The sequence below is a fragment of the Variovorax sp. 38R genome (genome assembly GCF_014843395.1).
GTDB lineage: Bacteria > Pseudomonadota > Gammaproteobacteria > Burkholderiales > Burkholderiaceae_C > Variovorax > Variovorax paradoxus_H.
In genome coordinates this window covers 3,676,966-3,792,308 of sequence record NZ_CP062121.1, presented here as the reverse complement: position 1 = coordinate 3,792,308, position 115,343 = coordinate 3,676,966, and the positions used below count along the sequence as shown (strand labels likewise).

Sequence of the window (115,343 nt, the reverse complement as noted above, 5' to 3'; positions counted from 1 at the left end):
GGACCGCCCCTCGCATCGCACTACGTGCTGCCCGACTACGGCCGCGTGCACCAGGAGCTGAGGCGCAAGGGCATGACCCTCATGCTGCTGAGGGAGGCGTCGCCGATTGTCTTCGTCGGACAAAACGTCATCTATGCTGTCCCAGACCGAACCCTCAAGGACGACTGACTTCCCGCCGCTCTTTCGCGTCAACAGCTATGCTTCCAAAAAACAAGCTGAGGAGGTGATTGAAGATGGAAGAGCTTGAGCTCGACGCAAGCGCGTTTTGGAGATATTTCGACGGCGAATGCCGTGCTGCCTACCGCGGCAACGGAACTTCGGCATACGAGCGGACGACGCTCCTGATGTTTTTTCTATGGGCGGACAAGTCCATCACCATCCCGGCGCCCCGGCCTAGTCTTGAACCTCTCAGCCGCAAGGATCAAGATTGGTGGGCGCGCGCAGTTGGCAGTCTCAACGACCGGTTGGGCCTCGCGCGAGGGCAGCGTCTCAACGAGGATGCAGTTGCACCTGAGTTCCTAGTCCGCACGCTCGACTTCCTGTCGAGATTGGACGAAGTCCCTCCTCGCACCGCTGCCTACTTTTTCGACTACCGGTTCATGCGTCTTGCAGAGCGAGAAACCGGAACCCATCGTCTGGTCTCGCACTTCTCCGCATCGCTCGCCAACACGCTCAACAACCCGAACAACCCCTTCGTTGATGTCTTTTGCGAAACGGGTGATCTGTTCGCGACAAGTGGGAACGAACGATGGCGGCGTCGGCATTCACATGTCCCGTACAGCTATCTCTTCCAGATTGGATCTTTCGACCTTGAGGTGAGGCTGAGGCTCGCCCTGCACGAAAGAGATCCTCGTGCCTTCGAGGAGCTGAGCGCCCGGGAAGACTCTAGGTCTGCTGCCTTGTTTCGAATCGACCCTCCCGCCCGCAGAGTGATACCGTCGCTCGTTGACGACGGCGTCTTCCCGGGCATGAAAAATCCGTCGGAAATGCTTGAACCTCTCCGGAGGCGGTTCGGTGCACAGCTGATCCTGATGGTCATCTCCGGAAGCGAGCGGACAACGACTCGCCATTCTCTGATCGAGGTTCGCAGGCGCCTGCTGGATGAGGGGCAGCTCGCAGCGGTCGTTGACTTCCCTCGAACGCCCGGGACACGCGTGGAGAAGACTGCATGGCTGATCCGCCCACGCCCGATGGAGTCTGGAAATGAGGTCCTGATGATCAACACCGCCGCGGTGGGGATCCCAGCCAGCCATCAGGAGTACGGATCGCTGGCCGAGTTGTCCGGTCGGATCGTCAGGCTCTTCCTTGGTGCCGGAATTTCCTCCCGATGGGCGACTTCAAGTCGCGAGGACTCTGCGGCCCACTATCGGTACCTGTTCGATCGAGAGTTCACCAATGGATATCGGAACGTTGAGGGCCTTTGCCGGGTCGTCTCGGCTGACGAGATCCGGCGGCACGACTACGCGCTCCAGGCCCTGCAATACGTCCTTCCCGCGGCACGCAGCGCGTGGCTTTCTGGTATCGATGGCTCCCCCCTGCTGAACCTGCTGAACCTGCTGCATCCTGGCACCGGTGGTGGTCGAACGATCTACCTCATCGGTAACAACGGCGAGGGAAAGAGCTTGCTCCTGAGGGAGATCGCGCAAGCTTCAAGTGAGCTTCAACGCAAGACGATCGGAATCTCGTGCAGCACTTCGGATCGATTCCCGCTGAAGTCAGAGGCGACACCTGGTTTCGAGAACTTTATTTATGATGGTGCCCGCACGGCAGAACAGGCGGCAAACCTCAAGCGACTTGCTACCGACGTTTGCCGAAAATTCCTTAAGATTCATTGCTCCACAGAGCGTCTGCGGGTCTTCGAGGAGGTTCTTCGACTTATCGAGTTCGATGCTCGCCGCTATTTGATGCCATTGAAGGCAGGCGGCGCCGGCATCCACGCTCAACGCGACTGGGTCATGGACCACACGATCGAGGTTGGCAGCGACGCGTTGCTCAATCAGAAGCAGACCGAAAACGTCAGCGCATCCGCCATGCAGATAGCCCTCATGCGGTCCGAATCCCAAGGTGGCATCACACCGTTTCGCGATCTCAGTTCAGGCGAGCAGCAGATCGTCAGCCTGGTGGTGAAGATCATTGCCCAAGCCGAACGACAATGCTTGCTCCTGGTCGACGAGCCCGAGATCAGTCTGCACGTTAGCTGGCAACGAGTCCTGCCGCGAGTCCTGTCGGTGATCTCCCGATACTTCTCATGCGACATCCTCGTCGCCACACATTCACCTCTACTAATTTCCAGCGTCTCGGACGATTCGAGTGTTTGCCTCTCCGCCAGCAAGCAGCGACTCACCCTGATCGAACCGCGCGACCGACGGTCTGTGGAAAGCGTCCTTTTCAAGGGTTTCCGCACTCATACTGCCAACAACAGGTTGATCCATGAGCGCTGTGCGGCAATCGTTGCCGACGCCATTGGAATCATGAACAAGGAGCTTCCGGACAAGACACAGCTGCAACCGCTGCTGAATGAACTTGGCGAGATGCGCCGCAGGGTCAGTGACGCCTCGGAGCAGTTGGACAGGTTTGGTATCGAGCGAAGCCTAGAGGTGATCAAGGCAGCCCGCGAGGCGATACAGCAACTCACAAGCGTCCGACCGGAGTCCAGCTTCGAGAAGGAAAATTGATGACGCTGCCTGGGGGCCGCGTCAAGCTGGACGAAGAAGAGGCATACCTGGCCGTATGCCACAAAACCAAAAGGGATCGACCTGATGTGAGGGCGATCCTTGAGGATGAGAAGTTTTTTGATGCTGCTGCGCGTCCTAGCACAGTCAATGAATGGGGCGCGCTGCGGGACACCATCTGGCTTGGCACGCACACGGAGATCACCGGCGCTTCGATCATGTCGGCCCTTCGGGCTCATTTGTCTAGCATCCAAAATGACGTTTGCTGCTATTGCGGTCAAGCCCTGCTGCTTGGAGGCTATTCCCGCCAGCTGGACCATGTCCTTCCGGCTTCGGTGTACGGCCGTTTCTCCTTCCACTTCTGGAACCTTGCGGTGGCGTGCGAGCGATGCAACCGCATCAAGAAGGCCAAAGGCTACCAACCGATTTCACTCACGGCGCAGGACTATCCCGAGCACGGCGAATTTGCGGACTTTTTTCATCCGCGCTTTCATCGGTACACCGATCACATCCGATTCGGGCTCACTGCAACGCAGAACTATAGCTACATCGTCTATGTCGGCTTATCAAAGCAAGGGAAGCAGTTGGTGAACGACGTGCTCAAGGCCGCGGCGCTGGAGATGACCCGAGAGTCAAACGACCCGGTGGTCAAGGCCGCGGCTGCAAAGATTCGGATGGCGGCGAGAACTCAAGGGCCCAAGGCTCAAGCTGCCATGCTTCGATTCGAGGACGCTATTCGCGAGGCGATCGAAGCAGGAGCCGCCTGACATTGAATGAATTTACTTGGCCCGGTCTGCTGCATCCGACGCATCTCAAGCCTCCGCCGGACTGCTGTTGAGGCCATCGATTACCTCGCCGGGCCACAGTAGAAAACTCACATGAATATAAGCAAGATCGACGGCCCAAACGACGTCAAGAACAATGTTCTTCGTGATCGAGCCGTGCGGAATCGCGGTGGCATGCAGGATTTTCTCGCCATGGTCGATGAAGCAGAGTGTGGCTTCCTCGCGTTTGGTGACTGGAGCCACTATTCGCTAGGATTCGTCCACGAAATATTCGTTTTGCCCGAATTTCGAGGTCTGGGCTTGGGGGGCTCGCTACTTTCGTTTGCAGAACAGCTTGCAGTTCGACTCGGTTGCACGTGCGTCCGGTTGGAGGTCCGCTCTCTTGATCGTGAAAAGGTGAGTGACGAGTTCCTCACTTCTTGGTATCTACGGAACGGCTACGTCCCGAGATCTGATAAAAAAGGGCAAATGGAGAAGTGCTTCGTACGGACGGAGACTTAGTCGGAAGAAGGAGACCGGCCTGAATAGGCGGCAGAAGCTAGCGACGACCCGAGGTCCTATATCACTTCACTAGCCCCATTCAATCCTCTTTCAGGCTCTGATTCAGTAGCGGTTTTCGTCTGGATATTCCTCATCATCGACAAACCAAGCGTTCTTCAAGCCACTGTCCAGAGGTGCGAGATTAAGTAAGAAGGCCGGGCACTCTTCATTCGACTTGTCGATCAGTTCCGCCAGGAGGTTGAGGTTTGAAAGTTGTTTTGCGCTGAAGCCTGCCTTCACTACTTCCAGTTGATCGATGGTGTTCTTTTCCAGGAAGCTAAAGTGCTTTCCGAGCAATCCGCATAAAACGTCCGATACTTCAATGCCTGGCTCGAGCTTCGAATTGGCAAAGCGAAACGTCAACTCGCGAGATCCATCCATGAGCTGAAACCGTCGAAGCTCCCGCTCAATATGAGGTTCCTCGTCGAACACGTGCTGTGCATTTTTGAACGTGGCGAGGCGGCTGAGAAACACGCCGTGGAAGCTACCGATCAGAGTGTCCGGTTCGTTATCTACTAGGAATACAAGCTTGGTTTCTTTTGCGGCATCTGCCAGCATGTCAAAGAAGGTCATGGCGAAGAGATTTCTAAATCCCTGCACCTTGCTGAAAAGGTAGCCACGAACTACCCTCACAAACTCCTCCGTTCGCTCATGCGCTACGTTCGGATAGTCGAACGTCCTCATAAGCTTGAAGTAGCTCAGGGGATCTTGCCTGACGATGGAATGAAGCTCGTTCTTGAGTTCAATGTGGTAGGGCGCCAGTTCTCCAAAGGACTTTTCGGCGAGGATCGAATCCACCAGATCCACGATCGACATGTTCAGGACACTGAAATTGCAAAAATGGATGTACAGCGGACTCTCAAGCAGCCATTCTAGAAATATGCTCAAACGGGGGGACGAGAGCACCTTCTCATAGGTTCCCCACGCCACATGCTTCAATTTCATCTCGGGAGCATTTGGCTGAATTCTGAGTTCGTGCTTGAGTTGTGCAATGTCTCTGAGCACCGTTCCAGGCTTCATTGCAACGCCGCCAAGGACAAAACAATCCAAGGCATCTTGATTGAGCCCGGTCTCCGTCAGCGCCAGCTTGCGGATGTTGTTCGTCTCGTCGTAGAACAGCGAATAGGAATTCTCCGCAGTCGGGTAGAACCGGAGTCGTGGGTCTCTAAATTTTGAGACATCTATGACGTTTCTCTTCTCCTCAGTACTCATACTGTCCTTTTCTTCGCCAAGTAGGGTTAGAGCCAGTTCTTGTGCCGAACGAATCTTGGCAGTTTGAAAGTCGTGCAGGCAGAGGGTCGAGGCGTCGCAGAAATACTATTCGGAGCCGTCAACTAGAGGTCCACGTCGGCGGCGTCGGCCACCATTCGCAGTGCTCAACGGCCTTCATGCAATCGGACAGCGCCTGGTTGAAGTAGCTCCGTGCAAACAGCCTTAGGCCAGGGGCCAAGGGAGGAGGGTGCCGAATTACGGTCTGACAGGTCGCTGCATAGTCTTCGCACGCTCGCAATGTCTCGAGGATCAGATGACCAATTGCCGGCCGCAGAGAGCAGAGCTCGTTAGGAAGCATATGCTCTTCCGTCCACACCCCGAAGCCTCCAAACGGGGCCATGCTGCGCGGTATCGCGAAGCCCTTCTCAGTTACGAAGATTAGGTCGAGTGTCACGCCACCGTGCATGAAGCGGTCGCGCGACGCGCGGAGCATCTGAAAGAACGGGGCGCGGCGTGCATAGAACGCGGCGAGTGGCTCGGGCACGCGGAACTTCGATTGAATTTCTTCGATACTTCGCGGCCGAAGCCCGTCCAGACACATCTTGGCGAAGCTCGGCGGCAGATGGCGTTTCGAGATCGACTCGTCGAAAAGCCTCACGTTGTCCCACTGCGCGGCGATGACCTCCTGCAGCAGATCGAAAATGCTCCGACATAGCGAGAAGAGGTACTCCAGTTCGGTGATCACTAATCGGCGTGCGGTTGTGCCCAGAGCGGGCGAGTGCTCTGCGAGCAGGTCGAACTTCCGGACTGTGGCGCCCAGATTAAAGAAGTCATCCATCAGACCCTGGCAGGGTTTCACTACACCGTGCCAGGCGCATCGTTGTGCGATGAAGTCGAGAAACTCCAGAAACGCATCACTCTCCTGCTCAGGGGCATCTCCGAAGTAGTAGCCTTCCGCCGGCCACCCCTTCATTTTGACGAGCCCTTCGCCCACCGGGACCCACATATGCCATTCGCCGCAAACGAAGAAGGTCAATGACGACAACGTGCGACCTTGCAGGTTCGCCGTATCGATGAATGGAATCTGCTGAAGCTCGGAGATCGGAACGGAGGCCATGGTATGAGGGTTCGTAGTGCGCCACACCGACTCAGCGGTCAGCCTTGAGTTGCATCAGCACTCGCTCCAGCCGGCGCAACAAGTCGTCGTAGGTAATCACATCAGTGAGTTTCTTATGCTGACGCCTGTACATCTCGAAATCCCCTTTCTGCTCTGTTGTGAGGTCGTCATCGCGGCCCATGATGATGAGTCCGCAGGGGTTAACAATGCGCAGCTTAAAGTCGGGCGGCAGCTGGGCCCAGTAGCGTTTCGTTAGTGCATCTTCGCCCGAAGTTCCCCAGCGCTCTAGGTGGAAAAGGTACTTCTCAACCTGCATGACGGTGCCGACGAGCTCACGGTGAGGAACATGGTTGTCCCGGTACTTAGCGGATGTGACGATACGCGCTTTGAACGGCTTCTTAATCTCGATGACATCGGCATTGCCGTTGACATCGACCAGCATGAAATCGAGTTGCCGGTGCCCACCGGTGAGACTGTCCTTGATCGTGACCGACGGAAAGACTGCGATGTACTTTGGGTTGAGTAGTCGGACGATATCCAGGATCTGAGCCTGCCACTGCCGCTCCGGTATCCCGACATTGTTTTTGAGCATCGCAAGCAAGTTGGCGTGCAAGAACTCGTATTTCGAGATCTCCAACTTGCGGAACGGCTGGGCCAGGTTCTTTGGCTTGACCGTTACCCGCTTGCCCACGTACTTTTCAAGCCTTGCTCCTGCGTCGACCACGGCATCTGTGATCTCGCGAAAGACGACAGCCAAGCGTGACTGCACGTATAGCCGCATCTCGTGAGGCGACGGAAACTGAGCGATCAGCTTCTCGTACTCGGTGACGGGAATAGCGTCACCCAGATCACCTCCGATCACGATGCGGGTGGGTCTGAGTTCGGCCAGCCGCCGCATCACGGAGGTCCGTTCCTCGGCGGTGAACCACTTCCACGTCGGCATGGAGTTGCGCGCAACCATGACCGGCACGTCGACGTTCAGGACCGCAGGGTCGAAGACGAAGTAGTTGCCCTTGGCCTTGGCGACCACGAAGCGCATCTCTCCATCGTCGTCCCTCCAGTCGTTCGGGTCACGCTTGACCCGGCCTTTGAGCAAGTGGGCCTTGCTCAGTTGATAGGTGCCCTTGAGGGTCACCGATTTGCCTTCGTCGAGGTCCCGGCGCAATTGCTCGATATTCCTGATTTCCGGTCGATACACCAGGTGGAGCTTGTTGCCTTGGGCGATGAATTCGACAGCGGGTTTAGCCATGGGATGGCGTTGTTGCATAACCCTGCCGGAGTGGCCTCCGATCGTGGTTAGGCTAGGCTAGACAGATGAGCAAGCCACCGCGGGCGAAGTACCGCACGACGAACTGGAGTGAGTACAACGCGGCGCTCAAGCGCAGGGGATCATTGATGGTTTGGCTCGATGCCGACCTTCAATGGCAGGCTCCTGCCAGTGGTCGCTCAGGCCGGCCCGCTGTGTTCAGCGATGCTGCGATCCAGTTCTGCCTGACCTTGAAGTGCATGTTTGGGCTGGGCCTGCGCCAGGCGACGGGCCTGGCCGAGAGCCTGATCAAGTTGGCCCACTTGGACTGGGCCGTGCCCGACTACAGCACCTTGTCGCGGCGTCAGAAGACATTGAGTGTGGCCATTGCCACGCGCCGCAGCAGCGCGGGCCTACACCTGCTGATCGACAGCACCGGCGTGAAGATGCTGGGCGAAGGCGAATGGAAGACGAAGAAGCACGGTGCCGACTACCGCCGGCAGTGGCGCAAGGTGCACCTGGGCATTGATGCACAGACGCTGGAGATCCGCGCCATCGAGATCACGGACAACGCCATTGGCGATGCGCCGATGCTGCCGGAGTTGCTGGCGCAGATTCCTGCGGACGAACAACTGCATTCGGTGAGCGCCGATGGTGCCTATGACACCAAAGCGTGCCACGAGGCAATCGCCAGTCGGCAGGCTGCGGCGATCATCCCCACACGCAAGAACGCCAAGCCTTGGGCGGATGGCAAAGCTGGGGCGCAGGCAAGAAACGAAATCCTGAGGGCGACACGCAAGCTTGGTCGTTCAATCTGGAAGAAGTGGAGCGGCTATCACCGCCGCAGCCTGGTGGAGACCAAGATGGGGTGCTTCAAGAGACTGGGCGAGCGCGTGATGGCACGGGACTTCCAGAGGCAGGTGACCGAGCTACAGGTACGGGCATCGATCCTCAACAGGTTCACCAGTCTGGGAACGCCTGAGACTGTGCGCGTGGCATAGCTGCGTCTTGGGTAAGGGGAGGCTCGCCCTGAATTCGGGTTATGCAACAGCGCCGCGCAGGTCTGTGACGCGTGTCACACAAACTGCGGGATTTCCTTATCAGCACTTGAGAAGCGCGAACATGTTCGATCATGGGTACGCACCTGTGCAAGAGCCGGCAACAAAGCTAGGCAACTCGGAGATTCGCTATCGCGTGAGATCGGCAATTTTCACGGGTTGGGGAAGCTGCGTCAGCTTGACTTTATTCCAGAGTTCTGGGCGGCCCACGACGGCATCTTCGCGCCCTCTATTGCCGGAACAAGTTGTTTTCGTCCGTTTGAATTTCTACCTCATTTTTGAGATGGAATGCGCAGCGTACGCGTCATGGCAGCCGCATCGCGACGACTAATGCAGAAGCGTATGAGGGTGCTTGTTTGTGAACTTCAGTTGATGATGAGGGGCGGCGTCAACATCTGGCCGCCCCCAAACCTCCGACGGGGGCGCTGAACCTGCAGCTCGAAATCGATCCAGAACTACTCGCGCCAGTCGTTCCAAGTCGCCTTGGGAATGAACCTTTCCGGTTTGCCGCGTAAGCAATGGAATGGAGGCCTTCCACCGTCACTGCCCAGTGACGAAGGGGCGTCCAAGCTGATCTGGCTGGCGCTGCGCAACATCACGGCCGATTGGGGGCGAGCAGCCAAGGACTGGAAGGAGGCGATGAACCAGTTCGCGATTCTCTACGAAGATCGCTTCGCGCAGCCGGCCCAAGGCGCCCACAGGGCAGGAGGTTGAATCAGGAACATGGCTCAACTGGCGCACCTCCGGTGGCCAGGCAGGTACCGCAGAAATCAGGTGAGCGTGCGGTGATCTCGTCTTGACTGCAGTCGCGGATCAGGCTGCTACGAGCGTCCAGTCCGACCATCTTGAAGGCCGGCTCGGAGCATAGGAGCCTCGAGTCCACTTCAAACTTGGTGGACACCATAGTCATGGACACAAGGCAGCAACTCAGGACGAGACCACCGCGCGCTTACGAAATCAGTCGAGAGCAAATCAATCAATCTCCTCGAACACAAAAATTCAGACACTCCCGTGGGCGGCTTTGACCGAAGTCTCATGCAGCGGCGGATGGCGTAGGCTCCGACCCTTTCGGGTCGCCGAACGCCAGATGAAGCCCATGCCTGTTCCCCTCGGTAAAGGGAAGACAAGCCGGCCTGAGGAACCCGGGCGTCTTGGGCAGCCCCGAGGCCTCGTAGGTGATCTGCAGGACGTCCAAGTGCGCATGATTGCGCACCTCGAAGACGAATTGCGGTTCGCTGTAGATAAAGTCGAATTTTTCGACGCCGAGGAGCACGTGGTTATTCGTCACGAGGCGCTCGTCACCACTCACGCGGTGGCGATCAAAGTCCGTCTGGGTGTCTTCCCCGTCTAGCCGATGGCGCACTCCTTTCTGGATGGTGGCTACGCTGGTGTCGAGTTCTGCGAGGAATTCCCTGGATGCGATCACGATGTTGTAGCCCTTCGGCAGGTCGTCCGTGTAACGCAGCGAGTAGCTCTTCTGGCACAGCCTCACGAAATCCCTGTCGAGCTGGGCCACGAGTGCCGGATACAGATGGCTCACGGAGTTCCAGTGCGCGGTCTGCAGGTGGCCGTGGATGCGTTGCCCCCTTGTGACGAGAATAGCCTTGAAGTACTTCTCAAGTGCCGTGCTTGCCATCATGGCGCCCTGATGTGGCATGCGCGCGTTAAGGAGGATGCGAGCAGCGAGGTAGTCAGTAAAGGCATCATTTAGGAACATGGCTGCCGATTTGGCTTCGACGGCCGATTGAAGGCGGATTTTCTTGGGCACAGTGCAAAAAACCTGATAGATCGAGTTGAATTTTCGTCCTGCGCCGAAGGGGCTCTAGAGGAGTGTGTTGTCCCGTGCAGTTACCCTTCGTCTCGGCGAAATTCCTATCAAAAGTTGTGTCGCCGGATCAGGTCCAGGGCCCGCTCTGACCCGACGACTGCCAGCAGTGACTTCGCCCGCGTGAGCCCAACGTACACCGTCTCCCAAAGGGCTTCATCCACTACCTCTTCGCCGAGACAGAGCACCACGGCCTGCGACTCAAGTCCTTTGAAGCGGCCCACGGTGTCCACGAGGACGGCGCGGCGCGCGGCGTGATCTTCAACAGCCCATTTCACGCCGGCCAATTCGCTGCGGGCGAGCAGTAGTTCGTAGCGCAGCGCTTTGGGGCGCGCGGCGATCAGCACGGTCACGTCATCTGAATCTATGCCCTCGATCTGCACCCATTGATGCACGCGTCGGGCGACCGCATCGGCCTGGGCCTCGGGCGTTCGCGCGCTGGTCCAGATCACGGCGGGTCCGTGCAACTCCGGCTCGTCGACGAGCGCGCCCTTGTAGAACCGGTAGCCCGCCACGTGGATCGTTGATGTGTTACGGCAGTTGACGGTCAACTGGAAGGGCTCGCCTTCTACTGGCAGCGCACCGCGGCGTGGGTAAAGCGCCTGGTTCTCATCAGTGAAGACATAGAAATGTCCCGCCTCCTGGTCGCGCAGCTGGAGCTCCACCCCGAGCCAGTACTCATCGCTGAAATCCTGAGCCTCGTCAATCACGATGGCGTCGAAGCGCTCAGCCACGACGTCCGCAGCGAGCGCAAGCGCAAAGGGCATCAGCACATCAAAGCGGTGCTTGTCTCCGGCACCCGGGTAGCCCTCCGCCGCTTCACTCATCAAATCGCGACCGAGTGCGACCGCTTGGCGAATGCGTAGGTCGCACAACTGGTGATAGCTCAGGGCGGTGATCGAGGGGTGATCGACCAGGCCCGCAGCCAGCCAGTGGGCCAGCGGACGGTTGTAGCAAAGCAGCAGGACGGTCATTCCGCCTTGCGCAAGCTGGCGCGCTTTTTCTGCGGCGAGGATGGTCTTGCCTGTGCCGGCGCCGCCGGAGATCACTGCACGCTGGCGCCCGCCCAATACGCGCAGCGTCTTTGCCTGATTGGCGGTCAGGCGAATGCGCTGCTTTTCTGCATCGTCCACGGCCGCCCGGAGTATCGGGCGGACCTCAATGGGTCGGCACAAGATGTCCTCGATGAGGCGCACTCCCTTGGCGCCCAGCGGGGTGTCGACGGGCTGGCGCCAGAAGCGCATGACCCCGTCAAACCAACGCGTCAGCTCGCGCAAATCCGAGTTGATGCCAACCAGCTCGCGCTGGCGATCTGGGCCCAGCAGGGGAGCTGCGTCGCCGATGTCAGGAAAGAAGACCGCATGGCCGATGGTGAAGCGCCCGCCGGCCCACTGGCGCCAGTCCGTGTGGCCGGAAATTTGGTCAAGCAACGCGTGGCGCTCGCCGGAAGCCTGCCGGAAGGGATCCTTGATCGGATGGGGCTGGTCGTGGCGGTCGACCGAGCGCCAGGCGCCTGTTGCGGGGTCGAAGCGCACGCCCCCGCCCTTGACCTCCACGATGATCACGCCGGCGCCAGGCGAGAGAAGCGTGAAGTCGGCCTCGCCTTCGGTGAGCTTGCCGCGGGCGTCGCGATAGATCCAGTTGGCGCTATACACGACGACGATGTCGCCGGGCAGTTGGTCACGGCACGCCTCGTAGACGCGTGCTTCGGCACGCGAAGGAAATGCCGCCAACTGTTGCGGGGTGAGCTGCGGAATCATTCTTGCCACAGCGGCTCTTTCGACAGTGTCATTTTGGCGGGATTGAACAAGCAGTTGACCTGACGTCCACCCCTCAGGATGACATGCAGGTTGAAGAACCTGCCGCGTTCGCGCACGCTGATGATGCGACCGGGGCCATCGCCAGCCAGGTCGATGTACAGGTCCTTTTCGGGACGTGCGGGCGCAGCCGTGAGATGCTCGCAAGCGTCCTTCCAGCCCACGTCGAACCTGAACTGGTCGGTCAGTCCGAATGGATCCTGCACAAGGTACATCTGCCGACGCTTTTCGTCATGCGCGTACTCGACGATGCATAACCAGTAGCGCTCCCTCTTTTCATGGGCCGTGATCAGCTCGCGCGGCGTGAGGGCGACGCCCTCCTGGGTCCATGCCCCGGACTGGCCCTTGACCTCAATGTATTCGTCTTGGCCGTCCAGTGCCTCGGCGAGGATGTCGAAGCCAGGATTGTTGTGAGGCATCTCGGTCAGCGAGGCCCAGCGTGAGGTCTGTGTTTCGAGGAAATGCGTCACGGCAGCGCGTCCGGTCGCACTGCGCGCTGCGGCGAGGGCGCTGCCCTCTGTCTGGTCGAGCGGCCCGGATGCCACGGGCCCCTGCACGTAGCTCAACAGGCGGCCGGACTTGGTGCGCGGCGCAGTCGATGCGAGCGTGGGCGTGCGTGGAGAACTTCCCTGCGTGCGTGCCATTGTCGCGTCGCCAGGAGTGTAGGTCGCAGGGCTGTTCCAGTGGCTCCCGTTCGCCCCAAGGGGGCTTGAGCGCGGTGTTGCCGCTGGTGTTGACCATGCCTGGCTGGGGGCCTCGACGCCGGCCAGCCCGGCGTTCTTCGTGCTCGGGGCAGGCGTCGCAACAGGGTCTTCGGATGGCGCAGGCGGGGCAACGACTCGGCTGTCGTGCCCCTGTGCCGAAGCTGTTGTCTCGGGATTGACCGTGCCCGCCGCCGTGGCAGGCGCTACGGCACTGGGTTGTGCCCCGGTGGCCGGGGCCGATCCGGGCACTGGGAGTGAGGGGCGCTCCCCGCGATCGTTGACGGGCGCTTGGTTGTCGGTGGCCCCGGGGCCTGCGGAAGCGGGGGGTGAGACCGGGTTATGTTTGATGCCGCTGTTCTGGAGGGCTTCTCCCAGCACCGCCGGATGCGATTGCGGTGTCAGCTCGTCAGAGCCCTCCGAAATGAACGGCGCATCGGCGTCGCTTTCGGAAACCTCGTCTGCCAAGGGCGCGCCATCATCGACTGCCGGATCGTTGTCTCCGTCGTTGTCGGCGTTGATGGCAGCGAGCAGGTCGACCGGGAGGGGGCCAATGCCGCGCACATTGAAAAAATCTTCGATGCTCTGAGGCTCGTCTTCCAGAAGCAAGCGGGCAAAAGCGTCGGCCGACTCGGGCGGCGCTTCCAGGGCTTTGCCTAGTTCGACAGCAAGCCGGTCTTTGACGCTGGAGGTGCCTGTGCGATAGATAAAGCGTCCGTGCGCGATCGCCGCCTCGGCGGTGGTTTCGCGCACACGCTCACCCAGGATCACCTGCAGCCGCACCTCCGGCGCCGCATGTATGCTCAAGGAGCGGATCGAGTGCATTGCTCCACTTTGCAAGGCCCGCTCAAAGACATCTGGATGGGTCGAGTACAAGATCCTGGCGATGTAAGGGTACGCCCGGCGCATGCGCGCCGTGAGATGTGTGTCGCAATCGCCTGATGCATCGTTGATGAGATGGACGGCGATTGACCCGCTCAGGCGTGCCACCTGGGCTGCGTCGAAGAGCCTGCTCAAACGTGGAATGTCCATCAGCGGGACAGCCACGTAGGAGAGATCTTCGTCATCCAGGAACAAATCGCCGAACTCTGGCGCGTCGTTGACCATGAGCAGGGCATTGTTGGCCACGAGCTCGCCGCGCTGGTTGATGAAGACCTCGTCGTCCTGGAAAGTGCTGATCCAGTCTGGCAATTCGACTTCGCGTCCGAAGCGCGGTTTGAGGTCGCCGTTGACCTTCCGATAGATTGCTTGGGCTTCTGCTTGTCGGGCTTGGATGTCTTCGATGCGATCTAGGTACTGGATGGCATCCACCCAACTGGTGGTAGGAAGTTCCCGCGGCACGTGGAGCCGGTCCAGGAAGAAGCGGCCGAAATCTCGGTACTGCGACTGGATGGGAGGGAACAGATTTTCGAGAAAGGGCCGACTTGCGCGCCAAGTGAGTGCCGAAGGACTGAACCAGCCTTTGTGCTCGCCCTTGACCAACACGAGCGCATCGGATTCGAGGGCATCGCTGATCATTCGACCGTCCGACTCCCAGAAGCGATCGTCCAGTGCACGATAGATGGCCTGGGTCTGTTTGAGGGTGGTGCCGTTGCCTTGCTTGAGATACTTAAGGCGTTTGATGAGCCCACGGGCGTCTACCCGGTGGGTGATCCCGCATGCATCGAGCATGGCTGAAGCGAGTCTCGCATCGACATAAGGTAGGCCATCGCCCAGAAGTGCCTTGAGCTCGGGCGTGAAGTAGTAGGTAGCCGACAGCGCCACAGTTGCGCGGCCTCTGAGCGGAGCGGCACTGGCGCGCAAGGTGCGGATGAAATGCGAGTCGAGGGTCACGAAGCGCTGGCGGCCCTGGGGCGATTGGTAGGTGACGCGGTCCGCGTAGTGCTCCCAGTGTGAACTGAGGCATTCCAGCGTTGCACGGCGAACCGAAGTCTGAGTTGAGTGCAACAGCGCGTGCAGCTCGTCGCTGCAGTGCCAGTCTGCTCCGATCTGCAGCAGAGCCGGTGACTGACGAATCCCCAATTGCGCAAAGAATTCGCGCCATGATTCCGCCTCGGCCTGCTGATCCGAGGCCTTGGAGTCCATGTAATCCGGCGATACGTAACTGCCAGCGTCGATGGGTTCGGCTAGCAGCGACTCTATGCAGAACGCCGCGCGGTACTCCTTGGCCAAGTACAACTGATCGGCGCGATTGAAACGCCAAGTGCCGTTGTCCACCGCCTTGGTGCCGATCCAGATAGCCTCGCGTAACTCTTTGAACGCGCTGGCCTTGGGTTTGCCGACCGCCGCTGCGCCCCCGAGGTAGTCTGCGAGCTTGTCCTTGATATAGCGCAGGTGGCCGACCAATGCAGTGAACTCAGAGGACCGCCACTTATCGCTGGCGTAGCGAGGCAGGAGGTGCGAGTGCACAAGATCGTAAGGCTGGTCCGATCGAACCCCCATCGCGGAGAACAGAGACACCACTTGCGCCGAGTGAGCACATGCGGCGTCGTAGAGTTGGTGATCGATGATCACCAGTTCGTGCTCGAAGGCGTACTTCTTTCCTCTACCCAGCGGGAAGAATGCTTGTGTTTTCGTTGGCACCACGAAGCTTCCATCCGACAGCGGCAGGCTCGGTACTTTCAGCAGGCCTGCCTTGGTCAGGCTTTCCTGCATGTCCGCCAAGTAGGCGTAGAGCCTGGCCTTCCATTCGAGGGGCTGTGCGCTCAGCCAGTCGCTTTGCGACTTGAAAATGGACACGATGTCATCGGTGGTCAACTCGCGCACGCCCAACTCCCTGAGCAGTGGCGAGCCGCCTTGCATGCGCGGGTCGACGTAGTCGAATCCCAGCAGTGTAGCGGCCACTGAAGAAGGAAAGAGGGCGCGAAATGGCATGGACGCGCTTCGAAGTTTGTCCGGTTTTTCCCAGCTGCCGGACGCGGAAGGCAGGCAGGCCATCGATCGAAGCTGCTGGAGGATGGCGGGGCGAAGAGGCTGGAAGAAGGGGTCGACCACCTCGCCTTCAGCGGGCACGAAGCGCAAATAGGAAAGGCCCAGCGTCTTGACCTCCTTGAACTGCTCGACAGCGGCTGCGAAGGTGTCGGCGATCGCTTCGCAAAGAAATTGATTCCAGGGCCGGTCCGTCAGGAGTTCTTCGCGGCTGGAACTGAGAATGAAGTCGGCCTGGATGGGGAACTGGAAGCCCATCGGGCGAATGGGAAGAAATGCGAAGACGTTGGAGTGGGGCTCGGGGCTGGCTGCGCCTGTCTCGTCGATCGAGAAAGCCAGTACCACCGTAGACTGCGAAATTCCGTTTCGCTTCTCGTCGCGCGCGTCCTCGCTGATAGAGAAGGTTTGCGAGACGCGGAGGTAGCGCAGCTCCTGCGCAGTGACTTTGCCATCGCTTGCGGTGGTCGTAGACGTCAGATACGAGACGCGGCCAACCTCCTTTCTTGCGAAGGTGACGGTGGCGCCTTCATACACTACTGTGAGTTGCCGCAGCTTGTTGAGAAACAACAAGAGCCGCGCGTCAAGCTCAGCCAACGTAGTCTTCTCGAAAACATGACCCGGCCTGGCCGGCAGGATGATGGTCGTGCAGTCCGACCGCATGTGGGAGGCAGGTGGGCACCAGTTCGGCACCACGTAGCCCAGTAGATTGGACTCGATGGTGCGGTCAAAGCGGAAGTGGTAGCCGTTGGAGTGGATCTCAGGCGCGTCGGAGACTGTGAACACCGACTTGAAGCCGATGCCCTTCTCGCCAATGTAGCCAGTCTTGTCCTTGGACTTGGAGGATGCGCCCACGCTACAGATCGCGGTGACGTTCTCTTGCGAAAACCCCAGCTCGTTGTTGACCACGACCATGCGGTGCGGGTGGACATCGAAGCCTAGTTCTGGCGTTACGCCGACCCCGTAGGCATTGTCGTCGGCGTTCTGGACGATCTCCAGAACAAAGTGCGACTTCTTGGAGTAAAGGTCCGAGGAGAGAAGCGTCAGCGCGTTGTTCAACTGCGTCTGCAGGTAGAGCGCGCCCGCACGCACGGATGCCGATTCCGTCTCGATATCCAGGAGAAAGTTGCTGCGAATGTTCTCGATGACCTGATGGGGCGATGATTCTTCTTGTTCGCTCACGGGCTTACTCGTTGAAAGAGGGACAGTCATTGGCGTCGTAGCGGTGCCACTAGGCCATGAGCTCAACCTCGTTTGCGCGGGGGGGGGGCTTGTCAAACCGGGCCTTTTGTCGCGGTCGGGGGTGATTGCGCAGTCGATTGTGAAACAACATGTTTCATTCTGTCCAGTGATGAAGCCGGCGCATGCATCGGACTTGTTGCCGACGATTCAGACTACACGAGGCGTACCCACGATGAACACTGCTAGCGCAAGATCTCGCGCTGCAAGGTCGTGGCCGTGAGGGCAGGGGACTCGCTGCTGTACGACGCGAATGCGCCGCATGGGATTGATGCGATTCATTCGGGGACGGTGTCGTCTCTCTCGGTGGTCTTCACGCTGCGCGAGTAGGCCGCTCGCGACGGCTCCGTCGTTGCGCGGCGGAGCCGATGGCCGGCCAATTGCTTGCGCATTCGCTATGCGCAGCGATCCCATTCTTTTTCTTTGCCCGATGTTCGGCATGCCGAACATCGGTGAAGCCTTCTGGGCGACGTCAAGCAGAATGGTCGGCCAGCAGGGCGAAGATGGAGTACGCGGCGATCGCCGCTGAAAGTTCGGCGTGCCGAACATTCGGATCTATCTGGGCGCGGGTGCTGTGTGGGTGGGGCGGAGTCGCCCTATTTACTGCACAGTAAATATTCATGTCCCCTGCACTGACAGCGCGCATGACGAACGGTCACGTGGAAACGATCTTCACTTTCGCCCGAAAGCACTTCTTTGAATCGCGTGCCCCCCTCGTTCGGCATGCCGAAAAGGAGAGGCTAGCGCGAAAGAAAATTCGACAGAGGAACCGTCAACGTAGCTGCGAACGCCTGCTGACGACGGGGAGTTTTGGCTCGTGAGAGGCCTGATTAACTCGACGCTTTCTGCTTTCCTCACCCATGGATGGCTTAACGACGTGCTTATTGCCTCGCAATAAATCCGGAACTGTCGTTTCCAGCGCGAATGCCAGTGTGCCAAGAGTCCACAACGATGGATTGGCTAACCCTCGCTCGATGAGCGATATGTAAGTGCGATCAAGTTCGCAATCGAAGGCGAGCTCGGCCTGTGATCTATCAGCCTTGATCCGAAGTTCTTTGAGGCGCTTGCCGAGTGCAATCGAAACCGGCTCTCTATGCGTCGGAGCCTGTGGTTTCGATTTCTTGGCAGGAGTGGGCATACCCGCCGACGATCTTTCTTTGCAGAGCTAGAATCGACGGCATATACACTGCATAGAAAACCAGTCATGGGGATCTATCAAGCGTCACCGCTGCCAACCGCGCGACCAGTACGAGTCCCTACCTCCGCTGTCCCCGCAAAAGCACGCAGACCTACGCCCGTTGCACGAAGCCCGTCGGCAGCGCGCATCGGCGCGCAGGTAAGGGCGCTGCGCATGGCGGCGGATGTGTCTGCCGGGGCTTTGGCGAAAGCCTCCGGGATTTCTTCCTCGATGGTCTCGCGCATCGAGCGTGGGCTTGTCTCGCCTTCGGTGGAGACGTTGGAGCGTCTCGCGAATGGTCTGGGTGTGCCGGCGTCGCGCTTCTTCGGTGACCAGGCGCGACGCACGGACTTCTGTCATGTGCGCGCGGGGCAGGGCGTGGTTGTCGATCGCGTCGGTGCGGTTTCAGACTACCGCTACGAGCTGTTGGGTCACCTGCTGTCGGGTAACCTCTTTGTTGAGCCTTATCTGGTCACATTGCTGCCCGGCGCCGATCCCTATGTGACCTTCCAGCATCCGGGGCTCAAGTTCCTGTACTTCCTGTCCGGGGAGCTCAGCTACCGCTATGGTGGCAAGGTGGTCTCGGTGAGGGCGGGAGACTCGTTGCTGTTCGAGGCGACGGCGCTGCATGGGATCGAGGCCATTCAGGGGGGGCCGGTGTCCTATCTGTCGGTGGTATTCACGATGCGCGAGTGAGGCGTGGAGACGGGGCTTGCTCGGACATAACGGGCGATCAAATTCGGGGATGCCAGCTTTTTCTTGCGCGCCTAAACCGTGATGAACGGCGTGCGATGAACGAAGGCCGATCGCCGCAGCGCAGCAAGTTGCCGTCACGGCACGCGATCAGAATGGGTTGTCTCGCCAGCTTCGTTCAGCCGCGACTGGATTCGACATCTCATTGCCGTTGGTTGTGCGGTTTTCTTCAGGGGGGCAGGTCGCCTATGTGTAGAGACGGGCGGCCGCCCGCAGCATCGATGTCGTGGCTGCGCGCGAGCGGACGGCCCACCAGAGCGATGCCATCGCCGAGGCGCTGGGCGCTGGGCGTTGGCATGGCGTACTGGTTGGCGCCGCCCGCCGCGAACTACCTGAGCTACGTCAGCAAGGCGAAGGCGCTCGAAGCGCTGGCCAAGGCGACCGGCTAGCTTGGCACGCCGGCCGTGGCAGCGATGACGAGGGCCGAGGCTGTGCCGCATTGCGCCCGTAGGCTGGAAGGGTATGCGGTGACGCCCTTCCCCGTTGCGTCTGCTCGCGGCGCTGCCGCCCCCCGGGGGAGACCGACGCGTAGTCGTCGTCGGGTCGTGCGCCCCCGACGTTCGGCACGCCGAACATCGGGGTGCATGTGCCTTCGTCGCTGGATCGAGCGCCACGTCGGTCGCAGGAGTGCGATGCGATCGCCTGCCGCTTCCAAGGTCACAGGGCAGCTCGTAGGCGAAGGCAGGGCGCCCCGGTACGGATTTCCCGATGGCGCACCGAAGGCACGAGGATTACCTGCCATTCCTCCGGGGTGGCCAGTTCGATGCAAGTCGGCAACGCGCTGACCACGCACCGCTGCGGCTTTGGTCGGAATGCGTTCGGCCTCTTCGTCTTCCATGTACAGATTCAGGCGGCAACCTTCGTCTGAGATGCCCAGCCTGCGCTCGATGTTCCGCCGCCTTGTGAAACCGCGTCCGCCCCAAAAATGCGCACGCCGCGGTCGATATGCGAGGGGTCGATGGGCTGTCATGGCACTCTTGTGCCCGCCGGGCGAGCGCATTGTTTTGTCTCCGAATGGGACCGCAACCGAGTCAGAATGTTCGGCATGCCGAACCGGAGATGAGTGGAAGGGGGAAGGGAGCAAAGCCCTTGTGCGGTGATGAGGGCAGGATAGACTGGCGTCAGACATTGTTTACTGCAACGGAGTTGCAATGACCAACGACCGTCGATCAAGCGCCGTGATCAGCGCCCGTGTGTCACCCGACACGAAGGCGAGCTTCGCCGCCCTGGCTGCGCGCCATCGGCTGCACGAGTCGCGCCTGCTCGCCAAGATGGTCCATGAAGTGATCCAGTCCAACGGCCCGATCTCGCTTGAACCGAATACGCAGCAAGCCGCCGATGATTTGGGTGGTGGCGTGAACGTGGTGGACCGCATCACGCTGCGACTTCACCCTGGGGATCGAATGTCTGTGGAAAAACGGGCCCATGCGCGGGACATGAAGACCGGCAGCTACCTGGCCCTGCTGATCCACAACCATGTCCACGCATCGGCGGTGCTGCCGCCGAACGAGCTGGCTCAGATCAAGGCGGTGGGCGCCCAGTTGGCGGCGCTCGGTCGCCAGCTTCGCGTGTTCGGCATGACGAACAATCCGGCAGGCTTCGCTGCATCAGAGCTGGGGGAGGCGATCGCGCTGGTGCGCCGGGAAGTCGAATCGGCACGCCAAGCCACCGCGGCCGTCGTGCATCGCAACCTCATCAGCTGGGAAACCGGCGGCGGGAATACTTATGCCTAAGCAGATGGTGCGCTTGGACCGAAGCAGCCGAGGCTCGGCCGATGCTTCGCGCGACATGACGCTGGACATCGTCAGCTATGGCCGGCGCGGCCCTGGCGGCAGGCTGCACCTTGGATCCGATGAGATTGCGCAAGTCCAGCGCACCGTGGGCCGTGTACCCGAAGTCATGGTGAAGGTGTCCGGCGGAGCACGGGACGTCGGCGGGGTGGAGGCTCACCTGCGTTACATCAGTCGGCACGGCAAGCTGCCGCTGGAAATCGACGAGGGGCTGGCGCAGCAGGGCCGAGGAGCGGCCAGGGAAATCGCGACGGACTGGCAGCTCGAGCTTTGCAGAAGCCAGTACAAGCCTAAACCTGCTCAGGGGCAGAAGGACACGCGTGCGAAGCTGGTCCACAACATCGTCCTGTCCATGCCTGCCGGCACGCCGCCGGAAAAGGTGCTGGCTGCCGCACGCGTCTTTGCGCGCGAGAACTTCGCGCTGCAGTATCGCTATGCCATGGCGTTGCACACGGACCAGCCGCACCCGCATGTGCATCTGGTGGTCAAGTGCGAGCACGAGTTCGAGCCTGGCAAGCGCCTCTACATCCGCAAGGACACGCTGCGGCAGTGGCGCGAGCAGTTCGCCGCATTGATGCGCGAGCAGGGCGTAGCAGCCAACGCGACGCCGCGGCAGGTGCGCGGCCAGGTGCGCAAGCCCTATCGGGATCCAATCCATCATCGGCTGCGGGCACAACGGGTCTTCGCGCAGTTGCCCGTCGCCGAGCGCGATGGACACCGGACACCGAAGCCGTCCTCGGTGATGCGTACGAAGTTGGAAAAGCTGCTGCGGCAACTCAAGGAGGGATGGGCGGCTTCTGATGGGGGGCAGGCAAAGATGCGTGACACCCGGAAAGAGGTGTTAGCGAACTGGCATGCAACGGCGGAGATTCTGAGGAGGCAGGGCGAAGCGCGGTTGGCCGCACGGGTGGATCGCTTCACTGAGGGCATGCCGGCGGTGCAGACCGACGATCAGCGATTGGCGGAACGCTGGAGAGAAACGGAAAAAAGTCGAGTGCTGGCGCGTGCGGATGCCAAGTTGCCTGGACCGAAAGTTCGATGAACTGTCGCGCGTCGTGGCTATCAACTGAATTCCGAAGCATCGTGACCGCCGATTCCGGGCTCAACGTGATTGATTTCCGGATGGTCCGGAATCACCGGTCATGATGTCGATATTGAATCGATAGAAAGATCTTTAGGGTCAGGCTTAAAAATTCGACGCTGGCAGGTGTTGGCAGGGGCCGCCGCCGAGCCTTCATCTCGGTGCGCTCGACCAGCTCATCTCCAGAATTTCAGCTGGGCTTTTCTTCCCAAATCTCCCTCGGCTCTGACGTTCTGTCGCCGGTACGCGCTCCGCAGCCATTGCTGTCGCTGGTGCGTCGCTACGGCAAGGAGCGCCTGGCGGCGGACAGCCTGATCGCCCTGGAGCTGGGAACGGTCAAGTACGTTCATGTGAAGGCCATCCTGGTCAATGAGCGTGACCAGTCTGCGGCGAGCAAGGCGCCGAGCTGGATCAGTCCGCTACACGAGCTCGTTCGCGGTCCCGCGTACTACCAGTGAGCGCCGCACGGCGAGCAAGATCCGAGATGATCAGGAAGTCCGTGATTCGCTTCTCCGAGGCTGGTTCGACGAAGGAAGAGCGGCTTCGCGGTGCTTGGCGTGCAAAAACAGCCTCTGAAAGCCGGCTGTATGACGCCACGACCCGCCACGGCTTGTTTTCTGAGCTTCGCTCCCTCTTCTGCTCCCCTATTCCCCCCCCATAACCCCCCGATTTCTGACCAATCTCTTGGTATTAACGATATGAAATTGCAAAGTAATCTGGGTAACATTAAATTGCACTCGCAATGGAATTCATTGAATTTAGTCAATTAGTTCCAATGCGCCGCCGTGACGAGGTGTGGAATTCAAAAGGAGGCGTGAATGAGCAAGCGTATCCAGGTGAAAACCCGTGCAGGGGAAACGGAGACCCATACCATTGCACAAGGCACGCAAAGCGCCGTGATACGGGTTAGCGATCGATCCGAAGTCAGGTTGTTCGCCGCGCAAAGCGACATCCTTGCCATGCGGCGCGAGGGCGATGACCTCATCATCAAATACGCCGACGGGACCCAGGTTCGCCTCGAAGATTATTTCGACTGCCCCGTCGATACCATTCCCCAGCTCGTGCTGGACGACACCAGCGAGTCCACCCATCAGGAATGGAAAGCGGACTTCGATCCCGATGCCTGCTATCTGCCGACCGATACCAGTGCTGGCGCCGTGTCCTACGCCTGGGTGCCGTTGGCGAGCGACGGCTCCATCGGCATGTTGGGTGCGCTCCTGGGTGTCGTTGGCCTTGCCGCAGCGGCAGGCGGTGGTGGTGGTGGTGGTGGTGGTGGTGGTGGCGGCGCCTACCCGCTGACCGGGTTACCCACGGTCCCTTCCGCTCCGGCGGCCCGCTTCAACGCAGACGGCAGCGCCGTCACCGGCACGGCGCAGCCCGGCGCCACCATCCGGGTGACTGACGCGACAGGCCAGATCCTGGGAGGTGGGACGGCCGACGGCAACGGCAACTTCAACGTGCCGCTGAGCGAGCCCCAGAACAACGGCGGGCAGGTCGGGGTCACGCAAACCACGCCCGGCGGAACCTCGCCCGAGACCACCGTGACCGCACCGGACCTGACGGCGCCCCCGGCGCCCGTGATTGTCCTGGTCACCGATGACGCCGCGCCCGGCACCGGTGGCGTGAATTTCGGCGGCAGCACCAATGACGCCACGCCGACGCTGACCGGAACGGCCGAGCCCAATGCCACCGTGACCGTTTACGACGGTGCAGCCGTGCTGGGCACTGCCGTCGCTGATGCCGACGGCCACTGGACCTACACGCCCGTCGCGCCGCTGAGCGATGGTGCGCACAGCTTCACGGCCACCGCGACCGACGCCGCGGGCAACACCGGCCCGGCCGGCACCGCCCACGAGGTGGTGATCGACACGACACCGCCGGCAGCGCCGACAATTGACCCTACTCAGGGCGCCGGGGGCTCGGAGCTCACCGGTACGGCGGAAGCGGATTCCATCGTCGCCATCGACACCAATGGCGATGGCGTGCCGGACTACACGACGACGGCCGACGGCGACGGCAACTGGGCGGTGACGCTCGTCGACCCGGTGCCCGACGGCACCACCATCAGCGCCACCGCCAGCGATCTGGCCGGCAACACCAGCGCCTCGGGAAGCACGACGGTCGATGCCACCGACCCGGCGGCTCCGGTGATCGTCTCGGTTTCCGATGACGCCCCGCTCGGCACCGGCGTCATCGCCCCCGGCAACAGCACCAACGACAGCACGCCCACGCTCACCGGCACCGCCGAGCCCAATGCCGTCATCACCGTCTACGACGGCACGACGCTGCTGGGCACGACGACGGCCGACGACAACGGCGACTGGACCTTCACGCCTTCCGGACCCCTGGACGACGGCACGCGCAGCCTCACGGCGACGGCCACCGACCCGGCGGGCAACACAGGCCCGGCCAGCGCGTCCTACGAGGTGACGATCGACGCCGCGGCCCCGACCGCGCCGGCCGCGGTCCTGGCCACCGACACCGGCGCCTCGGCCACCGACGGCATCACCAACAACCCGACCGTCAACGTCACCGGCATCGAGTCCGGCGCCACCTGGGAGTACAGCACTGACGGCGGCACCACCTGGGTCGCCGGCACCGGCTCGGCCATCAGCCTGCCGGGCGACGGTGACTACAGCGTCACCGTCCGCCAGACCGACGCAGCCGGCAATGTCAGCGCTCCCAGTGCTCCCCAGGCCGTGACGCTGGACACGGCTGTCGCCGCGCCGGCTGCGGCCCTGGCCACCGACACCGGCGCCTCGGCCACCGACGGCGTCACCAACGACCCGACCGTCAACGTCACCGGCATTGAGTCCGGTGCCACCTGGGAGTACAGCACCGACGGCGGCACCACCTGGGTCGCCGGCACCGGCTCGGCCATCAGCCTGCCGGGCGACGGTGACTACAGCGTCACCGTCCGTCAGACCGATGCCGCGGGCAACGTCAGTGCCAACAGCGCGCCGCTGGCCGTGACGCTGGACACGGCTGTCGCCGCGCCGGCTGCGGTCCTGGCCACCGACACCGGCGCCTCGGCCACCGACGGCATCACCAGCAACCCGACCGTCAACGTCACCGGCATTGAGGCCGGTGCCACCTGGGAGTACAGCACTGACGGCGGCACCACCTGGGTCGCCGGCACCGGTTCGGCCATCAGCCTGCCGAGCGACGGTGACTACAGCGTCACCGTCCGCCAGACCGACGCTGCGGGCAACGTCAGTGCCAACAGCGCGCCGCTGGCCGTGACGCTGGACACGGCTGTCGCCGCGCCGGCTGCGGTCCTGGCCACCGACACCGGCGCCTCGGCCACCGACGGCATCACCAGCGACGGCACCATCAACGTCACCGGCATCGAGTCCGGTGCCACCTGGGAGTACAGCACTGACGGCGGCACCACCTGGGTCGCCGGCACCGGCTCGGCCATCAGCCTGCCGAGCGACGGTGACTACAGCGTCACCGTCCGTCAGACCGATGCCGCCGGCAATGTCAGCACTCCCAGTGCTCCCCTGGCCGTGACGCTGGACACGGCGGTGGCACCGCCCGTGGCCGCCCTGGCCACCGACACCGGCGCCTCGGCCACCGACGGCATCACCAACAACCCGACCGTCAACGTCACCGGCATTGAGGCCGGTGCCACCTGGGAGTACAGCACCGACGGCGGCACCACCTGGGTCGCCGGCACCGGTTCGGCCATCAGCCTGCCGAGCGACGGTGACTACAGCGTCACCGTCCGCCAGACCGACGCTGCGGGCAACGTCAGTGCCAACAGCGCGCCGCTGGCCGTGACGCTGGACACGGCTGTCGCCGCGCCGGCTGCGGTCCTGGCCACCGACACCGGCGCCTCGGCCACCGACGGCATCACCAGCGACGGCACCATCAACGTCACCGGCATCGAGTCCGGTGCCACCTGGGAGTACAGCACCGACGGCGGCACCACCTGGGTCGCCGGCACCGGTTCGGCCATCAGCCTGCCGAGCGACGGTGACTACAGCGTCACCGTCCGCCAGACCGACGCTGCGGGCAACGTCAGTGCCAACAGTACGCCGCTGGCCGTGACGCTGGACACGGCGGTGGCACCGCCCGCGGCCGCCCTGGCCAACGACACTGGCGCCTCGGCCACCGACGGCATCACCAGCGACGGCACCATCAACGTCACCGGCATCGAGTCCGGCGCCACCTGGGAATACAGCACTGACGGCGGCACCACCTGGGTCGCCGGCACCGGCTCGAGCTTCGTCCTGCCCGCCGGCACGTACGCCGACGGCCAGATCCTCGTGCAGCAGACCGACCTGGCAGGCAACACCGCGGGCGCGCCCACCGCCCTCGGGCAGATCACCATCGACTCCGGGGCGGTCAATGCGCCGGTCAGCCCGACGCCCGTCCTGGCTAACGACACTGGTGACTCGGCCACCGACGGCATCACCAGCGACGGCACCATCAACGTCACCGGCATCGAGTCCGGCGCCACCTGGGAATACAGCACCGACGGTGGCACCACCTGGGTCGCCGGCACCGGCTCGGCCATCAGCCTGCCGAGCGACGGTGACTACAGCGTCACCGTCCGTCAGACCGACGCCGCCGGCAATGTCAGCGCTCCCAGTGCTCCCCTGGCCGTGACGCTGGACACGGCGGTGGCACCGCCCGTGGCCGCCCTGGCCGCCGACACTGGCGCCTCGGCCACCGACGGCATCACCAGCAACCCGACCGTCAACGTCACCGGCATCGAGTCCGGCGCCACCTGGGAGTACAGCACTGACGGCGGCACCACCTGGGTTGCCGGCACCGGCTCGGCCATCAGCCTGCCGGGTGACGGTGACTACAGCGTCACCGTCCGTCAGACCGACGCCGCGGGCAACGTCAGTGCTCCCAGTGCGCCCCTGGCCGTGACGCTGGACACGGCGGTGGCACCGCCAGCGGCCGCCCTGGCCATCGACACCGGCGCCTCGGCCACCGACGGCATCACCAACAACCCGACCGTCAACGTCACCGGCATTGAGGCCGGTGCCACCTGGGAGTACAGCACTGACGGCGGCACCACCTGGGTCGCCGGCACCGGCTCGGCCATCAGCCTGCTGGGCGACGGTGACTACAGCGTCACCGTCCGCCAGACCGACGCTGCGGGCAACGTCAGTGCCAACAGTACGCCGCTGGCCGTGACGCTGGACACGGCTGTCGCCGCGCCGGGCGCCGCCTTGGCCAACGACACTGGCGCCTCGGCCACCGACGGCATCACCAGCGACGGCACCATCAACGTCGCCGGCATCGAGTCCGGCGCCACCTGGGAATACAGTACCGACGGTGGCACCACCTGGGTCGCCGGCACCGGCTTGAGCTTCGTTCTGCCCGCCGGCACCTACGCCGACGGCCAGATCCTCGTGCAGCAGACCGACCTGGCAGGTAACACCGCGGGCGCGCCCACCGCCCTCGGGCAGATCACCATCGACTCCGGGGCGGTCAATGCGCCGGTCAGCCCGACGCCCGTCCTGGCTAACGACACTGGTGACTCGGCCACCGACGGCATCACCAGCGACGGCACCATCAATGTCACCGGCATCGAGGCCGGTGCCACCTGGGAGTACAGCACCGACGGCGGCACCACCTGGGTTGCCGGCACCGGCTCGGCCATCAGCCTGCCGGGCGACGGTGACTACAGCGTCACCGTCCGTCAGACAGACGCCGCGGGCAACGTCAGTGCCAACAGCGCGCCGCTGGCCGTGACGCTGGACACGGCGGTGGCACCGCCCGTGGCCGCCCTGGCCGCCGACACTGGCGCCTCGGCCACCGACGGCATCACCAGCAACCCGACCGTCAACATCACCGGCATCGAGTCCGGTGCCACCTGGGAGTACAGCACTGACGGCGGCACCACCTGGGTCGCCGGCACCGGCTCGGCCATCAGCCTGCCGAGCGACGGTGACTACAGCGTCACCGTCCGTCAGACCGATGCCGCCGGCAATGTCAGCACTCCCAGTGCTCCCCTGGCCGTGACGCTGGACACGGCGGTGGCACCGCCCGTGGCCGCCCTGGCCACCGACACCGGCGCCTCGGCCACCGACGGCATCACCAACAACCCGACCGTCAACGTCACCGGCATTGAGGCCGGCGCCACCTGGGAGTACAGCACTGACGGCGGCACCACCTGGGTCGCCGGCACCGGCTCGGCCATCAGCCTGCTGGGCGACGGTGACTACAGCGTCACCGTCCGCCAGACCGACGCTGCGGGCAACGTCAGTGCCAACAGTACGCCGCTGGCCGTGACGCTGGACACGGCTGTCGCCGCGCCGGGCGCCGCCTTGGCCAACGACACTGGCGCCTCGGCCACCGACGGCATCACCAGCGACGGCACCATCAACGTCGCCGGCATCGAGTCCGGCGCCACCTGGGAATACAGTACCGACGGTGGCACCACCTGGGTCGCCGGCACCGGCTTGAGCTTCGTTCTGCCCGCCGGCACCTACGCCGACGGCCAGATCCTCGTGCAGCAGACCGACCTGGCAGGTAACACCGCGGGCGCGCCCACCGCCCTCGGGCAGATCACCATCGACTCCGGGGCGGTCAATGCGCCGGTCAGCCCGACGCCCGTCCTGGCTAACGACACTGGTGACTCGGCCACCGACGGCATCACCAGCGACGGCACCATCAATGTCACCGGCATCGAGGCCGGTGCCACCTGGGAGTACAGCACCGACGGCGGCACCACCTGGGTTGCCGGCACCGGCTCGGCCATCAGCCTGCCGGGCGACGGTGACTACAGCGTCACCGTCCGTCAGACAGACGCCGCGGGCAACGTCAGTGCCAACAGCGCGCCGCTGGCCGTGACGCTGGACACGGCGGTGGCACCGCCAGCGGCCGCCCTGGCCACCGACACCGGCGCCTCGGCCACCGACGGCATCACCAACAACCCGACCGTCAACATCACCGGCATCGAGTCCGGTGCCACCTGGGAGTACAGCACTGACGGCGGCACCACCTGGGTCGCCGGCACCGGCTCGGCCATCAGCCTGCCGAGCGACGGTGACTACAGCGTCACCGTCCGTCAGACCGATGCCGCCGGCAATGTCAGCACTCCCAGTGCTCCCCTGGCCGTGACGCTGGACACGGCGGTGGCACCGCCCGTGGCCGCCCTGGCCACCGACACCGGCGCCTCGGCTACCGACGGCATCACCAACAACCCGACCGTCAACGTCACCGGCATTGAGGCCGGCGCCACCTGGGAGTACAGCACTGACGGCGGCACCACCTGGGTCGCCGGCACCGGCTCGGCCATCAGCCTGCTGGGCGACGGTGACTACAGCGTCACCGTCCGCCAGACCGACGCTGCGGGCAACGTCAGTGCCAACAGTACGCCGCTGGCCGTGACGCTGGACACGGCTGTCGCCGCGCCGGGCGCCGCCTTGGCCAACGACACTGGCGCCTCGGCCACCGACGGCATCACCAGCGACGGCACCATCAACGTCGCCGGCATCGAGTCCGGCGCCACCTGGGAATACAGCACCGACGGCGGCACCACCTGGGTCGCCGGCACCGGCTCGAGCTTCGTTCTGCCCGCCGGCACCTACGCCGACGGCCAGATCCTCGTGCAGCAGACCGACCTGGCAGGTAACACCGCGGGCGCGCCCACCGCCCTCGGGCAGATCACCATCGACTCCGGGGCGGTCAATGCGCCGGTCAGCCCGACGCCCGTCCTGGCTAACGACACTGGTGACTCGGCCACCGACGGCATCACCAGCGACGGCACCATCAATGTCACCGGCATCGAGTCCGGCGCCACCTGGGAGTACAGCACCGACGGCGGCACCACCTGGGTCGCCGGCACCGGCTCGGCCATCAGCCTGCCGGGCGACGGTGACTACAGCGTCACCGTCCGTCAGACCGATGCCGCGGGCAACGTCAGTGCCAACAGCGCGCCGCTGGCCGTGACGCTGGACACGGCGGTGGCACCGCCCGTGGCCGCCCTGGCCGCCGACACTGGCGCCTCGGCCACCGACGGCATCACCAGCAACCCGACCGTCAACATCACCGGCATCGAGTCCGGTGCCACCTGGGAGTACAGCACTGACGGCGGCACCACCTGGGTCGCCGGCACCGGCTCGGCCATCAGCCTGCCGAGCGACGGTGACTACAGCGTCACCGTCCGTCAGACCGATGCCGCCGGCAATGTCAGCACTCCCAGTGCTCCCCTGGCCGTGACGCTGGACACGGCGGTGGCACCGCCCGTGGCCGCCCTGGCCACCGACACCGGCGCCTCGGCCACCGACGGCATCACCAACAACCCGACCGTCAACGTCACCGGCATTGAGGCCGGCGCCACCTGGGAGTACAGCACTGACGGCGGCACCACCTGGGTCGCCGGCACCGGCTCGGCCATCAGCCTGCTGGGCGACGGTGACTACAGCGTCACCGTCCGCCAGACCGACGCTGCGGGCAACGTCAGTGCCAACAGTACGCCGCTGGCCGTGACGCTGGACACGGCTGTCGCCGCGCCGGGCGCCGCCTTGGCCAACGACACTGGCGCCTCGGCCACCGACGGCATCACCAGCGACGGCACCATCAACGTCGCCGGCATCGAGTCCGGCGCCACCTGGGAATACAGTACCGACGGTGGCACCACCTGGGTCGCCGGCACCGGCTTGAGCTTCGTTCTGCCCGCCGGCACCTACGCCGACGGCCAGATCCTCGTGCAGCAGACCGACCTGGCAGGTAACACCGCGGGCGCGCCCACCGCCCTCGGGCAGATCACCATCGACTCCGGGGCGGTCAATGCGCCGGTCAGCCCGACGCCCGTCCTGGCTAACGACACTGGTGACTCGGCCACCGACGGCATCACCAGCGACGGCACCATCAATGTCACCGGCATCGAGGCCGGTGCCACCTGGGAGTACAGCACCGACGGCGGCACCACCTGGGTTGCCGGCACCGGCTCGGCCATCAGCCTGCCGGGCGACGGTGACTACAGCGTCACCGTCCGTCAGACAGACGCCGCGGGCAACGTCAGTGCCAACAGCGCGCCGCTGGCCGTGACGCTGGACACGGCGGTGGCACCGCCAGCGGCCGCCCTGGCCACCGACACCGGCGCCTCGGCCACCGACGGCATCACCAACAACCCGACCGTCAACATCACCGGCATCGAGTCCGGTGCCACCTGGGAGTACAGCACTGACGGCGGCACCACCTGGGTCGCCGGCACCGGCTCGGCCATCAGCCTGCCGAGCGACGGTGACTACAGCGTCACCGTCCGTCAGACCGATGCCGCCGGCAATGTCAGCACTCCCAGTGCTCCCCTGGCCGTGACGCTGGACACGGCGGTGGCACCGCCCGTGGCCGCCCTGGCCACCGACACCGGCGCCTCGGCTACCGACGGCATCACCAACAACCCGACCGTCAACGTCACCGGCATTGAGGCCGGCGCCACCTGGGAGTACAGCACTGACGGCGGCACCACCTGGGTCGCCGGCACCGGCTCGGCCATCAGCCTGCTGGGCGACGGTGACTACAGCGTCACCGTCCGCCAGACCGACGCTGCGGGCAACGTCAGTGCCAACAGTACGCCGCTGGCCGTGACGCTGGACACGGCTGTCGCCGCGCCGGGCGCCGCCTTGGCCAACGACACTGGCGCCTCGGCCACCGACGGCATCACCAGCGACGGCACCATCAACGTCGCCGGCATCGAGTCCGGCGCCACCTGGGAATACAGCACCGACGGCGGCACCACCTGGGTCGCCGGCACCGGCTCGAGCTTCGTTCTGCCCGCCGGCACCTACGCCGACGGCCAGATCCTCGTGCAGCAGACCGACCTGGCAGGTAACACCGCGGGCGCGCCCACCGCCCTCGGGCAGATCACCATCGACTCCGGGGCGGTCAATGCGCCGGTCAGCCCGACGCCCGTCCTGGCTAACGACACTGGTGACTCGGCCACCGACGGCATCACCAGCGACGGCACCATCAATGTCACCGGCATCGAGTCCGGCGCCACCTGGGAGTACAGCACCGACGGCGGCACCACCTGGGTTGCCGGCACCGGCTCGGCCATCAGCCTGCCGGGCGACGGTGACTACAGCGTCACCGTCCGTCAGACCGATGCCGCGGGCAACGTCAGTGCCAACAGCGCGCCGCTGGCCGTGACGCTGGACACGGCTGTCGCCGCGCCGGCTGCGGTCCTGGCCACCGACACCGGCGCCTCGGCCACCGACGGCATCACCAACAACCCGACCGTCAACGTCACCGGCATCGAGGCCGGCGCCACCTGGGAGTACAGCACCGACGGCGGCACCACCTGGGTTGCCGGCACCGGCTCGGCCATCAGCCTGCCGAGCGACGGTGACTACAGCATTCAGCTTCGCCAGACAGACGCTGCGGGCAACGTCAGTGCCAACAGCGCGCCCCTGGCCGTGACGCTGGACACGGCGGTGGCACCGCCCGCGGCCGCCCTGGCCGCCGACACTGGCGCCTCGGCCGCCGACGGCATTACCAGCGACGGCACCGTCAACGTCACCGGCATCGAGGCCGGCGCCACCTGGGAGTACAGCACTGACGGCGGCACCACCTGGGTCGCCGGCACCGGCTCGGCCATCAGCCTGCTGGGCGACGGTGACTACAGCGTCACCGTCCGCCAGACCGACGCTGCGGGCAACGTCAGTGCCAACAGTACGCCGCTGGCCGTGACGCTGGACACGGCTGTCGCCGCGCCGGGCGCCGCCCTGGCCGCCGACACTGGCGCCTCGGCCACCGACGGCATCACCAGCAACCCGACCGTCAACGTCACCGGCATCGAGGTCGGCGCCACCTGGGAATACAGCACCGACGGTGGCACCACCTGGGTTGCCGGCATCGGTTCGGCCATCAGCTTGCCGGGCGACGGTGACTACAGCGTCACCGTCCGTCAGACCGACGCCGCGGGCAACGTCAGTGCTCCCAGTGCGCCGCTGGCCGTGACGCTGGACACGGCTGTCGCCGCGCCGGGCGCCGCCCTGGCCAACGACACTGGCGCCTCGGCCGCCGATGGCATCACCAGCGACGGCACCATCAACGTCACCGGCATCGAGTCCGGTGCCACCTGGGAGTACAGCACTGACGGCGGCACCACCTGGGTTGCCGGCACCGGTTCGGCCATCAGCCTGCCGGGCGACGGTGACTACAGCGTCACCGTCCGCCAGACCGATGCCGCCGGCAATGTCAGCGCTCCCAGTGCTCCCCTGGCCGTGACGCTGGACACGGCGGTGGCACCGCCCGCGGCCGCCCTGGCCGCCGACACTGGCGCCTCGGCCACCGACGGCATCACCAGCGACGGCACCATCAACGTCGCCGGCATCGAGTCCGGCGCCACCTGGGAATACAGCACCGACGGTGGCACCACCTGGGTTGCCGGCACCGGTTCGGCCATCAGCCTGCCGGGCGACGGTGACTACAGCGTCACCGTCCGTCAGACCGACGCCGCGGGCAACGTCAGTGCTCCCAGTGCTCCCCTGGCCGTGACGCTGGACACGGCTGTCGCCGCGCCGGCTGCGGTCCTGGCCACCGACACCGGCGCCTCGGCCACCGACGGCATCACCAACAACCCGACCGTCAACGTCACCGGCATCGAGGCCGGTGCCACCTGGGAGTACAGCACTGACGGCGGCACCACCTGGGTCGCCGGCACCGGTTCGGCCATCAGCCTGCCGAGCGACGGTGACTACAGCGTCACCGTCCGTCAGACCGACGCCGCGGGCAACGTCAGTGCTCCCAGTGCGCCCCTGGCCGTGACGCTGGACACGGCTGTCGCCGCGCCGGCTGCGGTCCTGGCCACCGACACCGGCGCCTCGGCCACCGACGGCATCACCAGCAACCCGACCGTCAACATCACCGGCATCGAGTCCGGCGCCACCTGGGAATACAGCACCGACGGTGGCACCACCTGGGTTACGGGCACCGGCTCGGCCATCAGCCTGCCGAGCGACGGTGACTACAGCGTCACCGTCCGTCAGACCGATGCCGCCGGCAATGTCAGCGCTCCCAGTGCTCCCCTGGCCGTGACGCTGGACACGGCTGTCGCCGCGCCGGGCGCCGCCCTGGCCAACGACACTGGCGCCTCGGCCACCGACGGCATCACCAGTGACGGCACCATCAACGTCACCGGCATCGAGTCCGGTGCCACCTGGGAGTACAGCACCGACGGCGGCACCACCTGGGTCGCCGGCACCGGCTCGAGCTTCGTTCTGCCCGCCGGCGCCTACGCCGACGGCCAGATCCTCGTGCAGCAGACCGACCTGGCAGGCAACACCACCGCCGCCAACCTCGGCGCGATCTCCGTCATCAGCGCGGCCACAGACCCGCTCGATGCCGTCGATGACGCGATCGCGCTCGACGCGGGCAGCATCCTCGTCACCACCGGCCCGGAAACGACCACCACCGACGTCCAGGTCCTCGGCCTGACGGACCCCTCCACCGGCACCGATGGCAGCCAATCGGTCACCATCGGCGGCGACTATGGCACGTTGCATGTCGAGATCACCCAGGACGCGCTCGTGGCCGTGGCCGACGCCTACCGGGTCGACATCGTCGATGCCAATGGCAACATCATTGCCTCGGCGGACACGAACGGGCAGCTGGTCGGGCAGCTCGGCACCGGCATCATCGGCGGCACGCTGGGCCTGAGCGACACCAACACGCTGACGGTCGACTTCTCGGGCCTGCCGGCCGGCACCTACTCGGTGGTGGTACACAACGCCGACGACAGCCAACTCAGTGCACTGCTCGACGCCAACGGCGACGGCGGCATTTCGCTGCAGGAACTGGGCGACGGCGGCGTCGTGATCGGCCCGGACAACCAGCAGGTGATCATCGACACGGTGGTCGACACGCTGAACGGCGGGCTGCTCGGCCTGCCGCTCAACCTCGGCGACACGATCGAGCCATTGCTCACGACCATCCTAAACGGCATCGTCAACGACACCACGAACGCGACCCCGGTGTCCGCCCTGGTCGGCATCCTGGACGACCTGCTCAACGGCTTCGGTGCCACCAGCGCTCTCGACACCCTCATCTCCGACCTGTCGGGCGCACTGCTCGTCAATACGCTGACGCTGCTGCAGGACACCACGATCACCACGCAGGTCACCCAGTACGACTTCACCAGCGAAGTCGTGTCGGGCAACGTGATCGGCGGCACCTCGGGCACGGGCACCGACACCCCGGGCAGCGCCGGCGCGACGACGGTCACGCAAATCTCCAGCGGCACCACGACGACCGCGGTCGATCCGGCCAACGGCGCGGACATCGTCGGCCAGTACGGGACGCTGCACATCAACGCCGACGGCTCGTACACGTACACCGCCAATGGCGATCCGGCCGCGCTTGGACAGCAGGACGTGTTCACCTACACGCTGTCCGATGCCCTCACGTCGGACACGGCGACGATCACCATCAACATCGTCGACGCGACCGCGCCGACCGCCACCCCGTCGATCACTGCGATCTCGGACGATACCGGCACGGTGGGCGACTGGACCACGACGGACACCTCGCCGACCCTCCTGGGCACCCTCGATGCGCCGCTGGGCTACGGCGAGCGGGTGCAGGTTCAGATCGACAGCGGCGCGTGGGTCGATGCGTACATCGACCCCAGCGACCCGTCGGGCACCCGCTGGTTCTATGGCCCGGGCGATCTTTCCACCGCCACCCACCAGATCAACGTCCGCATCGTCGACGAGGTCGGCAATGTCGGCGCGAACACCGACTCGCAGTCCATCACGATCATCGCAGGCAGCCAGGACCCGGTCGCCGTGGTCAACGAAGGCTTCCTGGGCGGCCTGATCGGCGCCGACCTGCTCGGCCTGATCGATCTGGGCAGCCAGACCTTCGTGGCCTACGACCCGAACAGCAACCTCCAGAGCGTGTCGGTCTCCTACAGCGTTCCGCTCAACCTGGGCACCGGCTTCGATCTGGCCGCCTCCAACCAGATCGCCGCAGAGCTCGGCCTGCAGTTCAGCGTCGTCCACGTCAACTACAACATCAACAACCCCTTCGATCTTTTCGACGACACCTTCCCGTCCTCCACGCTGACCATCACCGCCCTCAACGGCGGGCCGATCGACAACCAGGCCGTCAATGAATTGCTTCGCACCGTGCACCTGTCGGCCGACTTGAGCCTGAGCCTCGCGCCGACGTATTCGATCACCACCACCGATATGGATGGACGGACCAGTACGGACAGCGCGACCACCCTGACGGATCTGGGCCTCTTCGGCTCGGCAGGCGACCCCTCCGTCATCCAGGGTACGACGGGCGACAACGCCCTCACGGGCACCTCCGCCGACGAACATCTCTATGGCTTCGCCGGCAATGACCTCCTGCGCGGCGGCGACGGCCGCGACCTGCTGCGCGGCGGGGACGGAGCCGACCAGCTCTACGGCGAAAACGGCAACGACGTGCTGGTGTTCGACGCGAACGACCTCGTGATCGACGGGGGCACCGGCAACGACACCCTGCTGATCACCGATGCGATCGCATCGATCCTGGGCAGCTCGACGCCGGTGCACGACATCGAGACTATCCAGCTCGGCTCGAACACTGCCGCCGTCACCCTGAACCTGGATGCCGCCGGCGCCGCAACGGCCTCCGGCGCAGGATCGCAGATCGTCATTCAGGGTGATGGCAGCGACACGGTCAACCTGGACGGCGGGGTCTACGGCGGCCAAGTCCTGATCAGCAACCATGCCTACGAGCAATACGCCCTGGGGGGCACGACGGTCCTGATCGAGGATCAGGTGCATGTCAATGTGCTCTGAATGCGTGGTTCAGGGTGAGCAAGGCCCATGAGGTTCCCGGCGCGGGCAGCGGATGGCCTGCTTGTCCTGATTGCGTTCATCGTGCCGGCATGGGCCGCCGCAATGCCATTGGAAGAGGCCGTGCGACTGGCCACGCTGCGCGACCCGGAGGTCGCGGCCATGCAGCAGGACATCGCGCAGCAGGAGACCCAAATCGAGATCATCAAGGACGGACAGCGCCCGCGGTTCTCCGTCAATATGGGAACGGGCCGGATGGTCGGCACGAGGCCGGCGCAGTCCGGCCAGCGCAACGTCGACCTCGAACTGGTGGCGTCGCAAATGCTGTTCGACTGGGGCAAGGTGTCGGCCCAGATCGAAGGGGCCAGCCATGACCGCATACAGATCGTGTCCAACCTCAAGAAGCAGATGGAGACGCTGGCCTTCGACATTGCCAGCCTGTACCTGGACGCCGAAACGGCCAAAGCCAAGCTGGAAGCGACTGCCGAATATCGGCAGAACGCCGCCAGGCTCGCCGAGATGACCCAGGTCCGCGAATCGGGCGGCCGGGGAGACGTGTCCGAGACGGCCCGGGCCAGGCTGGAAACGTCCCGCGGGGAGGAGCGCCAGTTCGCTTTCGAGTCTGCCCACGACGTGGCGTTGGCCCGGCTGCAGTTGCTGGTGGGCATCTCGGACATCTCGACGGAAGCGGTGCCCGAGTTGGCTTACAGGCAACGCGTCGACACCCCTGCATCCCTGGATGAATCCATCAAGAGGGCGCCCGACTACCTCAAGGCGCAGGCGGCCATGGCATCGGCCCAGGCGGGCATCGACGTCGCCCGGGCAACCAACAAGCCCGTCTTGCGCCTCGAGGCGGCCGCCGCCAATGCAGGCATGTCCGGCGATGGCCGCGGCGGCGGAACCCTGCGCCTGGTGATGGGTGTGGACCTGGGCGTGTCCGATCTGTTGGGCCGGCAGGCCCTGGCGGCCCAACAGAAGCACGAGGCCAGCCGCGAGCGCCTGGCCGGCGTCGCGCGAGACCTGCAGAAGGAGACGCAAAGCTATGCCAGGCAGATCAAGGCCTTGGCGACCAGCGAAGCGGCGTTCAGGCTGCAGGCGGACGAGGCACGCGCCGTGGTGGCCACATACGAGGAGCAATTCACTGCGGGCTTGCGCAGCATGACGGACCTGTTCACCAGCATCCGCGAGCAGTACAGCACCCAGTTGACGTGGATCGATACGGCAGACCAGCGCCGCCGCCTCCAGTACAAGGCCGCGGCGCTCCTGGGTCTGCAGGGCACGCTGCTGCAGGAGACGGCGGGCGACCGCCGAAAGGTCGGCCCATGAGCCAGGCCGGCCCGATGTCCCTTTACGAGCCCGGCCTGCTGGCCGGGTTGGTGCGCCTGTGCCGGGCCCATGGGGTGAACGCCTCGGCCGAGAGCCTGGGCGACGGCCTGGTGCGCGAACCGGGCGTTCTGCCTTTCGGCCAGGTCGAGCGAGCCATGCGGCGCGCCAACATGACGTGCGGCCTGGTGGCGCTGCCGCTCAAGCAGCTGTCGGCCCACGCCATGCCCGTCCTGCTGCTGATGCGCGACGGCAGCTGCCTGGTGCTGGAGAAACTGACCCCGACCACCGCCGAGGTCGCCTACGCCGAGCCGAGCGCCGGACGCGGCGCCATGTCGCGCGAGGAGCTCGAAGCAAGCTACGCGGGCTGCTACCTGATCGCCAAGCACATCGAGGTGGTTTCCCCGCACCTGGATGCCACCTTCGACGCCAAGCCTGGCCACTGGATGCTCGGGCCGATATGGGAGCAATGGCACGTCTATCGCGACGTGCTGTTGGCATCGCTGATGGCCAACCTGCTGGCCGTGGGGGTGGCGCTGTTCTCCATGCAGGTCTACGACCGCGTCGTGCCCAATGCCGCATTCGACACCTTGTGGGTGCTCGCTAGCGGCGTGGCCGTGGCCATTGCGCTGGAGTGGGTGCTGCGATATCTGCGGGCCCGGCTGATCGACAGCAGCGGCCGCGAACTGGACCTGAGGCTGTCGGTCCAGCTGTTCGAGCGCGTGGTGCACATGCGACTGGCGCACCAGCCCACCTCCGTCGGCGCATTCGCCAACCAGGTGCGCGACTTCGCCAGCGTGCGCGAGTTCTTCACTTCGGGAACATTGGCCACGTTGTGCGACCTGCCTTTCGTGGTGTTCATATTGGCCTTGATCGGATTCATCGGCGGCTGGGTCGCGGTGGTGGTGCTCGCGGCCGTGGTGCTCATCGCGCTGCCCGGCATCTTGATGCAGAAGAAGCTGGCGGCGCTGTCGCGTCAGAACACCAGGGAAAGCGCGGCGCTCAATGGGCTGCTGCTGGAAGCCGTCGACAATCTGGAGAACGTCAAGGCCACGCGGTCGGAAGAACGCCTGCAAAAGGCCCATGCCCGTCTCACGGCCGTCATGGTGGACTCGGGAGGCAAGACGCGCGACATCACCACCACGCTGCAGCTCATGGCAGGCAGCACGCAGCAGCTGTGCTACACCGCGGTCGTCATCGTCGGTGTGTACCTGATCGCGGGAGGCACGCTCACCACGGGCGGCATGGTCGCTTGCACGCTGCTCTCGAGCCGGGCGCTGTCGCCCATGAGCCAGGTGGCCAGCCTGCTGACGCGCTGGCAGTTCGTCAAGGCAGCCATGGAAGGACTGGACCGCATCGTCAGCCTGCCTTTGGAGCGCCCGCCCGGCAGGCATTTCGCACGGGCCGAACGCATCCGAGGCGCCTATCAGCTGGACAACGTCACGTATGCGCACACGCCGGACAGCCCACCAGCCTTGCGGATCGCGCGGCTGGCGATCCAGGCCGGCGAGCAGGTGGCGCTCCTGGGCGGCAACGGCGCGGGCAAGTCGACATTGATGCGCCTGATGGCCGGGCTCACCGATCCACAGCAGGGCAGCGTGCTGCTGGACAATCTCGCGCTGTCGCAGATCGACCCCATCGATCGCCGCCGGCAGATCGGCTACCTGCCGCAGAACGTGGGGCTGTTCCAGGGCACCCTGCGCGAGAACCTGACGCTGGGCCATCCACTGTGGAGCGATGCCGAGCTACTCAAGGCGCTGGATGCCGTCGGGCTGGGGGCTTTCGTGCGCAGGAATGTGCGGGGACTGGACCAAGACATCCTGTCCATCGGCAACATCTCGGGCGGACAGAGACAGGCCATCGGGCTGGCTCGCGTCATCCTGCAGGAGCCCAGGGTGGTGATTCTGGACGAACCCACGTCGGCCTTTGACCAGGCCAGCGAGGCGCGCGTGATCGAATTCATGAAGGATTGGCTCAAGGGCCGTACTGCGCTCATCGCCACGCACAAGCGCGACCTCCTGGCGCTCACGCAACGGGCCGTCGTGCTGAACGAAGGCCGTGTCGTCCACGACGGCGACATGAGCAGCATGTTCATGCAGGGCGCCAAGCGCCCGGCCAACGCCGTCGGCATCAAGGTCGTGACGGGTGGAGCGGCGCCATGAATGCTGGCCATGCGATGCTGCTGGACATGTCGGAGGGCGGGCGCCTCCAGCGCGTGCGGGCCAGCCGCACCATCTGGCTCGTTGTCCTCGTCCTGGTGCTGCTGATTGCCTGGGCCGCCTGGGCGCAAGTCAATGAAGTCACCAGAGGACGTGGCCGCGTGACGCCTTTCTCCCGCATGCAATCCGTCCAGAGCCTGGAGGGCGGCATCCTGACCGAACTGCGGGTGCGCGAGGGCGACATCGTGCAGGTGGGCCAGCCCCTGGCCCGCATCGACAGCACGCGCTTCCAGTCGGCCTACAACGAAACCGACGTCCAGATCAATACGCTGGCAGCCGAGATCGACCGCCTCGAGAGCGAGGTCAACGAGAAGGCCGAACTGAACTTCCAGGGGCAAGCAGATGAAAAGACGCGACGCGCCGAATCGGCGCTGTTCAAGGCACGTCGCACGCGACTGAACAAGGCCGTCGCCGCGCTGCAGGAACAGGAGCGCATTCTCGATCGCCAGATTGCGATGGTCCAGCCCTTGGTGAGCAAGCGGGCAGTGCCCGAGTCCGAACTCCTGCAGTTGCAGCAGCAGGGCGCCGCGCTGCGCGGGCGCATCGGCGAGCTGCGCAACCAGTATGTCCAGGAGGCCTACAGCAACCTGGTCGACAAGAAGGCCAAGATGGTGGCCCTGCAAGAGAGCATGCTGCAGAAGAAGGACCAACTGGATCGCACCATGGTCATGGCTCACGTGGCGGGGCGGGTCAACAACGTTCGCATCAACTCCGTCGGGGGCGTGATCCAGCCGGGCGAGACCATCATGGAGATCAGCCCCATCAACGAACGCCTGGTGGTGGAGACGCTGGTGGAGCCAAGGGACGTGGCTTTCATTGCGCCGGGGATGCCGGCCAGCGTCAAGATCACGGCCTATGACTATTCCGTGTACGGCGACCTGCGGGGCACCGTCACACAGATTTCCGAAGATACCGTCAAGGAAGAAACGCCGCGCGGTCCCCAGGAGTACTACCGCATCATGGTCACCACGGACAGCGCCTACCTGGACAAGAACGAGAAAGGCGTGCAGCTGCCCATACGTCCCGGCATGGTCGCCGAGGTCGACATCGAAACGGGGCGCAGGTCCATCCTGAGCTATCTCACGCGGCCGCTTCAGAAAGCGCGCCTGCGATAGCGCGGCCGGTCCGGCCGAACGACATCACGCGCGTTGCGCTGTTCGCCCCGAAGGCTTGGCGCGTGGCCGCCACGGCATGGCCACTGGCAACAGTGTCAGTAGGAAAGTGCAGTGCCCACGCCGGCCGCCGCGCAACAGGGACGACTGCGCGATCAATTCTTCGAACGTGGCATGCGATCGGCGTTGAGGACATCGTCTTCGAGCGCGCCACGCAGCACGTCGGTGAGTGAGCGTTCCGTATCGAGCACCTCGATGCCCTGTGCGATTTGCCAATACCGCCGCGGTGCAGGAGTCGAGCTTGCCAGCTAAGACTTGGGTAATGCGGCGACGCCTATGTCTGTTTCAGACTGACTGCCGTCATACAATTTTTCGATCTGCTTGCTCCAGACCGGTCACTGCTGGCGACAGGTTGTTGGTTAAATTTCCTTGATTTAGGGAATATCTGTTCTCTATAATGAGGCTATGCATTCCGTCCTCACAAGCGCAGCACAGGTATCCAGAAGTCGAGGCCGCCCACGTGAATTCGACATGGACGAAGCGCTGGACAAAGCCGTACGCGTGTTCTGCGAGCGCGGTTATCACGCTACTTCCATCGCCGACCTGACCACTGCGATGGAACTCGCCTCGGGCAGCGTCTACAAGGCGTTTAAGGACAAGCGCGCGGTGTTCCTGGCCGCGTTTGATCGCTATAAGGCCGTGCGTGATGCTCAGCTTAGAGCCGCCATCGACAAAGGCCAAAACGGTCGCGAACAACTGCGACACGCCATAGATTTCTTTGCGGCGTCATCTCATGGTGCCGAAGGGCGGCGTGGATGCCTGGTGATCAGCGGTGCGGCCGAACTGGCTACCTTCGACACCGAAATCGCCCAGCGGGTGACCGGTTCACTGGAAAGAAGCGAAGCACTACTGGGTGGGTTGATACGCCAAGGACAAGCCGACGGCTCGATTGCCGCTTCGATCGATGACCAAACGACGGCGCGTCTGATGCTGTGTCTGCTCCAAGGTATGCGCGTAGTCGGCAAGGCCGGTCGTAGCAAGAAAGACATGCAAGCCGTGGCCGATGCCGCGTTGAAATTACTCGATTGATTTTTTTTGCCTATTTTGGACATTTCTATTCCCTTATTTGAGGACCCTGATGACTACTCCCGCATCCCTGACCGTTGGCGGTACTGAACACAAAGCAGTTTCGCCGTGGTTGGCATTGCTGCTGGCCGCCGCCTGCGGCCTGACGGCGGCTAACATCTACTATGCGCAGCCGCTGGCTGGGCCGATCAGTGCGGCGCTCGGGCTCTCTGCCGAAGCGACCGGTCTGATCGTGACCTTGACCCAGATTGGCTACGGCCTTGGCCTGCTGCTGATCGTGCCATTGGGCGATCTGGTCGAGAACCGTCGGTTGACGCTGATCCTGCTGGGCATTGCCGCGCTGGCGCTGGCCGGTGCCGGGTTGTCCAGTCATCCGCTCCCATTCCTGATTTCGGCTTTGTGCATTGGTGTGGGTACCGTAGCGGTGCAGGTGCTGGTGCCCTACGCCGCGCATCTGGCGCCGGAGGCGGTGCGCGGGCGCGTGGTGGGCAACGTGATGAGCGGCTTGATGCTGGGCATCATGTCGGCACGGCCGGTGTCGAGTTTCATTGCCCAGATCTCTTCATGGCATATGGTGTTCTTTATCTCGGCCGCGGCCATGCTGCTGCTAGCCGTGGTGTTGGCTTGGACGCTGCCGCCGCGCAAACCAGCTGGACAGCTGCGATATGGCGCGTTGCTGGCGTCCATGGTCCAGTTGGCCCGCACCACGCCCGTGTTGCGTAGACGCGCGCTCTATCACGCGGGCCTATTCGCTGCCTTCAGCCTGTTCTGGACAACGACGCCCCTGTTGCTGGCCGGCCCCGAGTTCCGGCTCTCGCAAGGCGGAATTGCCCTGTTCGCGCTGGCTGGTGTCGCCGGTGCCATTGCTGCGCCCATTGCCGGTCGGATGGCAGACCGAGGTTGGAGTCGTCCGGCCACGGGACTGGCCATGCTCGCAGTAGCGGTTAGTTTTCTGATGACTCACGTCGCGGCGCCGGGTTCAGCTTGGGCGCTGGGTCTGTTGGTCGCAGCCGCTATCGTGCTGGACTTCGGAGTAGCGGCCAACATGACATTGGGTCAGCGCGCCATCTTTGGGCTGGGCGCTGAGTTTCGCGCACGGCTCAATGGGCTGTACATGACTACCTTCTTTATCGGCGGTGCCATCGGCTCGGCGCTGGGTGGCTGGGCCTATGCGCAAGGGGGATGGGGACTGGCATCGTGGATCGGGTTCGCGCTACCTGTGCTGGCGCTGGGGTATTTCGCAACAGAGCGTCGAGGCCATCAGCCATAGGTTGGCACGTTACTGCGTCATGCATCGAGTCAAGAAAACCAGGGACGTGCACCCCGGTGATGAGGCGCTGCTCAAGCACGTTGTGCCGACTTCGAGGGCTTTGCGTACTTCAATTTCCCTTTCGTCAACGCCCCCAATATGGGCGCACGGTGGGTTCGACGCTGTGCTGGGTGGGTTTGTGGGTGCCACATGGGCTAAATCGGCATGCCTCGTGTTGGCTCTTGCTGGGTTCGTCGTGCAGGCATGGGTGATCTTCGGGTCGCGTGTAAGCGATTTGCAGCACCTACCAGCACCGGCGGGTTGAGCGCGATTGGTCTTCATGTCGCAAGCCAACTTATGCAATTAAGCTGCCAGAAAGCAAGGAAGCGGGCACTGGTGACCGGCAGGTAACGCTGCATAGCTGCCACTCAGCGTGTGGAAGTACGCGCCGACGACAGACCCCGTCGCGGGCGACGAAAGCGCCCATCGAAATCTTGGGCGTGGTGGTGCAGGAGCGGGTGGACGCTGGCCGTACACGGTGCTGGCGCCGCTGAGCGCGGTCGCGGTGCGCCACCAGCGGCGTGCGCCTTTCAGGCCTCCGAGTTGCGAATGAAGTCCTCCGGCACATCCGGTCCCCACGCATGCCGCGAATCTACCGGCGGAGAGTCGCCGGCGGGCACGGAATCGATGTCGGCGGAGTACTCGGCGAACGAACCCCACGGGTCGCGCATGTAGTTGACGTAGTTGGAGCCGAGCACGTGGCGGGCGGTGCCCAATCCTGCGTGGCGGACGGCCAGGCGCATCTGCTCGGCGCCCTGGCCGATGTCGTTGATGGCCTGCATGTCTCACGGGCTGTGGCGCCAGCCGCTTCGCGCTCTCTCTGCGTGGACACCGTCTTGTGCCATGGCTGGACTTGTGGGCCGAGATCACTGCGGCAGGTGCTCGTAGGCGTGAGTGCGCCTCGGCGCGCTGCGCGCAGGGACGGTTTTCGGCGATGGTCTATTGGCAAGTTGCGGTCCCGCACAACCCGCACCTTGGAGCCATACCGGTATGTCAGAGACGCAACGGAAGGGGGTGCTCAGACAACCTCGAACAATCCTTCAGTTCCATACCGCCATCTTGACTGGCGGTGATTGTCAGCCTCGCTCACTGGCATCTTGGCTTGTGCACGATTTTCAGCCTTCGCGTTCCCGACGTCAGGTCGGGGAAGCCTGCAAGTTCTTAATCTGGCGTTAAGCGGCGGCGCTGACCATCCACATCCTTGAGGCCGCCTGCATTCCGCGGGCAATCCGAGGAAAGTGCATGTTCATGTCATCCCCATCACGCGATAGCGCGGGCTCATCGCTCGCCGGTGCTCCCACAGCGCCCCCACTCGAACTTACGATGCACGGCATCGGTGATGCGCGCCGGGGTGAGGTGGAAGCACTTATCAGCGAAGTCTACGCGCGCCGCTACGGTGCGAAGGTGCCTCATTTCGCGCCGACGCTGGTGGGACTGCGCGAAAACGGCGAGCTGCTTGCCGCTGCCGGCTACAGGAGCGCCGCGCAGCAAACGCTGTTCCTCGAGCGCTATCTTCCCGCGCCGGTAGAAGTCATGCTCGCGGCGGGCGCCGATGCACGTCCGGCCCGCAGGCGCATCGTCGAGGTGGGCCATTTGGCCGCGAATTACGGCGGCGAAGGCCGACGCCTCATCCAGTTGCTTGGCCCGCACCTTGTCGCGGAAGGTTTTGACTGGGTGGTCGGTACGGTGACGAAAGAACTGCGGCCGATGCTGGTGCGCCTGGGCGTGGCGCCGTTGTCGCTGGGGGTGGCCGATCCTGGCTTGCTGGGCGAAGAGGCTGCACATTGGGGGAGCTACTACGAGCATCAACCCGTCGTCCTTGCCGCGCATCTGCGACGTGCGTTGCGAAGCTATATGGCGCGCCGCGCCGGCGTGCCGAAGGCCGACCAATGAGCGGGGGCATCGATTCCGCCGCCGTGGCACTGGACGAAGGCCGGCGTCGCTGGACCTTTGCCGAGATTGACCGCGAGACCGATCTGTTGGTGCAACGACTGCGCAGCCAAGGCTCTCGTGTCATTGCGACCCTGATGGACAACGCGCCGGCCTGGGTGGTCGCCGATCGCGCGGCATTGCACGCGGGACTGGTGCATGTACCGCTGCCCGCATTCTTCACGCCTGAGCAAGTCGCCCACGCGCTGGGCGCTGCAGGAGTGGACACCGTGCTAACGCTGCCTGCACTCGCCGCGCGCTGGCCGCAAGTGCCGGCCGCCGAAATCACGGTCGCCTCCCAGCCGCTGGTCATGCTGCACTTGCCCGCGCGTGCAGTGCTGATGCCGACCGCAACGACGAAGGTCACCTTCACTTCGGGGACCACCGGTTCGCCCAAGGGCGTGTGCCTTGCTGAAGCCGCGATGCTGCGGGTAGCACAGGCCCTGGTGCAGGCGATGGAGCCGTTGGACATCCGTCGTCATCTGTGCGCCTTGCCTTTTGCCGTGCTGCTCGAGAACATCGCCGGTGTCATGGCGCCGCTTCTGAGGGGGGCGACCTGCGTCACGCTGCCGCTGCAAAACCTTGGGCTGAGCGGTTCGTCGAGCTTCGATGCAGCTCGCTTCCATGAGACGGTGGTCGCGCAGCAGCCCAACAGCATCATCTTGCTGCCGCAGATGCTGCGCGCCTGGACGGGCTACCTGGCACACAGCGGCCAGCGTGCACCCGCCTCACTGCGGCTGGTTGCGGTCGGTGGCGCGGCGGTGGGGGTGAAGCTGATCCACAGCGCCCGCGCGCTTGGCATCCCAGCATACGAAGGCTACGGATTGTCTGAAGGCGCTTCGGTGCAGACGCTCAACCTGCCGGGGAGCGACCACCCCGGCACGGCTGGCCGCGCGCTGCCGCATGCGCAACTGCGCATCGCAGGCGACGGCGAGATCGAGGTGACCGGCAGCCTTTTCGGCGGCTATCTCGGTAGCGATGCTGTGGTGCCGATATGGTGGGCCACGGGCGACCTCGGCCACATCGATGACGACGGTTTTCTGCACATCGACGGACGCAAGAAGCACCTGCTCATCTCCACCTTCGGGCGCAATGTCTCGCCCGAGTGGGTGGAGACCGCGCTGCGCAGCGAAAGCTCGATCGTGCAGGCTGTGGTCTTCGGAGATGCCCAGCCTGCGTTGAGCGCCGTGCTCTGGTCGCTATGCCCCGATGCGAGCGACGCGGCCCTGCAGGCCGCGGTCGACACGGCCAATGCGGCGCTTCCCGACTACGCGCGCGTGCAGCGCTGGGTGCGCGCGCGTGCCCCGTTCTCGGTCGAGGCCGGCCTGGCCACTGTCAACGGGCGGCCCCGTCGGGCGGCCGTCCTGCAGCTTCACGCCGATGCCTTGGGCATGACGGCGACTTCATCCAACGATTCGGAGTTTCCATGAGCTTTCACACACGACTTCTTTCGCAGACCAACGATGCCCGAATGGGGCTGCTGGGTACGCCCATCATCCAGGGCTGCCTGCGCGGCGAGGTCTCGCTGCCCAGCTATCTGGCCTTTCTGCGCGAGGCCTACTACCACGTGCGCCACACGGTGCCGCTGCTGCATGCCTGCAAGGCGGCACTGCAGGAGCGCAATCTTTGGCTGCAAGGTCCGTTGGACGAGTACATCGAGGAAGAACAGGGCCACGACGAATGGATCCTCGACGACATCCGCGCCTGCGGCGGCGATGCAGATGCGGTGCGCAAGGGCTCGTCAGGGCATGCCACGGAGGTGATGGTGGCCTATGCCTACGACACCATCGCGCGGAGAAATCCGCTGGGTTTCTTCGGCATGGTGCATGTGCTGGAGGGCACGAGCGTCTCGCTCGCGCTGATGGCGGCCGACCAGATCCAGAAGCCGCTGCAATTGCCCGACGCCGCCTTCAGCTATCTGCGCTCCCATGGCACGCTCGACCAAGAGCACACGGCGCATTTTGCGCTGCTGATGGACCAGATCGAGGACCCACAGGATCAGAACGACATCGTTCACGCCGCGCGTGCCTTCTTCCGTCTCTATGGCGATGTGTTCCGCAGCCTGCCCTTGCCGAATGCGGACGCCCGAACCGGCGCGGCAACTGCTGCAGGAGCCACTGCATGAAGATCGAGGCCAGTCGCGTGCTGTTCACGGGGGCGGGCGGGGGCATCGGCGATGTCGCCGTCAGGATGCTGGTGAAGGCCGGCGCGTCGGTGATGCTCGTCGGCCGCTCGCCAGCGCGGCTTGCGGCCCAAGCCCGCGCCCTTGTGCGCGATTGCGGGGTTGAGCGCCAGCGCGTGGAGTGGTATGCCGCCGACCTTGCGCGTGTCTCCAGCCTCAGCGGCATCGCAGAGGTGGCGACGGGATGGGGCTGCAACGTACTGGTGCACAACGCGGGCGTGCCGGGCTTCGGGCGCATCGAATCCCTGGATGCCAACGAAATGGCGCAGGTACTGCATCTGAACCTTTTCGTGCCCATGTTGTTGACACAGACCCTGCTGCCACACCTGCGCCAATTGCCGCAGGCGCAGATCATCTTCATCGGCTCTGTGCTCGGGCGGCTCGGCCTGCCGGGCTTCAGCGTCTACAGCGCGAGCAAGTTCGGCCTGCGGGGCTTTGCCGAGTCGTTGCGCCGTGAGCTCGGCGACACCGGCATCCGCGTGCAGTACCTGGGCCCACGTAGCACGCGCACCGGCTTCAACAGTGGTGCGGTCGAAAGCTACAACCAGGCCACGGGCACGGCAATGGATGCGCCCGATGTCGCGGCTCGGGCGTTGCTGCGGATGCTCGAGAGCGGCAAAGCCGAGTGCTTCCTCGGATTTCCCGAAATGCTGGCCGTTCGCCTCAATGGCTTGGCCCCGACGCTGCTGGATGGCGCCTTTGCTAAGCACCGGCGCAGTCTGCCGCCTGTCGCCCAACCGGCACAACTCGCGCTGGACTGCGGCGACGAGCGCGAAGGCCCCACCACCGACTCTCATTCGCTCATGGACAACACCCTGTGAAATTCAAAGGAAGACAAATGACCTTGACCCTTACGCCTGCTTCGTCCAGCACGCTTCGCCCAGGCATGCGCCGCCGATGGCTGCTCGGCATGTTCACCGCCGCATCGATTGCCGCGCTGTCGCCGCAGATCGTGCGCGCTGCCGCCGTGGAAGATGCCGTCGCCGAGTTGCAGCACGACTGGGAAGTGATCCGCTACCAGACACCTGCGGCCGAGCGCGAGAGGCGCTTCGAGGCGCTTGCGGCGAAGGCCCGCAAGATCAGCGAAAGCCAGCCGGGGCGCGCCGAGCCGCTGGTGTGGGAAGGAATCATCGTCAGCTCGTGGGCGGGCGAGAAGGGCGGTCTGGGCGCGCTAGGCCTGGTGAAGCAGGCCAAGGCGCTTTACGAATCGGCCATTGCGATCAATGGCGACGCGCTCGATGGCTCGGCCTACAACAGCCTGGGCGTCCTCTACTACAAGGTGCCCGGTTGGCCCGTGGGCTTCGGCGACAAGGCCAAGGCGAAGGAGCTGCTGCACAAGGCGCTCGCGCTCAATCCCAAGGGCATCGATCCGAACTTCTTCTACGGCGAATACCTGGTCGAGGCCAAGCAGCCGGAGCAGGCTGTGGTGTACCTCGAACGCGCGATCCAGGCGCCTGCGCGCACCGGGCGCCAGGTCGCCGATGCGGGGCGGCGCGAGGAGGCCCGCGTGTTGCTGGAAAAAGCCAAGGCGAAGTAGGCCGCCGGGGTGTTCAGCGGTGCGCCGAGTCGAATTGCAGGACCACCTTGACACCCTTGCCGTCCGCTCCCGCGCCGAACACCACCTCCAGGCCATGCAGCTGGGCGATGCGACGCACGATCGAAATGCCCAGCCCACTGCCGAGTTCGGTCTGGCCATCCGGCCGGTAGAAACGCTCGCCCATGCGTGCCAGCTGCTCGGCAGGCAGGGGCGGACCTTCATTCTCGAGTTCTAGTTGCTCACGTCCGATGCGCAGCAGCACGCCGCTGCCGGCGGGTGCGTAGCGCACGGCGTTGTCCAGTAGATTGCGCAGCAGTACGGTGAGCAGATGCTCGTCGCCGAACAGGGGCATCGGATGCTGGCCGCGCAGCGGCCATTCGCACGCGAGTTCGATGTGCCTGCGTTCCGCGAGGGCGAGGCAGTCGCTCATGGCGTGTTCGACGATGGTGGGCCAGTCGATCTCGGTCTTCATCGCGGGCGTCACGCCTGATTCGACGCGAGAGAGAGACAGCATCTGTGTCACGAGCCGTGCCATCCGGTCCAGGCCGGTGCTCAGCTTCTGCTCGGCCTGCTCGCGTTCGGCCGCGCTGGTGGCGCCGCGCACGACGTCCCATTGGGCACGCAGCACGGCCAGCGGGGTGCGCAGCTCATGCGCAGCGTCGGCGGTGAAGCGGCGTTCGCGCACCAGAAGCTCCTCGATGCGAGCGAACAGGCCGTTCATCGCGCCCAGCAGGGGTTTGAGCTCGGCCGGCGCGCGCTCATCGGGCACCGGCTGGAGGTCGGAGGCATCGCGAGAGCGCAGCTCCTTGGTGAGCTGACGCATCGGCGAAAGCGCACGGCGCACCGCCCAAGCCATCACCGCGAGCAGGAACGGCAGCACCAGCAACCAGGGCACGACCTGCGTGACGGTCAGCCCGTACACGAGCTCGTCGCGTTCGTAGGCGTCCTGTCCGGCGGCAACCAGCCAATGGCCGTCTGAGGACTGCAGGTAGTACACACGCCAGATCCGGCCGCCGATTTCTTCCTCTACGAATCCGCTTGTCTGCGGAAGGTATTTCAGTGGCACACCCTCGCGGTCTGCAAGCATCAGTTGGCCTTGGGTGTTCCATACCGCCACGGCGAGATCGCGCACGTCCGCGTCGCCAGCGTCCTTGTCGCCCTCGCGCGGCTCGGGCGGCAGCACGGCGCTCGTGCCTGGGTAGGCCGGGCTCAGCGTGGACTGTACCTGGCGCGCGAGCCGGATCAGCTCGGTGTCGAACATCTCGTTGACCTCGTGGCGCGCCCGGCTGATCGAGAAGTAGAGCGCCACACCCCACACCAGGGGCGCGCAGACCAGCAGATAGAGAAGAAGTCGCCGCTGAAGGCTCATGGGCCGGTCTCGCCGGAGCCGATGGCGTAGCCCACGCCCCGCACGGTGCGCACGATGCTCGGATCGATCTTGCGGCGCAGATGGTGAATGTGCACCTCCAACGAGTTGCTCTCCGGCTCGGCGCCGCTCCAGTCGTAGAGCTTTTCCTGCAGGTATGCCTTGGACAGCACGCGTTGCGATTCGCCGAGCAGGGCTTCGAGCAGCGCGAGTTCGCGGCCAGTGAGGTCGACCTGCTGTCCCTTCCAGCGCACGAGCTTGTTGGCCGGGTCGTATTCGAGGGCGCCGTGCTGCCAGACCGCTTGCGCCTGCCCCGCAGTGCGGCGCACCAGCGCGCGCAAGCGCGCTGCGAGTTCGTCGATGGTGATGGGTTTGACCAGGTAGTCGTCAGCACCCGCGTCGAGGCCTTCGATACGCTGATCAACGCCGTCGCGGGCAGTCAGCACGAGCAGCGGGCATCTCAAGCCACGTTCTCGCCAGCGGCGCAGCCAGACCATCCCGTCGCCGCCGGGCAGGCCGAGGTCGAGCACGACCGCGTCGAACGGCGCGGTCGCCAGGGCGGCATCCGCTTTGGCGCCGTCTCCGAACCAGTCGACCGCGTGGCCGAGTTGCCGCAGGCCCGCGGCCAATGCATCGCCGAGCAAGGTGTCGTCTTCAACGATCAGGAGGCGCATGAGACGGTCAGCTCTGAATTTGGAGGGGTGAGGCCCAAGGGTTGTCGCCATTATGCGGACGGTGCGGACCAGGCGGCGGTGCCGTACACAGATCCGGCTGCAGTCGTGGCACCAATGCCTTGCGCATTGCCCAACCCGCCGCGATCGCGCCGAGCAGGCACCGGAGGAAGTTGGACAGCCCGGTAGCGCAGGGCGCTGGGTAGAGGCCGCTCATGCCGCAGCAGCAGCCAAGGCCCGTGGAGTGTCCGCCGCAACACTTGCCACCGATTGCCCGCGCACTGCGGCGCGCAGCCAAGCGATGCGAGCAATACGGTGAGCTTGGTGGTGACGCCATGGCCCTTTCATCGGGCGACGTCCGGGCGGGCCGGGCGCGTGGTCACGTTCTTCGGCGGCGTCTGCAGGCCTGGTAGATACAGAACTGTCGGCAAGGCCGAGCGTTCGAAGTCGAACCTGTTGTCATCGAAGGCCTTGTAGAAGGCACATTCGATGACCACGGCCCCCAACGCGATGGTCAGCATGACCGCGACGACGCAGAAATTGCTGATGCTGAACGCGCGTTCGCACTTCTTTTCCGAGTCGCAGGGTTGGGGCTCGACGCAAGCGTTGTTCCTCGGAGCATCCGGACGTTGCATGAATGACCTCTGTGATGAATCTGTGTCGAGGCCGGCTATTGCCGCAACGATCGCCATGATTCCCTTGTCACATTTGTTTTTGCTTAAGAACGGTGGGCAGGGATGGGTGGCCGCTTTCCGGTTGCTCCCCCGAACGGGATATCTCATCGCCAGGCCGGGGGAGCCGATCGCCGGCTTCGGCGTGTCCTGGGGCGCCCGCACCAGCACACAGGCGGCGACCAGCCTTTGTACAAAATCGGCTTGAATGGGGCGACCCCATCGACGGGGCCTGTTCTGCAAAGGCCGTATCGGGCCTTCATCTGATTTATGCCCTGCATCATTCATTTCTAAAGTAATTCACATCGGCATCGAATACCGCACACCTCGACGCGTCGTGTGCGTGTGATCGGTATCGAACGAGTGGCCCCCGAGGCCATCGTGCCAGCGCTGACAGCGGGCGCGCAGAAGAACAGGCGAAAGGCAGCACCGGTTCGACGAGCACGCAGAGGTAAGGTGTTGGGTTCACCACTGGTGGACGGCGAGGCGCCGATGCAGCCCCGCGTGCTGTCGCATGCCCCGAGCGGGGACCGTCGCCAGGCCGTGTCGACAAGCGAAAGATCGGCGCGGCTTCCGGGAGGAAATCTGCTTGGTTTTTTGGGGGAATTTTCCGGGTCGCTGGCAGTCGTTCGGCCTAAACTTTCTCGGTTGGAAAAAGAAAGAGAACGCCATGCCGATGGACTTCCTGCGGCGGATTGAAAAGGAGCAGCTCCCCTTGACGGTGACCGATCCGCTAGGCATCCGCAATGTGGCGGTGCTCACTTCGGCCGGCCTCGTTGAGGCGATCCTTCCGCAAGAGAGCGAGGCCTTCGATCTGCCGGGGGTCGTGTTGCGCATCACACCGTCGGGCCGCGTCGAACTTCAACGAATACGCGACAAGTCTGCTTGAGCTGTCTGCGGCAATAGCTCTCCTTTGCTGTATTGCCCTGCGCACCGTACAGCGGCGGCGGGCTAGCACTCATCGCGATGGGGGCGCACAGCGCGCGCGGGATCACCCCCATCGCTCGGCGTTTGGAGGAAAGTGCTGCGCTGCTCCAGATACGGTTGAGCAGGGGCGGGACTGGAGAGGCCATCGCCAACCCGACGGTATGGGTGGACTTGCCCACGATCACCTCGCGAGGAAGGTTGGGCCAATGTTGGGAGACATCGCAGGGGTGCTGTGCCGGGAGCGGGCGGACAGGGCGACGGGCAGGCTGAATCTGCCGCTGCGCCCGCCGCCAGCAAGTGCATCGAATTGACTGTCACTGGCGCATGCGTGCCCTGTGCGTTGCACTGTCGAGATTCGGCCTTTCGAACTCAAAGAACGCGTGAGTCCGCGCACGCGATGTGCTGCGGGTCACATTTGGGAGCAACGAGGTAAAAGATGCGGGCAGACCATGGCACGCCACAGGCCGCCAATCGCACCCTGCGCCAGCGCTTTCACTTCGACTCGAAACTTGTGCCGCCCAAGCCTGCTCATCGGCCAGGAGGCGATCGTTGCAAATCGGGGTGGTTCTATCGAAGCACCAGGACAGGCAATGTGGAGTGCGCAAGCACGTGCTGTGTCTCGCTTCCCAGGAGGATGCGCTTGATGCCTTTTCGCCCGTGCGAGGCCATCACGATCAAGTCATTCTTGTGCTTCCTCGCGGCGGTGAGGATCGACTCGCCGACGAGATCCGAGTTGACCGTGATCGTTCGGGCGCGTACGCCGCTCTTCCCGGCGAGCGCGCTGACCTTTTCGAGCATTGCTTGCGCATTGTCGGCCCATTGCTTTTCCACGCGACCGATCTCTTCGGCGGAGAAGCGCACGGAGCCTTCAAAGTAGCTTCGAGGGTAGCGAGGCACAACGTTGAGTGCCACCAGATCGGCGTCGTGGTCCGCTGCAAGTGCAATCGCAGCTGCGACCGCCTTCTGAGAGAGTGCGGAGCCATCGGTCGCAACCAGGATGCGCTTGAACATGAGAAAGTCTCCGGTATGTGTCGTGTGAGTTCGGTGGGAAATCTTCGGAAGATCGATGAGAGCCAATGACCGGGCTCTTAATCCAGCGTGATCAAGGAGATGAACGCCCGGAAGCCGAACCACAACGCGATGGCGCACAGTGCGACGCACAGCGCCAGGAACCACCATGCACCGGCAGACATGCGTTTTTGTGTGCTGGGACGACGCGAGTGCATCCTGAATTCAGTGTGTGCGAGGAGCACAGGTACTGAACCCCAGAAGGGAATACGCCGGGCAGTTGCCAAACACGCCGGTCACCAGAGGGACCACGCCAAGATATCCCCAGGCGCCGATGGATTCCATCGCAGCCAAGGCGATCAACAGCACGCCTGCGCTTATGCGCACTGCGCGATCGAGGGTTCCGACATTGCGTGAGAAGAAGGACATTGGACGCTCCATGACCGTGGATTGAGTCGGGGATCATCCTGCGCGCCCGACCAGGCCTGGACCTTGAGAAAAATCAAGATCCCTGCGGCGGCGGCTCCTTGCTCCAAATGGCCGCCGGTTGATACAGCGCAAGGCCGTGTCAAGGATGAAGACCTAAGGTTGCGCCATCGCATTCGCCAGTCGCAAGGAGCGCTCATGCAGACCCCCAAATCCATCCTGCTTCACCTTGACAGTTCAGCCCGAACTGCCCAGCGGATCCAACTGGCTCGCGAGCTCGCGCAGACCTTCGATGCCCAGGTCACGGCCCAGCCGTGCGCATTGTCGGCGCTGATGCTTTACCCATTCGCCATCGAGGCTGCGGCCGAGGTGGTTGCGGTCATGCAAGAGGTCGACAAGACGGCGCGCGACAGGATGTATCAGGTCTTCATGACCCACAGTGCTGGGTCGACGCGCCTTCACTGGGCGGAGCGCGAACCCGACGGCCCCTGGGCATTTTCCAGGAGCGCACTCTATGCCGATCTGCTGATCCTGGGTCAGCGTGACAGGGACGACCCGATGGATGGGGAGCTGCCCGGCGATTTCCTGCCCAGCGTGCTGGTGCAAAGCGGCCGGCCGGCGCTCGTGCTGCCCTACGCGGGCCCGATTGGACCGATTGGGCGCAACGTGCTGCTGGCGTGGAAGGAAACGCGCGAGTCAGCGCGCGCCGTGACTGCCGCGCTGCCGTGGCTGTGCAAGGCTGCCAGCGTGCATGCGGTGGCCTATGGCGAGGACGCGCAGGCATCGTTGCAGCGTCTGCAAGACTACCTGCGGATGCAGGGGATTCAGAACACCACGCTGCACCCCGGTGGGGATGAGGCAGACGACGTGGGCAACAAGCTGTTGTCCTTGGCCGCAGACCTCGGTTCGGACCTGCTGGTGATGGGCTGCTATGGTCACAGCCGGGCGCGCGAATGGGTGATGGGCGGTGCCACGCTGTCGATCCTCCAGGCGATGACACTGCCCGTGCTCATGTCGCATTGAGGCCGTCCATGCGCATCGATTTTCTCGGCGGCACGGGCACCGTCACCGGCTCGAAGTACCTGCTCACGCATGAGGGCCGGCGACTGCTGGTCGACTGCGGACTGTTCCAGGGGCTCAAGCAACTGCGCCTGCGCAATTGGGATGCGCTGCCGGTCGATACCGTGGACATCGATGCCGTGCTGTTGACGCACGCGCACATGGATCACAGCGGCTTTGTGCCGCGGCTGGTGCAGCAGGGCTTCAAGGGAAAGGTGTACTGCACCTCGGCCACCCGCGAGCTTTGCGAACTGCTGCTGCCCGACTCGGGTCGTCTGCAGGAAGAGGACGCCGACTTTGCCAACCGCCATGGCCACTCGAAGCACAAGCCCGCATTGGCGCTGTACACCGAGCAGGATGCACGTGCGGCCCTCAAGCGCTTCGAGGTCGTTCCGTTCGGCCAGGAGTGCGCCCCGTGGCCCGGTTGGTCGTGGCAACTGCATCGGGCGGGCCACATCTTGGGCGCTGCCAGCGTGCGTGTCGGCTGGGAAGGCTCAAGCATCCTGTTCTCGGGTGACCTGGGGCGCAGTGATGACCTTCTGATGCGCCCACCAGAGGTTGCCCAGGCGGCCGACTACGTGGTGGTGGAATCGACTTACGGCAATCGCAGGCATCCGGCGTCGGACACGCTCACCGAGCTGGCGGGCGTGATCAATCGCACGGCCGCGCGCGGCGGCATTGTGGTGATCCCGGCCTTCGCCGTGGGGCGTGCCCAGACGCTGTTGCATGCCATCCAATTGCTCAAGAATGCGCGACGCATTCCCGATATGCGGGTGTATCTGAACAGCCCTATGGCGGCCGATGCCACGCGCATCTACCGCAAGCACCTGGACGAACACCGATTGAGTGCCGAGCAGTGTGCCGAGATGCAGGGGCAGACCATCATCGTCAATACGATCGAAGAATCCCGGCGGCTGAATACGCTGGCCTATCCGTCGATCATCGTGTCGGCCAGCGGCATGGCCACCGGGGGACGCGTGCTGCATCACCTGAAAGCCTACGCGCCTGACGCCAGGAACACCATCCTGTTCGCGGGTTATCAGGCTGCGGGCACGCGCGGGGCGGCTATGGTCGCCGGCGTCGATGCGATCAAGATCCACGGCGCCTACGTGCCGGTGCGCGCGGAGGTGGCGAACCTTGAGACCCTGTCGGCCCACGCCGACCACGACGAGTTGCTGACCTGGCTCGACGCCCAGCGCGCGCCGCGCCGGGTGTTCGTGACCCATGGGGAGCCGGTGGCGGCCGATGCGTTGCGCCTGGCCATAGAGGAGCGCCATGGCTGGCCGTGCACCGTACCCGACTACCGCGAATCGCGCGAACTCTGAAGCCTGGCGGGCCTGGTGCGCGGGCTTGTCAGGGCACCAGCACCGCGGCGCCCTCGATGCGACCCGCGCGCAGGTCGGCGAGCGCCTCGTTGGCCTGGATGAGTGGGTACGTCTTGACGTGTACCTGCAGCGGATGCGTCGATGCGAAGTAAAGAAACTCCTTCGCATCGGCGCGCGTGAGGTTGGCCACCGAAACCACGCTGCGTTCCTGCCACAGCAGGCGGTAGGGAAAAGCCGGGATGTCGCTCATGTGGATGCCGCCGCACACCACGCGGGCGCCCTTGCGAACGACGCGTAACGCGGCAGGCACCAACTCGCCCACGGGTGCAAAGAGGATGGCCGCGTCCAGCAGCACGGGCGGGCGCTCGTGCGAGCCGCCGGCCCAGGTGGCGCCCAGGTTGCGTGCGAAGGCCTGCTCGGCGAGGTCGCCGGGGCGAGTGAACGCGAAGACTTCACGCCCTTGCGCGAGGGCGACTTGCGCCATCAGATGCGCGGCTGCGCCGAAACCGTACAGGCCCAGGCGGCGCGCGTCGTCACCGGCCGCCTTCAGGCTGCGCCAGCCGATCAGGCCCGCGCACAACAGCGGCGCCATGCGCGCGGCGTCTGCATCGGCATGGAGCAGGGCCAGCGGCAGGCAGAACGCGGCCTCGGCGATCACATGGCTGGCGAAGCCGCCATCACGGTGGTAGCCGGTGAAGCGTGGTGCATCGCACAGGTTTTCCCGACCCTCCAGGCAGAAGTTGCAGCAGCCGCAGCTGTGGCCCAGCCAGGGGACGCCGACGCGCTCGCCGATGCGATGGCCCGTCACCCCTGCACCGATCGCCTCCACCACGCCCACGATCTCGTGTCCCGGCACGATCGGCAACAGGGGCAGCGGTAGTTCGCCGTCGACGATGTGCAGGTCGGTGCGGCAGATTGCGCAGGCCAGTACGCGCAGGCGCAACTCGCCTGGACCGGGCTGCGGGATGTTGCGTCGCTCCAGTTCCAGCGGCAGCAAAGCGGCATTGAGCACCATGGCGCGCATGGAGGGCGCGCTTCGGGCGTGAGGATCGAAGGTGGCGTAGGGCGCGGGGATCGCAGGCATGTCAGGACTCTTAGAAGAGGAGGCCCGAGCGTCGCCGCATCAGGCCATGTACTTGCCGCCGTTGATTGACAGCGTGATGCCGTTGATGAATGCGGATTCGTCAGCGACCAGGAACAGCACACCGCGCGCGATCTCGGCTGGCGTGGCCAGTCGTCCGGCCGGAATGGCTGCCAGGATGCGCGCCATCGCTTCCGGTGGCACGGCGTCCACCATGGCGGTGTCGGTGTAGCCCGGCGCCACCACGTTGGCCGTGATGTTGCGCGAGGCGCCCTCGAGCGCCAGCGCCTTGGTGAGGCCGATCAGCCCGGCCTTCGTCGCCGCGTAGTTCGTCTGACCAGCCTGACCGGACAAGCCGTTGACCGAGCCCATGTTCACGATGCGACCGAAACGCCGCTCGCGCATGCCGCCGATGGTGGCGCGGCACATGTTGAAGCAGCCGCCCAGGTTCACGTCCAGCACTTCGCGCCATTGTTCGGCGCTCATTCGGTGCAGCATCGCGTCGCGCGTGATGCCGGCGTTGTTGACCAACACCTCCACGGGGCCGAGCGCGGCTTCCACGCTTGCGACGCCTGCCTGACACGCGCCGTAGTCCGCCACGTTCCAGCGGAAGGTCGGGATGCCGGTGCGCGCGGTGAAGGATTGCGCGACCTCGGGGCGGCCGGCGAAGTTCGCCGCCACACGATAGCCTGCGGCGAGCAGGGCTTCGGCCGTGGCGGCCCCGATGCCGCTGCTGCCGCCGGTGACCAGCGCGACGCGCATGCTCAGGCGTCAACGAGCAGGTCGTTCACCACCACCGAGACGCCCGGTGTGGCCCATGCTGCGCCTTGCACCGCATCGCGCTCGGTCCAGGAATGGACCGTGCCGCGCAGCGTGACTTGCGAGCCGTCGACCGTGATGGCGAGCCGGTTGGCTTCGCGCTCGGCTTGGCGCGCCAGCGCTTCGTGGATCTTCTTTTCGACGTCGGCGGGGGTTACTTTCGGCTTGACCTTCACCAGGTTGGACACGCCGGTCACGCCCATCAGGTCGCGCACCGCGCCTTCGGCGGCGGTGCGCTGGTATTCCCACTCGACTTCACCGTTCAGCGTGAGCCAGCCTTTCTCCACCATCGGGCGGATCTTGTCGTCGGGCACGAGCACGCTCCATTGGAGCGCGCGTTCGGCCGCAAGGGCGATGTCGGCATCTGTGCGTTGGTTGTCGAACGGCAGCTTCACGGTGAGCTCGATGGCCAGCGCCTTGACGCCATGCACGCGCTGCACGGCGCGCTCGACGGCGTACTTCTCGGCGTGGCTGGCGAGATGGCCCGTGAGGGTGACCACGCCGTCCTTGACGATCACGCCGATATCGGAAGTCTTGACGTCGGGCGCCCAGTTCAGTTCGGCCTGGATGTCGTTGCGCAATTGGGTATCGGTCTTCATGGGAGATTCCTTGCAGTGAATGAATGGAAGGCGGTCGTCGCATGAAAACCGTGGCGACCGTGGCATTCACTGTAGGAACCGCGCGCTACGGCGCATTGCGCTGGATCAAGTGCGCGCGTGCCAGGCATCCCGAGGACTCAGGCGATGGCGTCCAGCAGAAGCGCCTGAAGCACGAAGCGCCGGTTGTCGGCCAGTACGGTTGTGTCGCCGAGCAGTTCGGCCAGACGGTGCGTCGGGTGATCTTTCGTGGCGGCACCGTCGAAGACCGGGATTCCGGCGTGCTGGCCGATACGCTGCACGAGCTCGGGGTCCAGACCCTGGCATTCCACGGCCTCGTAGAGACGACCGAGCATGCGGGCGGTGTCCTGCACTTCCTGCGGCGCGCTTAACAGCGAGAGGCCCGGGCGCATGACAGCCACGCGCGCGCCCAGTGCCTCGGCGGCGCTGCGAAACAGCGCTTGCGCGTCGTCGGGCGGCGTGTCGCACAACAGTCCCAGGTTCTTACCGCGCAGCAACTTCGGTGTGCTCCCATCCAGTGCGGCGCGCTGGAGCAGCCGCGCACGACCCAGCAGGCTCGTCACTTTCAGCGGCGAGAGCAGCGATGCGGCCTCGAAGGTGTTGTCGGAAAGAGGCATGGGAATTGTCGATGTGTGACCTGACAAGGCTAAGGCGCCCTCTGGTCCCGGACTTGAGGAAAGTCAAAGCACAGGGCAGACAGGTGTGATTTGCTGCACGCCGCATGCCGTTGATACACGTCGGACACACGGCATTCACCGAGCGTTGCTGACCGGTTTCCGCCGTTGTCATTGCGTTGCCGAGGGCTCCCTAGCATCCACCCATCGGCACGCGACAACCCCCAAGGAATCCAGATGCTCCCTACCGTCAACCCCTCGAAAAGCGCACCGGTTCCGACCGGATTGGCATGGCCCGCCATCGGCCGGGAGTGCGCGGGTCGGCACGCCGCCGATACATTGAGGCTACTGTGCGAACAGCTCAATCCGCAGCGCCGTGTGGTGCACAGGGGTGACACGGTCTACCAGGCGGGCGAGCGCTTCGGCAACCTCTACATCCTGAATTCGGGTTTCTTCAAGATCGTCAACCTCTCGGCCGACGGCCGCGAGCAGGTGGTGGGCCTGAAATTTCGCGGTGACTGGCTCGGTTTCGACGGCATTGCGGGCGCGCGCTATTCGTGCGACGCCGTGGCCATGGATACCGGCGAGATCTGGGTGGTGGCATATGAGGCGTTGCTGGCGGCCAGCGCCACATGCCCTGATCTGCTGCAACTGCTGCATTGCGCCATGAGCCGCGAGATCGCGCACGACCGGGACTCGCTGATGTCCGTGTGCACGTTGCCGGCCGATGCGCGCGTGGCCGACTTCTTGCACCATTGGGCCGAATCTCTGGCCGAGCGCGGCATGCGCACCGACGAGATCACGCTGCGCATGACGCGCGCCGAGATCGGTAACTATCTGGGTATGACGCTCGAGAGTGTGAGTCGGGCGCTCTCGCGGCTGGCGCGCGACAACGTTATCGGCTTCGCCGCCAAGGGGCGCCGCGATGTGCAGATCCCGGACGTGAGTGCGTTATCGGCGTTCGTGCAGCGCTGTCTGGCGCCGGCGCCCGCGATGCTCCAGTAGAGGGGGTCGGTCGCCCGTTCAGGCATTGCCGGCAAGAACCTTCGCCATGGCTTGCGCCAGTTCCGCGCGCGAGTAAGGCTTGCGCAGCAACTCCCAGCTTTGCGGCACCTCGCGGTCGGCATCGAGCAACTCCGAGGAGAACCCCGACATCAGCAGTACTGCCACGTGCGGAAACCGCTGCTGCACCTGGGCGGCCAACCGCGTGCCGCGCATGCCGGGGCCGAGGGCGATGTCGCTCAGCAACAGGTCGAAAGGCCCGAAGCCCGCATCCAGGGCCGACAACGCCTGCTCGGCTGTGGCGGCAGTGACCACATCGCAGCCCAGCGTGGTCAGGAAAGTCTCGACCACTTTGCAGACTTCCATGTCGTCCTCGACCAGCATCACGCGCAACCCTGGCGGGATCGCTTCGTCGGCACGGGCTTCCAGGGCGGGCGGCGGGGCCGCTTCCTCCTGCTGCGGCAGATAGAGCGTCACCGTGGTGCCCAGCCCCATCCTGCTGTCGATCGCCACTGCGCCCCGGGACTGATTGACGAAGCCGTACACCGTGCTCAAGCCCAGTCCGGTGCCGCGACCGACCTGCTTGGTTGTGAAGAAGGGCTCGAAGGCGCGCTCCTTTACGTCCTCGGACATGCCTGTGCCGCTGTCGGCGATGGAGATTGCGACGAAGCGCGCAGCGGCATCGCTGTCCGGGTCGCTGCGCTGGCTGCGTAGGGCCAGGGGCAAGGCGCCGCATAACTCGACGCGAAAGACGAGCGTGCCGCCTTCCGGCATGGCGTCGCGTGCATTGATCGCGATGTTGAGCAAGGCGGATTCCAGTTGCCCCGGGTCTGCCACCACTGGCGGACAGCCGGGCGCCGCGTCGATCTCAATGCGGATGCGTTGATCCATTGTGCGTCGCAACATGTCGGCCAGCGAGTGCAGCAGCGCATGCGTGTCGACGGCGATCGGTTGCAGCATCTGTCGGCGCGAAAATGCCAGCAGCTTTCCGGTGAGTTCAGCGCCGCGCCGCGTGGCGCGTGTGGCGGCCCCCATCAGCTGCTGCGCATGGCTATCTTGCGCCAGCGCGGGCATCTCCTGCAGGACCTGGAGGTTGCCCTGGATGACCGTCAGCAGGTTGTTGAAATCGTGTGCGATGCCGCCCGTCAACTGGCCGACGCTTTCGAGGCGCTGGGCATGGCTGAGCGCCTCCTCGGTCTGCACGCGCTGCAAGCTGGTCGCAAGCAGGCTCGACAGCGATTCGAGAAAGCGCACTTCCTCGTCGCCAAAGCGCTTGGATTCCTTCGATCGCACCGACAGCATGCCGATGACGCGCCCCAGGTCTGACAGCGGCACGGCCAGTGCGCTGACCAGGCCCGAGTCGAGATAGGCCTGGGGCACGGAAAAACGGTGCTCGCTGCGATAGTCCGGTACCACCACTGGTCGGCCCTGGGAGAGCACGAAACCCGGCGGGGTGTCGGGACGGTTGGCGATGCGTGCGCCAATCTCCTCGCCCGCGACCAGGCCAACGCCGCTGGCCACGCGGAACTCGAGGCGGCTGCTGTCGAGCAGCCATACCATCGCGACTTCGACCTGCAAGGCCGTGGTGATGATCTCCGGCACGTGCTCGAGCACCACCTGCAGGTCGCGCGTGTCGACCGCCAGGCGCCCCAGCTGGGCCAGGTGCTCGCTGTAGCGAGCGCGCTGCAGCGCCTGCTTCACGCGCGGGTAGGCGCCGATGTCGCGGATGGCGGCCACGACGAAGGGCAGTCCGTGGTTTTGCAGCGGGCTGAGCGCGATCTCGACCATGACCTCGCTGCCGTCCTTGCGCTTGGCCACCAGCTCCATCTGCGTGCCCATCGGGCGAGGGCGGGGTGCGTGGCCATAGGCCTCGCGATAGGAGGCATGGCGTGGACGGATGCTGTCGGGCACCAGCACGTCGACATTCAGACCCACCAGCTCGTCCTGTGCATAGCCCAGCAGCATGGCTGCCGAAGGGTTGGCGAGCATGATGCTGCCGGACTGATCCACCAGCAGCAGCGAATCGGGGTAGGCGATGAAGAGCGAGCGGAACACGCTGCCTTCGTCGATGCCCGATGGCAATCCCGCAATGGGTGCCTCGGGCAGGAAGGGCAGGTTGTTCGCCGCGTCAGCCATGGGAAACCGGCGGGATCAGGATGTAGCCCGCGCCACGCACCGATTTGATGAGCTGTGGATCGTCCGCATCCGTCTCGATCTTCTTGCGTAGCCGGCCGACCTGCACGTCGATTGTGCGATCGAAGGGCGCGGCTTCGCGTCCGCGTGTCTGTTCGAGCAGGAAGTCGCGGGATAGCACGCGGCCGGGATGCCGGGCAAAAGCTTGCAGCAGATCGAACTCGCCGCCGGTCAGCGGCACGAGTTCGCCCTGCGGGCTCCTGAGGCTGCGCGTGGCGCTGTCGAGTTGCCAGCCGGCGAAGCGCAGCCTGTCGACAGCGGCTGGCGCGGGCGCCGGGGAGGTCGGTGTATCGGGCGTGAGCCGGCGCAGTACCGCCTTCACGCGCGCCACCAGCTCGCGAAGGTCGAAAGGCTTGGTCACGTAGTCGTCGGCACCCACCTCGAGGCCCACCACCTTGTCCACCGCATCAGCCCGGCCGGTGACGATGACAAGGCCGCAGTGCCAACTCTCGCGGATGCGGCGCGCGATGGAGAAGCCGTCCTCTCCCGGCAGGCCGAGATCGAGCAGGACAAGGTCTGGCGGATCGGTGTCCATCAGCGTCATCAGGCTTGGGCCGTCATGAAGCTGGGTGACGCGCAAACCGTGGCCCTGCAGGTAGTTGGCCAGCAGCAGCGTGATGTCGCTCTCGTCGTCGAGCGCCGCAATATGGGGGGTGGGTTTCATGCGCCGGCAAGGAAATAGAGCGCGAAGTTCCTGAGTATCCCGATCCTCATGAGCGTAGCACGCGCACCTCGCCGGCGACACCCCCTGACGCCCCGTCGCGGGCTACCCTGTCCAGCGCCAGTTCTCGATCTGCGGCATGTCCTGGCCGTGGCGCGTGATGTAGGCCCGGTGTTCCAACAGCCTGTCGCGCAGATGCTGCTGCACATGACCGGTGCTGTCGCACAGTCGCGGCACGCGCGCGATGGCATCGGCGGCCAGGTGAAAGCGGTCCAACCGGTTGAGTACCGTCATGTCAAAGGGCGTGGTGGTGGTGCCTTCCTCGCAGTAGCCGTGCACGTGGAAGCTGGAATGGTTGCGCCGCTTGTAGATGAGTCGATGGACCAGCGCCGGGTAGCCGTGGAACGCGAAGATCACGGGCCTGTCGGTGGTGAAGATCGCATCGAAATCTGCATCCGAAAGACCGTGCGGATGGGCGCTGGGCGATTGCAGCGCCATCAGGTCGACCACGTTCACCACCCGCACCTTGAGCGCGGGCACCTTCTGGCGCAGCAGGTCCACGGCCGCCATCGTCTCCAGCGTGGGCACGTCGCCGGCGCAGGCCATGACCACGTCGGGTGTTTCGCCTTCGTCGTTGCTCGCCCAGTCCCAGATGCCCAGGCCCGTGGTGCAGTGGCGCGTCGCGGCGTCGATGTCCAGCCACTGCGGGGCGGGTTGCTTGCCGGCCACGATGACGTTTACGTAGTCGCGACTGCGCAGGCAGTGGTCGACCACCGACAGCAGGGTGTTGGCGTCCGGTGGAAGATACACGCGCACGACCTCGGCCCTCTTGTTGATCACATGATCGAGAAAGCCCGGGTCCTGATGGCTGAAGCCGTTGTGGTCCTGCCGCCAGACATGGCTGGTCAGCAGGTAGTTCAGCGAAGCGATCGGCCGGCGCCAGCCAATGCCGCGCGCGACCTTGAGCCACTTGGCATGCTGGTTGAACATCGAATCGATGATGTGGATGAAGGCTTCGTAGCAGGAGAAGAAGCCGTGCCGTCCGGTCAGTAGATAGCCTTCGAGCCAGCCCTGGCACAGATGTTCGCTGAGCACTTCCATCACGCGGCCATCGGGCGAGAGGTGCTCGTCGCCGGGCCACACTTGGGCAGTCGTGGTCCGAGCGGTGACATCGAACAGCGCGCCCAGGCGGTTCGATGCGGTTTCGTCCGGACCCATGACCCGGAAGTTGTTGTCTTTCGCACTGGCGCGCATGATTTCGCGCAGGAAATTGCCCGCGACGCGTGTGGCCTGCGCGTCGGTCGCGCCCGGCGCCGTCACTGGCACGGCATGCGCGCGAAAGGGAGGCATCGCCAAGTCCTTCAGCAACAAACCGCCGTTGGCATGCGGATTGGCGCTCATCCGGCGACGGCCTTGGGGTGCGAGGGCGGCGATCTCGGGGCGCAGCGCGCCATGCGCATCGAACAGTTCTTCGGGGCGGTAGCTGCGCAGCCATTGCTCGAGCAGTTCCACGTGGTCCGGCTTGGCGACGAAGTCGGTGAGCGGCACCTGGTGCGCGCGGAAGGTGCCCTCGACCGGCAGGCCGTCCACTTGGCGCGGTCCGGTCCAACCCTTGGGGGAGCGCAGCACGATCATAGGCCAGCGCGGCCTGGCGTGGAAGCCATCCTTGCGGGCGCCGGCCTGGATGGCGCGGATGCGATCCAGCGCCGTGTCCAGCGCCGCGGCCATCTGTGCATGCATCGCCATGGGCTCGTCGCCCACGACAAAGTACGGCTCGTGGCCATAGCCGCGCAGCAGCTGCGTCAGCTCCTCTTCGCCGATGCGTGCCAGCACGGTGGGGCCGGCGATCTTGTAGCCGTTCAGATGCAGGATCGGCAGCACCGCGCCATCGCGTGCGGGGTTCAGGAACTTGTTGGAATGCCAGCTCGCCGCCAGCGCGCCGGTCTCGGCCTCGCCGTCACCGATCACGCAGCAGGCCAGCAGCGAAGGGTTGTCGAACACCGCGCCGTAGGCGTGCAGCAGCGAATAGCCTAACTCGCCGCCCTCGTGGATAGAGCCTGGCGTTTCCGGTGCGACGTGGCTTGGAATACCGCCTGGAAACGAAAACTGCATGAACAGCTGCCGCAGGCCTTCGGCGTCCTGGCTGATGGACGGATACACCTCGCTGTAGGTGCCTTCGAGGTAGGTGTTGGCAACCACACCCGGTCCGCCATGCCCCGGGCCCGCGATGAAGATCGCATCGAGATCCCGCGCGTTGATGGCGCGGTTCATGTGCGCATAGATGAAGTTCAGGCCTGGTGTCGTGCCCCAGTGTCCGAGCAGGCGCGGCTTGATGTGTGACAGCGCAAGCTTCTCGCGCAGCAGGGGGTTGTCCATCAGATAGATCTGGCCTGCCGACAGGTAGTTGGCGGCGCGCCACCATGCATCCAGCAGTGTGAAGTCCTCTGGTGTCGCAGGCATAGAGGTGGAGGCCATGTCGAGCTGCTTTCTGGATAGCGGACCTGCCAGTATGGACACGCGGGGGCGCACAAGGTTGATATGGTGCAAGTCGGTAACACCGAATCCAGGGCATGTGACTTCGAGTGAGGGGCGGTCAGCCCGAGTGAGTGCTGGGCGTCATGCGCACCACGGCCGACGCCTGGGCCGGGCGGACGGTGAGCCGGTTCAGCAGCGTGGTCAGCCCGTCCGTACGCCGTGCGGCACGCTCTGCCGCCGCCCGCTGAGCCTCATCGGCCACCTGCCCGCGCAAGGTCACCACGCCGTCTTGCACGCGCACATCGACGTCGCAAGCGTTGACCGCCGGGTCCCAGTTGAGCTGCGCGAAGACATCGTGTCTGAGTTGAATGTCTGGATTCATGAAAATCCCCTTTCTGCAGATTCGCAGGTGTCACTTCTTTTCCTGACCCGCCGGGCGAGCAGCACGCTTCATAGCTTCAAGCGTGCGTGCCGAGGCGTCGGCGACAGCCTTGGCCGCCGAGCGCATGGCCTCGTCAGCCTTGTCGAGCGCCTCGCGCGTGGCCTGTGCCGCCTGTTCGGCCTCTTCCTTGCTGGCCTGCGCAGCGCGGTTGACCGACTCCTCGGCCCTGGCGAGGGCTTCCCTGGAAGCATGCGCGGCCCTTGCGCTTTCTTCCTGGGCCGCGCGTGCAAGGTCCTTGCTTTCGTCTAGTGCCTTGCCGGCCGATGCGGCGGCCTTCTCTTCCAGCCGCGTCGCCGCTTCCGCGGCCTTCTTTGCGGCCTGGCGGATGCCTTCGGCCAAGGCCCTGGAAACTTTGCCGGTGGCCACCTTGCTTTTTGCCGCGGCGGCCTTGGCCGCATCCTCCGCCTTGCGAGCTGCCTTCTGCGCATCTCGTGCGGCGCGGCCGGCGGCATCGCGAGCGCCTTGTGCCGAACTTTCCGGCGGGCTCAGTTGTGCCGGCGCGATGTAGTCGGCGGCGAAGGCGCAGGCACCGATGGCGAGGGCCGCGGAGGCCATGAGGGTGCGCAGTGTGTTCGTTGTCATGGTTTTCTCGTCGATGCAAAGGGTTGGAATGTGGAGTCGAAAGTGCGGTTCCGGGGTCAGCTCGTCGACGCCCCACGCACCAGCAGCACTGGCACGGGGCTGCTTCGTGCCACACGGTCCGCGTCGCTGCCCAGCGCCAGCCGGCTCAGACCTCGGCGGCCATGGGTGCCCATCACGATCAGGTCACAGGCGGCCTTCCCGGCTTCCTCGGTCACGATGTCGGCGACGCGGCCCTGCGTGACTTCGCGCAGCACAGTCTGGGCTTGCACGCCGGCGGCGTTGGCCTGAGTCAGGGCCTTGGACAAGACCGATTCGCCATACGCGCGCATCTGCAGGAGGCCAGCCTCGAAGCTGGAGATCGTCGAAATCTCCATTCGCATCGGAAAGTCGTTGATCACGTGAAGCAGCCGCAGTTCGCTCTTGAGTTCACTGGCCAGGCGAATGGCTTCCAGCAGGCCACGATCGGCCGTGGGACTACCATCCAACGGAACCAGAATGTGCTTGTAAACGGGCATTGTTTTCTCCTCGGGGCCGCCTGCAACACGCACCTGCCGCCAGCCCCGGTGCGACGGGTAGGCAAATTCTTCGACTGTGCGACTACGACGGCCTTGCGCCACATCAACATCTATCCAAGTTGCCGGTGATTTGATGCGTGTCAAAGTGCCACGCTCGGGATGAGCCCAAGCGCATCTAGGTCGTAGTGAGCGGTTCGAAAGCCGTTCTGCGCGGAACCGTTCACTCCTGGGCGGAGCGCACGGCGGCCCAAGGGGTGGCATGGGCCGCACCCGGCATTGCGAGCGTGGAGAACGAACGCAGGGTGGTCTGATTTCCCCGACGGCTGCAGCGGGCCGTCGAACAAGGCGTCGGCGTCGTCGACAGGCACGAGGGCCGGCACGAGCACCCCCCGCGCCCACTTGATTGATGCATCTCAAATCCACGACTGCAGCACGTGTCCAGAATGAGTCGGCATGCAACCAAACCCAGAAAGGACGAAACCATGAACAGCATGATTCCCGAGGTCGCCACCGCATCGATCGACAAATCGAATGGACCCTCACACGGAAACTTCGCCATTGGCGAGCAGATGAAGGGCGGGCTGCAACGCACGCGCGAGCGCGCCGATGCCCTGCAGGCCGGTGCGATGCGCAAGGCGCGTGAAGCGACCGCATCTACCGACAAGGCGATTCACCATCATCCGTATCGCGCGGTGGGCATCGCTGCCACGGCAGCACTGATCGTCGGCTTTCTGGCCGCCCGTCGCTGAATTTCACTGCACCGGCTGCGCTCTTGCTCCGACGAGCGCACGCGTTGCGGATCATGGCGGCCCGTGCGGGGCAAGGAGCAGCTTGTGTATCTACGAATACTCGTGCCCATCGACGGCAGCGCGGCATCGGCTCGCGCTGTCGAAGAGGCGATTCGCCTTGCCAGACCGTTGAAGAGCCGGGTCCGGCTGCTCCACGCGATCGACGAACTTTCCGTCGCGCAGGCCAGCTATGCCCGCGACGGGCTTGACGATCTTCGGGCGGAGGCGGCGCGCCTGCTCTTTCGGTGTGCCGACCGTGTGCGCCGGGCGCGGGTCGAAGTCGACACCGTGCTCTACGACGAGGTGGACCGCACAGTCGCAAGCCTCGTCGCCGACGAAGCGAAAAGATGGCAGGCCGACCTCATCGTCGCCGGGACGCATGGCCGGCGTGGCCTGGGTCAGGTCTTGCTGGGAAGCTGCGCGGAGCGGATCGTGCGCGGATCAGCGGTTCCCGTGATGCTCGTGCATGCGACGGCGAAGGAGGTGGTCCCCGTTGTCGGCTGAGCTGGATCAAAGGCCACCCACTCCTTTGCCATGCCCGTGGCGGGCAACATGACGGTACGCGAAGGTGCAGGACACCAATGGGAAGCCGGCACCCTGAATGTGAGCGCCACTGCGTGCGGGCGGGGGCGACAGGCGCCAGGTGAGGGGCTGCGGTCCCCGCGATCGCTGATGAAGCGGGACCGCCAGCGTGTGCCGCTCATGCATGGCGCAAGGTCGTCCGGGGCTTTCCGGGTGGCACCGTACCCGCGTCTTGGGACGCCTGGTCGAGACGGATGATGCAAGCGCCGAGTACGCGGGACTCCTTCGAAGACTGAGGCAGTCCGCGCAGGAGATCCCGCTGCCGGCGCCACCGGCGCGACGTGGTCACTGGGTATTCAGGACGTTGTGAGTGCCACCTTCGCGCTTGGGCAACGTCAGGCGCAACACGCCATCCTCAAGTCTGGAGAGCGCTTCCGGGCGTTGACGCGTCGCTGGCAAAAGGCATCTTCGCCCGGTCTGCGCAACGAAAAAATCACCGAGATCACCCGCTATCTCGACGAGCGCGTTGATGAGGTCACACCGACGAGTGCGGTGCGCTTGTCGGGGTCTTCAGCTCCATCACCATTCGTCGCAGGCCCGACGAGGGGGGTTCTTGCGGATCGGCCTTCAAACCCATGTCGGCCGAGAGCTTGAGCATGCGGGCGTTGTCGCGCAGCACGAGTCCGACCAGCCGTTCGATGCCCCGATCGCGGGCATGTTCGATCAGGCGTTCGAACAGCAGCTTGCCCAATCCCTGGCCTTTGAGGTCGGAGCGCACGACGATCGCGAACTCGGCTTCCACGTTGTCCGGATCGCTCACCGTGCGGGCCACGCCCAGCGTCTCGGTACGACCTTGTACATCGACGGCCTCAGCGATGAAGGCCATCTCGCGGTCGTAGTCGATCTGGGTCAGGCGAGCGAGTTCGCTGTGCAGCAACTCCTTGCGAGGGGAGAAGAATCGAAAGCGCGTGTCCTGGGGGTCCAGCGATGCGATGAAGCGCACGTGTTGCGGTTCGTCTTCGGGCCGGATCGGCCTGACCACGATCTCACGGCCGCGCCAGGTCTGCGCACGCACCCATTGCGTGGGGTAGGGCAGGATCGCGAAGCGCTCGGCGCCACCGACCGGCGTAGGCGACAGGCGCACGCGCGCGTCGAGCGCCAGCGCACCGTCTTCGTCCAGCCACAGTGGGTTGATGTCGAGCTCGGCCAGTTGCGGCAGGTCGGCGAGCATCTGCGACACCGCGACAAGCACGTCGTACAGCGCCTCGAGACGGGCCGGCGGATGGTCGCGAAAGCCGCCGAGCAGGCGCGCGACCCGGGTGCGCGAAACGAGCTCCTGCGCCAGCGCATGGTTCAGCGGTGGCAGGGCGATGGCCGTATCGCCGATCACCTCGACGGCGGTGCCGCCCTGGCCACAGAGGATCACCGGCCCGAAAACGCTGTCCATGCTCGCGCCCACGATGAGTTCCTGCGCATGCGGGCGGTGCACGGTGCGTTGCACCGTGAAGCCATCGATCCGGGCCAGCGGCCTGGCGCCTTGCACGGCCTTGAGCATTTCGCGCGCCGCGCGGTCCAGAGCGACCTCGTCGCCCAGCCCGAGCCGCACGCCGCCCACGTCCGTCTTGTGCGTGATGTCGCGCGAGAGGATCTTCAGCGCCACCGGATAGCCCAGCCCCCGCGCGGCCTCGACGGCCGCCTCGGGCGTTGGGGCGACTGCCAGCGTGGGCACAGTCTCGATGCCGTAGGCCTGCAGCAGCGCCTTGGCCTCCTGCTCGCCCAGCCATTCGCGCCCATCCGCCAGGGCGGCGTCGAGCGTCGCGCGCACGACGACGCTGTCGGGTGCGGCGTTGCGTGCGGCGCTGGGCGTTTCCATCAGGATCTCCTGGTTGCGCCGGTAGGTCTGCAGCATCGCGAAGGCGTGCACCGCCTCTTCGGGCGTGGCGTAGTCAGCCACACCGGCCTCCTCGAAGAGCTTGCGCGCCTGTGCCACCGCGTCATCACCGAGCCAACTGCTCATCACGCGCGAGGCGTGGCCGCGCACCAGCGGCAGGCAGGCGCGCGCGATGTCTTCGGCGCGCACGATGGCCGTCGGCGCATGCATGAAGAGCACCGCCCCGGCCGAATCGTCAGCCAGCAGCGCGGACAGTGTCTGGGCATAGCGCTCGACCGGCGCGTCACCGATGATGTCGATGGGGTTCGCATGCGACCAGTGCGCCGGCAGCACGGCGTCGAGGCGGGACTTCAGATCCGCGACGGGGTCGGCAAGCGTGACGCCTTCGCGCGCGGCCGCGTCTGCGGCCATGACCCCGGCGCCCCCGCCGTTGGTCATGACCGTGAGCGTGCTGTGTCGATTGCCGCGAAATCGCGACAGCGTCTGCGCGGCGATGAAAAGCTCCTGCAAGGTGTCGACGCGCAGCATGCCGGCGCGCCTGATTGCGGCGTCGTAGACCGTGTCCGAACCCGCCAGCGCACCGGTATGCGAGGCCGCAGCCTTGACGCCGTTGCCTGCGCGCCCGGCCTTCACCACGATCACCGGCTTGTTGCGTGCGGCCGCCCGTGCGGCGGACATGAACTTGCGTGGTGATTCGATGGATTCCACGTACAGCAGGATCGAGCGCGTGCGCGTATCGCTGGCCAAGTGGTCAAGCAGGTCGCCGAAGTCGACGTCGCAGTGCTCGCCCAAGGAGATCAGGTGCGACAGGCCTACACCGCGGCTGCGTGTCCAGTCGAGCACCGCCGTGACCAACGCACCCGACTGCGAGACGAAGGCCATGTCGCCCGCCAGTGCATCCGTGTGAGCGAAGCTGGCGTTCAGTCCGACGTGGGGACTGAGCAGGCCCAGGCAGTTGGGACCGAGCAACCGCAGTGTGAAGGGGCGTGCAGCCTCCAGTGCCGCCTGTTTTTGCTGCACGCTCAACCCGGCCGTGATGATCACCACCGCCCGGGTGTCCAAGGAGCCCAGTTGTGCGACCAGCGGCGCGACGGTGGCCGGCGGCGTACAGATCAACGCCAGATCGGGTGCGGCGGGCAGGCAGGCTGCACTGGAAAAGATGGGCACCTCATCGAGCGAGTCGTACTTCGGGTTCACGCCGTAGACCGGCCCGGCAAAGCCACCGGCCCGAAGATTGCGCCAGACCGTCGCGCCAACGCTGCCTGGCCGATTGGAGGCACCGAACACGGCGACGGAGGCCGGCGACAGCAGGCGATCGAGATAGCGAATGCTCAAAACTGACTCCAAAGTGATCGCCCATGGTGAAGGGCCTTGGCGGCCCGCAGCTTGATACACGTCAAGCCGTCGGTGCGGCGCAGGGGCAAGATTTGGGCTCACAGGAATCCCCCATGCACGCCCATTCACCCCTGCGCACGCACCATGGCGCCGACTTTTGATCCGTGGCGGGCGTACGTGGTCGCGGCCGAGGTGTCGATGGCCACGCAGGCCTCGGCCGACTCGCTTGGCGTCCTGCGCGCGCAGCGCCTCGCCGCGCTCCTTGCCAGTGCGGCCGCGCATTCGCCTCGGTATCGGCATGTGCTGAAAGGGTGCGATCCAGCCACGGTGCGGCTGGAAGATCTGCCGGTGTCACACAAGGCCGAGTTGATGGGGGACTTCGAGGGCTGGGTAACCGATCCGACGCTCACACTGCACGGGCTGCGCCGCTTCATCGCCGATCCCGCGAACATCGGGGCGGACTTTCTCGGGCGCTATACCGTGTGGGAAAGCTCCGGCAGCACCGGCGAGCCTGCGATCTTCGTGCAGGATGCGAAAGCGATGGCGGTGTACGACGCGCTGGAGGCGCTGCGTCGGCCGCAACTGCGGCCGCTCGAGCGATTGCTCGATCCGTGGAGCCTGAACGAACGCATCGCCTTCGTCGGCGCGATTGAGGGGCATTTCGCCAGCACGGTGTCGGTTGAGCGTCTTGGGCGCCTGCAGCCGGGCCTCTCGCAGCGCCTGCACGGCATTTCCTTCCTGCAGCCGCTGGACAGGCTGTGCGCGGAACTCGACGCCTTCGCGCCGACGGTGGTGGCCACCTATCCCAGTGCCGCGGTGCTGCTGGCGGAAGAACGCCAGGCTGGCCGGCTGAGGGCGGCGCCGCGCGAGATCTGGGCCGGCGGCGAGACGCTGTCGAGCGCCAGTCGTGCATTTGTGCGGCGCGTGTTCGCGTGCCCGGTGGCCAACAGCTATGGCGCATCGGAGTTCCTGTCGCTGGCATTCGAATGCCCCTTGGGCGTGCTGCACCTGAACAGCGACTGGGCGATTCTCGAATCGATCGATGCGCATGGCCGGTCCGTGCAGCCCGGCCATTCCGGCGCCACGACCTTGCTCACCAATCTGGCGAACCATCTGCAGCCGTTGATTCGTTATGACCTGGGCGACCGGGTCACGCTGCTGGAGGGGGCCTGCAAATGCGGTTCGCACCTGCCAGCCATCGAAGTGCTGGGTCGCGACGACGATACGCTGCGTCTGGCGGGCGCCTGCGGAATGCCCACGGTGAAGGTGGTGCCGCTGGCGATAAGCACGGTGCTCGAGGAAGAAGCGGGGCTGTTCGACTTCCAACTGGTGCAGCAGGGGCCTCACGATCTGCTGCTGAAGACCCGTGGGACGGGGGAACGAGCCGCACAATCCCTGCGTAAAGCGCGCGCCGTGCTCACGGAATTTCTCGAGGGGCAGGGGGCGCAGGGCATCCACATCCATTGTCGTGGCGGGCAAAGCGCACATTACGGGCGCAGCGGCAAGATCCGTCGGGTGATCTTGCAGCCCGACGGTGCGCGGGCGGCAAGTTGACCTGCATCAAGGCCCCGGTCGACGCGGTCTGCGGCATCGTTCACACTGTTCATGAGGCATGAATGCTGTCCCTGATCCCTTGCGGTACCTCGATCTTCCATGGCGGGGGTGGGCTGCTCGCCGCGCTGGCGGACGGTTCGCGCGGCCTATGTCACTGCGCCTGAGCGATCAGGCAACGCCGAGGAGAAGCAGATGAGGCTCGTGTCTGTTCTTTTCGCTTCGAGCGCCGTGTTGGCGCTGGCGGCCTGCCAGGGAGTTCCCGAGCGCGCTCGGTCCAGCAGCCTGCTCACGGGCTCCCTTGCCGGCGTCGCGCTTGGCAGCGTGGCGGCCAGGGCAATGGATGACGGCGATCGGCGCCGTGCGGCGAGTGCGTTGGAAACCGCGTCCGACGGCGAGCCCTCGGCCTGGCGCAATCGTGAGACAGGCGACAGCTTCGTGTTCACGCCCACGCGCAGCTTCGCGCGCGGCGGCTCCCAGTGCCGTGAATTCAAGATCGAGGTGGTGGTCGGCGGACGGCACGACAGCGTTGGCGGCAGTGCATGTCGGCAAGCCGACGGTGCCTGGCGCATCCCGGGCTGACGCAGGGGATGGGGCCCGAACCACGGTTCCACACGGTTCGGCCTTGGGGGTCAGTGCGCCATCCAGACGGGAACCGTGGCTGATTCCAGTACCGTGCGTGTGACCCCTCCAAGGAAGAGTTCGCGCGCACGGCTGTGACCATAGGCGCCCATGACGATCAGCCCAGCGCCGACTTCCCCTGCCAGCGAAAGCAACGCTTCGCCCTGGTGCCTGCCCTCAAGTGACCGATGCTCCAGGGTTTGATTGATGCCGTGCAGGCGCAGGTAGTCCCGCAGCCGGGATACCGGTGAGACGGGGTCACCGCTATCCGAAGACGCCACCAGATGGACTTCCTGCGCCGCTTGCAACAAGGGCATGGCGGTGCTGAGTGCGTGAGCCGATTCGCGCGTCGCACGCCAGGCGAGCAGCACCTTCGGCGGGCTTGGAGAAACCCTGCCGGCAAACGGAATGACCAGTGCCGGCTTGCCGCTTCCCAGAACGACCGCCTCGACGAAATCGCCAGGCACGTCGAAGCCGGCCGTATCCCGCGGATTGCGTTGCCCCAGCACCATGAGGTCGCAGGTGAGCGCGCACCGGATGAAGCTCTCGATGACAGGCTCGCCGCGCAATTCGAGCCAGTCACTGCGGCTGGCGTGGTCCTGCAGGAGGCGTTCAAATACCGCTGCGGCGTGGGCTCGGTGGTCGCGGTCGATCTCGCCGGCCGTGGACATGGGCGGCAGCCCGCCCATCATCGGCGGCACCGCCAGCACACTCGGAGACACGGCAAAGAGCGTGGTCAATGCCGACTCGTGCATGGCCGCCAGGCGGTGCGCCAGGCGCAGCCGCACCTCGGCGCGATCGGTGCCGTCCAGGTGCACGAGGATCGAACGCAGCGTATTCATATCAGAAACCGTGCGCAGGGGACAGCCCCGCGCCTGTCATGACCGGTAGGGGGTCCGTGCTTGCGGTGGCGAACCAGCGACAGATCGAGCCCGCACCGAATCGGCCAGGCCTTCGCTCGTGCAGAAAGCCCCAGACGAGGGCGCCCTGCGCGTCCAGCGGAATGCCGGCGGACCGAAGCAGCGCGACGCGCCCCGGCTCTGTGGTTTCAAAGGGAATTCGGACGGTGATGTCGGGCATTCGATAGCGACGTGCCATGCATTCTTTCTCTTGAGTGCGCACCAGCTCGTGTCTGCAGCATCGTGCGATATGCGGTGTGATCAGACTCAATTCACTCTAGAAGTGCGCCGCATCCGGCGCCTTGCGCTGGATCAAGCTTGTGCGAAGGCATCCGCTCATCATGGGCGCCCAGATGTGAGTTTCCGGTGATGCCCATGACAAGCGATACCGTCGACACCCCCCTTCCTGCGGCGCTGCCCGCACAACCGATCAGTCAAGACGTGCTGATGGAGAAATACGCCCGTGGGGACGAGCATTGCATCGACGACATCCACCGCCGCGTGGCGCGTGCACTGGCGCAGGCCGAGAAGCCCGAGGATCGCGAGGCCTGGACATCGCGCTTTCGCCAGGCGTTGCAGGACGGCTTCCTGCCTGCGGGACGCATCCAGTCGGCGGCCGGCACGACGCTGGCGGCCACCCTCATCAATTGCTTCGTGCAGCCTGTGGGCGACTCGATCACCGGGGATGACGAAGGACACCCAGGCATCTACGTCGCGCTGGCCGAAGCCGCCGAGACCATGCGTCGCGGCGGCGGCGTGGGCTACGATTTCTCCCGCATCCGTCCGCGCGGCGCTTGGGTGGCCGGCACACAGTCGAGTGCGTCGGGTCCGGTGCCGTTCATGCGCGTGTTCGACTGCTCCTGCCAGACGGTGGAGTCGGCCGGCGCACGGCGCGGCGCCCAGATGGGCGTGTTGCGCTGCGACCATCCCGACATCGAGGACTTCATCGGCGCGAAGGACCACGCAGGACTGACCAATTTCAACCTGTCTGTGGGGTTGACCGACGCCTTCTTGCAGGCGGTGTGCGACGACCGGAGCGTCGAACTGGTGCATCGGGCCCAACCCGGGCCCAGCATCCACACCGACGCCCAGCATCGGCGCGGCGACGGGCTGTGGGTGTACGGCACACGGCCCGCGCGAGCGCTGTGGGACCGGATCATGCGATCGGCCTACATGCATGCGGAGCCCGGTGCCTTGTTCTTGGACCGCATCAATGCCGACAACAACCTGTCATGGTGCGAGACGCTCGTGGCCACCAATCCTTGTGGTGAGCAGCCTTTGCCGCCCTACGGCGCTTGCTGCCTGGGATCGATCGACCTCACACGCTTCGTGAAGTACCCGTTCGAGCCGGCCGCGCGTTTCGACGAGGAGGGGTTCTCGCGTTTAGTGGGCGTAGCCGTGCGCATGCTGGACAACGTGCTGGACATCACGGCCTGGCCTCTGCAACGCCAACGTCAAGAGGCGCTCGGCAAACGGCGCATCGGGCTGGGATTCACGGGCTTGGGCGATGCGCTGGTGATGCTCAACCTGCGCTACGACGCCGGCGAGGGCCGCGACGCCGCGCAGCGAATCGCACAGTCCCTGCGGGACGCGGCGTACGCTGCATCGTGTGAGCTTGCCCGGGAGCGCGGTGCCTTTTCCCTCTTCAATGCGGACCTCCACCTGGGCCGAGGCACCTTCGCCTCCCGATTGCCCGAGCCGCTGAAGGCGCAGATTCGCGCGCACGGCATCCGCAACTCGCACCTGCTGTCGATCGCGCCCGCCGGCACCATCAGCCTGGCCTTCGCGGACAACGCGAGCAACGGCATCGAGCCGGCGTACGCCTGGACCTTCGCGCGGCACCGGCGCCTGCCGGAGGGCGGGATGGAGGAGTACGTGGTCGAGGACCATGCGCTGCGGCTGTTTCGCCAGCGCAAGGGCGCTCATGCGGCGCTGGGGCCAGCGTTCGTTGGTGCACTGCAGATGAGCGCGCAGGCGCATGTGGAGATGGTGGCGGCCGTGGCACCGTTCATCGACGCCGCCATCTCCAAGACGGTCAATGTGCCCGCCGACTGCACCTACGAGGACTTCAAGGACCTGTATATGCACGCCTGGCGACGCGGGCTCAAGGGCCTGACGACATACCGGCCGAACCCCGGGCTCGGCGCGGTGCTGAAGGAGGCCGTCTCGCGGTCGATGTGTGTGGGATGCACCACGCCCATGGCGGCGGGCTGAGGCCGCGTGAGCTTTCCGGGGCACGGCCATCTGGCTCGGTCATGGCCGCGCCAGCCAGATGGCGGCCGCGCACGCGCAGGCGAGGCTCGCGATCAGCGCGGACGCCACGCGCAACGCGTAGTTTCGGCCGCCGGCTGCCAGTGCCACAGCGCAGCGCGTGAGGGTGTTGGTTCCGACTGCCACGAGCACGCCGAGGATGAAACGATCTGTCGCCAGCGTGCCGGCCGCGTGCAACGAAGCCAGCGAGGCCACGGGCGCATGCGCATCGACCAGCGCCCCCAGCGCAATGCCGACCTGCAGGCCCGCGTCGCCGAAGTGCTGCTGCGCCGTGCCTACCAGCAATGCGACCATCGCCAAGGCGAGGGCAACTGCAAGCGCCGCACGCGGGCGCAGCGCGCTGCGGGTGCTCGCAGGTGCTTGGGGCGTGACGGACGGTGCAGCCGACAGCAGCGAAAGCAGACCCACGGCCGCCGCGCCCGCTGCGCCCGCCAGTGCCACGGGCAGCAATGCGAGCGCGGCTTGCGGCGACAGCGCGGCTGTCATGGTCAGGGCCAGCACCCAGGTGGCCACTGCCGAGAGGGCCGCGGCGCCAGCCAGCACGCCGGTGTTCGCCGGCTGTTCGCGTGCACGGTTGCCAAAGGACGCGACGGTGGCCGTGCTCGATACGAACCCGGATGCGAAGCCCGCGCCCAGCAAGCCGCCGCGCACGCCGAGCCAGCGCACCGCCGCTTGTCCCGCGGCCTGGATCGCCATGATCAGCAGCACCATCGCGGCCAGCGGTCTGGGCGCGATGCCGCCCAGCATCTCGATCGGTCGGGACGGAATGAACGGGAGAACGACTAGGGCGAGCGCGGCCAGCAGGACGCCATCGTGAAGCTCCTGTTCGCTGAGCAACTGCGTGGCGAACCGGTGCAGCCTGTGGCGCGCCGCCAGCAGCAGCGCCAGGCCGGTGCCGCAGGCGGCCCCGAGCGACGGCTCGAACATGCACAACACGCCGATCAGATAGGTCGCGAAGAGGGCGAGCTCGGTGGTCATTCCCGGGTCGCGTGATCGGCTCTTCCAGTGCGACACGGCCGCCAGTGCTGCGACGAGTGCGCCACCGATGGGAACGAGCGCAGGCACCGGTATCAGCTGCGCCACTGCGCCGCTCAAAGCTGCGACGGCGAATGTGCGCAAACCCGCCGCCTCTCGCCGATCGCCGTCGCCCTTGCGGCGTTCGCGTTCGATGCCGACGATGAGTCCGACGCCCAGCGCCACAGCCAAGCCGACGACCGCTTCCGATGGACGGGGGGTGTTCATGCCCGCAGTGTCGCGCCGGGCGACGCCGCGTCAAGACGGCGCGGTCGCCGGGCCCGGTGTCCGATCACGTGGACTTGATCTTTCGCAAGCGCAGGCTGCCGCGCGGTGCGCAGGATGGTTCCATCTGTCGTTCCGGGGCGGCGTTGTCAGGCCGAACATATGTCCAGAAAAGTCCTCCTGCTGCAGGGCCACCCGGACGCGTCGACCGTGCATCTCGGTCATTCGCTCGCCCAAGCCTACGCACGGGGCGCGCAGGCGGGCGGCCATGAAGTGCGGTTCATCCGGATCGCAGAATTGGAGTTTTCACTGCTGCTCAGCAAGGCTGTGTGGGACGCGCAGGCCGTGCCTGCGGTTCTGCAGCCTGCGCAGGATGCGATCCAGTGGGCCGACCACATCGTGCTGTTCTTTCCGCTGTGGCTCGGTGGCATGCCGGCATTGACCCAAGGCTTCCTCGAACAGGTGCTTCGCCCCGGGTTTGCACTCGCGCGCTCGTCGCAGGGCCACCTGGGTGTCAAGCTCTTGAAGGTCGCTCGGCGCGCATCGTCGTGACCATGGGGATGCCCCCCTGGTCTATCGCTGGTACTTCTGCGCCCACAGCCCGAAGGCGCTGGAGCGCAACATACTCGGCTTCGTGGGCATTGCGCCGGTCCACGAGACACTGGTCGGCCTGGTCGAAAGCATGGACGACGCCCAGCGTGGACGGTGGCTGCGCCGTCTCGAAGTTCTTGGGTGCGAGGGCCGATAGGCGCCCTCGGACACGGAGGCGAGGATTCCTTGCGTTTTCTCAAACATCCGATGCGCACGGGCGCCTAACGTCGGGGCATGAAAGCACTCGTATACAAGGGACCCGGCCTCAAGGCCCTCGAAGACCGCCCCAAGCCGGAGCTTCAGGCGCCGGGTGACGCCGTCGTCCGAATCCTCAAGACGACCATTTGCGGCACCGACCTGCACATCCTCAAGGGCGATGTGCCGACCTGCACGCCGGGGCGCATCCTCGGACACGAGGGGGTGGGCGTGGTCGAGACCGTGGGCGCCGGTGTGACGGCCTTCCGTCCGGGCGATCACGTGCTGATCTCGTGCATCTCATCGTGCGGCAAGTGCGAGAACTGCCGCCGCGGCATGTATTCGCACTGTGCCTCCGGTGGCTGGATTCTGGGCAACACCATCGACGGCACGCAGGCCGAGTACGTGCGCATTCCGCATGCCGACACCAGCCTCTATCCGATTCCCGCTGGTGCGGACGAGGAGGCGCTGGTGATGCTCAGCGACATTCTGCCGACGGGTTTCGAATGCGGCGTGCTCAACGGCAAGGTTGCTCCCGGCAGCACCGTGGCCATCGTGGGGGCAGGGCCGATCGGCTTGGCCACGCTGCTCACTGCCCAGTTTTATTCGCCGTCGCAGATCATCCTCATCGACCTGGATGACGCCCGGCTCGAGGTCGCGCGCCGCTTCGGCGCGACGCACACCGTTAACAGCACCGACGGCAAGGCGGCCGAGGCCGTGCTCGCGCTGACGGGCGGACGCGGCGTCGACGTGTCGATCGAGGCCGTGGGAATACCCGCCACCTTCGTGCTATGCCAGGACATCGTGGCGCCGGGGGGCACGATCGCAAACATCGGCGTTCACGGGCACCCGGCCGAGCTCCATTTGGAGCGACTTTGGTCGCAAAACATCGCAATCACCACCCGGCTGGTGGACACGGTGTCCACGCCGATGCTGCTGAAGACGGTGCAAGCCCGCAAGGTGGACCCCGCCCGGCTAATCACGCACCGATTCAAGCTGGACCAAGTGATGGACGCCTACGACACTTTCGGGCGCGCGGCCCAGACGCATGCGCTCAAAGTGATCATCGAAGCCTAGTACGGAGTGCCCGCCGCGCACCTTCCTGTCGCCCACTTGTCATTCTTTGCATCGGACTCCCATGTCGCTTTTCCACGCCGTCGTCCAGATCGATCATCACACTGCGCACATCCTTCAGTTCGATGCGGCGCAGGCGCTCGCTCAGCAGGTGAAGGAACACGTCCATTACACGCGTCAGCACGGCAGCAATGTGCGCAGCGAGCACGAATTCTTCGCCGAGGTGTGCGATGCGACAAAGGGCATCGCCGAGGTGCTCGTCGTGGGCTCCCATACGGCGCTGTCCGATTTTCGCCGCTACGTCGAGCGACATCGCGCCGAAGTGGCGCTTCGCATTGTCGGATGGGAGGCGGTGGGTCACATGAGCACGAACGAACTGGTTGCGATGGCGCGCCGCTACTTTTCCATGCACGCGGGCATGGCAACGCCCATGAAGGCGGGCTGAGGGTGGCCGTGAAGACGACGCGCCGCACCATTGGCCCGGGCATGGCGCTCACCTTCATGCTGGTGCTTGGGGCGAACGGTCTCGCCGGCGCGCAGGTGGCGGGCGCCACGCGATGGGCCGGCGAGGTCACCGAGACCGATCAACTGATCGCGGGATGGAGCGCCAGGCAGAGCATCCTCGGGCGGTCCGTGTACAACGCATCGGGCGATCGGCTGGGCAAGGTGCTGGACCTGATCGTGGGCACCGACAAGCGCGTGACATTCCTGATCGTAGACACGGGCCGCGGCGTCCCTGGAGCCGCGCAGCACCTGGTCGCTGTTCCGGCGTCGCAACTGCAGGTGCGCGGCGCGCGTGTCGTGCTGCCCGACGCCGCGCGCCAGACGCTGGCCATTCAGCCTGCCTTCGTGCACGCGCCGATCACCCGCACGCAGAGCGCTATTGTCGAACAAGCACAGCAGGACGTTGACAAGTCCCGCCAAACGATCGCCGTGCTCGAGCGCAGGTTGGCGCAAGGCAGCGCACAGGAGCGGGCGCCAACCGAACGGAAGCTTCTCGCGCTACGGCAAGGCCAGAAAGCCGTCCAGGAAAAACTGGACGATATGGACGCGGCAGGTGCGGCGCAATGGCAGTCTGCGGAAGCCGAGATCGGGCAGGCCTCGGCGCGTCTGCGTAGTGCGATCCGCAACGCATCGAACTGAGCGAAAACGGTGCCTTTGCTTGATGTGCGTCAAGCGCTCTCGAGGGCGAATTTCTAAGATCGGTTCCTATTCCCGGAGACATCTCACATGGCCAACGATGCTTTTTCGACGACACCGATGCAGCCGGCGCCCTTCGGCGCAGGCATCTTTCAGGTAATGATGGACTTGCAGATGGCTGCTGCCAAGAGCGCATGGCTGGTGCAGCGCCAGCAATGGGAGGCGATGGGCGCCTGGCAGCATTCGATCGCCGCCGTGCAACGTGAGCTCATGGATCAGTGGATCTGCCGCTTTGGAGGCGGCGTGCCGTTGGACGGCTAGACGCAGCCGAGGCTGCAGGCGATTCCATGATGCTGTCTCTTGCCTTGCACAACCTGCTCGATGGCATCGGCGAGCGCGCCGCCACACGCTTTGCCGTCGTCATGCCCGACGGCAGCCGTTTCGACGTCGGTACGGGGGCACCGGTCTTCACGCTGAGGTTTCACACCGAGGCCGCGCTGTTTGCCACCGCCTCGCGGGGCCACATGGGGTTGATGCAGGCCTACTTCGACCAGGAGCTCGACGTCGAGGGCGATTTCGGTGCCGCCCTGGCCGCGGGGATGGCCGCAGGTTTCGACCAGCAGGCCGGTGCGCTCAACAGCATCGAGAACGGCCTGCATGAGCTGCGCCACTCCAACAGCGACCCGGTCCAGGCCAAGGCCAACGCCCGCATGCACTACGGCTTGGGCACAGGCTTTTACCGTCCTTGGCTCGACGATCCCCTGATGATGTCCACCTGCGGCTACTGGCCTGAAGGCACCCGCAACCTGGAGGAGGCCCAGCGTCACAAGATCGACCATGTGTGCCGCAAGATCCTGCTCAAGCCCGAAGACCGCTTCATCGACATCGGCTGCGGATTTGGCGGCTTCATGTTCCGGGCGCAGGAAAAGATCGGCGCCACGGGCATAGGGCTGAACACCACCACCGAACAGGTCGAGTGGCTGCGCGACGAGATCGAACGGCGCGGACTGGAAGCCTCGTTGCAGGTGCGCGAAGCCGATTTCCGTGACGTTGACGAGCAGTACGACAAGGTGGTCTCCATCGGCACGCTGGAACACGCAGGCCGCGACCAGTTGTCCGAAGTGATTCGGGCACATGCGCAGTTCCTCAAGCCCGGTGGGCTGGGGATCCTGCACTTCATCGGCCACATGGGGCGCTTCGAGACGGAGCTGTTCATTCGCAAGCACGTGTTTCCGGGTGACTGGATTCCCAGCTTGGCGGATGTGATCGTGGAGATGGAGCGCAGTGGCCTGGAGGTGCTGGACATCGAGAACCTGCGCCGGCACTACGCGCCCACGCTCGACGCCTGGGCGCAGCGATTCGAGGCGCACTGGCCCGCGATACAGGCCCTGGACCCGCAACGCTTTGACGAGCGCTTTCGTCGCATCTGGCGCACGTACCTGATCGGCTGTGCCGAGATGTTTCGCTCGCCGGCAGGCCATACCCACCTGTTCCAGATCGTCTTCAGCAAGGGCAACGTCTCGCCGCAAGGCTACCCGATGGGCCGGGAGCACCTGTATGGGCCCGAGCGCTGAGCGCCTGGCCCACGAGGCGCGAAGGAGCCGCCTTCTGGCGGCGTTGCAGGAAGGAGATGTGGCCGGCACGGCGTCGATTGCATTTCCGAACCTGAGTCAACGAACTGCCGATGAAGCGCGCGTCTTCCGGCAACAGGGTCGGTCGCAGAAAGATGAAGTAGAACCCAAGGCAGACAAGCCACACGCCGCAAGAAGCAATCAGCCATTCCGGCCATCCGCGACGGGAGGCGGCGTGCATCACAGCTACTCCACCTTCACTGTCCGAAGTCGGAGCGCGTTGCCGATCACGCTGACCGACGACAGTGCCATCGCCGCGGCGGCAACGACCGGCGAGAGGAGCACACCGAAGAAAGGGTAGAGCACCCCTGCCGCAAGCGGGATGCCGGCCACGTTGTAGGCGAACGAGAGGAACAGGTTCTGGCGGATGTTGCGCATGACAGCGTGCGACAGCGTCCTCGCGCGAACGATGCCCATCAGGTCGCCCTTGAGCAGCGTGATGCCAGCGCTTTCCATCGCCACGTCGGTGCCGGTGCCCATCGCGATGCCGACCGTGGCGGCGGCCAGCGCTGGCGAGTCGTTGACGCCGTCGCCGCCCATGGCCACGACCCGGCCCTCTTTCATCAAGCGCTGCACGACCGCGACCTTGTCCTCGGGGAACACCTCGGCGACGACTTCATCGATGCCCAACTGTTTGCCCACTGCGTCGGCCGTTGTCTTGCCATCGCCGGTGAGCATGACGATGCGAATACCTGCAGCCTTCAGCAGCTGGAGCGCCTGGGGCGTCGTGGCCTTGATGGGGTCGGCGATGGCGACGAAGCCAGCGAGCTTGCCATTGACGCCGACGAAGATGACGGTGGCCGCCTTGGCGCGCTGCTCTTCCGCAGCCTGGTTCAATGGCGCCGATTCGATGCCACTCTCGGCCAGGAACTTCGCGCTGCCCGAGACCACCCGCTGTCCGTCGACCGTGCCGACCACGCCCTTGCCGACCGGCGAGTCGAAGTCCGTGACGGCGGACAGGTTCAACTTGCCCTCCTGCGCCGCGTTCACGATGGCCAGAGCCAACGGGTGTTCGCTGGCCCGCTCGACGCTCGCGAGCTTCTGCAGCACGTCGTCCTTGCCAAAGCCCTCGGTCGTTTCGATGTGAACCACTTTCGGCCGACCTTCGGTCAGTGTTCCGGTCTTGTCGAGCACCAGCGTGTCGACTTTTTCCATGCGCTCGAGCGCTTCTGCGTCGCGGACAAGCACGCCGTGCTGCGCGCCCTTGCCGACCCCGACCATGATGGACATCGGCGTGGCCAGGCCCAGCGCACAGGGACAAGCAATGATGAGAACGGCGACCGCCGTGACAAGGGCATAGCTGAACGCCGGCGAGGGACCCCACGCCAGCCAGACGCCGAACGTGATGACCGCGATCAGGATGACGATCGGCACGAACCAGCCTGCGACCTGGTCGGCCATGCGCTGGATGGGCGCGCGGCTGCGCTGGGCTGCGGCCACCATGTGAACGATTTGCGAGAGCAGCGTATCCGCGCCGACCTTCTCGGCGCGCATCACGAAGCCCCCGGTCTGGTTGAGCGTTCCGGCGGTCACCTTGGAGCCGACCGCTTTTGCGACGGGAATGGGTTCGCCCGTGACCATCGACTCATCGACGTTGCCCTTGCCGTCGGTGAGCTCGCCGTCGACCGGGATCTTCTCGCCAGGCCGCACGCGCAGGGGGTCGCCGACCTGGATGGCATCGACCTGAACGGTTTCGTCCGAACCGTCGGCCTTCACCTTGACCGCGGTCTTCGGCGCAAGCCCGAGCAAGGCCTTGATGGCCCCGGACGTCTTCTCGCGCGCTCGAAGCTCGAGCACCTGGCCCAGCAGCACCAACACCGTGATCACCGCTGCAGCCTCGAAGTAGACCTGAACAGCGCCGCCCTGCAGCCGAAGTTCGGCTGGAAACAGCCCGGGCGCGACGGTCCCGACGATGCTGTAGATCCAGGCGGCTCCGGTGCCCAACGCGATGAGCGAGAACATGTTCAGGCTCCGGTTCTTCACCGATGCCACAGCACGCACGAAGAAGGGCCAACCTGCCCACAGCACGACCGGTGTTCCCAGCAGCAGTTGCACCCAGTTCGAGGTCTGCTGCGCGATGAGGTGGTGGATATTGAAGAGGTGTCCGCCCATCTCCAGGGCAAAGACCGGCACAGTGAGCGCCATGCCGATCCAGAACCGCTTCGTCATGTCCCGCAGCTCGGGGCTCTCGCCTTGCTCTGCCGTCGCCAGCACCGGCTCGAGCGTCATCCCGCAAATGGGGCAGTTGCCCGGCCCCATCTGACGCACCTGAGAGTGCATCGGGCAGGTGTACTCGACCTGATCCTGCTGGCCCTCGGCTGCCGGCTTGGCGGCAGCGGGCGCATGAGCGTGGTGGCTGTGGCCATGGTGAGCATCGTTCATCACGGTGCCGTCCGGCACCGGTGTTGTCGAGTGCGGGCTGACGGGGTCATGGGTCGTTACGCTATGGGCTTTCATCGCGCTCTCCTGTTCTGGTGGTTGGTTTCAACCTTCCAATGGTTGGAAGGCCAAGAGGCTCTATCGAAATGCCAGTGCCGCGGCAATCCAGGGCCACCACCAGCCAGGGATACCCAGCACAACCATCAGCAACTGCTCCCGCCAGGCCGGTGGACTTTCGCGGCCTTCGAGCCGGTACTTCAGTGTCATTCCTGCGCCATGGACCGCCAGACTCACGCCGAGCAGTGGGACAGCGTAGGGCCAGAATGGCTTCTGGGGCAATGAGCGCCAGGCCGGCACCCAAAACCATGGCGCCGAGACTGGAGGCGAGCTCAGCGCCCCGTGTGGCTGTTGACCGGCCGAGCACGGTCGTCTTTCGAGAAGCTCGGGACGAACCGCGGCGTGGCAGCAGCGTAGTCGCGCCATGCGTCGCCGAACGCGGCTTCCGAGTCGCGCGCCCCGGAGATGGCCAACCGTACATGCATCACCACGAGCACCGGGAACATCGCCAGTGTGAGGAGCGTGGGCGCATGACGATGTGCATCAGCGGGCACGCCAGCACAAGCGCGAACGGCAAGACGCCCAATACGTGGGCGCGGTGTTCGGTGAACAGAAGAAAACCGACGTCTGCTGAGACGACGGGCAGCACAACGCCCCCGAGTGAGCGCCAGAACGGGGGGCGTAGTCCATCCGTCCATGGCCTTGCTCCTTGCGGTCGACGGCTACTTGGCCGCTGGCGTCTTCATCCCGTCGCGGTCCATCATCATCTGCATCATCATTTCCATCATGTCCATGCGCTTGCCCATCATCTCGGGAGACATGCGCGCGCCGCCTTTGCCGTCAGGAGCGTTCATTTGGCTCATCATCGCCATGCCGTCCTGCATGGCCTTCATGTGTGCGTCCATCAACGCCTGGCGTTCGTCCGGCGTCTTCGCGGCCATCATCTTTTCGTGCATTGCCTGCATGGACTTCATCTGCATCTCCATCTGAGCAGGTGGCACTTTGGGCGCCTTCGATGCTCCAGGCGCGGACGCTGCGACGTTCGCAGGGTGATGGGCCGCATGGTCCTGCTTGGATTGCGCCAGTGCGCCGCCTGATAGCGCTGCGGCGATGGTGAGGAGAAGAACTGAACGCATAGAGGACCTCCGGCTTGTTGACCAAGTTTCGCGGCATCCAGCGCTGCACAGCTTGCGTTAGGTCAAGGCAGGAGGCTCGCTGCGCGCCTGGATTGGCTTAGAGGCATTCCCCAGCCTCCAAGGAGAGTTCCATGAACTCCACATCGCCTTCGATTCGGGAGAGCAGCGCCCCGTCAGCCGCGCTTCGCACAGCGGTGGCGCTGGCCGCCACCGTCGCGGTTTTCGATGCCCTGTGCACCCTGGCCTGGCTTGCTGCACCTGGCCCGTTTCTGAGCTTCATGAACAGCCGTGTTCCACGGCATGGACTTCTCCATCCTCCTTCGGCCCTCGCCTTTTTCGGTGGGCGGCTTTGTCGAAGCCTTGCTCGTGATGAGCCTGTGGGCGTTCCTTGCGGGCTCCTACTTTGGATGGCTGCGCCCGCGTCTCGGTGCGTAGGCGCTTTCAGCGCGTGTTGTTCCGGGACAGTGCCTGCCGCTGACTCGAGACGCCGAGTGGGCCCGCGAATGGTCAGGGCCTGGTGGAAATTTTCCGATCGCAGGCTTGATCGCCGTCAATACGCGCCCGGCTCCAGTGCCTGAACATGGGTCGCACGTTCACTTCGCGTCGTCCGCGGCGCCTCACCGTTCGGGGAGTTCCCATGAATTTCAAGACCATCCTCGTGCATCTGGACCATTCGGTGCGCAGCCCCGTGCGCGCCGCGGTGGCCGCCCGATGGGCGCGGGCGCACGGAAGCCATCTGACCGGGCTGCTGCCGACAGGCCTGAGCGACGGCGTGATTCCTGCCGACGCCATCGCCACCGGCATGACCGACTACATTGCCGAGTCGGCCGATTATTTGCGCCGTCGTTCTGAGGCCATTGCTCGGGAGTTCCGGGAGGCTGTCGCCGGGACCGGCCCCATGTCCTACGAAGTGCGGATGGTCGATGGGGATACGGTGGACGCCGTAGTGCGCCATGGACGCGTGAGCGACCTCGTGGTGCTCGGGCAAAGCGACGATTCGAACAAGGAAGACACCATCGTCCGCGCGCTCGCCGAACACGTGCTCATGGACGTGGGGCGACCGGTAATGGTCGTGCCGTCGGCCGGCGCATTCGATGAGATTCCCAAAGGCGTCGTGGTGGCATGGGACGGCTCGCGCGAAGCCGCCCTGGCCGTGCAGGCGGCGTTGCCGGCGCTGCGCCGCGCCGCACGGGTCACGCTCGTGTCGCTGCGACATCCGCACGATAAGGACAACAGCCAGCGGTTGCTGGCGTCGGACATGCTCCAGTACCTGCTGCGCCATGGCGTGCAAGCGCGCGCCGAGTCTCAGGTGACCGAGATCGACATCGCGCAAGCGCTGCTGTCGCGCATCGCAGACCTGGGCGCCGACCTGCTCGTGATGGGCGGCTATGGCCATTCGCGCCTGCGCGAGCGCGTTCTCGACGGCGTGACGCGGCAAGTCCTCGCGCAGATGAGCGTACCGGTCCTGATGGCGCACTGAAATGTCCGCTCGCGCCGACGCTTGGATCGACAGCCTGGGCCGTCTGGTGCGCGACACGGGCCGAGCACGTGTTCGCGTTGGCGATATCGAGGTCGCCGCCGGGGAGGGCGGCCTGGCCGCGGCGATCCTGATCTTCGCGCTGCCCAATGCGCTGCCTTCGTTGCCGGGCATGTCCAGCGTGCTGGGCGCGCCGCTGCTGGTGTTCACGGCGCAAATGCTCCTGGGGCGGCCCGCATGGATGCCGCGCTGGCTGGCCCGCCTATCGATCTCGCGCGCCTCTCTAGAAGCGGTCATGGCGCGCCTGCAAGCGGTGCTCGCGTGCAGCCGTGGCGTGAGCCGCCCGAGGCTGCATGCGAGCACCGGATCCGGGGTCATGCGTGTTGCCGGCGGGCTGGGCTGCGTGCTGGCGATGCTGCTGGCGCTTCCACTGCCGCGGGTCAACATTCCGATCGGCATGTCATTGAGTCTGCTGTCCTTCGGCGCGTTGCGCGGCGACGGGCTGGCGGTGCTGCTGGGGTTCGTCGCCGGCATCGTTGCGCTGGTGTTGGCCGCCAGCGTGTGCTGGGGCGCGTGGCTCCTGCTTTGACGCAGGTCAAGGCTGCGCCGCCCGACGGTGGCACGCTTGGGCCAAGCCAACGAGGAAGCCCCGTGTCCGACAACTCGCCCGCAGGTCTGACTGACGAACAAGCCGCGCAGCGCCTGCGCAGTGACGGCCCGAACGTGCTGCCTTCCGCGTCGCGCAAGGGGCTGGTGCGCATCGCTTGGAACGCGCTCACGCAGCCGATGTTTCTGCTGCTGCTGGCCACCGCATCACTGTATGCGGTGCTTGGCAACCTGGGCGATGCCGGCATGCTCATGGTCTCGGTGTTGCTGGTGGGGGGACTGTCGATCTATCAGGAGCAGCGCACCGAGCGCGTTCTCGAAGCGCTGAAGGACCTCTCCAGCCCCCGTTGCGCAGTCGTGCGCCAGGGGCGCGTACTGCACATCGCCAGCAGCGAACTGGTGCGCGGCGACCGCCTGCTCGTGAACGAAGGCGACCGGTTGTCCGCCGATGCGCGCATTCTCGAAGCCGTCGGGCTGCTGGTCGACGAGTCCCTGCGCACCGGTGAGTCAGTGCCCCAGGGCAAGCATGCGTACGGCGGTGGTGACGACAAGGGCGACAGCAACCGCCTCTTCGCGGGCAGCCTGGTCGTGCGCGGTGACGGCACTGCCGAGGTGACGGCCACCGGTGCCCACACGGCGCTGGGCAGCATCCATCACTCGATCGCGCAGCTCGCGCCCCGTGCCAGCCGGCTGCAGGATGAACTGCGTCGACTCGTGGGGCGTGTCGCATGGCTTGCGGCCTTCACCTGTCTCGTCGCGGCCACGGTGTTCGCACTGCGCGAAGGCTCCTGGACGCAGGGCCTGCTGGTCGGGCTGACGCTGGCGATGTCGCTGATCCCGGAGGAGTTCGCCGTCGTCTGGAGCGTGATGCTGGCGCTGGGTAGCTGGCGGCTCGCCAAGTCGAACGTGCTGACCCGTCAGCCGCAGGCTATCGAGGCGCTGGGCACCACCACGGTCCTGTGCGTGGACAAGACGGGAACGCTGACGCACAACCGCATGGCGCTGGCGCTGCTGCATGACGGTGAGGCGCAGTGCAATCCGGGCGCGCATGCTGCGCCCCCGCGCTTTCACGATCTGCTGACCGGCGCGCTGCACGCGAGCAGCACGGGCGGGATCGAGCCCATGGACTATGCGGTACGGGTCGCCGCACAAGCGGCCGGGCTGGGCGGCGTCGATGCGGGCTGGGCGCTCCGGGCGCACCGGGGCATCCGCGACGGGTCGCCCTATGTCGTGCACTGGTGGCACGTGGCCGGCGAGCGCGACCAGACGGTCGCGGTCAAGGGGGCGGTGGAGGCGGTGCTCGCGCTTTGCGATGCCGACCCGGCGCGCATGCAGCGACTGCGCGAGACCGCCGATCGTTGGAGTGCGACGGGCCTTCGGGTGCTCGCGGTGGCCCAGGGACATGCCGCACAGGCCGGCGACGACGCCGGGTTGCCTGCAGGGATTTCCCTGGCGCCGCTGGGCCTGCTCGGTTTCATGGACCCCTTGCGCGAGGAGGTGCCCGGCGCCATCGAGCAATGCCGGCGCGCTGGCGTGCGCGTGGTCATGATCACGGGCGACGCGGCCCTCACGGCCCGGGCAATCGCACGGCAGGCCGGCCTGGTCGAAGGCGGTGAGGCGCAAGTACTGACCGGCAACGCACTGGCCGCCATGGACGACGAGGCGTTGCGCCGCTGCGTGCGCGAGGTGCAGGTCTTCGCGCGGGTCGACCCTGCGCAGAAACTGCGCATCGTGCGGGCATTGCAGCAGCAAGGCGATGTCGTGGCGATGACCGGTGACGGCGTCAACGACGCACCCGCGCTCAAGGCGGCCGACATCGGCGTGGCGATGGGCCAGCGCGGCACCGATGTCGCGCGCGAAGCGGCCTCGCTGGTGCTGCTGGACGACAATTTCGCCTCGCTCGTGGAGGCGGTGCGCGCCGGCCGACGCATCTTCACCAACCTGCGCAAGGCGCTTGGGTATCTCTTCGCGGTCCATGTACCGATCGTCGGCGTGGCATTGATCCCGGTGGTGATGGGCGGGCCGGTGCTGCTGCTGCCGCTGCATGTGGTGCTGCTCGAGCTGTTGATCGATCCGGCCTGCTCGCTGGTGTTCGAGGCCGAGCCCGCGCCCGACGACAGCATGACCGTGCCGCCGCGGCCGCGCGACGATGCGCTGTTCTCACTGGCCTCGGCGGTGCGCGCGTTCGCGATGGGCGCCCTGGTCTTCATCGGCGTGGTGGCGGTGCAGTGGATCTGCCGCGCGCTGGATGCCACGCCCGAGGAACTGCGCATGGCCAGCCTCGGCTCGATCGTGCTGGGCAACTTGCTGCTGCTCCTGTGGTTCCGCGGGGCGGGCGTTCGGCTGGCGCACACCAACACGGTGTTTCATGCGCTGCTGATCGGGGTGTGCGTGGTCTGGGGGCTGCTGACGGCTGTACCGGCTGTGGGGAGGGTGTTCGGCCTGCCGGGCGCCTCCTCGCCCTGGGCCCTGTGGGTCGCGTTGCCCGCAGGCTGGGCGCTGTGGCGCCTTTTCGCAGTTTCACGACATCATTGAGCCGAGGACCCGCTACATGAACATGGACACCACCCTGGTCGCTGCTTTGCGCGACGCGCTCCGGCAGGAGACCGGGCAGCCGGTCGAGCTTGTCGAGACGCACATCTCCTGGGTCCTGCTCACGCAGGCGCTCGCCTACAAGCTCAAGAAGCCGGTGCGCCTGCCGTTCCTGGACTTCGGCAGCGTCCAGGCGCGCAAGCACTTCTGCGACGAGGAACTGCGCCTGAACCGGCGCTTCGCGCCCACGTTGTATCTCGATGTGACGCCGGTAGGCGGCACACCCCAAGCACCGCGCATCGGAGGGGGCGGTCCCCCGATCGATCATCTGGTGCGGATGCGGCGGTTTGCGGCGTCTTCGCTTTTGGCCGACCTGCTCGCGGCAGACCGACTCCAACCCGCGCAGCTCGATGACTTCGCGCAGTGGCTCGCCGCCTTGCACGGGAGCGCGCGGCGCGCGATGCCGACGTCGGATTTCGGCAACCCGGAGCGGGTCGAGCGTGCCGCGACGGACGTCCTGAACGCGTTGCAGGCACAAGGCAGCGACAGCCGCCTGCCCGCCCTGAAGGCATGGGTGCTGGCGCAGAGCCAGGTGCTGCGCATGGCCTGGATCGCCCGTCAGCACGGCGGGGCGGTGCGCGACTGCCACGGTGACCTGCACCTGACCAATGTGGTTCTGCTCGACGGCCAGCTTGTGCCCTTCGACTGCATCGAGTTCGACCCGGCATTGCGCTGGATCGACGTGATGAGCGACATCGCTTTTCTCACCATGGACCTGAAAGCCCACGGGCGTACGGACCTGGCATCTCGCTTCCTCGACGCATGGCTGCAGCACAGCGGTGATTACCCAGGGTTGCAGGTTTGGCGCTTCTATGAGGTCTACCGGGCACTTGTGCGCGCCATGACCTGCGGGTTGGGGCCGGGCACGCCGCACGAAGCGGTGCGCCCCGACTACAGGGCGTGTGCGGCGCGGTTGGCGCAGCCACCCGAGGGCGGCGCGCGCCTGATGATCACGCACGGCTTTTCGGGGTCGGGCAAATCCAGCCTCGCCTTGCAACTGGTGGGCGCGGCGGGTGCCATCCGACTGCGCTCGGATGTCGAGCGCAAGCGCCTGTACGGCCTCGACCCGCTGGCGCGCTCGGCCGATCTTGGGCTGGATCTCTACGACGCGGAAGCGACCCGCGGGACGTTCGATCGACTGCAGGCGGGTGCGCGTGATGCGCTGCTGGCGGGCTACCCGGTGATCGTGGATGCGGCCTTTTTGCGCAGTGGCCAGCGGCGCCGCTTCAAGGCGCTGGCCGCAGAACTGCGCGTGCCTTTCACCATCCTGGATTGCCGCGCCGACGCGCCAACGCTGCGCCGTCGCGTGGGCGCGCGGGATGCCGCAGGCACCGACGCCTCGGAAGCGGGTCTGGCCGTGCTGGAGCGCCAACTGCAAAGCCACGATCCGCTCGAGGCCGACGAGCGTGGCTTGACCATCGAGGTCGCCACGCAGGACCCTGTGGACATCGCCCCGATCGTGGCGCGCTGGCGCGCCGTGGCCTCGGGCCCGTGAAACTTCACTGGCTGGCCAGTGCACCGCTCGGCAGCGTGAACCGCTCGTGCTCGGTCCTGGCTTCCTCGGGTGCGCGCACTAACAGCACCGGCACCGGGGCAATGCGCAGGATGTGTTCCGCGCTGCTGCCCATCACCCACCGACCCATGCCGCGTCGGCCATGCGTGCCGATCACGATGAGGTCGGCCTTGCAGGCTTGTGCCTCCGCGGTGATTTGGTCGTGCACCGTGCCCTTGAAGCGATCGAGCAGCACGGTTTCGACCTGCACGCCTGCTTTGATCGCTTTTGCCCGCGCGGCCTCCAGCAGCTTCAAGGCGCTGCCGCGCAGTTCTTCGAGCCAGTTTCCGGCGATGCCCGCGTACGCGTCCATGGTGAGGGCGAACGACAGTTCGTCGATGACGTGAACCAGGCGCAAGCGCCCACCACTCAGCTGCGCCAACTGGATGGCTTCATCTAGCCCGCGGTTGGATGTGGAACTGCCGTCGATAGGGACAAGAATTCGCTGGTACATGGCTCGACTCCGGTATGTGGAAGGGACATTCCAGTATCCGCAGGAGGGGCGCCTTGCGATTTGATGCCGATCAAACACGAAGCTGCTCGCCGTGAGGACGTTGATCTGGAACAAGCCCTTGGCGCACCAAGTGCGAGACCCTTCACGGATGTCCGGGGAAGCCTCTCATGACCCACGCCACCGTTCGCATCATTCGCCAGGAGCACGCCGCGCTTTCGGCCGTGCTCCGCGCTATCGTCTTTTTGCTCGAGCGGCATCGCAAGAAGGGCTCCCTGCCGGACTTTGCCGCTCTGCGCGCCATGCTCTTTTACGTGGATGAGTTTCCCGAGAAGCGTCATCACCGCAAGGAGACCGAGATTCTGTTTCCCAAGCTGCGCGCCAGGACACCGATCTCGCGCGAACTGTTGGACCGGCTGGACCGCGATCACGCCCACGGCGAGCGCAGGATCCGCGACGTTGAGCACGCGCTGCTTGCGTTCGAGATGCTCGGCGAATCTAGGCGCGAAGCCTTTGAAAAGACGGTCGAAGGGTATGTCAACTTCTATCTGAATCACATGGCATCGGAGGAGCGCGAGATCTTGCCGTTGGCCGAGCGCGTGCTGAGCGCGAACGACTGGCAGGATCTGGATGAGGCTTTTGCGCAGAACCGTGACCCGATGACCGGGCATGTGCCCGATTTTGAATACAACGCGCTCTTCACGCGCATCGTGAACATGGCGCCCGCGCCTATTGGCTTGGGGCGCGCCCGCTGAGCGCGCGCCAGCATACTGCCCGTACCGGTCAGCGCGCCAGCACGTAGGTGCCCGGCGCGTCGCACAGAGGGGGTAGACCGCGCCGTGGCGCGCCCATCGCCGGTGGACGGCGTTTCGGGTTCGAGTGTGCGGCCAGCCATTGCTCGAAGGCGGGCCACCACGATCCTTCGGTTTCGCGTGAGGTGCTCAGGAATTCGTCCGGCGCGACATAGGTACTGTTCGCGGGGCGCCGCAGCGACCGGTAGCTTCGGTGCGCGTGCCCCGGCTCGCTCAGGATGCCCGCGTTGTGGCCTCCTTCGGTCAGCACGAAGGTGACCTCGGCATCGCACAGCAGGCTGAACCTGTAGACTGAACGCCAAGGCGCGACGTGGTCGGTGCGCGTGCCGAGAAGGAACACCGGCACACCGATGTCGTTCAGGGACAGCGGCCGACCGTTCACTAGGTAGCGTCCCTGGGCCAGTGCATTTTCCAGGAAGAGGCTGCGCAGATAGTCCGCGTGCATGCGATAGGGCATGCGGGTCCCATCGGCGTTCCACGCCATGAGGTCGGTCATGGGAGAGCGCTCTCCCAGCAGGTAGTGGCGCACCATCGGGCCCCAGAAAAGATCGCCCGGACGCAGCGCCTGGAACGCGGCTGCCATCTGCGCCGAGTCTAGGTACCCCTGGCGCGCCATGATGTCTTCCAGGAAGGCGAGCTGGCTCTCGTCGATGAACAGACCGATCTCGCCGGGTTCGGTGAAGTCGGTCTGGGCAGCCAGCAGTGCGAGCGAGGCGATCGTCACGCTCGCGCGCCATCGCCGCCGCGGCGATGGCCATCAGCGTGCCGCCCAGGCAATACCCCACGGCGTGCACGCGGCGTCGGGGCAAGATGGTGTCGATGGCGTCGAGGCTGGCGCAGACGCCCAGGCGCAGGTAATCGTCCATGCCAAGCTGCGCATCGGTGGCGCCAGGGTTCTTCCAGGAGATCGCGAACACTGTGTGGCCCTGATCAACAAGGTAGCGGATCAGTGAGTTGTGCGGTGAAAGGTCGAGCACGTAGTACTTCATGATCCAGGCGCTCACGAGAAGCACTGGCTCGGCATGCACCGTTGGCGTCGTCGGTGCGTACTGGATGAGTTCGATGAGGTCGTTGCGCAGGACCACGGTGCCCGGGGTGAGCGCGACTTCGTGCCCCGGCCTGAACGCGTCGGCGTCTACGGGCGGCAGTCCGAGGCCCTTGCGCCAGAGGTCTTCCAAGCCGTGGGCGGTGCCGACGAGAAGGTTGACACCTGCGGTGGCCACGGTTTTCTTCAGAACCTGCGGATTGGTCACGAACATGTTGGCGGGAGAGACCATCTCGAGAATTTGCCGCATCGCGAAGTCGACCCACTGCGCATGATGCCGCTGCACGCCGGGTACGCCGTGCACCAGCTCGAGCAGCCACCGCCCGGTGGTCTCGAAGGCGTCGCGGTACATGCCGAAGGGCCACGTGGCCCAGTCGTCTGCAGCGAGTCGGGGATCGTGTGACTGTGCTCGGGCGGGAGGCAGAGCATGGTGCAGCGCTAGGTCGACGCCGCGCCCGGGCTGAGCGGCGAAGTGCAGTGCCCAGTCGGACCATGCCAGCGTCTGCGCCGCGGGCGAAATGCCGCCGCCGATCCGGCCCCAGGCGGCGTGCATAGATCGATCGAGTTCGTTGGGTTGTTCGCTCAATTCGGGGCCTTCTGTGAAATTCGCGACACCGGTTTTCGGACCGCGTGCACGGCAGTCTGCAGGGGAACGCGCCGTCTGCCTTGCGCAGCATCAAGGTCTTGCCGGCAAGTGCGCCTACCCTGCAGGAACTGTGTATTTCGCAACCCACCGGAGCTGAACATGCCGACCAAGATCGTCGATTTCTCTGCCCGGTCCGAGGTGATTCGGGCCGAACCCTTCAACGCCCATTTCTGGAAATGCACGCCTGCCGAGTTCAGGGCCTACCTGGGAAGGCCGCGCGATTTCCTGCGCAAGCTGGGCATCGCGGTGCCGCGCGATTGTCGGATCGAAACGACCATCGAGAATCACGACTGGCTGGAGAACCAGGCGCCCGGCTTCGAGAGCGAGGGTGGCAACGACACCGTGATCTGCAACATGGGTACCGGCGCTGCAGCCCGATCGGTGTACCGGGTCGTGAGCTACGCGCGTGACGAGGCCGCGACCGGCAACGTCAAGAAGGCATTGCTCCACGGCGTGAGTCGTCAGCAGGCAAAGGACGGTGAAGCGCTGGCGCCACGCGACGAAAAGAGCGGCAAGCAGAAGAAGGAAAAGAAAGAGAAGAAGGCCAAGGTCCGGCGTGAAAACGAGGTCGGCTGAAGAGGGTGCCGCGGTTCCCCTGCCGGCTCAATGGCTGCGACGTGCCTCCGCTGTTGCCTGGCAGGCTGTGCAGCGGGTGGCCGTGGGTTGGGCCAGGAGCCGCGCGCGCGGAATTTCGCTGTCGCAGTCTTCGCAGATGCCGTAGCGACCGCTTGTGAGGCGTGCGATCGAATGCTTGATCTCTTCGAGGCGGCCGCGGTCGACCTCGGCCATGTATACGTCCGCGGCGCGTTCGGCCTCGGCTTCGTCAGCATGGGACTTCACTTCATGGTTGCGCTCGACCAGTGCAGCCCGGGCCGAGGGGGCTGTGGCGCGCAGTTCGTCGAGCACCTGTCGTTTCATTGACTCGAGTTGCAAAAGCAGAGCGCGGCGGTCGGCGCTGTCCAGTTGTTTCATGATGAATTTCCTTGCAATGAAGTGGTGACGACGAGGCGAAGTGATGGGGATGGAAGGCGGGAAAAAGGCGCGACGGGCCTGCACTCAGGAGCGGTCGCGGCGAGCGCTCGGAAGGCGAACCGCCACATAGGCGAGCCGGCGATCGCGCATCACCAGCAGGGCGACCGTCTGTCCGGGAGCCATTTGCGCCAGGCCTCGGACGAAATCGTCTACGCGATGGAGCTTCACCCTGTTCAGCGCCACGACGACGTCGCCCGCGCGGATGCCTTCGCTGCGTGCGGGGCCCGAGGCCTCTCGAACGAGCAAGCCGCTGTCGACGCGCAGCTGCAGGCGTTGCACCGGCGAAAGCTCGCCCAGGCTCAGGCCCAAGCCATCGTTCCATTCGGACGCTGCCGGCGCCAAGCGGCTCTCGGGCGGCGCGGGTTGCGGCCTCAGAGACACCTGGAGCAGGCGGCGAGTACCGCTGCGCCATACTTCCAGTTGCATGCGGCTGCCTGGCGGGCGTTGTGCGATCTGCCGGGGAAGGTCGTAGAAGTGCACAAGAGGCTTGCCGTCCAGGGACAGCACCGCATCGCCCGGTGCAAGGCCTGCGGCTTGCGCAGGGCTGTCCGCCTCGACGCGCACGACCAGCGCGCCGGTTGTCGACGGCAGCTCGAAAGATTGGGCAAGGGCCGGGGTCATCTCCTGGAACTGAGCGCCCAGGTAGGCCCGGTGCACGACGCCGTGTTCGCGCAACTGCTCGGAGATGCGTATCGCCAAGTTGATCGGCACGGCAAAGGACAGGCCCATGTAGCCACCGCTGCCGCTGTAGATCATCGAATTGATGCCCACCACCTCGCCCCGGCTGTTGAAAAGCGGGCTGCCCGAGCTGCCCGGGTTGATGGCGACGTCGGTCTGGATGAAGGGAATGTCTCCTGCGCCACCCATGACACGGTCGACCGCGCTGACGACGCCCGCCGTCACGCTGCCATGAAAGCCGAAGGGCGAGCTGATCGCTGCAACCCAGTTGCCGGGTTCGAGCGTTGCGGAGTCGCCGATCACGGCCACCGGTAGTGCGGTGGCGTCGATCTTCAGGAGGCCGACATCGGTGCGCTTGTCGATGCCGACCACGCGTGCCGCGAATCGGCGACCGTCGTCCAGCCGAACCTGGGTCTCGTCGACGTTCGTGACCACGTGGGCACTCGTGAGAATCAGGCCGTTGCTGTCGATGATCACACCTGAGGCGAGGTCGCGGATCTGGCTGATGCGTGCGCTGGCCGCGAGTGGCCAGGCCAGCCTGTCAGCGAAGTCATGCTCGGGGGCGATTTCCAGCTCGATGCTCTCCTGGCTCTCGTCTCGCCCGATTCGCAGCGTGCTGATGTCGACCACCGATGTGCTGCGACTCGCGACCAGTGATGAAAAGCCAGGCGCGAGCGACGGCACGGATGAAGGCGTGGGCAAAGCGAGGGGCAAGGGTGGGCCAGGGGATCCCACGGCGGCGCATGCACCGAGCAGGCACGCGCTCGCAAGGCATGCACAGGCCAGGCGGGTGGCGCGATGCATCGCATCCGTGCAAAGGAGCCGGGCGGTCACGTCGAGTCGCGTCCAGCTTTCAGATCGATTGCGGCGACAAGGTGGTGGGTCGCACCGCGCCGGATGCGTTCTGGGCACAGCCCACCGCGCTACCGAAGGCCTGCACGCGAGCCGCGCAGCTGCCGTCGTCGACCTCGCGCATTGTGACCGCGCAGCTCAGGATTGGTGCGCGCCCCAGGAGCCTGCTGATCTCGGCGGCGGCATTCGGTGCGCCTTGTCCGCCCATGACCGAGAGCACAGCGACGTCAGGCAAGCGGCTGCGCTGGCGCGCGACGAAGCTGCGCATGGGGCCGGCCAGTTGCAGCATCCAGATCGGAGAGACCAGCACGACGGCGTCGAAGTCGCTGGGCGGCGGGCCGTCGTAGCGGATGGTGGGTTGCCGCCGGAAGAACGAGTCGAGCATGCAGCGCCAGCTGCCCAGGGCGCCGCTGCGCGAGCGCGCATCGGTGATCTCGGCCATGGGCCAGCCCTGTTGGCTGCACAGGAGTTCGGCTACACGACGGGAAGTGCCGGTGTAGGAGTAAACGATGACCAGGACGTTGTTCATGGCTGCCTCTGTCTGTTTTATTCACAGGCAATCAATGTAGGCAGCGAAGGGCGCCGCGACCTTGCGCTGAATCAAGAACGCCTGCTGCGGCGCAGCTGGGCCACGCACTTGCGGTTTTCTTGATGTGACGCAAGGTGAACCCGACGCTCCCTGGCGACCATTCGCCCAGTTGGGGGAATTCCCGCCAAAGGAGCCAATATGAAAATCCTGCTCGCCGTCGACGGCAGCGACTACACGAGCCGCATGCTGTCTTACCTGACCAACCACAAGGAGTGGGTGAATGCGGGCCATGCCTTCACGGTCTTCTATGCGGTGCCGCCGGTGCCGCACCGCGCTGCGGCCTTCGTGGGGCCCGACCTCGTGCATGGCTACTACGAAGACGATGCGCGGGTGGTACTCGACCCGGTTCGTGCCCTGTTAGCCGAGCATGGCATCGAAGCGCGCTTCGAACACCGCATCGGCCATGCTGCGGCCGAAATTGCGTTGTTTGCAGAAAAAGGGCAATTCGATCTGCTGGTCATGGGATCGCACGGCCATGGCGCCCTGACCAACCTCGTGCTCGGCTCGGTCGCCACCAAGGTGCTGGCCACGTGCACGGTGCCGGTGCTGCTTGTGCGCTGAATGAAGGCCGTCACCCTCGCGCGAGGGACGATCGCCGCGGCCGTCGGCGCACTTGCGCTGGCGACCGGCATGCACGCCTGGCCGCAGGCGCGATCATGCATGGATCGCGCGCCGTCGACATCGCAGGGGGCCGACTTCGTGACAGTGGCCGCGCTGCAGTCGCTTGCGGTGGTGAGCATCACCGTCGTCGGGGCGGGCAACGAGAGGGCGTTCGCGGGCGCCATGCCGCCTTCGGCGCGCGGGGGGCAAGGCGCGGGTCGCGGTTTCGCATCAGGATTCATCTTTCAACGCGATGGCTACATCCTGACCAGCGCGCACGCGGTGACGGGTGCACAGACAATCTCCGTCGCCACCGCGGACCAGCGTCGCTTCGACGCAGAACTGGTGGGCCTGGACCGGCGCACCGACGTCGCGCTGTTGCGTATTTCGGCGTCCAACCTGCCGGTCGTGACCGTCGTGCGCCGCAGCGAGCTCTGCCCGGGCGAAAGAGTCGCCGCGATCGGCGCACCCTTCGGCTTCGAGCACAGTTTGACCGCCGGTGTGGTGAGTGCCAATCCACGCTACGTCGCGGGTGGGAATGCAGTGCCGCTCATACAGATGGACGTCACACTCAACCCCGGCAGCTCGGGCGGTCCGCTGTTCGATGAGCAGGGCAATGTCGTGGGCATGAACTCGATGATCTATTCGGCCACCGGCGGGTACTCTGGGCTGTCATTCAGCCTGCCCATCGACATCGCGATGCGCGTGGCGCAGGAGCTTCGCGCAACAGGACGGGTGACGCGGAGCCATATCGGCGCCCGTACCCAACCCCTGACTTCGGAATTGGCGCCGGCCTTTGGCCTCGAGGCCGCCTTGGGGGCGCTCGTGGTGCGTGTCGACGCGGACAGCCCGGCCGAGATGGCGGGGCTTCGCAGTGGCGACGTGGTCTTGGCTGTCGGGGACGCCGCTGCGATGCCTTACGCCGAGGTGCAGGAGCGTGTGGCCAGCGCCAGTTCGGGCAGCCGTCTGAATTTGCGTGTCTGGCGCCACAGGGCGCCGTTGACGGTGCAAGTGCGCGTGGCTCCAGACGCGCCGGACGTCGCGCCAAAGCTCGTTGCGCGTGCCGAAACGGGCGAGGTCCGGTTCGGACTCGAACTCGCGGAGCGCAAAGGCGTGTCGGGTATCGGCCTCTTGGCCCCGGGGCTGTATGTGCAGGCGGTGTCGGGTTCTGCTCAGCGAGCGGGATTGCGCGATGGTGACGCACTGCTCGCTGTTAACGACGTGCAGGTAGCCGGGCTGAGGGATTTCGACGCAGCGATCAGATCTGTTGCGGACAGCGACACGGTGGCGCTGCTGATCGCACGTGGCTCGACCCGAAGCTACGTGCCGATTCTTCCGCGCGTGTTCGGGCGCACGACATTGACACCATGAGGCCGTCGCCATGAAGTCGGTCAGCTGCGGCGTCCTGGTGTTCGATCCTTCTGGAAGCCTGCTGCTCGGCCATGCGAACGAAAGCCGTTACTGGGACATCCCCAAAGGCGAGGGCGTTGCGCAGGAAGAGGGTGCGCAGACCGCCGTGCGAGAAGCATTCGAAGAATGTGGGCTTGAACTGCGGCGCGAACAATTGAGGGAGATCGGACGATTCGAATACCGGCGGGACAAGGAGCTACGGCTCTTCGCAGTGCTGGTGACGCACTTCGACGCGAAAGGCTGCGTGTGCTCGAGCTTCTACACGGACCGTCATGGGCGAAGGTGCCCTGAGATGAATGGCTTTCGTTGGGCGGCTCCCGAGCAGTTGCCGCAAATGTGCGCGCCCAGCCTGGTCGCGGTACTGACACAGGCGGTCTCGCTGGCCGCCATCCATGGGCAATTGCTGTACGAGGTGGGGGCCGTCGGGGCAAGTCCATTGCATTGATTCTGCGCAAGCAGGCGTGCGACCACCCGCGCAAGAACGAGCGCTGGCAGATTTCCCCAGACGTCCAACGACAGGGTGCGATGACTCTGCCGGGGGGTGAGACAGATCCCCCGCTGCCAGTCGAGGTGACGGGATTGGGTCTCCATGGAGATGCCCAGCCCTCGCAGCGCTCTTTCTGAGCGCCCGACAAGCGCGGCGCCAACCTCCCCGTTCGACCTGATGCCCACAGGAGCAGCCTCCAATGCCGGGCTAGGAGCGTGCGCGGCAGAAGGCGTGACGAGTGCGCGAAGGCTTGATAGATTTGGCGCATGCCCGTGAGCTACCGGCCCTATGAACCGCAGCAGCAAAGACTGCTTCCCGACGCCCTTCAAGACTGGCTGCCCGAAGGGCATCTGGCGTACTTCATCAGCGACAGCGTGGACAGCCTGGATCTGAGCGCCTTCCACGCCCGGTATGCCAAGGGCGGGCCGCGCAACCAGCCGTTCCACCCGGCCATGATGGTCAAGGTGCTGATCTACGGTTACGCCACCGGCACCTTCAGCTCGCGCAAGCTGGCGGCCAAGCTGCACGAAGATGTGGCCCTGCGGGTGCTGGCGGCAGAGAACTACCCGGCGCACCGCACGCTCTCGGACTTCCGGGCGCTGCACCTGCAGGAGCTGGCGGCGCTGTTCGTGCAGGTGGTGCGCCTGGCGCGCGAGTGCGGCCTGGTCAAGCTGGGCACGGTGGCGGTGGACGGCACCAAGCTCAAGGCGAATGCGAGCCGCCACAAGGCCATGAGCTATGACCGCATGGTCAAGGCCGAGGGCGAGCTCAAGGCGCAGATCGACGGCCTGCTCAACCGAGCGCGTGCCGCCGACGATCTGGAGAAGAACGAACCCGACCTGGACGTTCCCGGGGAGATCAAGCGCCGCGAGGACCGGCTCAAGGCGATCACCGAGGCCAAGCTGCGCCTGGAGCAGCGCCAGCGCGAGGCCGATGCGGCCCGCGGGCGCAGCGCCGACGACGAACGCAAACCCCGCGACAAGGACGGCAAGCCCAAGGGCGGGCGCTACAAGCGCGACTTCGGGGTTCCCAAGGACAGCGCCCAGGAGAGCTTCACCGACACGGACAGTCGGATCATGAAGCGCTCAGGCGGGGGCTACGACTACGGCTACAACGCTCACACGGCGGTGGATGAAGCGGCACAGATCGTGGTGGCCGCAGAGCTTGGCAACAACGCGGCCGACAGCGACCGCCTGCCGGTGCTGTTGGCCGCGGTGAAGGCCAACCTGGGCGAGGATGCACTACAGGTGCTGGCGGATGCGGGCTTCCGCTCGGAGGCCGTGTTCGAGCAGCTCAAGGACAGCCCGAGCGAGCTGATCGTGGCGCTGGGCCGAGAGGGCAAGCAGGCGCTGGACATCGACGCCGAACAACACCCGCGCACCGCAGCGATGGATGCCAGGCTGAAGACGCCCCAAGGCCAGGCGGCCTACCGCAAGAGGAAGTGGATCGTGGAGGCGCCCAACGGGTGGATCAAGAGCGTGCTGGGCTTCAGGCAGTTCAGCCTGCGGGGATTGAAGAAGGTCCAGGCCGAGTTCAAGCTCGTGTGTCTGGCGCTGAACCTGCGGCGCATGAGCGCATTGATGGCCAGATGAGGCCCGTGGCCGGGGGTGAATCCGCGCGCCGCTCGCCTGCGGCAGGCCGAGTAGGCGCCCTTGTGGTCGTTCGAGAACAGCCAACGCGCCGCGCGAGTGCTTGCGAGGCGCGCACAACTCAACGTGGGGTCACAGCGGCGCAGAAAAACTTCTGCCGCGCGGACTCCTAGGGTTGCATGCGACGCGATACACGGGGTTTGCCTGGCGCTGCCGATGATCAAGTCCGTGCGTCGGTTTTTAGTTCGCACTTGAGAAATGTCAACTAAAGGTAACATTTCATGGCCGAGAATTCGCTCATGACCTACGAACATATCCGCATTCGTTTCGCCGTACCGGCCAAAAAGGGAGCAAGGGTCCAGTTCCGGGGGAGGTTAGGCACCGTGGTCAGTTTGCGCGGATGGGTGGTGAAGGTGCGCTTCGATGGCACGCATTTCTCCTTTCCTTACGATCCGAGGGAACTGGAGTGGCTTGATGCGTTGACGCCCAAGTGCAGCCCGGCCTGAATCACTGCGCGTCGGCTTCATCGCATGGGAATGAGGCGATGGTGCGAAGTACGGCGGTCGAACACCCGGCGGCGTCACAGGCCAGTCCCACGATCTCTGGACGGGCGGGGCACATGACCCCAGCAGGTGATTTCGGTGAGCCGGTCTTCGTCGATGCGGCCGTCGCACTATTCTCGGAGTTCGTCCTCGAGCTCGTGCCGCCATGCATCTTTATCGGTCAGGGTGCGGCCAGCAATCACGAGGGGGCTGATGGGCTTCCCCCCCAGGGCAAGCAAGCCGTTCCTTCGCGATCCCCATCCAACTATCCTCCCTCCTCCGGGTTCGCCTTGCCCGCCTCCGTGCGGGCTCTTTCTTGGGCTCGTCTACCACCCACAGGCAGTACCGAGCCAGCGCTGCCGTGCCGCTTCGCCTTAGTTCGGGTGCTACTTGCAGAACTCAGCTTCGACCGCACAATCTCCAACCGCTAATCCTGAGGAGATCAAATGCCCGCGTCAAAATCCTCCGTCTCCGCGGCGGAGCCCTTGGCTGATGCCCTGGAGAAGAGTGAGAACGTGAAAGAAACCGTGCAGGGTGTGGCCGATGACCTGGCTGTCGTACACGCGGTCCTAGACAAGGATGTGCCGAAAGAGCGCACGGATGAACTAGATCGGGCAGTACAGCGAACCAACGATCTCGAGAAGAAGCTGTCGAAATCCGCTGAGGTCCTGGAGCAGGTCACGGACACGCTCTCGGAAGAGTTGAAAAAGAAGGGGGTTTCGTAGGCACGCTTCTCGGCTCGTTGAGTGCTGCCTGCTTTGCATTCACAAAGCGCGCGGCTTGTGCTTTCGCGTTGTCGTCTTGGCTGAGTCAGCATCGCTTCGGCGTCGCTGCTTCAAGACTCCCGCCTACAAGATGCTTGCTTCCACCCTAGTATAAAAGTGACAACTGCTCGGGAGCGCCAACGACGGCGGATACAGGATGCCTCTAGTCACCATCCTCATCGAGGACAGCAAGACGATCCGCGACCACCTGATCCCGGCTCTGCGCGAACTTGCAGATATCGATGTCGTCGCTTTTGCCGAAACGGCATCGCAGGCTGTCGAGACCTTGCAGCAAAACGACGCTTGGGAGCTGGCGATAGTCGATCTTTTCCTCAAGGAAGGCTCTGGGCTAGCGGTGCTGAGGGCCTGTCAGAGCCGTGCCGCGCACAAGCACGTTGTCGTTCTCACGAACTATCTCAACACAAGGATTCGTGAAGAATGCCTGATGCTCGGCGCAGACGCAGTGTTCGACAAGTCGAACGAGATCGAAGCTTTCTTTGACCACTGTCATGGCATTCGCCGACAGGGGCAGTGAAAGAATCACCTTGCCTCAGAAAGCGCGCGCAGCAATTCGGTCCGTAGACTGACATCGGCGACCTCTTTTTTTCCGTCTTCAGTTCGCCCGCCGAAACGGATCCGCCTTGCCATAGCGGGGGCAGCGTAAGGGTTCACCCTTCCTGTGATCTCAGCTTCAGCGTTCGGCAACTCCGATTCACGCTCAAGGAGATTCAGGTCTTTGGTCCGTTCGAACCGTGTTGACAACGGACAGAACGGCGTCGACCACAGCATCCGGGTCGTCGAACTGAATGTTGTGCCCGGAATTCGGCAGTAGCTGGTGTCGACTTCGCGAGGACCACGTTGCGAGGTCTTCGTGCAGTTGCTTCCAGATGGCTTGAACCTGATTGCCCTGCTCGGGCGTGATCTTCATCCCCCGGAGTTCCGCCGTGGTGTACGGAGCCATTGCCGTAAGCACCACCAGTGGACGACTGCCCAGATCCCGAAAGGCACGCGCCTCGGCGAGCGTTCTGTTGGTCGAGTCACTCTCCGCGAGCTGTGTACTCAATGATTTTGGAGCGTAGGCGCGAATTGCTCGTGCATCGCGCTCACTCTGATGCGGTGCCTGCGGCAGGAGCACCGGTGCTGCCGCGCGAAGGATGCCGGACCACGCGAATGCGACACCGATGCGAGACAGCATGGATCGGGATTCCGTCATCAAGCCAGCGACGCGCTCGACCTGCTCCGGATGGGAGGGATCAACAAGAACTAATCCCACCACTTCGCGGCCGAAATGCCTCGTGAAACTCATGACGTAGAGACCGCCCAATGAGTGGCCAACCAGCACGAACGGACCATGTTCGCCTGCGTTGATCAACGTCGCGTGAAGTTCGATCGCCACACGCTTGCCATCTGGAGCAGCATCCGAAGGATCGCTCCACATCAACCCCGGGCGGCTGTATGCGCATGCCCGAGTGTGCGCAGCGATCTTCCCCTGGACTGCCGACCAGCTCAGCGAACCGTCAACGCTCAATCCTGCTTCGAACACGACTGTGGGCACGCCGGAGCCTTGGCAACTTAGCTGGACACTTCGACCACCGATATCGACCATTTTTCCGGGCGGGGGGAAGTCCAGTGCGGCTCGGTATTGGCCGACGCGCTCGTAAACAACGCCTGTCAAAACGACCACGGCAACGAGAATCGCGCCCGCAAGACCGATCCCCAGCGCTTGAAGTTTCGAGGGCTTCACTGTTCGACCTCATTGGCCCAGGGTGCTGTGACAGACCGCCGGGCCATGGCGCATCGCTCACGCGGAAATTGCCTCTTTGTAATCCAAGTGGCGGGGAATTGGTGGGTTGGCGATCGAGATGGGATGAGAAATGGCCCAGAGCTGAATTCCGTCCACCGACCAAAGCCACAGGATAGCCGCGCCGATGTAATCCCCGCCGTAGGCGGCACACACGCGACCAGCCGCCGCCGGGTGCAGGGAAAGCAGCCAGGCGACAGTGCCAGGCTGATCCCGGCTGGCACAAGCAACCAAGCGGAGCGGTCTTGCTTGAGCCACAGGTACGGCAGGTAATTGGGGAGAAGTGCTTGCCTTCTCAACGCCAGCCGTCGGCGATCCGCCCAAATAACTGGGAGGACGGCTTCTCTACCCAAACGGACATCGGGTGAACAGATGCCAAAGACCGTTTTCGCTGCAAAGGCGGCACTGGGAGTAATAAGCCCTATAGCAGTAATTGGACCCCTCGCTCAGCTCGGGAGCACACCCCTGTCGTCAGTTCGCATAGGGCTTCGTCGCTCACAAGTTTCCACAGACCTATTACAACTGCCAGTTGTCTGAAGTCGCGCGTCGTCGCACGCTCAACGTGAATCCATGTGGAAGACGACTCTGTGGGGGCTGCCGCTGGGTTTTGGATAACGATTGTCGAGTCAAGTCCAGTGCGGCACCGTCGCTCTGGCTTGGGTTCCAGTTCCGCTTTTAGCCGGGCTCTTCGAGCGAGGAATTTCACTGTCGAAACGTACACACACGACTTGAAAGCTCGGCTTCACTTCGAGGATTCGTCATGCATCTTGAACACCCTGCCAATCGCCGCGATGCTGATTCTTCAACCGTGACAGGTCCTGCGTTCTTTCGCATGGCCGACGTGGTTCGCATCACGGCCCTGAGTCGAACCACCGTATATCGAAGAATTGCCGGAGGCAAGTTCCCCCCTCCTGTGCATCTGGGCGGGCGCGCTTGTGGTTGGCCGCGTGCGGCGATTCAGCGCTGGATCGATGATCCGGAGGGTTACGTGAATGCCTCACTCATGCACACGCGTCGAGTGAGTTGAATGAACGGACGCGATCCGGTGCCGTTGCTGCGCGTCAAGGGTGCAGTCGCCCAAATTGTCTGCATCGAGGCAGCGGCGTATCGCTCTCAAGTCTCGACGTTGTTCGTAAAAAAAACCTCTTGCCGAGGTGCGACTAGGCTGCCTTGAACTTCAGGATTGGTGCGCTTGCAGCAAGTTGGCCCAGGTAGTCCGCCCAGCGCTGCATCATGTCCTTGCGCTTGTCCATGAACTCCGCGCGGTCGTAGGCCGTACCCAGCGGCCCGCTCTTGCCATGGGCAAGCTGTGCCTCGATGACGTCGGGCGAAATGCCGTGCAGTTGCTCCGCCATGACCGTGCGGGCCATTGCACGAAAGCCGTGGGCGGTCATTTCGTCGTTGGTGTACCCCAGCCTTCGCAATGCGGCGTTCACCGTGTTCTCGCTCATGGGGCGCTCTCCAGTGCGGATGCTGGGGAACACGTATCGGCCATGTCCGGTCAATGGCTCAATTTCCTCCAGTGTTTGTAGTGCCTGCTTCGCCAGCGGCACGAAGTGGGGGCGACCGTTGAGCTTTTCATGGAGCCTTCGCTTCATGTCCTGCGCCGGGATGGTCAGCATCGCCTCTTCCAGATCGATCCAGGCCCATTCCATCGCACGGATGTTGCCGGGGCGCTGGAAGAGCAGGGCGGACAGGAGAAGGGCGGCGCGGGTGATCGGCTGCCCGCTGTAGCCGTAGATAGCGCGCATCAGTTCGCCTACCTTCTGTGGCTCCAGGACAGCGGCCATGCTCTTGGTGAGCACAGGCCGAAGCGCCCCGTGCAGGTCGGGCGCCGGATTGCGCGCGCACCGGCCTGTCTGCACACCGTAGCGGAACACCTGTCCGGCGCACTGGCGCAGGGTGTGGGCCGTCTCGATGACGCCCCGGCCCTCGGTGCGCTTGAGCGCGTGCAGAAGGTCCCTGGCCTGGATCGAGGCGATGGGCAGTTTGCCGATGTAGGGGAACAGGTCCTTGTCCATGATGCGCAGCCAGCGCTCCGAATAGGACGTGCTCCAACTGCTGGCCTTGGTGGCGTGGAACTCCCGCGCCAAGGCTTCGAAGGTGTTCGCCGCTTCCACCGCTCGGGACAGCTTCTCTGCGCGCTTCGCAAGGCCGGGATCGACGTTGTCGGCAAGCAGTTCGCGGGCCTTGTCGCGCCGCTGTCGAGCCTTCGCGAGCGAGACCGCAGGGTAGACGCCCAGGGCCAGCGTCTTCGCCTTGCCGTTGAACCGGTAGTCCATGCGCCAGTACTTGCCCGCGGCTTTGACGCGCAGATACATGCCGCCGCCGTCCGCATAGCGCTCGCCGATCTCGGCGCCCTTGTGCTTCACTTGCCTCACGAAAGTGTCTGTCAGCATTGGCTTTTTCTCCTTGCTGTCGGTACCTGGCTTTGGCAACAGGGCAGATACCTGAAGAAGTACCGACAAAGTACCGACAAGAAATGCTATGCCTCAATCTGTCATGGCGCAAAGAAAAACCCGCTTCTCCTCGAAGGAGAGCGGGTTTCAGGATGGTTCTGAGCTACTTGAGACTGGAAATTGGCCCCCGGAGGGGATTGAAGGTCGAGCTACAGGCCGCGCCAGTATTCAAATCTGTTTGTTGGCTTGTGAATTGTTCCCCCGTCTGTTCCCCCGCATTGGATGTACTTGCTTTCGATGCGATCTCAGGGCGAGTAGGTGCGCTGCGAGAAGGCATCGAGGCCGAATGTGATCTGGCCGGGGGGAACCCCATTGCCGGTGGTGCCTATGCTGCAGCTCCTTGTTCGCGCAGCCAGGTCGTCACGTCGCCGGCGCGCCAGCGCGTGCATCGCGCACCGTTCTTGATCGGCTGCGGGAAGTTGGCTGTGGCCATCTTCCGGCGGATCGTCGATTCGCCGAGGCCGGTGAGATGCTCGACGACGTCGATGCGCAAGAGCGCGTCGGGTATGAGGGCCGCCTGCAGGGTCTGGGCGGGTGGTCGACGGGGCCTTTGCGTCAGAACCGAGGGTGGACGTTCACTGGGTTCATTCAGCTCGGTGGCGGCTTGGATCTTTGCCCACAATCCAGCCGGCACATTCACGGTGATCCACTTTCCGGCGCCAGCGCGTCGGTGGTTCGGGTCGCTGTGGTTGCACTGCAGCAGTTCGCGGAGAAGGGCTGTCATGCGGGCACCTCGATTTTTTTGGATCGGCCAGCGGCAGAGTCGAGCAGTCGGCGCGCACGGTGCGGTGCGAGCGCGCCCTTTGCGTCGAGCTCGAGCAGCGCCTTGATGGAGCGGAGCACACGGTCTAGAGATGTGCCGAGCAGGTTCAAAATGCGTCTCCAAACGTTGGGGGAAGCAAGATGGGGAAATCCGAGCCGAAAGAGGTCCGACTCAAAATGGAGTGGGAAGCGCATAGCGCCGTTTTGGTAATGCATCAGGATGGGGAGGCCGTCACGATCCATTCGATTGAGCGCCTTGGCCTCGAATCTCTTCCGGGTGACGGTGAGACGTATCGCAGCATCACGGAGGCTCACAACCGAGCCTTGTGGCAGTGGATGGATTCGTTGAGGAAGTAGCTCAACCGAATGGCCAGGTCGACTCGCGCATGGTTCTTCGCCACCCACTGGAGACGTTTGAAATTGTTGAAGAGCAGCCATGACATCAGGCTGTCCCTGAGAGATTTACGAGATCAACAGAGGAGATAGCTTGGCCTATTGGTGGGTGAATCACAGTGGCACGCATGTGCAGGAAGTTGGCGGCGGCTACATCTGGTGTCCGCACACTGACGTCAATGGTCATGCGCGCGAGACGTACACGAACCTGACTAGGGTCGCCGCAGGGGACCTGGTCTTTTCCTATGCGGACCGCGCGATTCGGGCGATCGGTGCGGTCCGAGCTCCTCATGTGAATGCGCCCAAGCCCGCGTATGGTGCTGCCGGTGCGAATTGGGGGGGCGATGGATGGCTCGTAACGATCGAATGGAAGCTGCTGACGCAGGCCTTCGAACCTCTGCCCGTGTTCGACGAGCTCCAGCCGTTGATGCCTGAGAGGCACTCGCCGTTGACGAGCGCTGGCAAAGGCGCGATGAACGTCTACTTGGCAAGCATCTCGTCGCAACTTGGACAAATGCTGATGGGCTTTATCTCGGACGGCAATCCCGAATTGCAGGACGAGGTTGACGATGCATCGGCGATGCAGCAGGTGTTGAATGCGAACATTCCCCCGACCAGCAAGAAGCAGTTGGTTGAGGCGCGCAAAGGACAAGGCATCTTTCGGGATCGCGTTGCGGCGATCGATCGCACCTGCCGCGTCTCCGGCACCAACGACCCGCGGGTACTGAACGCGGGCCACATCAAGCCCTGGTCGAAGAGCACTGACAAGGAACGGCTCGACGGTGAGAACGGGTTCTTGCTGGCCCCACACGTCGACAAGCTTTTCGACCGCTTCCTGATCTCGTTCGAAGACGATGGAGCATTGATCACTGCCGGTCCAGGCGTGGACGCGCTGATGCGTAGCTGGAATCTTGATCCCACCTTGCGCACGGCGCCGCTTCGTGCTGGCCAGCGGGGCTATATGGCCTATCACCGAGGGCGGCTTGCCGAAGTGGTGGCGAAGGGCCTTTGGCGATAGCCGACTGGCTTCGTCGTTCGTAGCGGCAGGAGTGGGGAAGAGCTTGGGCATGATTGCTCGAGGTGGTGGTCGGTCAGGCGGCTAGGCGCGGCGCGTGCGCGGCCTTGGCTTCGGTCGCGCGGCGCACGATGGCATCGCAGATCAGAGGAAACTGGTGCTCGTGGTACAGCGTGGCGGCCCGTTCGGTGCCGGCCGGCTCGACGCCGAGGGCACGCAGCTGCGCGGCGGTGACGGTCCAGCCCAGGCGCTCGGCGATCTCGCCGATGCGCAGCGTGGGGGCGGTGCCGACGATCGGTTCGTTTGCTGCGGTCGCGCCGGCCTCGAACTGTTGGAGCGGAGCGGGAGCCGGTGCTGGCGCCAGTGCGCGCGGTGCGCGGCCACCCGAGTAGCGGGCCACGGCGGCAGGTGGGCGCTCTGTCATCGGCTCTTCGCGCTGCTCTTGGGCTTGCTCCTGCGAGGCTGGAGCCACTTCGGCGGCAGGCGCCGGCACAGGGGCCGGCGCTTGATGGCGTCTCAGTTCCTCGAGCTGGGCCTGCAGCCGCTCGTTCTCGGCGCGCAGCTCTTCCGCTGCGGCGCGCTCCCGGGCATCGGCGATCATCTTTTCCAGCGCGCGGATGGTCACGTCCTTCTGCGCCGCGGCGCGCACAGCGAAGTCTTCGAAGACTGCGGCGCTCACGTCGATCTCGCGCACGTAGGTCAGGCCAGCTTCGATTCGTTCGATGGGCAGGCCCTCGGCCTTTGCCGCGTAGCCTTCGATCTTGGCGATGGCGTCCAGATGCCGCTGTGCGCGCTCGGCTTCCTTTCGGTCGCGCTCGGCCTTCTCGGCGGCGAGCTTGTTTTCGTGCACCGTGATCTGCTCGTCGACGGCGGTTTCGATGGGCTTCACGATCTCGATCAATCGCGCGGCCTCTCCGTCGACCACCTTCTTGCAGTCGTTGAGCTGCTCCTTGGTCCTGTCGCGCAGGCGTTGCAGCGCGAAGCGGCCCGATTCACGCAGCTCGAGGCGTGCGTCCTTGGCGGCCTTGAAACCCTTCGGCGTGCTCATGTCGAAGGCGACATCGCGGTACCGCTCCGCGAGGGTCTTGACCTCGGTTTCTAGTGGGGAGAAGAGCGCGAGCGCGGCCTGCGCGATGGTCTGCGGCTGGGCGGCAACTGCGTTCGGGGTGACGGTGGAAAGTTCGGACATAGGGCCTCTCAGAAGGGGTTGTCGATGACTGCATTGCCGGCGCGCGCAAGCGGTGCGGGGTCTGCGAAAAGGGCTGGTAGGGGGGCGGGCGTGGCCTCAGCGGTGCTGGTGCTGGTGTCGGCAGCCGGGAGCGATGCCGCTGCGACCTTGTCGGCGCCGGACATCTTTTTCGGCGTGCGCAGGATCGCGAGATAGCTTTCGACGAGTCGGCTGAAGTCGATCAGGTCCGCTTCGAGGGCCTCGATGGCGTCCTCGTTGCGGTAGATGCGCTTCACGAACAGGTCTTTGCCGACGGGCTCCAGCCAGGGGCAGTACACGACCAGGTCGCACCACTTGCGGCCGGTGATCCACAGGCCGCCGTTGATCTGGTCGAGGTACTCGAGGTGCGCCGTCTCCGGGCTGGCCCAGACCTGGCCCAGCTTGTCGCAGGCCAGCGGGCACTTGATCTCGACCATGCCGTCGTCGTCGATCAGACCGTCCGAGGAGTACCCGAAGCGCTCGTCGTCGGTCAGGATCAGGCTGACCTCTTCGACCAGCGCACCGGTGCGCGCCTCGTAGACCATTCGGGCCCTGGGCTCGAGGTCGCGGCCGCGGCGCATCGCGTAGGTGACGAACGTGTCGTCAAGCGGCTCGCGGCTGATCGTCTCGAACGCGACCAGCCAGGCGTACTTGATCGCGGCCGCGCCGGGCTCCGTGGTCGGCTCGCCGCGAAGCGCCTTGGTGATGGCGCCTGCGGACGGCTTCACCTTGTAGCCCGCCTTGGCGCGCGCGTCCGGCTCTTCCATGCCCAGCTGCAGGGCTTCGACGTAGAGGCGCTGCTGGTCGGTGAGCCCGCCCACGCGCTCTCTCGCGTCGGAGAAGCGCGATGCCGTGGGCACGCCGCAGCGCGCACGCAGCCAGTCTTCGCTCCCCTGGGGGTAGTTCAGCAGGATCACGAGCGAGCTCCTGCCTTCAGCCGTTGGCGATGGGCGATCACTGCGTCCTTGAACTCGGTGTAGAGATCGCGGCGCTGTGTCGCCGCCAGCGCACTCGCCCCTTCCGCCCACAGCGCCGCGGCTGCCTTGTCGGTCTTGGTTTCGCGAAGGCGATGGAACAGCGAATCGGTGAGTCGGTCGGCCTCGGTCGCTTGCCTCACGGCGCCCGGGTCGGCGCCGGCACCGTTGCCATCGTCGTCGCTCTCGCCGATGGCCACGTTGAAGATCAGCTTCAACAAGTAGCGCTGGGAGTAGGTCATCGCCGAGCCGTGGGCGTGGGTCTTCGTCATGACGTCGCCACCCTTGGCGCCCTTGCCGTCGGCCGGCATGTCGCACTTGTAGGTGCGCATGTGCCCGGCAGCGTGCGACACGTAGCAGAGCACGCGGATGTGGTTCTCCTTCGGGCTGTCGTCGGTGTCGAAGCTGAGCGCGAAGCCGTTCTTCGTGTAGATGGGGCGCAGGGCTCGGTTGAGCTGCGCGTAGCTGGCGTAGGTGCTGCGGGTCTGCGGATTGACCGCGTCGGCCGAGATAGGGCCCATTGCAGCCTGGGCCTTCGTCATCGCCGCGTTGAACTTCTGCTCGTTGGCGCGCGCGTGCATGCGCTCGTGCATGCTCAGCAGCCGCTCCATCTTGTCGACGTCGACGTTCGGGTCGTTGGCTGCGGCCGTGATGGCGTGCATCACCGTCGCAATCTCGTTGCGCGGCGGCAGGATCACGGGCGCTCTGGCCACGAGAACCTCGGCGTCTGCGTGAGCGAGTGCGGCGCTCACTTGGCGATGCCCCACAGAGAGAACCAGGAATCGCGCGGGCCTTCGCCGTACATGCCGAGCAGCACTGCGGCCAGGATCAGCAGCACCACCAATGCACCGACAACCAGGTTGTCGCGGCGGGTGGATGGGAACCAGAGGCCACCGATGGCCTCGTCGTTGGCGGCCGGCGGGAAGCCGGTCGGCGTGGTGGCGGCGCTGACCTGCGGGCGCGGCGGGTTGACAAGGCGAACGCTCACGATGCGATCCTTTCGAAGATGAGAAGGGCGATGACGAAGAGGCCGGCGAGGGCGGATGCGGCGATCACCGCCGCTTCTTCAACCTGTTGGCGGCGCGGCACCTCGACGAAGAGGCGCACGGTGCTGGAGCGCTGTCCGGGCCCGAAGGCGTCTTCGAGGGAGCGAGGCAGGCAGCCGGGGCGGTGGTCGTCCGCGTTGACCATGCCCACCAGCGTGGGCTGGTCAGTGGGAGCGGGGACGAGCGGGAAGGCGTAGCCGAGTTGTTTCACTGGACGTCTCCTCTGGCCTTGGCGACGACGTCCGCGGCCGCGCGTAGCGCGTACCTGCGTGCGATCGGATCACCACCGCGCAGCGCTTCGATGGCCTCCTCGTAGGCAGCGAGGAGTTCGTGCCGGAGCGCAATGTGGTACGCCATGCGGCGCTGCAGCTTCTCCGGCGTGTCGGGCCCCGCGCTCTTCGGCAGGTCCAGGTCGATGTCGCGGTACTTGTCGCCGCGCAGCGCGATCAACGCGCGCTGCTCGATCCAGCGAATGCGGCGAGTCTGGCTGCGGCTCTTGGCTGCCGAGCGGGCGATGTGGTCCAGCGCCTGCGCGAGGAGCAGCGGGTCCACCGTCTTCGCGGCCTCGTAGGCGCGGGGGAATTCGTGGGTTACTGCGCTCATGCGGCGCACCACGCGAAGTGAGGCGACATGGCACGCACGCGGCGCGCCTCGGCGTAGCGCTGGCGCAAGGCCGCAATCTGGCGCTGCAGCTCCAGCCCGTGGGCGATCAGCGTGGCCATCATGCAAGCCTCGTCGAACGGTTGCGCGACAGATCGAGGTTCAGCGCGGCCGAGGCCTGCATGCGATCGAGC

Annotated in this window: 103 protein-coding genes and 2 pseudogenes (2 of these 105 only partly in view); 55 read left to right on the top strand and 50 right to left on the bottom strand. The window is 65.0% G+C overall.

The genetic code is table 11. The features are described 5' to 3' along the window. The 3 genes from IG196_RS17475 to IG196_RS17465 all read left to right on the top strand — a co-directional run. Positions 1-61, top strand: the final stretch of a protein-coding gene (locus tag IG196_RS17475) for a hypothetical protein (RefSeq protein ID WP_192192131.1). The gene continues 197 nt to the left of window position 1, outside the view; the window shows 61 of its 258 coding nt (coding positions 198-258); the start codon falls outside the window, past its left edge; the stop codon is at positions 59-61. A gap of 172 nt (positions 62-233) precedes the next feature. Beyond that, positions 234-2,675: an AAA family ATPase gene (locus tag IG196_RS17470; RefSeq protein ID WP_192192130.1), complete on the top strand. Its 2,442-nt coding sequence runs from the start codon at positions 234-236 to the stop codon at positions 2,673-2,675. Beyond that, entirely contained in the window at positions 2,675-3,439 is a 765-nt protein-coding gene (locus IG196_RS17465; RefSeq protein ID WP_192192129.1) for an HNH endonuclease, read from the top strand. Before IG196_RS17470 ends, IG196_RS17465 begins: the two co-directional genes overlap by 1 nt. Positions 3,440-3,484: 45 nt before the next feature. On the opposite strand, the gene IG196_RS32085 is transcribed toward IG196_RS17465, so the two are convergent. Beyond that, positions 3,485-3,700, bottom strand: coding sequence for a hypothetical protein (locus IG196_RS32085; RefSeq protein WP_225617121.1), 216 nt, complete (start codon positions 3,698-3,700; stop codon positions 3,485-3,487). Here IG196_RS32085 and IG196_RS32385 point away from each other — a divergent pair. Then, positions 3,632-3,958 (top strand): GNAT family N-acetyltransferase, encoded by a 327-nt coding sequence (locus IG196_RS32385; protein WP_225617085.1) that lies wholly within the window; start codon positions 3,632-3,634, stop codon positions 3,956-3,958. The two genes, IG196_RS32085 and IG196_RS32385, sit on opposite strands and share 69 nt — an antisense overlap. A 102-nt stretch (positions 3,959-4,060) precedes the next feature. Here IG196_RS32385 and IG196_RS17455 read toward each other — a convergent pair whose 3' ends face one another. From IG196_RS17455 to IG196_RS17445, 3 genes are all read right to left on the bottom strand, one after another. Further along, on the bottom strand, positions 4,061-5,209 hold the full coding sequence (locus tag IG196_RS17455; protein WP_192192127.1) for a DUF3800 domain-containing protein: 1,149 nt from the start codon (positions 5,207-5,209) through the stop codon (positions 4,061-4,063). Positions 5,210-5,327: 118 nt separating this feature from the next. Further along, on the bottom strand, positions 5,328-6,326 hold the full coding sequence (locus IG196_RS17450) for a hypothetical protein (protein WP_192192126.1): 999 nt from the start codon (positions 6,324-6,326) through the stop codon (positions 5,328-5,330). 31 nt (positions 6,327-6,357) lie between these two features. Further along, entirely contained in the window at positions 6,358-7,575 is a 1,218-nt protein-coding gene (locus IG196_RS17445) for a Shedu immune nuclease family protein (RefSeq protein WP_192192125.1), read from the bottom strand. A 65-nt stretch (positions 7,576-7,640) separates the two neighbouring features. Between IG196_RS17445 and IG196_RS17440 the strand changes: the two genes are divergently transcribed. Beyond that, a complete protein-coding gene (locus IG196_RS17440) occupies positions 7,641-8,573 on the top strand; it encodes an IS5 family transposase (RefSeq protein ID WP_192192124.1) in 933 nt (310 codons plus the stop codon). A 546-nt stretch (positions 8,574-9,119) separates the two neighbouring features. Next, complete coding sequence (locus IG196_RS17435; RefSeq protein ID WP_225617120.1) at positions 9,120-9,344, top strand: hypothetical protein; 225 nt, start codon at positions 9,120-9,122, stop codon at positions 9,342-9,344. A 319-nt stretch (positions 9,345-9,663) separates the two neighbouring features. Here the strand turns inward: IG196_RS17435 and IG196_RS17430 are convergent, their stop codons facing one another. The 3 genes from IG196_RS17430 to IG196_RS17420 all read right to left on the bottom strand — a co-directional run bounded on the left by IG196_RS17430 (position 9,664) and on the right by IG196_RS17420 (position 17,080). Further along, on the bottom strand, positions 9,664-10,398 hold the full coding sequence (locus IG196_RS17430) for a HEPN domain-containing protein (protein ID WP_192192123.1): 735 nt from the start codon (positions 10,396-10,398) through the stop codon (positions 9,664-9,666). Between the two features lie 107 nt (positions 10,399-10,505). Continuing rightward, complete coding sequence (locus IG196_RS17425) at positions 10,506-12,215, bottom strand: NERD domain-containing protein/DEAD/DEAH box helicase (RefSeq protein ID WP_192192122.1); 1,710 nt, start codon at positions 12,213-12,215, stop codon at positions 10,506-10,508. Then, entirely contained in the window at positions 12,212-17,080 is a 4,869-nt protein-coding gene (locus IG196_RS17420; protein WP_192192121.1) for a DUF3883 domain-containing protein, read from the bottom strand. The genes IG196_RS17425 and IG196_RS17420 overlap by 4 nt, the downstream gene beginning before the upstream one ends. A gap of 454 nt (positions 17,081-17,534) precedes the next feature. Between IG196_RS17420 and IG196_RS32230 the strand changes: the two genes are divergently transcribed. After that, positions 17,535-17,666 carry a hypothetical protein gene (locus IG196_RS32230; RefSeq protein WP_263864220.1) on the top strand — a complete coding sequence of 44 codons (132 nt, stop codon included), beginning with the start codon at positions 17,535-17,537 and terminating at the stop codon, positions 17,664-17,666. 243 nt (positions 17,667-17,909) lie between these two features. Here the strand turns inward: IG196_RS32230 and IG196_RS17415 are convergent, their stop codons facing one another. Beyond that, entirely contained in the window at positions 17,910-18,275 is a 366-nt protein-coding gene (locus tag IG196_RS17415; RefSeq protein WP_192192120.1) for a helix-turn-helix domain-containing protein, read from the bottom strand. 186 nt (positions 18,276-18,461) lie between these two features. Here IG196_RS17415 and IG196_RS17410 point away from each other — a divergent pair, with 186 nt between their 5' ends. The 11 genes from IG196_RS17410 to IG196_RS17365 all read left to right on the top strand — a co-directional run bounded on the left by IG196_RS17410 (position 18,462) and on the right by IG196_RS17365 (position 43,707). Continuing rightward, positions 18,462-19,010 carry a helix-turn-helix domain-containing protein gene (locus IG196_RS17410; RefSeq protein WP_225617084.1) on the top strand — a complete coding sequence of 183 codons (549 nt, stop codon included), beginning with the start codon at positions 18,462-18,464 and terminating at the stop codon, positions 19,008-19,010. A gap of 317 nt (positions 19,011-19,327) precedes the next feature. Next, on the top strand, positions 19,328-19,456 hold the full coding sequence (locus IG196_RS32225) for a hypothetical protein (RefSeq protein WP_263864219.1): 129 nt from the start codon (positions 19,328-19,330) through the stop codon (positions 19,454-19,456). A 762-nt stretch (positions 19,457-20,218) separates the two neighbouring features. Beyond that, positions 20,219-20,800, top strand: coding sequence for a hypothetical protein (locus tag IG196_RS32075; RefSeq protein ID WP_225616702.1), 582 nt, complete (start codon positions 20,219-20,221; stop codon positions 20,798-20,800). Positions 20,801-20,855: 55 nt separating this feature from the next. Continuing rightward, entirely contained in the window at positions 20,856-21,899 is a 1,044-nt protein-coding gene (locus IG196_RS17400; RefSeq protein WP_225616701.1) for a relaxase/mobilization nuclease domain-containing protein, read from the top strand. 200 nt (positions 21,900-22,099) lie between these two features. Continuing rightward, positions 22,100-22,396, top strand: coding sequence for a hypothetical protein (locus IG196_RS17395; protein ID WP_192192117.1), 297 nt, complete (start codon positions 22,100-22,102; stop codon positions 22,394-22,396). Between the two features lie 360 nt (positions 22,397-22,756). Further along, the gene (locus tag IG196_RS17390) at positions 22,757-36,700 is read left to right on the top strand and encodes an Ig-like domain-containing protein (RefSeq protein ID WP_192192116.1); all 13,944 of its coding nucleotides are present in this window, start codon (positions 22,757-22,759) and stop codon (positions 36,698-36,700) included. Between the two features lie 27 nt (positions 36,701-36,727). Continuing rightward, positions 36,728-38,023, top strand: coding sequence for a TolC family protein (locus IG196_RS17385; protein ID WP_192192115.1), 1,296 nt, complete (start codon positions 36,728-36,730; stop codon positions 38,021-38,023). Next, a complete protein-coding gene (locus IG196_RS17380; protein ID WP_225616700.1) occupies positions 38,020-40,182 on the top strand; it encodes a type I secretion system permease/ATPase in 2,163 nt (720 codons plus the stop codon). Before IG196_RS17385 ends, IG196_RS17380 begins: the two co-directional genes overlap by 4 nt. Beyond that, entirely contained in the window at positions 40,179-41,354 is a 1,176-nt protein-coding gene (locus tag IG196_RS17375) for an HlyD family efflux transporter periplasmic adaptor subunit (protein WP_225616699.1), read from the top strand. The genes IG196_RS17380 and IG196_RS17375 overlap by 4 nt, the downstream gene beginning before the upstream one ends. A gap of 528 nt (positions 41,355-41,882) precedes the next feature. Continuing rightward, positions 41,883-42,440, top strand: coding sequence for a TetR/AcrR family transcriptional regulator (locus IG196_RS17370; RefSeq protein WP_192192114.1), 558 nt, complete (start codon positions 41,883-41,885; stop codon positions 42,438-42,440). Between the two features lie 49 nt (positions 42,441-42,489). Beyond that, positions 42,490-43,707 (top strand): MFS transporter, encoded by a 1,218-nt coding sequence (locus IG196_RS17365; RefSeq protein ID WP_192192113.1) that lies wholly within the window; start codon positions 42,490-42,492, stop codon positions 43,705-43,707. Positions 43,708-44,276: 569 nt separating this feature from the next. Here IG196_RS17365 and IG196_RS17360 read toward each other — a convergent pair. Further along, on the bottom strand, positions 44,277-44,528 hold the full coding sequence (locus IG196_RS17360) for a hypothetical protein (protein WP_192192112.1): 252 nt from the start codon (positions 44,526-44,528) through the stop codon (positions 44,277-44,279). Between the two features lie 541 nt (positions 44,529-45,069). Between IG196_RS17360 and IG196_RS17355 the strand changes: the two genes are divergently transcribed. The 5 genes from IG196_RS17355 to IG196_RS17335 all read left to right on the top strand — a co-directional run bounded on the left by IG196_RS17355 (position 45,070) and on the right by IG196_RS17335 (position 49,394). Continuing rightward, a complete protein-coding gene (locus IG196_RS17355; RefSeq protein ID WP_225616698.1) occupies positions 45,070-45,639 on the top strand; it encodes a thermostable hemolysin in 570 nt (189 codons plus the stop codon). Next, positions 45,636-47,105, top strand: a complete 1,470-nt coding sequence (locus tag IG196_RS17350) for an AMP-binding protein (protein WP_192192111.1) — start codon at positions 45,636-45,638, stop codon at positions 47,103-47,105. The genes IG196_RS17355 and IG196_RS17350 overlap by 4 nt, the downstream gene beginning before the upstream one ends. Next, positions 47,102-47,800 carry a TenA family transcriptional regulator gene (locus tag IG196_RS17345; RefSeq protein ID WP_192192110.1) on the top strand — a complete coding sequence of 233 codons (699 nt, stop codon included), beginning with the start codon at positions 47,102-47,104 and terminating at the stop codon, positions 47,798-47,800. The genes IG196_RS17350 and IG196_RS17345 overlap by 4 nt, the downstream gene beginning before the upstream one ends. Then, positions 47,797-48,678 (top strand): SDR family oxidoreductase, encoded by an 882-nt coding sequence (locus IG196_RS17340; protein WP_192192109.1) that lies wholly within the window; start codon positions 47,797-47,799, stop codon positions 48,676-48,678. The genes IG196_RS17345 and IG196_RS17340 overlap by 4 nt, the downstream gene beginning before the upstream one ends. 89 nt (positions 48,679-48,767) lie before the next feature. Next, on the top strand, positions 48,768-49,394 hold the full coding sequence (locus IG196_RS17335; protein ID WP_225617083.1) for a hypothetical protein: 627 nt from the start codon (positions 48,768-48,770) through the stop codon (positions 49,392-49,394). Positions 49,395-49,407: 13 nt separating this feature from the next. On the opposite strand, the gene IG196_RS17330 is transcribed toward IG196_RS17335, so the two are convergent. The 3 genes from IG196_RS17330 to IG196_RS17320 form a co-directional block, all read right to left on the bottom strand. Then, positions 49,408-50,763 carry an ATP-binding protein gene (locus tag IG196_RS17330; RefSeq protein WP_192192108.1) on the bottom strand — a complete coding sequence of 452 codons (1,356 nt, stop codon included), beginning with the start codon at positions 50,761-50,763 and terminating at the stop codon, positions 49,408-49,410. After that, positions 50,760-51,434, bottom strand: coding sequence for a response regulator (locus IG196_RS17325; RefSeq protein WP_192192107.1), 675 nt, complete (start codon positions 51,432-51,434; stop codon positions 50,760-50,762). The genes IG196_RS17330 and IG196_RS17325 overlap by 4 nt, the downstream gene beginning before the upstream one ends. Positions 51,435-51,775: 341 nt before the next feature. After that, positions 51,776-52,066 carry a hypothetical protein gene (locus IG196_RS17320; protein WP_192192106.1) on the bottom strand — a complete coding sequence of 97 codons (291 nt, stop codon included), beginning with the start codon at positions 52,064-52,066 and terminating at the stop codon, positions 51,776-51,778. Between the two features lie 706 nt (positions 52,067-52,772). Here IG196_RS17320 and IG196_RS17315 point away from each other — a divergent pair. Then, a complete protein-coding gene (locus IG196_RS17315) occupies positions 52,773-52,991 on the top strand; it encodes a hypothetical protein (protein WP_192192105.1) in 219 nt (72 codons plus the stop codon). A gap of 605 nt (positions 52,992-53,596) precedes the next feature. On the opposite strand, the gene IG196_RS17310 is transcribed toward IG196_RS17315, so the two are convergent. Then, positions 53,597-54,040, bottom strand: coding sequence for a universal stress protein (locus IG196_RS17310; RefSeq protein WP_192192104.1), 444 nt, complete (start codon positions 54,038-54,040; stop codon positions 53,597-53,599). A gap of 222 nt (positions 54,041-54,262) precedes the next feature. Continuing rightward, positions 54,263-54,466, bottom strand: coding sequence for a DUF2892 domain-containing protein (locus tag IG196_RS17305; protein WP_192192103.1), 204 nt, complete (start codon positions 54,464-54,466; stop codon positions 54,263-54,265). Between the two features lie 195 nt (positions 54,467-54,661). Here IG196_RS17305 and IG196_RS17300 point away from each other — a divergent pair, with 195 nt between their 5' ends. Continuing rightward, complete coding sequence (locus tag IG196_RS17300) at positions 54,662-55,486, top strand: universal stress protein (protein ID WP_192192102.1); 825 nt, start codon at positions 54,662-54,664, stop codon at positions 55,484-55,486. Positions 55,487-55,494: 8 nt separating this feature from the next. Next, positions 55,495-56,847 (top strand): MBL fold metallo-hydrolase, encoded by a 1,353-nt coding sequence (locus tag IG196_RS17295; protein ID WP_192192101.1) that lies wholly within the window; start codon positions 55,495-55,497, stop codon positions 56,845-56,847. A 28-nt stretch (positions 56,848-56,875) separates the two neighbouring features. Here IG196_RS17295 and IG196_RS17290 read toward each other — a convergent pair whose 3' ends face one another. The 4 genes from IG196_RS17290 to IG196_RS17275 form a co-directional block, all read right to left on the bottom strand. Continuing rightward, a complete protein-coding gene (locus IG196_RS17290; protein WP_192197053.1) occupies positions 56,876-57,871 on the bottom strand; it encodes a zinc-dependent alcohol dehydrogenase family protein in 996 nt (331 codons plus the stop codon). A 99-nt stretch (positions 57,872-57,970) separates the two neighbouring features. After that, positions 57,971-58,690, bottom strand: a complete 720-nt coding sequence (gene phbB / locus IG196_RS17285) for an acetoacetyl-CoA reductase (protein WP_192192100.1) — start codon at positions 58,688-58,690, stop codon at positions 57,971-57,973. Between the two features lie 2 nt (positions 58,691-58,692). Further along, entirely contained in the window at positions 58,693-59,346 is a 654-nt protein-coding gene (locus tag IG196_RS17280; protein WP_192192099.1) for a BON domain-containing protein, read from the bottom strand. Between the two features lie 137 nt (positions 59,347-59,483). Next, positions 59,484-59,981, bottom strand: a complete 498-nt coding sequence (locus tag IG196_RS17275) for an ornithine carbamoyltransferase (protein ID WP_192192098.1) — start codon at positions 59,979-59,981, stop codon at positions 59,484-59,486. A gap of 234 nt (positions 59,982-60,215) precedes the next feature. Here IG196_RS17275 and IG196_RS17270 point away from each other — a divergent pair, with 234 nt between their 5' ends. Further along, positions 60,216-60,983: a Crp/Fnr family transcriptional regulator gene (locus tag IG196_RS17270; RefSeq protein ID WP_192192097.1), complete on the top strand. Its 768-nt coding sequence runs from the start codon at positions 60,216-60,218 to the stop codon at positions 60,981-60,983. An 18-nt stretch (positions 60,984-61,001) separates the two neighbouring features. Here IG196_RS17270 and IG196_RS17265 read toward each other — a convergent pair whose 3' ends face one another. From IG196_RS17265 to IG196_RS17240, 6 genes are all read right to left on the bottom strand, one after another. After that, a complete protein-coding gene (locus IG196_RS17265; protein ID WP_192192096.1) occupies positions 61,002-63,116 on the bottom strand; it encodes a PAS domain S-box protein in 2,115 nt (704 codons plus the stop codon). After that, positions 63,109-63,837, bottom strand: a complete 729-nt coding sequence (locus IG196_RS17260; protein WP_192192095.1) for a winged helix-turn-helix domain-containing protein — start codon at positions 63,835-63,837, stop codon at positions 63,109-63,111. Before IG196_RS17260 ends, IG196_RS17265 begins: the two co-directional genes overlap by 8 nt. Before the next feature lie 102 nt (positions 63,838-63,939). Next, positions 63,940-66,309 carry a phosphoketolase gene (locus IG196_RS17255; RefSeq protein WP_192192094.1) on the bottom strand — a complete coding sequence of 790 codons (2,370 nt, stop codon included), beginning with the start codon at positions 66,307-66,309 and terminating at the stop codon, positions 63,940-63,942. 118 nt (positions 66,310-66,427) lie between these two features. Then, complete coding sequence (locus IG196_RS17250; protein ID WP_192192093.1) at positions 66,428-66,691, bottom strand: BON domain-containing protein; 264 nt, start codon at positions 66,689-66,691, stop codon at positions 66,428-66,430. A gap of 30 nt (positions 66,692-66,721) precedes the next feature. After that, complete coding sequence (locus tag IG196_RS17245; protein ID WP_192192092.1) at positions 66,722-67,333, bottom strand: hypothetical protein; 612 nt, start codon at positions 67,331-67,333, stop codon at positions 66,722-66,724. Positions 67,334-67,389: 56 nt separating this feature from the next. After that, entirely contained in the window at positions 67,390-67,848 is a 459-nt protein-coding gene (locus IG196_RS17240) for a universal stress protein (RefSeq protein WP_192192091.1), read from the bottom strand. Positions 67,849-68,033: 185 nt separating this feature from the next. Between IG196_RS17240 and IG196_RS17235 the strand changes: the two genes are divergently transcribed. From IG196_RS17235 to IG196_RS17225, 3 genes are all read left to right on the top strand, one after another. Beyond that, entirely contained in the window at positions 68,034-68,159 is a 126-nt protein-coding gene (locus IG196_RS17235; protein ID WP_225616697.1) for a BON domain-containing protein, read from the top strand. Between the two features lie 171 nt (positions 68,160-68,330). Continuing rightward, positions 68,331-68,597, top strand: coding sequence for a DUF883 family protein (locus IG196_RS17230; protein ID WP_192192090.1), 267 nt, complete (start codon positions 68,331-68,333; stop codon positions 68,595-68,597). A gap of 63 nt (positions 68,598-68,660) precedes the next feature. Then, a complete protein-coding gene (locus IG196_RS17225) occupies positions 68,661-69,140 on the top strand; it encodes a universal stress protein (RefSeq protein ID WP_318646635.1) in 480 nt (159 codons plus the stop codon). 553 nt (positions 69,141-69,693) lie between these two features. Here the strand turns inward: IG196_RS17225 and IG196_RS17220 are convergent. Beyond that, positions 69,694-72,384, bottom strand: coding sequence for a bifunctional acetate--CoA ligase family protein/GNAT family N-acetyltransferase (locus IG196_RS17220; protein ID WP_192192088.1), 2,691 nt, complete (start codon positions 72,382-72,384; stop codon positions 69,694-69,696). Positions 72,385-72,528: 144 nt separating this feature from the next. Here IG196_RS17220 and IG196_RS17215 point away from each other — a divergent pair, with 144 nt between their 5' ends. Both IG196_RS17215 and IG196_RS17210 read left to right on the top strand, forming a co-directional pair. Further along, positions 72,529-73,938 carry a phenylacetate--CoA ligase family protein gene (locus IG196_RS17215; protein ID WP_192192087.1) on the top strand — a complete coding sequence of 470 codons (1,410 nt, stop codon included), beginning with the start codon at positions 72,529-72,531 and terminating at the stop codon, positions 73,936-73,938. A 192-nt stretch (positions 73,939-74,130) separates the two neighbouring features. Continuing rightward, on the top strand, positions 74,131-74,517 hold the full coding sequence (locus IG196_RS17210) for an RT0821/Lpp0805 family surface protein (RefSeq protein WP_192192086.1): 387 nt from the start codon (positions 74,131-74,133) through the stop codon (positions 74,515-74,517). A 50-nt stretch (positions 74,518-74,567) separates the two neighbouring features. On the opposite strand, the gene IG196_RS17205 is transcribed toward IG196_RS17210, so the two are convergent. Then, entirely contained in the window at positions 74,568-75,398 is an 831-nt protein-coding gene (locus IG196_RS17205; protein ID WP_192192085.1) for a universal stress protein, read from the bottom strand. A 1-nt stretch (position 75,399) separates the two neighbouring features. Further along, on the bottom strand, positions 75,400-75,654 hold the full coding sequence (locus tag IG196_RS17200) for a hypothetical protein (protein ID WP_192192084.1): 255 nt from the start codon (positions 75,652-75,654) through the stop codon (positions 75,400-75,402). A gap of 170 nt (positions 75,655-75,824) precedes the next feature. On the opposite strand from IG196_RS17200, the gene IG196_RS17195 reads away from it, so the two are divergent. Beyond that, positions 75,825-77,669 (top strand): adenosylcobalamin-dependent ribonucleoside-diphosphate reductase, encoded by a 1,845-nt coding sequence (locus IG196_RS17195; protein WP_192192083.1) that lies wholly within the window; start codon positions 75,825-75,827, stop codon positions 77,667-77,669. Positions 77,670-77,708: 39 nt separating this feature from the next. Here the strand turns inward: IG196_RS17195 and IG196_RS17190 are convergent, their stop codons facing one another. Then, positions 77,709-78,968: an MgtC/SapB family protein gene (locus IG196_RS17190; RefSeq protein WP_192192082.1), complete on the bottom strand. Its 1,260-nt coding sequence runs from the start codon at positions 78,966-78,968 to the stop codon at positions 77,709-77,711. Between the two features lie 114 nt (positions 78,969-79,082). Here IG196_RS17190 and IG196_RS17185 point away from each other — a divergent pair, with 114 nt between their 5' ends. The 6 genes from IG196_RS17185 (at position 79,083) to IG196_RS17160 (ending at position 83,539) form a co-directional block, all read left to right on the top strand. Further along, a complete protein-coding gene (locus tag IG196_RS17185; protein WP_225616696.1) occupies positions 79,083-79,517 on the top strand; it encodes an NAD(P)H-dependent oxidoreductase in 435 nt (144 codons plus the stop codon). Positions 79,518-79,790: 273 nt separating this feature from the next. Next, positions 79,791-80,828 (top strand): zinc-dependent alcohol dehydrogenase family protein, encoded by a 1,038-nt coding sequence (locus tag IG196_RS17180; RefSeq protein ID WP_192192081.1) that lies wholly within the window; start codon positions 79,791-79,793, stop codon positions 80,826-80,828. A gap of 61 nt (positions 80,829-80,889) precedes the next feature. Beyond that, positions 80,890-81,270: a hypothetical protein gene (locus IG196_RS17175; protein WP_192192080.1), complete on the top strand. Its 381-nt coding sequence runs from the start codon at positions 80,890-80,892 to the stop codon at positions 81,268-81,270. 8 nt (positions 81,271-81,278) lie between these two features. Next, positions 81,279-81,968, top strand: coding sequence for a PRC-barrel domain-containing protein (locus IG196_RS17170; RefSeq protein ID WP_192192079.1), 690 nt, complete (start codon positions 81,279-81,281; stop codon positions 81,966-81,968). Positions 81,969-82,055: 87 nt separating this feature from the next. Next, entirely contained in the window at positions 82,056-82,286 is a 231-nt protein-coding gene (locus IG196_RS17165) for a hypothetical protein (protein ID WP_192192078.1), read from the top strand. A 26-nt stretch (positions 82,287-82,312) separates the two neighbouring features. Beyond that, entirely contained in the window at positions 82,313-83,539 is a 1,227-nt protein-coding gene (locus IG196_RS17160) for an SAM-dependent methyltransferase (RefSeq protein ID WP_225616695.1), read from the top strand. 243 nt (positions 83,540-83,782) lie between these two features. On the opposite strand, the gene IG196_RS17155 is transcribed toward IG196_RS17160, so the two are convergent. From IG196_RS17155 to IG196_RS17140, 4 genes are all read right to left on the bottom strand, one after another. Beyond that, the gene (locus IG196_RS17155; protein WP_192192077.1) at positions 83,783-86,053 is read right to left on the bottom strand and encodes a copper-transporting P-type ATPase; all 2,271 of its coding nucleotides are present in this window, start codon (positions 86,051-86,053) and stop codon (positions 83,783-83,785) included. A gap of 311 nt (positions 86,054-86,364) precedes the next feature. Continuing rightward, the gene (locus tag IG196_RS17150) at positions 86,365-86,586 is read right to left on the bottom strand and encodes a methyltransferase family protein (protein WP_192197212.1); all 222 of its coding nucleotides are present in this window, start codon (positions 86,584-86,586) and stop codon (positions 86,365-86,367) included. Further along, positions 86,517-86,681: a DUF2933 domain-containing protein gene (locus IG196_RS17145; protein WP_192192076.1), complete on the bottom strand. Its 165-nt coding sequence runs from the start codon at positions 86,679-86,681 to the stop codon at positions 86,517-86,519. The genes IG196_RS17150 and IG196_RS17145 overlap by 70 nt, the downstream gene beginning before the upstream one ends. Positions 86,682-86,754: 73 nt before the next feature. Next, positions 86,755-87,168 carry a hypothetical protein gene (locus IG196_RS17140; protein ID WP_192192075.1) on the bottom strand — a complete coding sequence of 138 codons (414 nt, stop codon included), beginning with the start codon at positions 87,166-87,168 and terminating at the stop codon, positions 86,755-86,757. Between the two features lie 300 nt (positions 87,169-87,468). Between IG196_RS17140 and IG196_RS32285 the strand changes: the two genes are divergently transcribed. The 5 genes from IG196_RS32285 (at position 87,469) to IG196_RS17115 (ending at position 93,338) form a co-directional block, all read left to right on the top strand. After that, the gene (locus IG196_RS32285) at positions 87,469-87,603 is read left to right on the top strand and encodes a hypothetical protein (protein ID WP_318646634.1); all 135 of its coding nucleotides are present in this window, start codon (positions 87,469-87,471) and stop codon (positions 87,601-87,603) included. A gap of 202 nt (positions 87,604-87,805) precedes the next feature. Then, positions 87,806-88,648, top strand: coding sequence for a universal stress protein (locus IG196_RS17130; RefSeq protein WP_192192074.1), 843 nt, complete (start codon positions 87,806-87,808; stop codon positions 88,646-88,648). A 1-nt stretch (position 88,649) separates the two neighbouring features. Further along, entirely contained in the window at positions 88,650-89,234 is a 585-nt protein-coding gene (locus IG196_RS17125; RefSeq protein WP_192192073.1) for an exopolysaccharide biosynthesis protein, read from the top strand. A 62-nt stretch (positions 89,235-89,296) separates the two neighbouring features. After that, entirely contained in the window at positions 89,297-91,786 is a 2,490-nt protein-coding gene (locus IG196_RS17120; RefSeq protein ID WP_192192072.1) for a cation-translocating P-type ATPase, read from the top strand. 22 nt (positions 91,787-91,808) lie between these two features. Further along, complete coding sequence (locus IG196_RS17115) at positions 91,809-93,338, top strand: AAA family ATPase (protein WP_192197051.1); 1,530 nt, start codon at positions 91,809-91,811, stop codon at positions 93,336-93,338. 4 nt (positions 93,339-93,342) lie between these two features. Here IG196_RS17115 and IG196_RS17110 read toward each other — a convergent pair whose 3' ends face one another. After that, entirely contained in the window at positions 93,343-93,849 is a 507-nt protein-coding gene (locus IG196_RS17110) for a universal stress protein (RefSeq protein WP_192192071.1), read from the bottom strand. Positions 93,850-94,016: 167 nt separating this feature from the next. On the opposite strand from IG196_RS17110, the gene IG196_RS17105 reads away from it, so the two are divergent. Continuing rightward, the gene (locus IG196_RS17105) at positions 94,017-94,601 is read left to right on the top strand and encodes a hemerythrin domain-containing protein (protein ID WP_192192070.1); all 585 of its coding nucleotides are present in this window, start codon (positions 94,017-94,019) and stop codon (positions 94,599-94,601) included. Between the two features lie 28 nt (positions 94,602-94,629). Here the strand turns inward: IG196_RS17105 and IG196_RS32380 are convergent. Then, positions 94,630-96,256, bottom strand: a pseudogene (locus tag IG196_RS32380) (PHA/PHB synthase family protein). A gap of 192 nt (positions 96,257-96,448) precedes the next feature. On the opposite strand from IG196_RS32380, the gene IG196_RS17095 reads away from it, so the two are divergent. Next, on the top strand, positions 96,449-96,925 hold the full coding sequence (locus IG196_RS17095; protein ID WP_225616694.1) for a hypothetical protein: 477 nt from the start codon (positions 96,449-96,451) through the stop codon (positions 96,923-96,925). A 27-nt stretch (positions 96,926-96,952) separates the two neighbouring features. On the opposite strand, the gene IG196_RS17090 is transcribed toward IG196_RS17095, so the two are convergent. The 3 genes from IG196_RS17090 to IG196_RS17080 form a co-directional block, all read right to left on the bottom strand. Continuing rightward, positions 96,953-97,321: a TraR/DksA family transcriptional regulator gene (locus tag IG196_RS17090; protein WP_192192069.1), complete on the bottom strand. Its 369-nt coding sequence runs from the start codon at positions 97,319-97,321 to the stop codon at positions 96,953-96,955. Between the two features lie 84 nt (positions 97,322-97,405). Then, positions 97,406-98,689 carry a trypsin-like peptidase domain-containing protein gene (locus IG196_RS17085; RefSeq protein WP_225616693.1) on the bottom strand — a complete coding sequence of 428 codons (1,284 nt, stop codon included), beginning with the start codon at positions 98,687-98,689 and terminating at the stop codon, positions 97,406-97,408. 223 nt (positions 98,690-98,912) lie between these two features. Beyond that, a complete protein-coding gene (locus IG196_RS17080) occupies positions 98,913-99,440 on the bottom strand; it encodes a flavodoxin family protein (protein ID WP_192192068.1) in 528 nt (175 codons plus the stop codon). 198 nt (positions 99,441-99,638) lie between these two features. On the opposite strand from IG196_RS17080, the gene IG196_RS17075 reads away from it, so the two are divergent. The 7 genes from IG196_RS17075 to IG196_RS17045 all read left to right on the top strand — a co-directional run bounded on the left by IG196_RS17075 (position 99,639) and on the right by IG196_RS17045 (position 105,427). Further along, on the top strand, positions 99,639-100,061 hold the full coding sequence (locus IG196_RS17075) for a universal stress protein (protein WP_192192067.1): 423 nt from the start codon (positions 99,639-99,641) through the stop codon (positions 100,059-100,061). Next, positions 100,062-101,471: a trypsin-like peptidase domain-containing protein gene (locus IG196_RS17070; protein ID WP_192192066.1), complete on the top strand. Its 1,410-nt coding sequence runs from the start codon at positions 100,062-100,064 to the stop codon at positions 101,469-101,471. A 10-nt stretch (positions 101,472-101,481) separates the two neighbouring features. Next, positions 101,482-101,955 carry an NUDIX hydrolase gene (locus IG196_RS17065; protein ID WP_192192065.1) on the top strand — a complete coding sequence of 158 codons (474 nt, stop codon included), beginning with the start codon at positions 101,482-101,484 and terminating at the stop codon, positions 101,953-101,955. A gap of 308 nt (positions 101,956-102,263) precedes the next feature. After that, the gene (locus tag IG196_RS17060; protein WP_192192064.1) at positions 102,264-103,589 is read left to right on the top strand and encodes an IS1182 family transposase; all 1,326 of its coding nucleotides are present in this window, start codon (positions 102,264-102,266) and stop codon (positions 103,587-103,589) included. Positions 103,590-103,867: 278 nt separating this feature from the next. Continuing rightward, positions 103,868-104,092 carry a polysaccharide deacetylase gene (locus tag IG196_RS17055; RefSeq protein ID WP_192192063.1) on the top strand — a complete coding sequence of 75 codons (225 nt, stop codon included), beginning with the start codon at positions 103,868-103,870 and terminating at the stop codon, positions 104,090-104,092. A gap of 482 nt (positions 104,093-104,574) precedes the next feature. Beyond that, positions 104,575-104,853: a hypothetical protein gene (locus tag IG196_RS17050; RefSeq protein ID WP_192192062.1), complete on the top strand. Its 279-nt coding sequence runs from the start codon at positions 104,575-104,577 to the stop codon at positions 104,851-104,853. 196 nt (positions 104,854-105,049) lie between these two features. Further along, positions 105,050-105,427 carry a response regulator gene (locus IG196_RS17045; RefSeq protein WP_192192061.1) on the top strand — a complete coding sequence of 126 codons (378 nt, stop codon included), beginning with the start codon at positions 105,050-105,052 and terminating at the stop codon, positions 105,425-105,427. Between the two features lie 183 nt (positions 105,428-105,610). Here IG196_RS17045 and IG196_RS17040 read toward each other — a convergent pair whose 3' ends face one another. Together IG196_RS17040 and IG196_RS17035 are read right to left on the bottom strand one after the other, a co-directional pair. Then, on the bottom strand, positions 105,611-106,636 hold the full coding sequence (locus IG196_RS17040; RefSeq protein WP_225616692.1) for an alpha/beta fold hydrolase: 1,026 nt from the start codon (positions 106,634-106,636) through the stop codon (positions 105,611-105,613). A gap of 141 nt (positions 106,637-106,777) precedes the next feature. Further along, positions 106,778-107,019: pseudogene (locus tag IG196_RS17035) on the bottom strand (hypothetical protein); the annotation flags it as partial. A 434-nt stretch (positions 107,020-107,453) separates the two neighbouring features. On the opposite strand from IG196_RS17035, the gene IG196_RS17030 reads away from it, so the two are divergent. Continuing rightward, entirely contained in the window at positions 107,454-107,720 is a 267-nt protein-coding gene (locus IG196_RS17030) for a helix-turn-helix transcriptional regulator (RefSeq protein ID WP_192192060.1), read from the top strand. A gap of 133 nt (positions 107,721-107,853) precedes the next feature. On the opposite strand, the gene IG196_RS17025 is transcribed toward IG196_RS17030, so the two are convergent. From IG196_RS17025 to IG196_RS17015, 3 genes are all read right to left on the bottom strand, one after another. After that, a complete protein-coding gene (locus IG196_RS17025; protein ID WP_192192059.1) occupies positions 107,854-109,092 on the bottom strand; it encodes a tyrosine-type recombinase/integrase in 1,239 nt (412 codons plus the stop codon). 385 nt (positions 109,093-109,477) lie between these two features. Continuing rightward, positions 109,478-109,876, bottom strand: a complete 399-nt coding sequence (locus IG196_RS17020) for a helix-turn-helix transcriptional regulator (protein ID WP_192192058.1) — start codon at positions 109,874-109,876, stop codon at positions 109,478-109,480. Further along, positions 109,873-110,229, bottom strand: a complete 357-nt coding sequence (locus IG196_RS17015) for a hypothetical protein (RefSeq protein WP_192192057.1) — start codon at positions 110,227-110,229, stop codon at positions 109,873-109,875. The genes IG196_RS17020 and IG196_RS17015 overlap by 4 nt, the downstream gene beginning before the upstream one ends. A 172-nt stretch (positions 110,230-110,401) precedes the next feature. Here IG196_RS17015 and IG196_RS17010 point away from each other — a divergent pair, with 172 nt between their 5' ends. Next, positions 110,402-111,325: an HNH endonuclease gene (locus tag IG196_RS17010; RefSeq protein WP_192192056.1), complete on the top strand. Its 924-nt coding sequence runs from the start codon at positions 110,402-110,404 to the stop codon at positions 111,323-111,325. A gap of 73 nt (positions 111,326-111,398) precedes the next feature. Here IG196_RS17010 and IG196_RS17005 read toward each other — a convergent pair whose 3' ends face one another. The 8 genes in view from IG196_RS17005 to IG196_RS16975 are tightly spaced (at most 35 nt apart) and all read right to left on the bottom strand, a layout consistent with a single transcriptional unit that may run on beyond the window. Continuing rightward, positions 111,399-112,511: a hypothetical protein gene (locus tag IG196_RS17005; RefSeq protein ID WP_192192055.1), complete on the bottom strand. Its 1,113-nt coding sequence runs from the start codon at positions 112,509-112,511 to the stop codon at positions 111,399-111,401. A gap of 8 nt (positions 112,512-112,519) precedes the next feature. Further along, on the bottom strand, positions 112,520-113,446 hold the full coding sequence (locus IG196_RS17000; RefSeq protein WP_192192054.1) for a lambda exonuclease family protein: 927 nt from the start codon (positions 113,444-113,446) through the stop codon (positions 112,520-112,522). Continuing rightward, positions 113,443-114,216 (bottom strand): ERF family protein, encoded by a 774-nt coding sequence (locus IG196_RS16995; protein WP_225616691.1) that lies wholly within the window; start codon positions 114,214-114,216, stop codon positions 113,443-113,445. The genes IG196_RS17000 and IG196_RS16995 overlap by 4 nt, the downstream gene beginning before the upstream one ends. A 35-nt stretch (positions 114,217-114,251) precedes the next feature. After that, a complete protein-coding gene (locus IG196_RS16990) occupies positions 114,252-114,491 on the bottom strand; it encodes a hypothetical protein (protein WP_192192053.1) in 240 nt (79 codons plus the stop codon). Next, positions 114,488-114,760, bottom strand: a complete 273-nt coding sequence (locus IG196_RS16985; protein ID WP_192192052.1) for a hypothetical protein — start codon at positions 114,758-114,760, stop codon at positions 114,488-114,490. Before IG196_RS16985 ends, IG196_RS16990 begins: the two co-directional genes overlap by 4 nt. Further along, positions 114,757-115,152: a hypothetical protein gene (locus tag IG196_RS16980; RefSeq protein ID WP_192192051.1), complete on the bottom strand. Its 396-nt coding sequence runs from the start codon at positions 115,150-115,152 to the stop codon at positions 114,757-114,759. The genes IG196_RS16985 and IG196_RS16980 overlap by 4 nt, the downstream gene beginning before the upstream one ends. Beyond that, entirely contained in the window at positions 115,149-115,274 is a 126-nt protein-coding gene (locus IG196_RS32220) for a hypothetical protein (RefSeq protein WP_263864218.1), read from the bottom strand. The genes IG196_RS16980 and IG196_RS32220 overlap by 4 nt, the downstream gene beginning before the upstream one ends. After that, positions 115,271-115,343: the final stretch of a hypothetical protein gene (locus IG196_RS16975; protein ID WP_192192050.1), read on the bottom strand. The gene runs 128 nt beyond the window's last position; 73 of the gene's 201 nt are visible here — the last part of the coding sequence; the start codon falls outside the window, past its right edge; the stop codon is at positions 115,271-115,273. The genes IG196_RS32220 and IG196_RS16975 overlap by 4 nt, the downstream gene beginning before the upstream one ends.

Excerpts from the sequence above, each read along its gene's own strand:
- IG196_RS17195 (WP_192192083.1), top strand. The coding sequence starts at position 75,825 with ATGCCCATGACAAGCGATACCGTCGACACCCCCCTTCCTGCGGCGCTG.
- IG196_RS17130 (WP_192192074.1), top strand. The coding sequence starts at position 87,806 with ATGAATTTCAAGACCATCCTCGTGCATCTGGACCATTCGGTGCGCAGC.
- IG196_RS17435 (WP_225617120.1), top strand. The coding sequence starts at position 9,120 with ATGAACCTTTCCGGTTTGCCGCGTAAGCAATGGAATGGAGGCCTTCCA.
- IG196_RS17340 (WP_192192109.1), top strand. The coding sequence starts at position 47,797 with ATGAAGATCGAGGCCAGTCGCGTGCTGTTCACGGGGGCGGGCGGGGGC.
- IG196_RS17350 (WP_192192111.1), top strand. The coding sequence starts at position 45,636 with ATGAGCGGGGGCATCGATTCCGCCGCCGTGGCACTGGACGAAGGCCGG.
- IG196_RS32285 (WP_318646634.1), top strand. The coding sequence starts at position 87,469 with ATGGACTTCTCCATCCTCCTTCGGCCCTCGCCTTTTTCGGTGGGCGGC.
- IG196_RS17445 (WP_192192125.1), bottom strand. The coding sequence starts at position 7,575 with ATGGCTAAACCCGCTGTCGAATTCATCGCCCAAGGCAACAAGCTCCAC.
- IG196_RS17060 (WP_192192064.1), top strand. The coding sequence starts at position 102,264 with ATGCCCGTGAGCTACCGGCCCTATGAACCGCAGCAGCAAAGACTGCTT.
- IG196_RS17050 (WP_192192062.1), top strand. The coding sequence starts at position 104,575 with ATGCCCGCGTCAAAATCCTCCGTCTCCGCGGCGGAGCCCTTGGCTGAT.
- IG196_RS17360 (WP_192192112.1), bottom strand. The coding sequence starts at position 44,528 with ATGCAGGCCATCAACGACATCGGCCAGGGCGCCGAGCAGATGCGCCTG.
- IG196_RS17255 (WP_192192094.1), bottom strand. The coding sequence starts at position 66,309 with ATGGCCTCCACCTCTATGCCTGCGACACCAGAGGACTTCACACTGCTG.
- IG196_RS17250 (WP_192192093.1), bottom strand. The coding sequence starts at position 66,691 with ATGAATCCAGACATTCAACTCAGACACGATGTCTTCGCGCAGCTCAAC.
- IG196_RS17470 (WP_192192130.1), top strand. The coding sequence starts at position 234 with ATGGAAGAGCTTGAGCTCGACGCAAGCGCGTTTTGGAGATATTTCGAC.
- IG196_RS17265 (WP_192192096.1), bottom strand. The coding sequence starts at position 63,116 with ATGGCTGACGCGGCGAACAACCTGCCCTTCCTGCCCGAGGCACCCATT.
- IG196_RS17280 (WP_192192099.1), bottom strand. The coding sequence starts at position 59,346 with ATGAAGACCGATACCCAATTGCGCAACGACATCCAGGCCGAACTGAAC.
- IG196_RS17335 (WP_225617083.1), top strand. The coding sequence starts at position 48,768 with ATGTTCACCGCCGCATCGATTGCCGCGCTGTCGCCGCAGATCGTGCGC.
- IG196_RS17275 (WP_192192098.1), bottom strand. The coding sequence starts at position 59,981 with ATGCCTCTTTCCGACAACACCTTCGAGGCCGCATCGCTGCTCTCGCCG.
- IG196_RS17390 (WP_192192116.1), top strand. The coding sequence starts at position 22,757 with ATGAGCAAGCGTATCCAGGTGAAAACCCGTGCAGGGGAAACGGAGACC.
- IG196_RS17215 (WP_192192087.1), top strand. The coding sequence starts at position 72,529 with ATGGCGCCGACTTTTGATCCGTGGCGGGCGTACGTGGTCGCGGCCGAG.
- IG196_RS17260 (WP_192192095.1), bottom strand. The coding sequence starts at position 63,837 with ATGAAACCCACCCCCCATATTGCGGCGCTCGACGACGAGAGCGACATC.
- IG196_RS17295 (WP_192192101.1), top strand. The coding sequence starts at position 55,495 with ATGCGCATCGATTTTCTCGGCGGCACGGGCACCGTCACCGGCTCGAAG.
- IG196_RS17455 (WP_192192127.1), bottom strand. The coding sequence starts at position 5,209 with ATGAGTACTGAGGAGAAGAGAAACGTCATAGATGTCTCAAAATTTAGA.
- IG196_RS17020 (WP_192192058.1), bottom strand. The coding sequence starts at position 109,876 with ATGACAGCCCTTCTCCGCGAACTGCTGCAGTGCAACCACAGCGACCCG.
- IG196_RS17370 (WP_192192114.1), top strand. The coding sequence starts at position 41,883 with ATGGACGAAGCGCTGGACAAAGCCGTACGCGTGTTCTGCGAGCGCGGT.
- IG196_RS17110 (WP_192192071.1), bottom strand. The coding sequence starts at position 93,849 with ATGTACCAGCGAATTCTTGTCCCTATCGACGGCAGTTCCACATCCAAC.
- IG196_RS17005 (WP_192192055.1), bottom strand. The coding sequence starts at position 112,511 with ATGTCCGAACTTTCCACCGTCACCCCGAACGCAGTTGCCGCCCAGCCG.
- IG196_RS17105 (WP_192192070.1), top strand. The coding sequence starts at position 94,017 with ATGACCCACGCCACCGTTCGCATCATTCGCCAGGAGCACGCCGCGCTT.
- IG196_RS17345 (WP_192192110.1), top strand. The coding sequence starts at position 47,102 with ATGAGCTTTCACACACGACTTCTTTCGCAGACCAACGATGCCCGAATG.
- IG196_RS17210 (WP_192192086.1), top strand. The coding sequence starts at position 74,131 with ATGAGGCTCGTGTCTGTTCTTTTCGCTTCGAGCGCCGTGTTGGCGCTG.
- IG196_RS17175 (WP_192192080.1), top strand. The coding sequence starts at position 80,890 with ATGTCGCTTTTCCACGCCGTCGTCCAGATCGATCATCACACTGCGCAC.
- IG196_RS17440 (WP_192192124.1), top strand. The coding sequence starts at position 7,641 with ATGAGCAAGCCACCGCGGGCGAAGTACCGCACGACGAACTGGAGTGAG.
- IG196_RS17115 (WP_192197051.1), top strand. The coding sequence starts at position 91,809 with ATGGACACCACCCTGGTCGCTGCTTTGCGCGACGCGCTCCGGCAGGAG.
- IG196_RS17355 (WP_225616698.1), top strand. The coding sequence starts at position 45,070 with ATGCACGGCATCGGTGATGCGCGCCGGGGTGAGGTGGAAGCACTTATC.
- IG196_RS17300 (WP_192192102.1), top strand. The coding sequence starts at position 54,662 with ATGCAGACCCCCAAATCCATCCTGCTTCACCTTGACAGTTCAGCCCGA.
- IG196_RS17180 (WP_192192081.1), top strand. The coding sequence starts at position 79,791 with ATGAAAGCACTCGTATACAAGGGACCCGGCCTCAAGGCCCTCGAAGAC.
- IG196_RS17095 (WP_225616694.1), top strand. The coding sequence starts at position 96,449 with ATGCCGACCAAGATCGTCGATTTCTCTGCCCGGTCCGAGGTGATTCGG.
- IG196_RS17125 (WP_192192073.1), top strand. The coding sequence starts at position 88,650 with ATGTCCGCTCGCGCCGACGCTTGGATCGACAGCCTGGGCCGTCTGGTG.
- IG196_RS17205 (WP_192192085.1), bottom strand. The coding sequence starts at position 75,398 with ATGAATACGCTGCGTTCGATCCTCGTGCACCTGGACGGCACCGATCGC.
- IG196_RS17190 (WP_192192082.1), bottom strand. The coding sequence starts at position 78,968 with ATGAACACCCCCCGTCCATCGGAAGCGGTCGTCGGCTTGGCTGTGGCG.
- IG196_RS17310 (WP_192192104.1), bottom strand. The coding sequence starts at position 54,040 with ATGTTCAAGCGCATCCTGGTTGCGACCGATGGCTCCGCACTCTCTCAG.
- IG196_RS32385 (WP_225617085.1), top strand. The coding sequence starts at position 3,632 with ATGCAGGATTTTCTCGCCATGGTCGATGAAGCAGAGTGTGGCTTCCTC.
- IG196_RS17315 (WP_192192105.1), top strand. The coding sequence starts at position 52,773 with ATGCCGATGGACTTCCTGCGGCGGATTGAAAAGGAGCAGCTCCCCTTG.
- IG196_RS17425 (WP_192192122.1), bottom strand. The coding sequence starts at position 12,215 with ATGATTCCGCAGCTCACCCCGCAACAGTTGGCGGCATTTCCTTCGCGT.
- IG196_RS17230 (WP_192192090.1), top strand. The coding sequence starts at position 68,331 with ATGAACAGCATGATTCCCGAGGTCGCCACCGCATCGATCGACAAATCG.
- IG196_RS17375 (WP_225616699.1), top strand. The coding sequence starts at position 40,179 with ATGAATGCTGGCCATGCGATGCTGCTGGACATGTCGGAGGGCGGGCGC.
- IG196_RS17415 (WP_192192120.1), bottom strand. The coding sequence starts at position 18,275 with ATGCCCACTCCTGCCAAGAAATCGAAACCACAGGCTCCGACGCATAGA.
- IG196_RS16980 (WP_192192051.1), bottom strand. The coding sequence starts at position 115,152 with ATGAGCGCAGTAACCCACGAATTCCCCCGCGCCTACGAGGCCGCGAAG.
- IG196_RS17030 (WP_192192060.1), top strand. The coding sequence starts at position 107,454 with ATGCATCTTGAACACCCTGCCAATCGCCGCGATGCTGATTCTTCAACC.
- IG196_RS32230 (WP_263864220.1), top strand. The coding sequence starts at position 17,535 with ATGCGCAGCGATCCCATTCTTTTTCTTTGCCCGATGTTCGGCATGCCG.
- IG196_RS17330 (WP_192192108.1), bottom strand. The coding sequence starts at position 50,763 with ATGAGCCTTCAGCGGCGACTTCTTCTCTATCTGCTGGTCTGCGCGCCC.
- IG196_RS17065 (WP_192192065.1), top strand. The coding sequence starts at position 101,482 with ATGAAGTCGGTCAGCTGCGGCGTCCTGGTGTTCGATCCTTCTGGAAGC.
- IG196_RS17055 (WP_192192063.1), top strand. The coding sequence starts at position 103,868 with ATGGCCGAGAATTCGCTCATGACCTACGAACATATCCGCATTCGTTTC.
- IG196_RS17380 (WP_225616700.1), top strand. The coding sequence starts at position 38,020 with ATGAGCCAGGCCGGCCCGATGTCCCTTTACGAGCCCGGCCTGCTGGCC.
- IG196_RS17155 (WP_192192077.1), bottom strand. The coding sequence starts at position 86,053 with ATGAAAGCCCATAGCGTAACGACCCATGACCCCGTCAGCCCGCACTCG.
- IG196_RS17270 (WP_192192097.1), top strand. The coding sequence starts at position 60,216 with ATGCTCCCTACCGTCAACCCCTCGAAAAGCGCACCGGTTCCGACCGGA.
- IG196_RS17400 (WP_225616701.1), top strand. The coding sequence starts at position 20,856 with ATGACGCTGGACATCGTCAGCTATGGCCGGCGCGGCCCTGGCGGCAGG.
- IG196_RS17140 (WP_192192075.1), bottom strand. The coding sequence starts at position 87,168 with ATGCGTTCAGTTCTTCTCCTCACCATCGCCGCAGCGCTATCAGGCGGC.
- IG196_RS17320 (WP_192192106.1), bottom strand. The coding sequence starts at position 52,066 with ATGCAACGTCCGGATGCTCCGAGGAACAACGCTTGCGTCGAGCCCCAA.
- IG196_RS17240 (WP_192192091.1), bottom strand. The coding sequence starts at position 67,848 with ATGCCCGTTTACAAGCACATTCTGGTTCCGTTGGATGGTAGTCCCACG.
- IG196_RS17165 (WP_192192078.1), top strand. The coding sequence starts at position 82,056 with ATGGCCAACGATGCTTTTTCGACGACACCGATGCAGCCGGCGCCCTTC.
- IG196_RS17385 (WP_192192115.1), top strand. The coding sequence starts at position 36,728 with ATGAGGTTCCCGGCGCGGGCAGCGGATGGCCTGCTTGTCCTGATTGCG.
- IG196_RS17185 (WP_225616696.1), top strand. The coding sequence starts at position 79,083 with ATGGTTCCATCTGTCGTTCCGGGGCGGCGTTGTCAGGCCGAACATATG.
- IG196_RS17075 (WP_192192067.1), top strand. The coding sequence starts at position 99,639 with ATGAAAATCCTGCTCGCCGTCGACGGCAGCGACTACACGAGCCGCATG.
- IG196_RS17200 (WP_192192084.1), bottom strand. The coding sequence starts at position 75,654 with ATGGCACGTCGCTATCGAATGCCCGACATCACCGTCCGAATTCCCTTT.
- IG196_RS17290 (WP_192197053.1), bottom strand. The coding sequence starts at position 57,871 with ATGCGCGCCATGGTGCTCAATGCCGCTTTGCTGCCGCTGGAACTGGAG.
- phbB (WP_192192100.1), bottom strand. The coding sequence starts at position 58,690 with ATGCGCGTCGCGCTGGTCACCGGCGGCAGCAGCGGCATCGGGGCCGCC.
- IG196_RS17025 (WP_192192059.1), bottom strand. The coding sequence starts at position 109,092 with ATGCTGACAGACACTTTCGTGAGGCAAGTGAAGCACAAGGGCGCCGAG.
- IG196_RS17045 (WP_192192061.1), top strand. The coding sequence starts at position 105,050 with ATGCCTCTAGTCACCATCCTCATCGAGGACAGCAAGACGATCCGCGAC.
- IG196_RS32225 (WP_263864219.1), top strand. The coding sequence starts at position 19,328 with ATGCCATCGCCGAGGCGCTGGGCGCTGGGCGTTGGCATGGCGTACTGG.
- IG196_RS17080 (WP_192192068.1), bottom strand. The coding sequence starts at position 99,440 with ATGAACAACGTCCTGGTCATCGTTTACTCCTACACCGGCACTTCCCGT.
- IG196_RS32075 (WP_225616702.1), top strand. The coding sequence starts at position 20,219 with ATGACCAACGACCGTCGATCAAGCGCCGTGATCAGCGCCCGTGTGTCA.
- IG196_RS17160 (WP_225616695.1), top strand. The coding sequence starts at position 82,313 with ATGATGCTGTCTCTTGCCTTGCACAACCTGCTCGATGGCATCGGCGAG.
- IG196_RS17090 (WP_192192069.1), bottom strand. The coding sequence starts at position 97,321 with ATGAAACAACTGGACAGCGCCGACCGCCGCGCTCTGCTTTTGCAACTC.
- IG196_RS17465 (WP_192192129.1), top strand. The coding sequence starts at position 2,675 with ATGACGCTGCCTGGGGGCCGCGTCAAGCTGGACGAAGAAGAGGCATAC.
- IG196_RS17070 (WP_192192066.1), top strand. The coding sequence starts at position 100,062 with ATGAAGGCCGTCACCCTCGCGCGAGGGACGATCGCCGCGGCCGTCGGC.
- IG196_RS17325 (WP_192192107.1), bottom strand. The coding sequence starts at position 51,434 with ATGCGCCTCCTGATCGTTGAAGACGACACCTTGCTCGGCGATGCATTG.
- IG196_RS17245 (WP_192192092.1), bottom strand. The coding sequence starts at position 67,333 with ATGACAACGAACACACTGCGCACCCTCATGGCCTCCGCGGCCCTCGCC.
- IG196_RS17305 (WP_192192103.1), bottom strand. The coding sequence starts at position 54,466 with ATGTCCTTCTTCTCACGCAATGTCGGAACCCTCGATCGCGCAGTGCGC.
- IG196_RS17365 (WP_192192113.1), top strand. The coding sequence starts at position 42,490 with ATGACTACTCCCGCATCCCTGACCGTTGGCGGTACTGAACACAAAGCA.
- IG196_RS17450 (WP_192192126.1), bottom strand. The coding sequence starts at position 6,326 with ATGGCCTCCGTTCCGATCTCCGAGCTTCAGCAGATTCCATTCATCGAT.
- IG196_RS32220 (WP_263864218.1), bottom strand. The coding sequence starts at position 115,274 with ATGATGGCCACGCTGATCGCCCACGGGCTGGAGCTGCAGCGCCAGATT.